The 115,343-nt window shown below is 46.2% G+C and carries 112 protein-coding genes, 1 tRNA gene, 1 pseudogene and 1 riboswitch (2 of these 115 cut by a window edge); of the genes and pseudogenes, 92 read left to right on the forward strand and 22 right to left on the reverse strand.

What is annotated here, in order from left to right:
• Nucleotides 1-526, forward strand: the 3' portion of a protein-coding gene (locus A8806_RS14815; RefSeq protein WP_109731990.1) for an ABC-2 transporter permease. 380 nt of this gene lie to the left of the window's left edge; only the last 526 of its 906 coding nucleotides appear in the window; its start codon lies beyond the left edge, outside the window; the stop codon is at nt 524-526.
• Between the two features lie 105 nt (nt 527-631).
• Nucleotides 632-1,462 (forward strand): PHP-associated domain-containing protein, encoded by an 831-nt coding sequence (locus tag A8806_RS14820; protein WP_109731991.1) that lies wholly within the window; start codon nt 632-634, stop codon nt 1,460-1,462.
• Nucleotides 1,463-1,472: 10 nt separating this feature from the next.
• On the opposite strand, the gene A8806_RS14825 is transcribed toward A8806_RS14820, so the two are convergent.
• Nucleotides 1,473-2,351 (reverse strand): AraC family transcriptional regulator, encoded by an 879-nt coding sequence (locus A8806_RS14825; RefSeq protein WP_109731992.1) that lies wholly within the window; start codon nt 2,349-2,351, stop codon nt 1,473-1,475.
• 165 nt (nt 2,352-2,516) lie between these two features.
• On the opposite strand from A8806_RS14825, the gene A8806_RS14830 reads away from it, so the two are divergent.
• From A8806_RS14830 to A8806_RS14845, 4 genes are all read left to right on the forward strand, one after another.
• Complete coding sequence (locus A8806_RS14830) at nt 2,517-4,769, forward strand: glycogen/starch/alpha-glucan phosphorylase (RefSeq protein WP_109731993.1); 2,253 nt, start codon at nt 2,517-2,519, stop codon at nt 4,767-4,769.
• Nucleotides 4,770-4,879: 110 nt separating this feature from the next.
• Complete coding sequence (locus A8806_RS14835; protein WP_109731994.1) at nt 4,880-6,229, forward strand: ABC transporter substrate-binding protein; 1,350 nt, start codon at nt 4,880-4,882, stop codon at nt 6,227-6,229.
• A gap of 89 nt (nt 6,230-6,318) precedes the next feature.
• Entirely contained in the window at nt 6,319-7,161 is an 843-nt protein-coding gene (locus A8806_RS14840) for a carbohydrate ABC transporter permease (RefSeq protein ID WP_109731995.1), read from the forward strand.
• On the forward strand, nt 7,162-8,034 hold the full coding sequence (locus tag A8806_RS14845) for a carbohydrate ABC transporter permease (protein ID WP_109731996.1): 873 nt from the start codon (nt 7,162-7,164) through the stop codon (nt 8,032-8,034). It abuts the gene before it with no gap.
• A gap of 5 nt (nt 8,035-8,039) precedes the next feature.
• Here the strand turns inward: A8806_RS14845 and A8806_RS14850 are convergent, their stop codons facing one another.
• Complete coding sequence (locus tag A8806_RS14850; protein WP_109731997.1) at nt 8,040-8,714, reverse strand: MgtC/SapB family protein; 675 nt, start codon at nt 8,712-8,714, stop codon at nt 8,040-8,042.
• Nucleotides 8,715-9,044: 330 nt separating this feature from the next.
• On the opposite strand from A8806_RS14850, the gene A8806_RS14855 reads away from it, so the two are divergent.
• The 3 genes from A8806_RS14855 (at nt 9,045) to A8806_RS14865 (ending at nt 11,192) form a co-directional block, all read left to right on the forward strand.
• Complete coding sequence (locus A8806_RS14855; protein WP_109731998.1) at nt 9,045-9,962, forward strand: LysR family transcriptional regulator; 918 nt, start codon at nt 9,045-9,047, stop codon at nt 9,960-9,962.
• Nucleotides 9,963-10,090: 128 nt separating this feature from the next.
• On the forward strand, nt 10,091-10,618 hold the full coding sequence (locus A8806_RS14860; RefSeq protein ID WP_109731999.1) for a hypothetical protein: 528 nt from the start codon (nt 10,091-10,093) through the stop codon (nt 10,616-10,618).
• Between the two features lies 1 nt (nt 10,619).
• Nucleotides 10,620-11,192 (forward strand): signal peptidase I, encoded by a 573-nt coding sequence (locus tag A8806_RS14865; protein WP_109732000.1) that lies wholly within the window; start codon nt 10,620-10,622, stop codon nt 11,190-11,192.
• 86 nt (nt 11,193-11,278) lie between these two features.
• Here the strand turns inward: A8806_RS14865 and A8806_RS14870 are convergent, their stop codons facing one another.
• Entirely contained in the window at nt 11,279-12,229 is a 951-nt protein-coding gene (locus A8806_RS14870; RefSeq protein ID WP_109732001.1) for a putative ABC transporter permease, read from the reverse strand.
• 193 nt (nt 12,230-12,422) lie between these two features.
• On the opposite strand from A8806_RS14870, the gene A8806_RS14875 reads away from it, so the two are divergent.
• The 3 genes from A8806_RS14875 to thiC all read left to right on the forward strand — a co-directional run bounded on the left by A8806_RS14875 (nt 12,423) and on the right by thiC (nt 16,368).
• The gene (locus A8806_RS14875; protein ID WP_109732002.1) at nt 12,423-12,650 is read left to right on the forward strand and encodes a FeoA family protein; all 228 of its coding nucleotides are present in this window, start codon (nt 12,423-12,425) and stop codon (nt 12,648-12,650) included.
• Entirely contained in the window at nt 12,647-14,692 is a 2,046-nt protein-coding gene (gene feoB / locus A8806_RS14880) for a ferrous iron transport protein B (protein WP_109732003.1), read from the forward strand. Before A8806_RS14875 ends, feoB begins: the two co-directional genes overlap by 4 nt.
• A gap of 89 nt (nt 14,693-14,781) precedes the next feature.
• Nucleotides 14,782-14,894: riboswitch (TPP riboswitch) on the forward strand.
• Between the two features lie 169 nt (nt 14,895-15,063).
• On the forward strand, nt 15,064-16,368 hold the full coding sequence (gene thiC / locus A8806_RS14885; RefSeq protein ID WP_109732004.1) for a phosphomethylpyrimidine synthase ThiC: 1,305 nt from the start codon (nt 15,064-15,066) through the stop codon (nt 16,366-16,368).
• A 32-nt stretch (nt 16,369-16,400) separates the two neighbouring features.
• Here the strand turns inward: thiC and truA are convergent, their stop codons facing one another.
• The gene (truA, locus tag A8806_RS14890; protein WP_109732005.1) at nt 16,401-17,132 is read right to left on the reverse strand and encodes a tRNA pseudouridine(38-40) synthase TruA; all 732 of its coding nucleotides are present in this window, start codon (nt 17,130-17,132) and stop codon (nt 16,401-16,403) included.
• A 194-nt stretch (nt 17,133-17,326) separates the two neighbouring features.
• Here truA and A8806_RS14895 point away from each other — a divergent pair, with 194 nt between their 5' ends.
• On the forward strand, nt 17,327-17,812 hold the full coding sequence (locus A8806_RS14895; protein WP_146203296.1) for a hypothetical protein: 486 nt from the start codon (nt 17,327-17,329) through the stop codon (nt 17,810-17,812).
• The gene (locus A8806_RS14900; RefSeq protein ID WP_109732007.1) at nt 17,812-18,285 is read left to right on the forward strand and encodes an acyl-CoA thioesterase; all 474 of its coding nucleotides are present in this window, start codon (nt 17,812-17,814) and stop codon (nt 18,283-18,285) included. The genes A8806_RS14895 and A8806_RS14900 overlap by 1 nt, the downstream gene beginning before the upstream one ends.
• Here the strand turns inward: A8806_RS14900 and A8806_RS14905 are convergent.
• Nucleotides 18,282-18,563, reverse strand: coding sequence for a hypothetical protein (locus A8806_RS14905; protein ID WP_109732008.1), 282 nt, complete (start codon nt 18,561-18,563; stop codon nt 18,282-18,284). The two genes, A8806_RS14900 and A8806_RS14905, sit on opposite strands and share 4 nt — an antisense overlap.
• Nucleotides 18,514-19,152: a hypothetical protein gene (locus tag A8806_RS14910; RefSeq protein WP_181368740.1), complete on the reverse strand. Its 639-nt coding sequence runs from the start codon at nt 19,150-19,152 to the stop codon at nt 18,514-18,516. Before A8806_RS14910 ends, A8806_RS14905 begins: the two co-directional genes overlap by 50 nt.
• 126 nt (nt 19,153-19,278) lie before the next feature.
• On the opposite strand from A8806_RS14910, the gene A8806_RS26255 reads away from it, so the two are divergent.
• Nucleotides 19,279-19,425 carry a hypothetical protein gene (locus A8806_RS26255; RefSeq protein ID WP_181368741.1) on the forward strand — a complete coding sequence of 49 codons (147 nt, stop codon included), beginning with the start codon at nt 19,279-19,281 and terminating at the stop codon, nt 19,423-19,425.
• A gap of 77 nt (nt 19,426-19,502) precedes the next feature.
• Here A8806_RS26255 and A8806_RS14915 read toward each other — a convergent pair whose 3' ends face one another.
• Nucleotides 19,503-19,763, reverse strand: a complete 261-nt coding sequence (locus A8806_RS14915) for a chorion class high-cysteine HCB protein 13 (RefSeq protein WP_109732009.1) — start codon at nt 19,761-19,763, stop codon at nt 19,503-19,505.
• 148 nt (nt 19,764-19,911) lie between these two features.
• On the opposite strand from A8806_RS14915, the gene A8806_RS14920 reads away from it, so the two are divergent.
• Nucleotides 19,912-20,826 (forward strand): S8 family peptidase, encoded by a 915-nt coding sequence (locus tag A8806_RS14920; protein WP_109732180.1) that lies wholly within the window; start codon nt 19,912-19,914, stop codon nt 20,824-20,826.
• Nucleotides 20,827-20,908: 82 nt separating this feature from the next.
• Here the strand turns inward: A8806_RS14920 and A8806_RS14925 are convergent, their stop codons facing one another.
• Nucleotides 20,909-23,374 (reverse strand): GH39 family glycosyl hydrolase, encoded by a 2,466-nt coding sequence (locus tag A8806_RS14925; RefSeq protein ID WP_109732010.1) that lies wholly within the window; start codon nt 23,372-23,374, stop codon nt 20,909-20,911.
• Between the two features lie 290 nt (nt 23,375-23,664).
• Between A8806_RS14925 and A8806_RS14930 the strand changes: the two genes are divergently transcribed.
• From A8806_RS14930 to trmD, 17 genes are all read left to right on the forward strand, one after another.
• Nucleotides 23,665-24,747 (forward strand): zinc-dependent alcohol dehydrogenase, encoded by a 1,083-nt coding sequence (locus tag A8806_RS14930; protein ID WP_109732011.1) that lies wholly within the window; start codon nt 23,665-23,667, stop codon nt 24,745-24,747.
• A complete protein-coding gene (locus tag A8806_RS14935; RefSeq protein WP_109732012.1) occupies nt 24,732-25,631 on the forward strand; it encodes a class II fructose-bisphosphate aldolase in 900 nt (299 codons plus the stop codon). Before A8806_RS14930 ends, A8806_RS14935 begins: the two co-directional genes overlap by 16 nt.
• On the forward strand, nt 25,618-26,826 hold the full coding sequence (locus A8806_RS14940) for a M20 metallopeptidase family protein (RefSeq protein ID WP_109732013.1): 1,209 nt from the start codon (nt 25,618-25,620) through the stop codon (nt 26,824-26,826). The genes A8806_RS14935 and A8806_RS14940 overlap by 14 nt, the downstream gene beginning before the upstream one ends.
• Nucleotides 26,811-27,710, forward strand: coding sequence for an alpha/beta fold hydrolase (locus tag A8806_RS14945; protein ID WP_207657866.1), 900 nt, complete (start codon nt 26,811-26,813; stop codon nt 27,708-27,710). The genes A8806_RS14940 and A8806_RS14945 overlap by 16 nt, the downstream gene beginning before the upstream one ends.
• Nucleotide 27,711: 1 nt before the next feature.
• Entirely contained in the window at nt 27,712-28,701 is a 990-nt protein-coding gene (locus tag A8806_RS14950; protein ID WP_109732015.1) for an aldo/keto reductase, read from the forward strand.
• 13 nt (nt 28,702-28,714) lie between these two features.
• Nucleotides 28,715-29,143, forward strand: coding sequence for a PTS sugar transporter subunit IIA (locus A8806_RS14955; RefSeq protein ID WP_181368742.1), 429 nt, complete (start codon nt 28,715-28,717; stop codon nt 29,141-29,143).
• A 19-nt stretch (nt 29,144-29,162) separates the two neighbouring features.
• The gene (locus A8806_RS14960; RefSeq protein WP_109732017.1) at nt 29,163-29,654 is read left to right on the forward strand and encodes a PTS sugar transporter subunit IIB; all 492 of its coding nucleotides are present in this window, start codon (nt 29,163-29,165) and stop codon (nt 29,652-29,654) included.
• A 13-nt stretch (nt 29,655-29,667) separates the two neighbouring features.
• On the forward strand, nt 29,668-30,414 hold the full coding sequence (locus A8806_RS14965; RefSeq protein ID WP_109732018.1) for a PTS mannose/fructose/sorbose/N-acetylgalactosamine transporter subunit IIC: 747 nt from the start codon (nt 29,668-29,670) through the stop codon (nt 30,412-30,414).
• Nucleotides 30,415-30,431: 17 nt separating this feature from the next.
• A complete protein-coding gene (locus A8806_RS14970; RefSeq protein WP_109732019.1) occupies nt 30,432-31,262 on the forward strand; it encodes a PTS system mannose/fructose/sorbose family transporter subunit IID in 831 nt (276 codons plus the stop codon).
• A 34-nt stretch (nt 31,263-31,296) separates the two neighbouring features.
• Nucleotides 31,297-31,554 carry an HPr family phosphocarrier protein gene (locus tag A8806_RS14975; protein ID WP_109732020.1) on the forward strand — a complete coding sequence of 86 codons (258 nt, stop codon included), beginning with the start codon at nt 31,297-31,299 and terminating at the stop codon, nt 31,552-31,554.
• An 18-nt stretch (nt 31,555-31,572) separates the two neighbouring features.
• Nucleotides 31,573-33,075: a phosphoenolpyruvate-utilizing N-terminal domain-containing protein gene (locus tag A8806_RS14980; RefSeq protein ID WP_109732021.1), complete on the forward strand. Its 1,503-nt coding sequence runs from the start codon at nt 31,573-31,575 to the stop codon at nt 33,073-33,075.
• A 71-nt stretch (nt 33,076-33,146) separates the two neighbouring features.
• Nucleotides 33,147-33,518 carry a YlxM family DNA-binding protein gene (gene ylxM / locus A8806_RS14985; RefSeq protein ID WP_109732181.1) on the forward strand — a complete coding sequence of 124 codons (372 nt, stop codon included), beginning with the start codon at nt 33,147-33,149 and terminating at the stop codon, nt 33,516-33,518.
• 1 nt (nt 33,519) lies between these two features.
• Nucleotides 33,520-34,875, forward strand: a complete 1,356-nt coding sequence (ffh, locus tag A8806_RS14990) for a signal recognition particle protein (protein WP_109732022.1) — start codon at nt 33,520-33,522, stop codon at nt 34,873-34,875.
• Between the two features lie 96 nt (nt 34,876-34,971).
• The gene (gene rpsP, locus A8806_RS14995) at nt 34,972-35,217 is read left to right on the forward strand and encodes a 30S ribosomal protein S16 (RefSeq protein WP_009003357.1); all 246 of its coding nucleotides are present in this window, start codon (nt 34,972-34,974) and stop codon (nt 35,215-35,217) included.
• A gap of 23 nt (nt 35,218-35,240) precedes the next feature.
• Nucleotides 35,241-35,471: a KH domain-containing protein gene (locus tag A8806_RS15000; RefSeq protein WP_009003358.1), complete on the forward strand. Its 231-nt coding sequence runs from the start codon at nt 35,241-35,243 to the stop codon at nt 35,469-35,471.
• Nucleotides 35,472-35,624: 153 nt separating this feature from the next.
• Nucleotides 35,625-36,128, forward strand: a complete 504-nt coding sequence (gene rimM, locus A8806_RS15005; RefSeq protein WP_109732023.1) for a ribosome maturation factor RimM — start codon at nt 35,625-35,627, stop codon at nt 36,126-36,128.
• 15 nt (nt 36,129-36,143) lie between these two features.
• Entirely contained in the window at nt 36,144-36,878 is a 735-nt protein-coding gene (gene trmD, locus A8806_RS15010) for a tRNA (guanosine(37)-N1)-methyltransferase TrmD (protein WP_109732024.1), read from the forward strand.
• A 57-nt stretch (nt 36,879-36,935) separates the two neighbouring features.
• Here trmD and glnA read toward each other — a convergent pair whose 3' ends face one another.
• Together glnA and A8806_RS15020 are read right to left on the reverse strand one after the other, a co-directional pair.
• Nucleotides 36,936-38,363 (reverse strand): type I glutamate--ammonia ligase, encoded by a 1,428-nt coding sequence (gene glnA, locus A8806_RS15015; protein ID WP_109732025.1) that lies wholly within the window; start codon nt 38,361-38,363, stop codon nt 36,936-36,938.
• 125 nt (nt 38,364-38,488) lie between these two features.
• Complete coding sequence (locus A8806_RS15020) at nt 38,489-39,373, reverse strand: MurR/RpiR family transcriptional regulator (RefSeq protein ID WP_109732026.1); 885 nt, start codon at nt 39,371-39,373, stop codon at nt 38,489-38,491.
• A gap of 339 nt (nt 39,374-39,712) precedes the next feature.
• On the opposite strand from A8806_RS15020, the gene A8806_RS15025 reads away from it, so the two are divergent.
• The 23 genes and pseudogenes from A8806_RS15025 to A8806_RS15135 all read left to right on the forward strand — a co-directional run bounded on the left by A8806_RS15025 (nt 39,713) and on the right by A8806_RS15135 (nt 59,741).
• Complete coding sequence (locus A8806_RS15025; RefSeq protein ID WP_109732027.1) at nt 39,713-40,396, forward strand: cyclase family protein; 684 nt, start codon at nt 39,713-39,715, stop codon at nt 40,394-40,396.
• A 25-nt stretch (nt 40,397-40,421) separates the two neighbouring features.
• Complete coding sequence (locus A8806_RS15030) at nt 40,422-41,438, forward strand: sugar ABC transporter substrate-binding protein (RefSeq protein WP_109732028.1); 1,017 nt, start codon at nt 40,422-40,424, stop codon at nt 41,436-41,438.
• 78 nt (nt 41,439-41,516) lie between these two features.
• Nucleotides 41,517-43,019 (forward strand): sugar ABC transporter ATP-binding protein, encoded by a 1,503-nt coding sequence (locus A8806_RS15035; RefSeq protein ID WP_109732029.1) that lies wholly within the window; start codon nt 41,517-41,519, stop codon nt 43,017-43,019.
• A gap of 14 nt (nt 43,020-43,033) precedes the next feature.
• Nucleotides 43,034-44,023 (forward strand): ABC transporter permease, encoded by a 990-nt coding sequence (locus tag A8806_RS15040; protein ID WP_109732030.1) that lies wholly within the window; start codon nt 43,034-43,036, stop codon nt 44,021-44,023.
• A 16-nt stretch (nt 44,024-44,039) separates the two neighbouring features.
• Nucleotides 44,040-44,657 (forward strand): KpsF/GutQ family sugar-phosphate isomerase, encoded by a 618-nt coding sequence (locus A8806_RS15045; protein WP_109732031.1) that lies wholly within the window; start codon nt 44,040-44,042, stop codon nt 44,655-44,657.
• On the forward strand, nt 44,654-45,715 hold the full coding sequence (locus tag A8806_RS15050) for an alcohol dehydrogenase catalytic domain-containing protein (protein ID WP_109732032.1): 1,062 nt from the start codon (nt 44,654-44,656) through the stop codon (nt 45,713-45,715). The genes A8806_RS15045 and A8806_RS15050 overlap by 4 nt, the downstream gene beginning before the upstream one ends.
• A 31-nt stretch (nt 45,716-45,746) precedes the next feature.
• Nucleotides 45,747-47,066 (forward strand): NAD(P)H-dependent oxidoreductase, encoded by a 1,320-nt coding sequence (locus tag A8806_RS15055; protein WP_109732033.1) that lies wholly within the window; start codon nt 45,747-45,749, stop codon nt 47,064-47,066.
• A gap of 13 nt (nt 47,067-47,079) precedes the next feature.
• Nucleotides 47,080-48,132 (forward strand): FGGY-family carbohydrate kinase, encoded by a 1,053-nt coding sequence (locus tag A8806_RS15060; RefSeq protein ID WP_181368743.1) that lies wholly within the window; start codon nt 47,080-47,082, stop codon nt 48,130-48,132.
• A 25-nt stretch (nt 48,133-48,157) separates the two neighbouring features.
• Nucleotides 48,158-48,592 carry a xylulokinase gene (locus A8806_RS15065; RefSeq protein ID WP_242996117.1) on the forward strand — a complete coding sequence of 145 codons (435 nt, stop codon included), beginning with the start codon at nt 48,158-48,160 and terminating at the stop codon, nt 48,590-48,592.
• 252 nt (nt 48,593-48,844) lie between these two features.
• Nucleotides 48,845-49,537 (forward strand): annotated as a pseudogene (locus A8806_RS15070) (Rpn family recombination-promoting nuclease/putative transposase); the annotation flags it as partial.
• 274 nt (nt 49,538-49,811) lie between these two features.
• Nucleotides 49,812-50,549 (forward strand): hypothetical protein, encoded by a 738-nt coding sequence (locus A8806_RS15075; protein ID WP_146203297.1) that lies wholly within the window; start codon nt 49,812-49,814, stop codon nt 50,547-50,549.
• Between the two features lie 34 nt (nt 50,550-50,583).
• Nucleotides 50,584-51,264 (forward strand): hypothetical protein, encoded by a 681-nt coding sequence (locus tag A8806_RS15080; RefSeq protein WP_109732037.1) that lies wholly within the window; start codon nt 50,584-50,586, stop codon nt 51,262-51,264.
• A 480-nt stretch (nt 51,265-51,744) separates the two neighbouring features.
• Nucleotides 51,745-52,092, forward strand: coding sequence for a 50S ribosomal protein L19 (gene rplS / locus A8806_RS15085; RefSeq protein ID WP_109732038.1), 348 nt, complete (start codon nt 51,745-51,747; stop codon nt 52,090-52,092).
• A gap of 83 nt (nt 52,093-52,175) precedes the next feature.
• Nucleotides 52,176-52,841 carry a signal peptidase I gene (gene lepB / locus A8806_RS15090; protein WP_109732039.1) on the forward strand — a complete coding sequence of 222 codons (666 nt, stop codon included), beginning with the start codon at nt 52,176-52,178 and terminating at the stop codon, nt 52,839-52,841.
• Between the two features lie 13 nt (nt 52,842-52,854).
• The gene (ylqF, locus tag A8806_RS15095; RefSeq protein WP_109732040.1) at nt 52,855-53,706 is read left to right on the forward strand and encodes a ribosome biogenesis GTPase YlqF; all 852 of its coding nucleotides are present in this window, start codon (nt 52,855-52,857) and stop codon (nt 53,704-53,706) included.
• Nucleotides 53,707-53,739: 33 nt separating this feature from the next.
• Entirely contained in the window at nt 53,740-54,285 is a 546-nt protein-coding gene (gene lepB, locus A8806_RS15100) for a signal peptidase I (protein WP_109732041.1), read from the forward strand.
• The gene (locus tag A8806_RS15105; protein WP_109732042.1) at nt 54,278-55,042 is read left to right on the forward strand and encodes a ribonuclease HII; all 765 of its coding nucleotides are present in this window, start codon (nt 54,278-54,280) and stop codon (nt 55,040-55,042) included. Before lepB (A8806_RS15100) ends, A8806_RS15105 begins: the two co-directional genes overlap by 8 nt.
• Nucleotides 55,043-55,191: 149 nt before the next feature.
• Complete coding sequence (locus A8806_RS15110) at nt 55,192-55,554, forward strand: YraN family protein (protein WP_109732183.1); 363 nt, start codon at nt 55,192-55,194, stop codon at nt 55,552-55,554.
• 42 nt (nt 55,555-55,596) lie between these two features.
• A complete protein-coding gene (gene pgeF, locus A8806_RS15115) occupies nt 55,597-56,454 on the forward strand; it encodes a peptidoglycan editing factor PgeF (RefSeq protein ID WP_109732043.1) in 858 nt (285 codons plus the stop codon).
• A 3-nt stretch (nt 56,455-56,457) separates the two neighbouring features.
• On the forward strand, nt 56,458-57,360 hold the full coding sequence (locus A8806_RS15120) for a mechanosensitive ion channel family protein (protein WP_109732044.1): 903 nt from the start codon (nt 56,458-56,460) through the stop codon (nt 57,358-57,360).
• A gap of 3 nt (nt 57,361-57,363) precedes the next feature.
• Nucleotides 57,364-58,590: a metallophosphoesterase gene (locus A8806_RS15125; protein ID WP_109732045.1), complete on the forward strand. Its 1,227-nt coding sequence runs from the start codon at nt 57,364-57,366 to the stop codon at nt 58,588-58,590.
• 100 nt (nt 58,591-58,690) lie between these two features.
• Nucleotides 58,691-58,763: transfer RNA gene (locus A8806_RS15130), tRNA-Thr, on the forward strand.
• A 171-nt stretch (nt 58,764-58,934) separates the two neighbouring features.
• A complete protein-coding gene (locus A8806_RS15135; protein ID WP_109732046.1) occupies nt 58,935-59,741 on the forward strand; it encodes an FxLYD domain-containing protein in 807 nt (268 codons plus the stop codon).
• 54 nt (nt 59,742-59,795) lie between these two features.
• Here A8806_RS15135 and A8806_RS26260 read toward each other — a convergent pair whose 3' ends face one another.
• Nucleotides 59,796-59,957 (reverse strand): hypothetical protein, encoded by a 162-nt coding sequence (locus A8806_RS26260; RefSeq protein WP_181368744.1) that lies wholly within the window; start codon nt 59,955-59,957, stop codon nt 59,796-59,798.
• Between the two features lie 206 nt (nt 59,958-60,163).
• On the opposite strand from A8806_RS26260, the gene A8806_RS15140 reads away from it, so the two are divergent.
• Both A8806_RS15140 and A8806_RS15145 read left to right on the forward strand, forming a co-directional pair.
• A complete protein-coding gene (locus tag A8806_RS15140) occupies nt 60,164-60,607 on the forward strand; it encodes a MarR family winged helix-turn-helix transcriptional regulator (protein ID WP_109732047.1) in 444 nt (147 codons plus the stop codon).
• A 1-nt stretch (nt 60,608) separates the two neighbouring features.
• On the forward strand, nt 60,609-61,379 hold the full coding sequence (locus tag A8806_RS15145) for a sulfite exporter TauE/SafE family protein (RefSeq protein WP_109732048.1): 771 nt from the start codon (nt 60,609-60,611) through the stop codon (nt 61,377-61,379).
• Here the strand turns inward: A8806_RS15145 and A8806_RS15150 are convergent, their stop codons facing one another.
• Complete coding sequence (locus tag A8806_RS15150; RefSeq protein ID WP_109732049.1) at nt 61,380-62,507, reverse strand: glycerate kinase family protein; 1,128 nt, start codon at nt 62,505-62,507, stop codon at nt 61,380-61,382.
• A 158-nt stretch (nt 62,508-62,665) separates the two neighbouring features.
• Nucleotides 62,666-63,718: a CdaR family transcriptional regulator gene (locus A8806_RS26010; RefSeq protein WP_181368745.1), complete on the reverse strand. Its 1,053-nt coding sequence runs from the start codon at nt 63,716-63,718 to the stop codon at nt 62,666-62,668.
• Between the two features lie 156 nt (nt 63,719-63,874).
• Between A8806_RS26010 and A8806_RS15165 the strand changes: the two genes are divergently transcribed.
• The 15 genes from A8806_RS15165 (at nt 63,875) to A8806_RS15235 (ending at nt 85,387) form a co-directional block, all read left to right on the forward strand.
• Entirely contained in the window at nt 63,875-64,891 is a 1,017-nt protein-coding gene (locus A8806_RS15165; RefSeq protein ID WP_181368746.1) for a CPBP family intramembrane glutamic endopeptidase, read from the forward strand.
• A gap of 29 nt (nt 64,892-64,920) precedes the next feature.
• Complete coding sequence (locus tag A8806_RS15170; RefSeq protein WP_109732051.1) at nt 64,921-65,781, forward strand: NAD(P)-dependent oxidoreductase; 861 nt, start codon at nt 64,921-64,923, stop codon at nt 65,779-65,781.
• A 46-nt stretch (nt 65,782-65,827) separates the two neighbouring features.
• The gene (locus A8806_RS15175; protein WP_109732052.1) at nt 65,828-66,658 is read left to right on the forward strand and encodes an MBL fold metallo-hydrolase; all 831 of its coding nucleotides are present in this window, start codon (nt 65,828-65,830) and stop codon (nt 66,656-66,658) included.
• Between the two features lie 181 nt (nt 66,659-66,839).
• Nucleotides 66,840-75,593: a prepilin-type N-terminal cleavage/methylation domain-containing protein gene (locus A8806_RS15180; RefSeq protein ID WP_109732053.1), complete on the forward strand. Its 8,754-nt coding sequence runs from the start codon at nt 66,840-66,842 to the stop codon at nt 75,591-75,593.
• Nucleotides 75,594-75,629: 36 nt separating this feature from the next.
• Nucleotides 75,630-76,181 carry a hypothetical protein gene (locus A8806_RS15185; protein WP_109732054.1) on the forward strand — a complete coding sequence of 184 codons (552 nt, stop codon included), beginning with the start codon at nt 75,630-75,632 and terminating at the stop codon, nt 76,179-76,181.
• Between the two features lie 15 nt (nt 76,182-76,196).
• A complete protein-coding gene (locus tag A8806_RS15190) occupies nt 76,197-76,511 on the forward strand; it encodes a type II secretion system protein (RefSeq protein WP_109732055.1) in 315 nt (104 codons plus the stop codon).
• A gap of 53 nt (nt 76,512-76,564) precedes the next feature.
• On the forward strand, nt 76,565-77,167 hold the full coding sequence (locus A8806_RS15195) for a prepilin-type cleavage/methylation domain-containing protein (RefSeq protein WP_109732056.1): 603 nt from the start codon (nt 76,565-76,567) through the stop codon (nt 77,165-77,167).
• Between the two features lie 168 nt (nt 77,168-77,335).
• Nucleotides 77,336-77,758: a type II secretion system protein gene (locus A8806_RS15200; protein WP_109732057.1), complete on the forward strand. Its 423-nt coding sequence runs from the start codon at nt 77,336-77,338 to the stop codon at nt 77,756-77,758.
• A gap of 75 nt (nt 77,759-77,833) precedes the next feature.
• Entirely contained in the window at nt 77,834-78,238 is a 405-nt protein-coding gene (locus A8806_RS15205) for a hypothetical protein (protein WP_181368747.1), read from the forward strand.
• A gap of 93 nt (nt 78,239-78,331) precedes the next feature.
• The gene (locus tag A8806_RS15210) at nt 78,332-79,126 is read left to right on the forward strand and encodes a prepilin peptidase (RefSeq protein ID WP_242996119.1); all 795 of its coding nucleotides are present in this window, start codon (nt 78,332-78,334) and stop codon (nt 79,124-79,126) included.
• A 50-nt stretch (nt 79,127-79,176) separates the two neighbouring features.
• Entirely contained in the window at nt 79,177-80,379 is a 1,203-nt protein-coding gene (locus tag A8806_RS15215) for a type II secretion system F family protein (RefSeq protein ID WP_109732059.1), read from the forward strand.
• 12 nt (nt 80,380-80,391) lie between these two features.
• Complete coding sequence (locus tag A8806_RS15220; protein WP_109732060.1) at nt 80,392-81,879, forward strand: hypothetical protein; 1,488 nt, start codon at nt 80,392-80,394, stop codon at nt 81,877-81,879.
• Between the two features lie 17 nt (nt 81,880-81,896).
• Nucleotides 81,897-82,586 carry a UbiD family decarboxylase gene (locus A8806_RS15225; protein ID WP_109732061.1) on the forward strand — a complete coding sequence of 230 codons (690 nt, stop codon included), beginning with the start codon at nt 81,897-81,899 and terminating at the stop codon, nt 82,584-82,586.
• Nucleotides 82,587-82,633: 47 nt separating this feature from the next.
• Nucleotides 82,634-84,319 carry a GspE/PulE family protein gene (locus tag A8806_RS15230; RefSeq protein ID WP_330405381.1) on the forward strand — a complete coding sequence of 562 codons (1,686 nt, stop codon included), beginning with the start codon at nt 82,634-82,636 and terminating at the stop codon, nt 84,317-84,319.
• A gap of 18 nt (nt 84,320-84,337) precedes the next feature.
• Nucleotides 84,338-85,387, forward strand: a complete 1,050-nt coding sequence (locus tag A8806_RS15235; RefSeq protein ID WP_109732062.1) for a type IV pilus twitching motility protein PilT — start codon at nt 84,338-84,340, stop codon at nt 85,385-85,387.
• 108 nt (nt 85,388-85,495) lie between these two features.
• On the opposite strand, the gene A8806_RS26640 is transcribed toward A8806_RS15235, so the two are convergent.
• Entirely contained in the window at nt 85,496-86,347 is an 852-nt protein-coding gene (locus tag A8806_RS26640) for a prepilin-type N-terminal cleavage/methylation domain-containing protein (protein ID WP_242996129.1), read from the reverse strand.
• A gap of 286 nt (nt 86,348-86,633) precedes the next feature.
• Here A8806_RS26640 and A8806_RS15245 point away from each other — a divergent pair, with 286 nt between their 5' ends.
• From A8806_RS15245 to A8806_RS15295, 11 genes are all read left to right on the forward strand, one after another.
• On the forward strand, nt 86,634-88,262 hold the full coding sequence (locus A8806_RS15245; RefSeq protein WP_109732187.1) for an AAA family ATPase: 1,629 nt from the start codon (nt 86,634-86,636) through the stop codon (nt 88,260-88,262).
• 184 nt (nt 88,263-88,446) lie between these two features.
• Nucleotides 88,447-89,157: an ABC transporter ATP-binding protein gene (locus tag A8806_RS15250; RefSeq protein WP_109732064.1), complete on the forward strand. Its 711-nt coding sequence runs from the start codon at nt 88,447-88,449 to the stop codon at nt 89,155-89,157.
• Nucleotides 89,158-90,735: a putative ABC exporter domain-containing protein gene (locus A8806_RS15255; RefSeq protein WP_109732065.1), complete on the forward strand. Its 1,578-nt coding sequence runs from the start codon at nt 89,158-89,160 to the stop codon at nt 90,733-90,735.
• 36 nt (nt 90,736-90,771) lie between these two features.
• The gene (locus A8806_RS15260) at nt 90,772-91,248 is read left to right on the forward strand and encodes a methylglyoxal synthase (RefSeq protein WP_109732066.1); all 477 of its coding nucleotides are present in this window, start codon (nt 90,772-90,774) and stop codon (nt 91,246-91,248) included.
• Nucleotides 91,249-91,514: 266 nt separating this feature from the next.
• The gene (locus tag A8806_RS15265; RefSeq protein ID WP_109732067.1) at nt 91,515-93,047 is read left to right on the forward strand and encodes a sodium:solute symporter family transporter; all 1,533 of its coding nucleotides are present in this window, start codon (nt 91,515-91,517) and stop codon (nt 93,045-93,047) included.
• A 201-nt stretch (nt 93,048-93,248) separates the two neighbouring features.
• Nucleotides 93,249-94,619, forward strand: coding sequence for a sodium-dependent transporter (locus A8806_RS15270; protein ID WP_109732068.1), 1,371 nt, complete (start codon nt 93,249-93,251; stop codon nt 94,617-94,619).
• A 531-nt stretch (nt 94,620-95,150) separates the two neighbouring features.
• A complete protein-coding gene (locus A8806_RS15275; RefSeq protein WP_109732069.1) occupies nt 95,151-96,878 on the forward strand; it encodes an NAD(P)/FAD-dependent oxidoreductase in 1,728 nt (575 codons plus the stop codon).
• The gene (locus A8806_RS15280) at nt 96,875-98,170 is read left to right on the forward strand and encodes an NAD(P)/FAD-dependent oxidoreductase (RefSeq protein ID WP_109732070.1); all 1,296 of its coding nucleotides are present in this window, start codon (nt 96,875-96,877) and stop codon (nt 98,168-98,170) included. The genes A8806_RS15275 and A8806_RS15280 overlap by 4 nt, the downstream gene beginning before the upstream one ends.
• A gap of 5 nt (nt 98,171-98,175) precedes the next feature.
• Complete coding sequence (locus A8806_RS15285; RefSeq protein ID WP_242996131.1) at nt 98,176-98,547, forward strand: DUF1667 domain-containing protein; 372 nt, start codon at nt 98,176-98,178, stop codon at nt 98,545-98,547.
• A 39-nt stretch (nt 98,548-98,586) separates the two neighbouring features.
• On the forward strand, nt 98,587-100,329 hold the full coding sequence (locus tag A8806_RS15290) for an FAD-binding oxidoreductase (protein WP_109732072.1): 1,743 nt from the start codon (nt 98,587-98,589) through the stop codon (nt 100,327-100,329).
• A gap of 9 nt (nt 100,330-100,338) precedes the next feature.
• A complete protein-coding gene (locus A8806_RS15295; protein WP_109732073.1) occupies nt 100,339-101,901 on the forward strand; it encodes an FGGY-family carbohydrate kinase in 1,563 nt (520 codons plus the stop codon).
• 74 nt (nt 101,902-101,975) lie between these two features.
• Here the strand turns inward: A8806_RS15295 and A8806_RS15300 are convergent, their stop codons facing one another.
• On the reverse strand, nt 101,976-102,545 hold the full coding sequence (locus A8806_RS15300) for a TetR/AcrR family transcriptional regulator (protein WP_181368748.1): 570 nt from the start codon (nt 102,543-102,545) through the stop codon (nt 101,976-101,978).
• A gap of 94 nt (nt 102,546-102,639) precedes the next feature.
• Between A8806_RS15300 and A8806_RS15305 the strand changes: the two genes are divergently transcribed.
• A complete protein-coding gene (locus A8806_RS15305; RefSeq protein WP_109732075.1) occupies nt 102,640-103,356 on the forward strand; it encodes a hypothetical protein in 717 nt (238 codons plus the stop codon).
• Nucleotides 103,357-103,377: 21 nt separating this feature from the next.
• On the opposite strand, the gene A8806_RS15310 is transcribed toward A8806_RS15305, so the two are convergent.
• The gene (locus A8806_RS15310) at nt 103,378-103,806 is read right to left on the reverse strand and encodes an RrF2 family transcriptional regulator (RefSeq protein WP_109732076.1); all 429 of its coding nucleotides are present in this window, start codon (nt 103,804-103,806) and stop codon (nt 103,378-103,380) included.
• A gap of 308 nt (nt 103,807-104,114) precedes the next feature.
• On the opposite strand from A8806_RS15310, the gene A8806_RS15315 reads away from it, so the two are divergent.
• Nucleotides 104,115-105,218: a radical SAM/SPASM domain-containing protein gene (locus A8806_RS15315; RefSeq protein WP_109732188.1), complete on the forward strand. Its 1,104-nt coding sequence runs from the start codon at nt 104,115-104,117 to the stop codon at nt 105,216-105,218.
• A gap of 15 nt (nt 105,219-105,233) precedes the next feature.
• Complete coding sequence (locus tag A8806_RS15320) at nt 105,234-105,857, forward strand: TetR/AcrR family transcriptional regulator (RefSeq protein ID WP_109732077.1); 624 nt, start codon at nt 105,234-105,236, stop codon at nt 105,855-105,857.
• On the opposite strand, the gene A8806_RS15325 is transcribed toward A8806_RS15320, so the two are convergent.
• From A8806_RS15325 to A8806_RS15335, 3 genes are all read right to left on the reverse strand, one after another.
• Nucleotides 105,854-106,186, reverse strand: coding sequence for a hypothetical protein (locus A8806_RS15325; protein WP_109732078.1), 333 nt, complete (start codon nt 106,184-106,186; stop codon nt 105,854-105,856). The two genes, A8806_RS15320 and A8806_RS15325, sit on opposite strands and share 4 nt — an antisense overlap.
• Nucleotides 106,187-106,237: 51 nt before the next feature.
• Nucleotides 106,238-107,503, reverse strand: coding sequence for a DNA polymerase Y family protein (locus A8806_RS15330; protein WP_109732079.1), 1,266 nt, complete (start codon nt 107,501-107,503; stop codon nt 106,238-106,240).
• Nucleotides 107,504-107,564: 61 nt separating this feature from the next.
• Nucleotides 107,565-108,227 carry a DUF3298 and DUF4163 domain-containing protein gene (locus tag A8806_RS15335; protein ID WP_109732080.1) on the reverse strand — a complete coding sequence of 221 codons (663 nt, stop codon included), beginning with the start codon at nt 108,225-108,227 and terminating at the stop codon, nt 107,565-107,567.
• 158 nt (nt 108,228-108,385) lie between these two features.
• On the opposite strand from A8806_RS15335, the gene A8806_RS15340 reads away from it, so the two are divergent.
• Genes A8806_RS15340 through A8806_RS15360 form a run of 5 tightly spaced genes read left to right on the forward strand, consistent with a single transcriptional unit; the run spans nt 108,386 to nt 113,007 of the window.
• Nucleotides 108,386-109,063, forward strand: a complete 678-nt coding sequence (locus tag A8806_RS15340) for an ABC transporter ATP-binding protein (RefSeq protein ID WP_181368749.1) — start codon at nt 108,386-108,388, stop codon at nt 109,061-109,063.
• 2 nt (nt 109,064-109,065) lie between these two features.
• On the forward strand, nt 109,066-109,821 hold the full coding sequence (locus tag A8806_RS15345) for a hypothetical protein (protein ID WP_109732082.1): 756 nt from the start codon (nt 109,066-109,068) through the stop codon (nt 109,819-109,821).
• Nucleotides 109,822-109,823: 2 nt separating this feature from the next.
• Nucleotides 109,824-110,855, forward strand: coding sequence for a hypothetical protein (locus A8806_RS15350; protein WP_109732083.1), 1,032 nt, complete (start codon nt 109,824-109,826; stop codon nt 110,853-110,855).
• Nucleotides 110,856-110,890: 35 nt separating this feature from the next.
• Nucleotides 110,891-111,592, forward strand: coding sequence for a response regulator transcription factor (locus tag A8806_RS15355; RefSeq protein ID WP_109732084.1), 702 nt, complete (start codon nt 110,891-110,893; stop codon nt 111,590-111,592).
• The gene (locus tag A8806_RS15360; RefSeq protein ID WP_109732085.1) at nt 111,589-113,007 is read left to right on the forward strand and encodes a HAMP domain-containing sensor histidine kinase; all 1,419 of its coding nucleotides are present in this window, start codon (nt 111,589-111,591) and stop codon (nt 113,005-113,007) included. The genes A8806_RS15355 and A8806_RS15360 overlap by 4 nt, the downstream gene beginning before the upstream one ends.
• A 119-nt stretch (nt 113,008-113,126) precedes the next feature.
• On the opposite strand, the gene A8806_RS15365 is transcribed toward A8806_RS15360, so the two are convergent.
• From A8806_RS15365 to treR, 3 genes are all read right to left on the reverse strand, one after another.
• A complete protein-coding gene (locus tag A8806_RS15365; protein WP_109732086.1) occupies nt 113,127-114,443 on the reverse strand; it encodes a replication-associated recombination protein A in 1,317 nt (438 codons plus the stop codon).
• A gap of 111 nt (nt 114,444-114,554) precedes the next feature.
• Nucleotides 114,555-115,142: an SOS response-associated peptidase gene (locus A8806_RS15370; protein ID WP_109732087.1), complete on the reverse strand. Its 588-nt coding sequence runs from the start codon at nt 115,140-115,142 to the stop codon at nt 114,555-114,557.
• A gap of 51 nt (nt 115,143-115,193) precedes the next feature.
• Nucleotides 115,194-115,343 carry the final stretch of a trehalose operon repressor gene (gene treR / locus A8806_RS15375; protein WP_109732088.1) on the reverse strand. It continues 573 nt past the right edge of the window, so 150 of the gene's 723 nt are visible here — the last part of the coding sequence; its start codon lies off the right edge, out of view — the gene reads right to left on this strand; it ends in the stop codon at nt 115,194-115,196.

The raw sequence follows: 115,343 nt of genomic DNA on the forward strand, positions 1-115,343 counted from the left end.
GAAGGACTGGCAGTTTATGCTGGTCTGTGCAGCAATCGGGCTGGTCATCGGATTAATTACCCTGAAATTCGCGGGGCCGGTTACGATGCTGGTTACCGGTATTTGTGGTGGTTTTGCCGCAGGACAGGCAATTTACATCCTGCTTCCTTTGAAGAACCGGATTATAAATATCGCGGTCATCGCAGTGCTTGCGATTCTCGGCATTATTGTACAATTTCTTTTGGAATCAAAGAAGCGCAAAAAGCAGCATCTAAAGAAAGCTGAGGAGATTAGAAATACACAATCTGTTGCCAATGAAGTGGACAAGGCCCGTGCAATGGTGGACAATCTGGATCAGGAGGCACCAGTTATGGAGGCTGGCCCTGACGACATTGGTGAGGAGCCGGAGGATGAAGATGAGGCGTATTCCGGTATGGATTTCGATGACATCGATGAGGATATTGACGAAGAATTTCTGGAAGATGATGAAGAATTCGAAGACGATGACGACATCCAGATTTTCAGTCTGGATGATGATGAAAAATAATCTGGATACAGTTTACAGTACGGAACAGGAAGAAGTTTATTGCCAGTCCCCCGGCAAAGTTGTATAATATATCTATAATCCAATTGAAGAAAAGGGGGCTTACTTATGAAGATTGATATGCATTGCCACGTGAAAGAAGGGTCTATTGACAGTAAAGTAAGCTTGGACGAATATATTACAATTCTAAAGAGCAAAGGTTTCCAGGGGATGGTGGTTACTGACCATAACACGTATAAGGGGTACCGCCACTGGAAGTATCACATGAAAGGGAAGGCCCATGAAGATTTTGTGGTGCTAAAGGGGATCGAGTACGATACGAGAGATGCCGGACACATTCTGGTCATCATGCCTGAGGGCGTGAAGATGCGGCTTCTTGAGATGCGGGGGATGCCGGTATCTGTGCTGATTGACCTTGTCCACAGGAACGGCGGTGTATTAGGGCCGGCCCACCCGTGCGGAGAGAAGTATCTGAGCATCACGAATACGAAGAAGTTTTATACGAACCCGGAGATCATGAAGCGCTTTGATTTCGTCGAGGCTTATAACTGCTGTGAGTCTGCCGCATCCAATGCGGGAGCGATGAAGCTTGCACAGAAGTATGGAAAGGTGACGATAGGGGGAAGTGATTCGCATAAGCCGGGCTGTGTGGGACGGGCCTATACGATCATACCGGAACCTGTGACCTGTGAGACCGAACTGATCTCCATGATCCATAAAAAGACGAAGTTTGAGACCGGAGGTACGTTATACGAGAAGACGACGAAGGACCGCATCGGCAAGGTCAATAAGATTCTCGTCTATTCCTTCTGGTTTTACAACAAAGGCGGCGAGCTGCTGAGAAGGCACGGAAGGAATGAGAAGATGGATGTCGAGAACCCGGTCGACCCGATTGATCCGATCGAATTGTACTACACGGGGGACCCGAACCTGTTCTAACCAGCCGCTGTCAGACAGATTTGCGGTACTGCATTGGTGTGAGGTGGTATTTACGTTTGAACAGCCGGTTAAAGTAGGACAGGTTGTCAAAGCCCGTGCGAGCTGCAATCTCAAGGACGGAGGCCCCTGTGGAGGCGAGCAGCCGCGCGGCCATCGTGAGGCGGTAGTCATTCAGGTATTCGATGAATCCTGTGCCCATATGGGTTTTGAAGAACTTCATGAAGTGGGATTTACTGTAGTATGTCAGTGCCGCCATATCATCGATAGTGATTGAATCGGCGTAGTGGTCTTCCACATATTTTAATATTGTTTTTAATTTCTTCAGAGATTTTGTCTTGATTTTCGGGACAGGGTCTCTGTTTTTTTGTGCCGAGATAAGAAAAAAGAAGAAGCGGAACAGCTCGGCTTTGACAGCAAGCTGATACCCTTCGGACTGCACCTCGCACAATTCATCGATATGACGGATACAGCCTGCAATTTGCGGATAAATCTGGCAGGCGGGGGTGATGAAGGTCAGAGGGCTCTGCTCCTCATTCAAAAGGGGCAGGATAAACCGGTTCGCACACAGGTCATTTTCACCCGATATGAGCATCCCGGGCATGAACAGTATATTCTCGTATTCCATTTCACAGCCTGCCTTCTGATCGATCGAGTGGAGCTGGCCTGGGAGGATCAGGACGATGTCCCCGGCAGTGACCGTCTCGGAGTGCAGATCTGCGGAGACATAACCCTGCCCCTTTTTTATGACAATCAGTTCCAGCTCTTCGTGCCAGTGGAACGGGACCTGCGTGAAATCCAGCGGGATGGAGCAGAGATAGGTATTGTAGGGAAATTCAGATGATGTATGTGATTTGGTTTCATGATAGTTTTGGTATTCTTTGATATTCATGGGAGGTCCTCATTTTCTGCAAAAAACTATTTTACGGATGCTGTTTTGCGATTAATATGATAGTATTGTACTATAAATGAAGAGGATTTTGCAAGAAAATGAGATAGAAACATATTAAAATGCATACTATAGAAACTGTTTATATGCATTGAAAGGAGTAGTCTAATGAGTATACAGGATAGTTTGCAGCAGAAATTAGGAAGAGTAATAGCGGAGGCGTCGAATGAAGAGATTTATTCGGCTCTTTTAAAGATTGTACAGGAGATGGCTAAGGGGAAGGAACGCCCGGAGAAAAAGAAAAAACTGTATTACATATCGGCAGAATTTTTGATCGGTAAACTACTTTCCAATAATATGATCAACCTCGGGATTTACAATGAAGTCAGGGATGTACTGGCGGCAAATGGGAAGGATATCTGCGAGATAGAAGAAGTGGAGCCGGAGCCGTCCCTTGGAAACGGGGGGCTTGGACGCCTGGCAGCCTGTTTTCTGGATTCTATTTCCACATTGGGATTGAGCGGTGACGGGATTGGGCTGAATTACCACCTCGGGCTTTTTAAACAGGAGTTTGAAAATGAACTCCAGAAGGAGACTCCAAATCCGTGGATTGAGAATGAAAGCTGGCTCGTGAAGACGGATGTGAGCTACCCGGTTTCCTTTAAGGGAATGACTCTGAATTCCAGAATGTACGATATTGAAGTGACCGGATACAATAATATGACGAATAAACTTCACCTGTTTGATGTGGAAACTGTGGATGAGGATATTGTGGAAAACGGGATTGATTTTGACAAGGAGGATATCGAAAAGAACCTGACCCTGTTCTTATATCCGGATGACAGTGATGAAAAGGGGCGTCTCCTGCGAATTTACCAGCAGTATTTTATGGTAAGCAACGGTGCCAGACTGATTCTGGATGAATGTACGGCGAAAGGCTGCAGCCTCTATGACCTGCCGGATTATGCCGTGATCCAGATCAATGATACCCATCCGACAATGGTGATTCCGGAACTGATCCGCCTTTTGATGGAGAGGGGGATGGAAATGGATGACGCGATCGGCGTGGTTTCCCGTACCTGTGCATACACAAACCATACGATTCTGGCCGAGGCACTGGAAAAATGGCCGCTCGGATATCTGAAAAAGGTAGTGCCGCAGCTGGTACCGATTATCGAAGTGCTGGACGACAAGGTGCGGAGAAAATATGCGGACGAAAGTGTGGCAGTGATCGACAGGAACGACACCGTACATATGGCACATATCGATATCCATTATGGGTTCAGTGTGAATGGGGTTGCCGCACTGCATACAGAAATATTAAAACAGAACGAGCTGAATAACTTTTACAAGATTTATCCGGAGAAATTCAACAACAAGACGAACGGAATTACGTTTAGAAGATGGCTGCTTCACTGCAACCCGCTCCTGACAGAGATGCTGGACTTTATTATAGGAAAAGGATACCGTTCAGATGCAAAACAGCTGGAGCGCCTGTTGAATTTCAGGGGGGACCAGAACGTACTGAGCCGCCTGCAGGAGATTAAAAAAGCGAATAAGGAAAAACTCTGTGAATATCTTATGGAAACACAAGGGATAAAGCTGAATTCGGATTCCATTTTTGACATTCAGGTAAAACGCCTCCATGAGTACAAACGCCAGCAGATGAATGCGCTCTACGTTATCCACAAGTATCTGGAAATTAAAGCAGGAAAACTTCCGGCTACACCGATTACCGTAATCTTCGGTGCAAAAGCAGCTCCGGCCTATATCATTGCAAAAGACATCATCCACCTGATCCTGTGCCTGCAGGAAGTTATCAACAACGACCCGGAAGTCAGCCCGTATCTCAAGGTGGTCATGGTGGAAAACTATAACGTAACAAAAGCAGAAAAACTGATTCCGGCATGCGACATATCCGAGCAGATATCCCTCGCATCCAAAGAGGCAAGCGGAACCGGCAACATGAAATTCATGCTCAACGGAGCAGTAACACTCGGAACCGACGATGGTGCAAACGTCGAAATCCACGAACTGGTCGGCGATGAAAACATCTTCGTATTCGGCGCATCCAGCGACGAAGTCATTGAACATTACGCAAAAGCAGACTACATCTCCCGCGAGTATTACGAAAAAGACGCCGACATCAAAGCCGCGGTAGACTTTATCACCAGCGAAAAAGTACTCGCTGTAGGAAACGCAGAAAACCTGACAAGACTTCAGAACGAACTCCTGAAAAAAGACTGGTTCATGACACTGCTCGATTTCAAGGCATATGCAAAGAAAAAAGAAGAAGCATTCAAAGCTTACGAAAACAAAAACGAGTGGGCAAAGAAAATGCTGGTAAATATAGCGAAAGCAGGATACTTTTCCTCAGATCGTACAATAGAAGAATATAATAGAGATATCTGGAAACTATAAAGAGGTACACCACAAAAGTCAAAAAGGTGCACCACTGAAGTTAATTCGGGACGTAGCCTTTCTGCAAAAGGCTACGTCCCGAATTAAGTTTTATCATTAGGAGGATAAGTATGAAGAGCAAGAAGGTTTTATCAGCGATTCTGGCGGCGTCTATGCTTGCCGGGCTCTGCACCGGATGTGCGGGGAAAAAATCGGAATCTGCCGGTTCGAAGGAGGACAAGGGCAGTGTATACTACTTGAGTTTTAAGCCGGAACAGGCGAAGCAGTGGGAGAAGGTCGCGAAGGAATATACGGAGGAAACCGGTGTGCAGGTAAAGGTCCAGACTGCGGCGGCAGGCACGTATGAACAGACTCTGAAATCTGAGATTGCTAAGAAGGACGCACCTACGATTTTTCAGGTGAATGGCCCGGTCGGATATCAGAACTGGAAGGATTACTGCATGGATCTTGCAGACACGAAGCTGTATACGTGGCTGAACGATAAGGACATGGCGATCAAGGGGAAGGGTGACGGTGTATATGCGATCCCTTATGCCGTGGAAGGATACGGAATTATCTACAATGAGGAGATTATGGATAAATATACGGCAATGGACGGGGCAAAGGTTAAGTCCGTGGATGAGATTAAAAACTTCAAGACGCTGAAGGAAGTTGTAGAGGATATGACAGCTAAGAAGGACCAGCTTGGAATCAGCGGTGTGTTCGCTTCTACTTCGTTTTCGCCCGGCGAGGACTGGAGGTGGCAGACGCATCTGATGAATGTACCGGTTTATTATGAATATAAAGATGAAAATGTGACTGATGAGAATGCGATCAGTTTTAAATACAATGAGGAATTTAAAAATATTTTTGACCTGTATCTGAACAATTCTACGACGGAACCGGCGATGCTTGGCTCTAAAACGGTTTCTGACTCGATGGCTGAGTTTGCGCTCGGCAAGGCTGCAATGGTGCAGAACGGCAACTGGGCATGGGGAGATATCAGAGGCGTGGAAGGAAATACAGTTAAGGAAGATAAGATTAAATATCTGCCAATTTATACCGGGATAGAGGGTGAAGAGAAACAGGGCCTGTGTATTGGCGGTGAAAATTATCTCTGTGTGAATGATAAGGTTTCAGAGGCAGACAAGAAGGCTTCCATCGATTTTATTGAGTGGCTGTTTGGTAGTGAGGAAGGAAAGGAAGAGGTCGCAGAGCAGCTGGGATTCATTACGCCGTTCAATACGTTTGAAGAAGACCAGAAACCGACCGATCCTCTGGCACAGGAGGTCATCCGGTATATGGAAAATCAGGACCTGACGAATCTCTCATGGGATTTCCAGACATTCCCTAGCCAGACCTTTAAAGATAACCTGGGAGCATCACTGCTCGAATATGCGACAGGGAATAAGCAGTGGGATGCGGTTGTTTCGGATTGTGTGGAGGACTGGAAGATCGAAAAAGAAGCGGCAGCCGAGTAGACATGTTCCACATGCAAGTAGTATAAAAAATGCAGAAGCAGGCGGGAGTGTTTTCGTCTGTTTCTGCATAATCAAACAGGAGGAACAGGATGCAGAAAGCTTATAAGAAATACTTTTGGATATTTGTACTGCCTACATTGATTGCATTTACGCTGTTTTTCATCATACCGTTTGTACTCGGCATCGGGTTGTCATTCTGCAAATTTACCACGGTTACGAATGCGGTATGGGTCGGGACGGACAATTATGTGAAGGCCTTTTCCAACGCAGATTTCCTAAACGCACTCTGGTTTACCGTGAAATTTACCGTCGTGTCGGTGATCAGTATTAATGTAATCTCGTTTATCTTTGCCTATGGCCTGACCAGGGGGATTAAAGGCACCAACCTTTTCCGAACGACGTTTTTCATGCCAAATCTGATCGGGGGTATTGTGCTCGGCTATATCTGGCAGCTGATGATCAACGGGGTGCTGGCCGGATTCGGTGTGACAATTACAACAGATGCAAAATATGGTTTCTGGGGGCTGGTTATCCTTATGAACTGGCAGCTGATCGGCTATATGATGATCATTTACATCGCAGGAATACAGAATATCCCGACGGAACTGGCTGAGGCGGCGAAAATTGACGGGGCTACGAAAATGCAGGCACTGTTTAAGGTCACCATTCCGATGGTCATGTCATCCATCACGATCTGCCTGTTTCTGACCCTGACGAATTCCTTTAAACTCTTTGACCAGAATCTGGCACTGACTGCCGGGGCGCCGTCCCGAAAAACGTCAATGCTGGCGTTGGATATTTATACGACGTTTTATAACCGGAACGGCTGGGAAGGTGTCGGGCAGGCCAAGGCGGTCATTTTCTTTGTAATCGTGGGAATTCTGGCGCTGACACAGCTTTATTTGACAAGAAACAGGGAGGTAGAAAACTAGATGGCGGGAAAAACAGAAAAGCAGGAAGAACCTCAGATGATGGAAGTCTCAAAAGGAACAGGCATGCTGATGACTGTTGTATTTTCTGTACTGGCGGTCATCTTCATCTTTCCGATTGTGCTTGTATTTATGAACTCGTTTAAAAGTAAGCTCTATATCAGCGACAGGCCTTTTGCACTGCCAGACAGTGAAACATTTGCCGGACTTGGCAACTATGTGGACGGGGTGGCAAAAACGGGGCTTTTGAAGGCTGCGGGATACTCCATATTTATCACCGTATTTTCTGTAGCCTTGATCGTGCTCTTCACAGCCATGACGGCATGGTGGCTGACCCGGGTGAAAAGCCGGATATCCACAATACTTTACTACATCTTCGTGTTTGCCATGATCGTCCCGTTCCAGATGGTCATGTTTACGCTTTCAAAAGTAACAGACACTCTGAACCTGGGGAACCCTGTCGGGATTATCTTTGTCTATATCGGGTTCGGGGCCGGACTGTCCGTGTTTATGTTCGCCGGATTCGTAAAAGCCATTCCGGTCTCACTGGAGGAGGCGGCAATGATAGACGGGTGCACACCCATCCAGACATTTTTCAGAATAGTCCTGCCCGTGCTCAAACCGACTGCGATCACAGTGGCCATACTCAATGCCATGTGGATCTGGAACGATTACCTGCTCCCCTTACTCGTTCTCGGAAGTGATTACCAGACAATCCCCATCGCGGTCCAGTATCTGAGGGGAGGCTACGGTTCCGTGGACATGGGCGCAATGATGGGAATGCTCGTGCTGGCAATCCTGCCGATTATTATATTCTATCTGGGCTGTCAGAAATATATTATAAAAGGGGTAGCGGCCGGAGCGGTAAAAGGCTGATCCGGTCAGATATCAACAGACTTTATCTGCGGATTGTCCTTTAACAGATCGATTACGTCCTGATACGTGTAATCCTCAGGAAACGCCACGTTCAGTTTGATCTTTAACGTCTGGTCATCCAGACGGGTCGCCTTCATTGTCATGATCTTTAAGTCCTTGATGGAAAAGGAATCCGTCAGGACCGACTTGATATTCTCCGTATTATTCATGACAAGTGTAATCTGCTGAATCGTCGGGGTCTTCAGCCAGCGGAATCTGCGGTGCAGGATAAACTGGAAAATGAGGATGCATACGGTCGTCATGATACCAAGGACATACATCCCGGCGCCGAATGCCATCCCGATCCCGACGGTTGCCCAGATTCCGGCAGCCGTTGTCAGGCCGCTGACACTGATATTCCTTGTAAAAATCACGCCCGCCCCGAGAAATCCGATTGCCGTGACAATCCCCGCGGCCACACGGGAAGGGTCTAGGCCGATATGGTCGAGGGCAAGGATATCCTGAAAACCATATTTCGAAATAATCATCATAACCGCAGAAGCAAGCGCAACAATCGTGTGGGTCCGGATCCCGGCCGTTTTCAGGTGGTTCTCCCGCTCATACCCGACAAGCAGGCCGCAGATGGCCGCCCCGAGTATTCTTACAAGATATTCTAATTGAACAAAAATCATTGGCCACATAGCAATTCCTCCTTTTAAATGATTTTAGCACGCAATGTAAAAAAATACAAAATTCCGGACGGTTTTTTTGTAAACTTTCGTTACTGTTCACACCGTGCCGTGCACCCTGCTGCACGGCATCGGGCCAATAAAGTGATGGTCTCAGGGCATCTGCTTCTCGCCGAAGGCGACTTGAAATAAGCAGATGCCGTTACTGTGCACGCCCGCAGGGTGTGAACAGTAACAAACTTTCTCTAGTATAAAGAGCGTTTTGCTAGTCATCTTTCTGCCTCTATTGTATGACCAGATAAGGTATAATGCTATCACTAATAAAGGATAAGGGCCAAAAATATGGAAATAAGGGACTTGAGATATTTTGTTGAGATAGTAGACCAGAAGAGCATGAGGAAAGCCGCAGCGAGCCTGTACATCTCACAGCCGAACCTGAGCAGGGCCGTGCAGGGACTGGAAAAGGAGTTCGGCGCGCCGATGCTGGTCAGGACCAACAAAGGTGTGGAGGTAACGGAGATTGGGGAAGGCTTCTATTATTATGCAAAATCCATCCTGAAACAGGTGGATGAGATTTCGATGATCAGACTCCAGAATGAAAAATACATAGAATCCAGAATCAGCATCGCCATTGGAAAACTAATCATGCGTGACGATATGATTTTCCAGTTTTACGAGACAACCAGGGCGGAGCGCACTGAAATCAATATAACAGAAACAACCATAGAAGACGTACTGGACCGGGTAGAAAAGACGGAGGCAGACATCGGCATTGTGACAATTAACAACATCCAGATGTCCGCATTTCACAAGCTGACAGAACTAAAAGATCTCGAAATACATGAGATCAGCCAAGGTCCTCTTTACATTCAGGTAGGAAAGGAAAATCCCTATTACAATGAGACTTCCATCGACGTGGAAAAAATGCTCCCATACAGCCATATCAGCCTTCCGGTCGATTACTTCGCGAATCTCAATAATATCATCAAGATAGACGGAAAGATCCAGATAGCAGACTTTTCCAAAAAGATAAAGATGAACAACTACCATGCCATCATCAACATGATCAAAAGAACAGACTCCTTCATATTTGGAAACAAATGGCAGGTGGAGGAGCTTAGAAAAGGTAAAATAAACAGCCTGCTTCTGAACCACTGCGAAGTCACCCAGAAGTTATTCTGGATCAAAAGAAAGCGGGAAATCCTCTCCAGACAGGCCGAAGCATTCCTAAAACTGTTTCTGGAATGCTATGGGGATTAGAAAACAACATCCGCGATAAGCCAAATGCATCACGGGACAATCACATATAAGTATTAGCCAAAACCTCCTTTTGTGTATATAATGTAAACATAAAACAAAAGCACGGAAGCCTTAAGGAGGTATAAGGAATGAACAAATTAAAACTTGGTAAAAAGAAAATATTGGGATTCGTAACAGCAGGGGCAATTGTTGTGACGATGGCGGGATCTTATGCGGTATGGGATAGTTTGGAGGATACTGCGAGTGGTTCATTAACAATTGATAAGCCTGTAACGTTAACGGCTAGTGCGTTGACTTATAATGTAGAAGATAGAACATGGGATGAGGTACCAACTTATACAAGTGAACCTGTAACGTTTGCGGCGACGGATGTACCTACTGGTACAACAGCAAAAGTTACTGCAAAAGTTGCGGTATATGACAAAGAGGGTGAGGATAAATCAGATATTACTAATAAATTTGATGTAAAAATTGATAACACTGCTCTGAATGAAAGTATAACCTCAGTAGAAAAAAATTTAGATAGTGAAAATAAAGCAACATTCTCAGTTACTTTAACGCCAAAGGAAACGGAAAAAGATTCTGTAGGTGGACAGAAAGTTTTTGTAGACGTGACAGGAGCTTTATCTAAAACAACTACTCCGGCTTCAGAATAAGATGAGAAAAGCAATATCGATTATATTTAATGTAAGCTGGGTTATACTTGGAATATATATAATTTTTATGGAAGTAAGCCCGGATACTGTAAAAAATGTTTTAGGGTATCAACCATTTGTAATCCTAACAGACAGCATGGAGCCAGTCATACCGACTGGCTCTGTTGTACTTGTTAAAAATTTAAAAGAAAATGAAGAGCCCAAAAAAGGTGATATCATTACTTTCAATGTTGATCGCTTGGGGAAAGAAGCTGTATTTACCCATTATTACCGTGGAACAGAAGTCCAAGAAGACGGCTCCGTCCGCTATCTCACAGAGGCTGCATTAGCAGACCGCTATGATGATTATGTCTCACACAGGGAGGATATCATAGGCACTTATGTTTTCCATATTCCATATGTAGGAAAATATGCCTTATTCTTAAAGAGCCCTTTCGCATTAATTGAACTTGGAATCATTATGTTCATTATGATTATCTATGAAATTCTATGGAGTAAGTTTGACAAAGAAGAGCGCAAAGCACAGGAAGAGGCCGAGCAGCCCGAAGAACCAAAAAGTATATGCAGTAACTAAAAGGCAGGAAACCTATACACAACGGTTATCCTGCCTTTTGCATTCTCCAACTATAAAATCTAAATTCCTATTCCTTGCCAGCCCCTCTATTTCCGCCTCCGCTCATTCACTTTCTTCCGCAGTTCCTCTAGCTGAACTTTATAATTCCGTGATTCCATCTTAGGGAATGCCTTTACAAGACGTCTGCTGACTTTCGGTGTCTTGATGCTGAGGTCCTGATAACGTGTTTTCAGATCGCCGATGCGGCTGCGCATTTCATCAGATATTTCCTGCGTTTTTTCCAGCAGGCCGGAAGCAGTTTCCTGCGTCTTTTCGAATAAACCGGAAGCGGTTTCCTGTGTCTTTTCTAGTAAACCGGAAGTCGCCTCCTGTGTCTTTTCTTTCCATTCTGCGGCAGCCTCATCCAGTTTCTGTCTGGAGACTTCCTGTTTCTCCATTGCGGTGATGACTGTCTCGTAGATATCCTCGCCGATCTGGTCGGATATTTCGTGCAGTTCCCCAGCAATTTTTTCCATGCTTGCCAGACGTTTGTTAAACTTGAAGATCGCGGATGCTGTAACGTAGAGATCTGCAAACATTGCGATTCCGAGTACTGCCATCAGCACAATTCCGAGTGTGTGCGGGATGAATGTCAGTGCCTGATGGATCAGCGGGTGGACTAAATCCATGATTGCCACGCAGGCAACGCCCCATACGAGCGAGAAGATCAGGCAGACATATCCGCCAATGTTGAATGGCTGTTTGGAATAATCCCACCATTTATTATGAAAGATCTTATCCATTGCCCACCCGGTGACACCCTCCAGTAGTGTGACGAGGATGACCGAGGATATGTAAAGCAGGATCAGGTTGTCCTTATATGGCGTCAGGAATGCGATGACTATGGTAACGCCCACACCGTAGATCGGGCAGATGGGACCATTTAAAAATCCGCGGTTGACGAACTTGTGCTCCTTTACCGCGGCAAAACCGACTTCTGCACACCAGCCTAGAAAACCATAAACGAAGAAGTAAAGTATCATGTAGTAAATATCCATATTGTGTGCCCCTTTTCTATATCTAAATATAACTGCTCAAAACCCACGAACAGCTACGTCTAAACAATAGGGTAAATGTTATGGCGGAAATTGTCAATGTGTTTGACTTATTGCAGTAAAAGTTTTATAATTGCTAATAGATAATAATTATCAATTACAAAAATACGAAAGAAACATACTTACAGGAGCGGCCATGAGGTTAAAAGAGGGAAAGAACAATCAAACGTACCGGGTTCAGGAGATTGATATTGAACTTAATCTGGAGAGAAGGCTGGAGGCGCTGGGGCTTACCACTGGTTCAAAGATCACCATTTTAAACAATGATAAAAAAGGGGCTGTCACTGTCCGGTTTCGCGGAACACGCTTTGCAATGGGGCGGCGGATCGCGGATCACATTACCGTGGAGGAGGCAGCACAATGAGCAAAGAGATTATTAATGTGGGATTTATCGGGAATCCGAACTGCGGGAAGACGACGCTGTTCAATGCCTATACAGGGGCGAACCTGAAGGTGGCAAACTGGCCGGGAGTTACGGTTGAGAAGAAGGAAGGGAAGGCATTCTACAAGGAGCAGGAGTTCAAGCTGATTGACCTGCCCGGTATTTACAGCCTGACCTCCTATACAATGGAAGAAAAGGTGTCCAGAGAATGTATTATGAGCGAGGAAGTGGATGTCATCGTAGACGTTGTAGATGCTTCCTGTCTGGAAAGGAACCTTTACCTGACACTACAGCTGATTGAGCTTGGGAAACCGGTGGTGCTGGCACTGAATATGATGGACATCGTGGAAGAGAGGGGCATGGAGATTGACCTGCACCGCCTTCCGGAGATGCTGGGGATTCCGGCAATTCCGGTTTCTGCCAGAAAGAAGACCGGGCTGGAGATTCTGATGCATGCGGTGGCACATCACAAGGATTTTGCAAAACAGAGCCCGTTTATCCACCACCATCCGCAGAAGACCGGGCACATACATAATCATCACAGCGAGTATGCGATGGTATATCACGACGATATTGAGGACAAGATCGACCAGATCATCACGCAGTTGAACAAGAAGTATCCAGAGGTTGAGAACAAGCGGTGGCATGCAATCAAGATGCTGGAGCAGGATAAGGCGGTCATGGAGAATCATCCTCTTGATATGCCCGCAGTACTGGACCGGAGTTATGAGAAGGATATAATTAACCAGAAGTATGACTTTATAGAAGAAGTGATTCAGGAGACGCTGGTAAATAAGAACAAGAAAGAGGAACGGACGGATAAGATCGACAGGTACATGACCAGTAAATGGCTGGGGCTTCCGATTTTCCTCGGGATCATGGCGCTTGTATTCTTTCTGACATTCACGGTCGGAGACTGGCTGAAAGGCTACTTTGAGATTGCCCTCGAGTGGATCTCGGGGGGAGCCGGGAATCTGCTGGAGGCATGGCACGTCAGTTCCATGCTGCAGTCGCTGATTGTAGACGGGATCATTTCCGGAGTGGGAGGCATCCTAACGTTTCTGCCGAACATCTTTATCCTGTTTCTGGCACTGGCTTTTCTGGAAGACAGCGGATACATGGCGAGGGTGGCCTTTGTCATGGATGACATCATGGGGCATCTTGGATTGTCTGGGAGGGCGTTTCTTCCGATGCTGCTCGGATTTGGATGCTCGGTTCCGGCGATTATGGCTTCCCGTGCACTGGAGCACAGAAAGGACAGGCTGAAGACGATTCTGGTAACGCCGTTTATGTCATGCAGCGCAAGACTTCCCATTTATGTACTGTTTTCTTCCATGTTTTTCGGGAAAAATGCAATGCTGGCCTGTTATTCCATGTATATCCTCGGAATTGTCGTGGCGATTACGACGGCATTTATTCTGTCCAAGATTGACGGAAGCAAGGCAGAGCATGCGCTGCTCATCGAGCTGCCAGAGTACAAGACTCCGAATGCAAGGACGATTGCGATTTATGTGTGGGAAAAGGTGAAGGATTACCTTTCAAAAGCCGGTACGGTTATCTTTATCGCTTCAATCATCATGTGGTTTATTCTGAACTTCGGCATGTCCGGGTATGTGACGGACATCAGCCAGAGCTTTGGCTCCATCGTGGGAAAGGCCATTGTACCGGTATTTAAGCCGCTCGGGCTGGGTTACTGGCAGATCGTGGTTGCGCTGATTGCCGGAGTCGCGGCAAAGGAAGTCGTTGTATCCAGCTGCAGTGTTCTGTTCGGGATTCAGAACATTACTACGGCCCACGGGATGACAAGCTTCGTAGGGACACTGGGCGCAATGGGGTTCGGCGCGGCAAATGCCTATGCACTGATGGTATTCTGCCTGCTGTATGTGCCATGTACGGCTACGATCGCGACGATCAGACGGGAAGTAGGCAGCAGGAAGGTTACGCTCGGGATCGTGCTGTTCCAGCTGGCGGTTGCCTGGATAGTAAGTTTTCTGGCGTTTCATATTACAGGGCTTTTCCTTTAGGGGATACACCAGAATTTGGAGTAGGGAAAAACCGTGGAAGAAAAATCGTCAGTTTTCTCTTGTCAGAAGACAGGCTGCATAGTATAATAAAAACGTAAACAGGGGAGCTCGCGTATCAAGCGGGCTGAGAGTAAGCTGAATCGCTTAGACCCATGAACCTGATTTGGATAATGCCAACGTAGGGATATACAGAAGGTGAATGGATTTTACTGCTGTAATGCTCATGTTGCATTGCAGCAGTTTTTTCTTTTTTAAAAGCAATATCCGGAGAATCCCGGCACCTCGATTACGTATTCATCCGCGTGGCTTACTTGAATCCATCAGAATCTAATTACAAATTAAAGACGATTCAAGAAAGGACGTAAAGAGAAATGGAAAATTATGCAACACAAATGGAGGCGGCACGAAAGGGTATCGTGACGAAAGAACTTAAGACTGTGGCTGGAAAGGAGCTTATGACAGTGGAAGAACTTCTTCCTCTTGTAGCTTCCGGCAGGGCGGTGATCTGTGCGAATAAGAGGCATACCTGCATTGACCCCGAGGGGGTGGGATCTATGCTGAAGACGAAGATCAATGTGAATCTGGGCGTTTCCAGAGACTGCAAGGATTATAGTGTGGAGATGGAGAAGGTAATGGAGGCCGTCCATATGGGGGCGCATGCCATCATGGACCTTTCTTCCCACGGGAATACCATTCCGTTCAGGCGGAAACTGACAAGCGAATGCCCTGCGATGATCGGGACGGTTCCGATCTATGACTCCGTGATCCACTACCAGAGGGATCTGGATTCTCTGACTGCAAAAGATTTTATAGACGTGATTCGTCTGCATGCGGAGGACGGGGTGGATTTTGTGACGCTGCACTGCGGAATCAGTAGGAAAACGATTGACCAGATTAAGAACCACAAGCGGAAAATGAATATTGTTTCAAGGGGAGGTTCCCTTGTGTTTGCATGGATGTGCATGACTGGGGAGGAAAATCCATTTTACGAATATTATGATGAGATTCTGGACATCTGCCGTGAATATGACGTTACGATTTCTCTTGGGGATGCATGCAGGCCGGGATGTCTTGCGGACGCCACGGATGTCTGCCAGATCGAAGAACTCGTGCGCCTCGGGGAACTGACGAAACGGGCGTGGGAAAAGGATGTGCAGGTGATGGTGGAAGGGCCGGGACACATGCCAATGGACCAGATCGCGGCGAACATGAAGGTGCAGCAGTCTGTCTGCCAGGGGGCACCGTTCTATGTGCTGGGACCTCTCGTGACGGATATTGCCCCGGGTTATGACCATATCACATCTGCCATCGGCGGTGCCATCGCGGCAGCCTCCGGTGCGGCATTCCTCTGTTATGTGACTCCGGCGGAACATCTGGCACTGCCGAATGTGGAGGACGTGAAGCAGGGGATCATCGCCTCCAAGATCGCTGCCCATGCAGCGGATATTGCGAAAGGGGTAAGGGGGGCACGCGAAATCGATGACAAGATGGCGGATGCAAGAAGAAAACTGGACTGGGAGGCACAGTTTGACTGTGCAATAGACCCGGATACGGCAAGACGGATTCGTGATGAGCGGAAGCCGGAACACGAGGATACCTGTTCCATGTGCGGGAAATTTTGTGCGGTGCGCAGCATGAATAAGGCACTGGCAGGGGAACATATTGATATTTTATAAAAATAATAAAGAGGGGCCGTAAAGCCCCTCTTTTAATATTCGATTTCTTGAAGAAACAATCCCTTGGGATCGCATGGTGCGCTGGCTGATTCCCCGCCGGAGAAGATGGCTTCGATGCATTCCTTCTTTTTCTTTCCCAGGCCGATGTCAAGCAGTGTGCCGGCGATTATTCTGGGCATGTTGTGCAGGAAGTCCTTTGCACGCATGGAAATCTGTATTTCATCGGCATCGCCGTAAATTTTAATCTCATACATTTCTTTTTCCGTGGACTTGCTCTTTTTTACGGTAGAAAAGTTCTTGAAATCGTGTTTACCGATCAGTTGGATTGCCGCCTGCTGCATAACCGTGATATCCGGTGTCTTGAAGGCGTAGTAGGTGTATTTGCGCTCAAATACGCTGGGGACATCACCTATGGCGATACGGTACAGATATGTTTTGGAAACCGCATTTAAAGAGGCGTGGAAGCGTTCAGGCATTTCTTCGGCCGTGAGCACGGCGATATCCATTGGGAGATAGCGGTTCAGGTACTGCTGAATCTCGTATGGTTTCATGTCAGAGGTGGTTTTGAAGCTGACAGTCTGCTCATAAGCGTGGACACCGACTTCCGTTCTTGCCCCGCAGTATAATTCCACATCCTCGGCAGTCATTTTGTGAATGACTTCTAAGAGCTTATTGGAAACTGTATTCGTGGATTCACCCGCGGCGCGCTGCCATCCCTGATAGCGGGAACCGTCATATTCCAGTGTTAATTTGATATTATGCATTGTTTTATCTCCTTTTGTAAAGAGGGCAACCCCTCATTTAAATGAAATGGTTTTAGATTCTGATGTTTCAATCTTACAGGAAAGGCACACAGAATTCAACAGATTACGGAAAATTACCTTGAAGTGTGACTGCTTTAGAGATTATAATGGAGAAGTATCATTTCATAGAGTTTCTGGCTGCCGGGGAGGTTAATATGTTTCAATCAATGAGTAAAGAAGGTCTGGCATCTAAAGGGGCAATCCTGATCGGGAACGTGGAAGAAGGACTGAGACAGTATCAGTCAGTCATACTGAAAGGCGGAAAGCAGGCGATGGAAGCATTCCTTATGCGCTGTCTGGAGGAAAACAATGACAAGGCATACGCAGATTTCTATTATGCGGTGCTTGAAAAGGAACAAAAGGAACAGTTTGTGGCCGGGCTGGATGAGAAAGAAAAGTCTGTTTTTTCAGAATTTGAGACAGACCGGGGATGGGTCTACTATCCGCTTCAAGAGGAGAACTTAGGTTTTCTGGCCGGGATTACAGCGCGAAACTGGCTGTTTTCCACATTTTACTTTACGGGACATAAAGCGGTGGTCTGGGGGAATTATAATCTGGAGTATCCTCTGTTCTGTGAGGATCTTCAGACTTTGGAATTCTATAAAAATATAGCAGCAGAATGCGGATTGGAGTTGTTGTAATGGTTGAAGAGAGAAGAGTTGCCGATTCAAGGGTGGAGACGGTGCACATGGTGCGCCCGAACCATCTGAATGCGGCAGGACGTTTGTTCGGAGGAATCCTGATGCAGTGGCTGGATGATGTGGCAGGGCTGGTGGCAAAGCGCCATACGCGTGGCAATATTATTACTGCATCGGTAGATAATCTGAGATTCATACAGGGTGCCTACCAGAAGGATGTGATCGTGATCATCGGGAAGGTGACTTACGTGGGGAACACATCTATGGAAGTCCGTGTGGATACTTATGTGGAGAACATGGACGGGATGCGCCGCCCGATCAACCGGGCCTATTTCACAATGGTTGCCCTGGATGACAATGATAAGCCGACGAGGGTTCCGCGCCTGATTCTGGAAGGGGAGGAAGAGCGCGCAGAGTGGGAGGCCGCTGAGAAGAGAAGAGAGATGCGGATTAAGAGAAAAGAAGAAGGTTTTTAACCCTTCTTCTTCATAATTGAACTGACCATATTAATAGTCTGGTCGATCTGGGCCTGCTCCTGTTTGGATTTGCCTTCTTTGAGGATTTCCAGTATCAGTGACATCTCATCCCCTGTGAAACTGATGCCTTTTTTATTGGCATTGGTGATCAGGGCAAGCATGACCGGGGCAAGGTCCCTGCCGCTTTTGCCGGAAGTCTGGGAAGCTGCCATCTGTATCAGCTCCAGCTTAACCGGGTCTATATTCTTCATTGCCGGATTGTTCATCCATTCGTTCATCTGTATCATCTCCTTTCTCGAAAAAGCTGTCTTTTGTGCCGTCAGGATCTGTGCTGTTTTCATTTGAACCCATCTCATTTGAGTTCATTTCATCCTCAAACATATGATTGTACATCTGGAACATATTCTGCTGTTCAGGAGTCAGCATCCCCATCATCATATCCATCGGATTGAATCCGCCGGATCCCCCGCCAAAGGAGGAGAACATATCTGACATGTCTCCGAAGGGACTTCCGCCCGTGTCACCCCCGCTTCCCTGAAACATCTGTACCATTTCCATTATATTCATCATATTCGAAAAAGTGTCCATCATTTCAGCTTCTTTCGGAGGCATATAGGGTTTGATTTCCTGCAGCATTTCCATAGCGGTCGGCGGAGAACTGCGGTTGAATGCCTGAGTATGTAAAGGATTTCCGGAATTCTGAAAAAATGCCATTGTTTCTTTCAATTCCAGAAATTTGATAAAGACCCCAAGGAACTGCTGATTAGAAGAAGGAGTGTAGGGAAGGATCAGCTTCAGCATATGAAGCTGCTGCGGTATTACCAGTTCATCAAAAGGTGTCATTGGTTTTGGCGGTTGTTTTTCCATAAGCACTCCTAATTATAACGTTGTAAATATATATGTTCGGAAGTATAAAAATATGAGGATTTGGAAAGACTAAAGTTAATGTTCCTACATACTATAATAGGGAATAGAAAGGGAATGGTAATTGATATGAAACGAAAATTAATCATTGACGGTAATGCAGTATATGAGATTGATGAGGACTGCATGCTCAAGAAACGTCTGAACGAGAATAAAGATACGAAGGAACAGAAAGCGAAGAACAGCCAGAACCATGAGAATCAGGCAAGGCCATAAAAGAACCCCGGCACAGGAAGCTGTACCGGGGATTTTTAGGACTTTTTAGATTAGAATGTTCTATTGCAGTGAACGAATTAGCATCCGCAGCCATTGTTGCATCCGCAACTATTTCCGCCGCCGAAACCGCCACAGCAGCAAAGCAGTAAGATGATCCACAGGCAGCTGTCATTTCCGCCGCATCCACAGCTGTTTCCGCCGCATCCGCCGCCGAAACCGCCGCCGCAGCAGCAAAGCAGGATGATGATCCACAGGCAGGAGTTCATTCCGCCGCCACAGCCACCTCCGCAGTTACTCTCACATCCACATCCACAGTTTGTAGCACTTAAATCACTCATGTTAAATCCTCCATATATGTTTGATTACAGTTCATAATATGTAGCGGGTTACAAATGTGTGAGAAAGTTTTTGAAAAAATTTTACCGGACCTGTTTGACGCGGACGCAGGACAAGATTTCTGAATACCTTATTAAAAAAGGTGTTTCTATGAAATGGGTAAAACAGACAGTAGGGTATTGGTGCCCGGATATCCTGATAAATAAATGCCTGGGACAGGGTGTGCGGGTTGCGGTCCTTGATACGGGGATTACGCTGCACCCTGATTTTGATAGAAGAATCATCGGATTTCGAGATTTCGTTCATAATAAAGAAAAGATATACGACGACGGGAAGCACGGGACGCACGTTTCGGGAATTCTCGGCGGAAGCGGGAAACTTTCCTCTGGTATCTACGGGGGAATGGCCCCTCAGGCGGAAATCCTGATGGGAAAGGTACTGGACCATACGGGAAATGGCTCTGTTGATCACGTTGTTGCAGGCATAGACTGGCTGCTATCGGTCCACAGGCAGATGAAGCTGCGGATTGTGAATATCTCTGTGGGGACCCAGCCGGGACTGGATGCGGCGCAGGAGAAGCGCCTTCTGGACGCGGTGGACGCACTTTGGGACGAAGGGCTGGTTGTCGTTGTATCTGCAGGAAATTATGGCCCGAAAGAGGGAACCGTGGCGGTTCCGGGCACAAGTAAGAAGGTCATTACCGTGGGGGCGATTGAGGATCGGAGGGCAGTGGTACAGGGGAGGGGGAATACCGGAGAATGGAATTATTCCGGGAACGGCCCGACTCAGGAATGCATTGTGAAACCGGATCTGTCGGCGCCGGGGACGAATATTCTGAGCTGCAACGGAGACTATACCAACCGGTGGCAGAAACCGTATGTGGTAAAGAGCGGGACTTCGATGGCGACTCCGGTTGTATCAGGAGCCATTGCCTGCCTTTTGTCCAAATATCCGGATATGACGAATGTGGAAGTGAAACTTAGGCTGCGGGCATCCTGCGTACAGACGGAATACGCCCGGCAGGGGTGGGGGATGCTGCAGGTGGGGAAGATGTTCGAGGCTTAAGAAGTGAAGCAGGAGCTTGTTCTTTTTTAGAATGCTGTGCCGTCCATATTCTGCTATAAGGAATGTGGACGGCAGCAGCCTGTCAGGAGAGCTTTTCGATTAAAAGGAGCACTGCACCATGTACGGGAACGTCTTGTTCGATTAATAAATTTTCCTTTACCTGCTTCGTCTCAATGAATAATAGAGGGCCGTCCTTTGATTTCAAATATTTGTGAACGCTGCCACTGATGGAATCGGGATGCCCCATGTTCATCCAGGCATCGTATACGGAACCATGCAGCCTGTCGAGGAGATAGGCTTCTGTTTTATAATTGCCAGATTCCAGATTGAGTACCAGATTCAGTTTCAGCGTCTCTCCCTTTTCATAAATATTATATCTGTCAAAGCTGGACAGCAGATCCTTATCCCCTGATAAAAAGGTCCTGCTGAAATAACAGTAATTATAGAATATAAACTGGTACTGTTCTCCTGAGCGGGTAATAATGTAGGAATCACCGCGGAAGATCTCTTTATCCCCCAATTGATTTAAAAACCACAAACCTGTATAGGCTGGCTTTTTTAACCCGGCAGAAGTGAGAAAGCCGGGACCGCCGTAAAAAGTTTCCCCTGATGGAATAAGTTCGTTCGGGTAATCCTGCATTAGGGAATAGATAATTTCATCAATCTGCCGTGGCGCGTTCAGGTGGGTATGAAGAAGATAAGAAAGCATGAAAACGGTATCCCGGCAGTAATCCTGAGGATAGTCGTTAATGTTCCACTCTGAGGCAATCAGAGGTGCTGTGCACTGATTGCGCTGCATACAATGAATGATTTTCAGTGTGGATTCATTAAAATAATTCTGACTGTCTGTGAAGTCCGCATCTGTCAAACCAGAAGGTGCATAATAATGATGATTAAGATTGAGTGGATTTGTAGGTGTGTATAAGTAGACATTCATAAAATCAAATTGAATGTGCTCTTCCCTGCAGTAAGTAAAAAAAGAATCCAGCCAATCTTCTTCATAATCCGGCAGCAGGGCGGGAGAACCAATCTGCACCTGTGGGAGTATCTGGCGTATGGTCAGATATGTTTTTTTCATGAAACGGAAAAAATCATGTGCGGTTTCAGAAGTTCTCATGGCACCTTCTGACGGAAGAGACCAGACCTGGAATTTCCAACTGTTTACTTCCTGCCTGCCATAGCGCTCAATGCAGTGGGAACAGAAATCAGACAATATAAGGCCCCATTTTTTCCCGGAAGCCAGAATCGCATAATTCTGAGGCACAATCCCAAGCAGTTCACGTTTTGTAGCAAAGAATCCGCAGGATGGGCCAAACACAAAGAATGGTTTCAGTGAAAGATTACATATAAAGTCTAACAATTCATCTATTTCTTCCCAGAAATAGGTGTAGGTACCGTCTTTCGATTCTCTGCAGAAAAAAATGTCGTCGGAAAAGATTCCATAGAACCTTATATACTGGAATGGAATCTCTGCGGTCAGTTCACGGATTTCATTCTGTACCTTGCGATGCAGGCATAATGAAGCACTGCCGAGAAACAGCGTGCGGTTCCAGATCTGTTTCAGGGGCCAGTCCACAGCCGTTTTCAGGTTAAAACCGATATTGACAGTTCGGATTTCCTCATCCGGCAGTGTATATGGAACCTGTTTTCCGGGTGGAAAATCCTGAATCAGATTTTCTCTTGTAACGGGCTTTATAAGATCCGGGTCAGGGGATTTTTTTGAGCTTCGGTTCTTCGTGCGGTATTCGGAAGGGCTCTGTCCGAATTCTTTCTGAAACACCCGGCTGTAAGATTTCTGGGTGTTAAATCCATTGGCAAGTGCGATGTCTATAATCCTTTCTTCTGTATTACACAGCATGTCCAGTGATTTGTGGATACGAAGTCTGTTTACATAATCCAGAAATCCGGTTCCCATGACCGTTTTAAAATATTTTGAGAGATAAGGTTTGCTTAAACTGAATTTTTCAGACAGCATGTCAAGGGTAATTGTCTCCGAATAATTTTCATTCAAATAGCTTAGTATGTTTATAATCCGGGTCCTTTTTTCATCTTTCTTAACGTACAACTCAGAAGTTTGCATGTTAATACAGGACTCGCACAATTCTATGAGAATATTAGTGATGCATGACATCGACAATAGCAGGAATGTGTCAGGTTTTTCTACCAATTGATAAAGCAGTGTATGGAGCTGGGCATAAATATTTTTATAAACGGTATGTTCTCTGTTGTTTAACGTATCCCTGTATTGAAAGGGATAATCTGTAATTCCCGGATAGAAGCGGGTAAAAGCAAGCAGGTCGATGTGTATGCATAAAATCCGGCTCTCGGATGAATAAGAGTTAATGTGATGTAGTTCCAGACTGTTTACAAAGAAAAAATCTCTCTGGTTCAGAATGTACTTCTTGTAATCCACAGAATATTCCACAGAACCTTTTAAAATAAAAACCAGTTCCAGTTCAGGATGAATGTGCTGTTCTTCCTGAGACGGGGATTTGATTTCTATCCTATAGGGAAGATTTTGGCTTGATGAAATGATCTGTAAATCCATACGGAACCTCCTCGAATTATTAGAGCTTGTCTTTGTATGACTGCATCAAAGTACATGACATACTGCATGATATTATACATCTTATCAGTTTGTCCCGGATGAAGCCGGACAATTCTTAATTTATCATGTCCTTAAAATTAACCATATTTATTTTCGAATCGTCAAACAGAATTAAAAATAGGAAGAAAATAACAGAAAAAAGGAAAATAATATAATATTTAACATATATAATGAAAACAATCAATATAAAAACAGAAAAATAAAGAAATAATTGAAAAGGAGGCTGCATAATGGAGGAAAGAATGAGGTTTGGAGTAATCACAGCTGCACATCAGGCGGAAGTGCATGAAAGGCCGCTCCCGCCTCTGGGGGATGATCAGGTTCTGCTCAGGATGGAAACATGCAATATCTGTACAACAGATTACGGTCTGTGGACCGGGGCAAGAAAAAATCAGCCAATGCCGATGGCCGGAGGACATGAAAATGCAGGGGTAATCATCAAAAAGGGGAAGAATGCAGGCAGTCATCTCAATATTGGCGACAGAGTCGGCCTGGTAGCTTATGAGAACTGCGGGCAGTGCAGGGAATGCAGGCTTGGCCATACTCTGGGCTGTACGAATATAGAGGACGACTGGGTACAGTCAGAGGACGGATACTGGGGAGACTTTGGTTTTGCTAATTATTATGTGGCGGATGCGAGAAATGTGATCAAGTTTCACTCAGATATTCCTTTTGAAGAGATTGGATTTCTGGAGAATTTGTCCACAGTTATGCATGGGATCCGTATGCTGGATATCAAACCTTTTGAAACCGTTGTGGTGATCGGTGCGGGGACAATGGGACTCTTGAATGCAATGGCAGCAAGGGCCTATGGTGCGGAGGTTCTGGTTACTGAGGTTGACGAAAAGAAAATAGCACGCGCAAAGGAAGAAGGATTTCCGGTGATTCATCCGGGGGAGGCAGGATATCAGGAGCAGATACGGGAATCTTTTAATGGCAGGGCGCTGAACTCCATTATTGTGGCGGCAGGCGTGACACCTGCGAACAGGCAGGCGCTAGAACTGGCCCAGATGGATACGAAGATTCTTTTCTTTGCAGCGGGATACCCGGCACCTGACCTCCCGGTTGGTTCGAATGAGATTCATTACAAAAGGCTGCGCCTGATGGGAACCTTCGGCGCGGAATTAAGTGATATTCAGATAGCGGCAGACCTGCTCGATTCCGGGCGTGTAAAAGTAAGTGGACTGATCGAGGCGCATTATCCTTTGGATGACATCCAGAAGGCTTATGAGGCCGCAAGTACTCCCGGGGCATACAGGGTAGCAGTTCATATGTGGAAGGATGAGGAGGAGTCATTATGTACGTTACGATGAAGGAAATAGTAGACAGGGCTTATAAAGAAGGATATGGAGTACCGGCAGTACTGGGGGAAAATGAAACTTGCATTATTGCGGCAATCGGTGCGGCAGAAGAAACGAAATCTCCTTTGATTTTTATTAATTTTGTGGATACAATGCCAGATCCTTTCTTCTACTGCCGGATGGTAAAAACCTATGCAGACCAGGCATCCGTACCGGTTGCACTCTGTCTGGACCACAGCCCCGATTTTGCAGATGCAGTGGCAGGAATACAGGCCGGATTTTCGGCAGTTATGATTGACCGTTCCAGACTCCCGTTTGACGAGAATGCTAAAGAAGTAAAAGAACTGGTGCGTATAGCACATTCCGTCGGCGTCACGGTAGAGGCGGAACTGGGGCATGTGGGAGACGGGGAAAATTATGAAACAGACGGAAAGACTGCATTTACAGATCCTGACGAAGCACAGCGTTTTGTGGAGGAAACGGGAATCGACTGTCTTGCTGTCGCAGTGGGAACTGCACACGGGGCATACCGTGGAACACCGAAAATCCAGTTTGACAGGCTCAGAGAGCTCCATGAGCGGTGCAGTGTACCTTTAGTCCTGCACGGCGGTTCAGGCAGCGGGGACGAGAATATCTATAAAGCCTGCCAGAACGGGATTGCGAAAGTCAACTTTGCACGAGATATCGTGCAGGCTGGCTATGATGCCCTCATGGAAGCAAAACTTGAGGGGGACAGCATGTATGATTTCTTTGATGTAATCACAAATGGAATCAAAGAAAAAGTAAAACACTTTTTTGAAATTACTGGCTGCAAAGGAAAGGCCTGGTCCCAGATCCCGGAATTCGGGGTCCAGAAGCTTGGCCTTGAAGGCGGGAAAGAGCATGAAGATAAATAACGATCCGATTAAATGGGAAAGAGCAGATGAAGATTATGTCATATCATGTTACAGGGAGCTGCACCAGATTCCGGAGACAGGACTCTTTCTTCCCCAAACAAAGGCTTACATAGTGAAAAAACTACAGGAAATGGGGCTTACACCCGTGCATTATGAGGGACACAGCAGTGTCAGTGCGAAGATTTGCGGAAGGGATGAAAGCCGGGTGATTCTGCTTCGTGCCGATATGGACGGACTTGAGATGGCAGAGGAGACGGGGCTTCCATATGCATCAGCAAATGGAAACATGCACAGCTGCGGACATGATGCCCATATGGCGATGCTGCTCGGCGCGGCCCGGATTCTTATGCGGTACAGGCAGCGGATGAAGGGATGTGTAAGACTCTTATTTCAGGCGGGGGAAGAGGAACCGGGAGGGGCTGTCCTGCTGCTTGGCCAGGGGATTCTTGAAGGGCCTGTGGAGGCTGTATTCGGACAGCATGCAGGAAACCTTGCGGGACTGCCAAAGGGGAATATCGGAGTGAAATCCGGTCCGGTGATGGCGGCAAAAGACAGTTTTTCCATTACAATTCATGGAAAAGGGTGTCACGGTGCGATGCCGGAACAGGGAATCGATCCTGTAGTAACTGCCGCTCAGATCATTCTGGCTTTGCAGACACTAATCAGCAGGGAGCGCAGAGGGACAGAACCGGCGGTGCTTACAGTTGGATCGGTACACGGTGGTACGGCTGACAACATCATTTCCGACAGCGTGGTCATGAGAGGGGCTTTGAGGACAACAGACAGCAAATTCAGGGCGTATATGGAAGAACGGATCGTTACGATCTGCACTAAGACTGCCGAAGCAATGCGCGCAGGCTGTGACATCCATTATAGCAGAGGGTATCCGGTACTGGAAAACGATCCGGCCTGTACTGCATTTTTCAGAGAACAGGCACAGCGGTTCTGGGGGAAAGAACAGGTATCGGAATTGGGAAGTGCGATACTTGCCAGTGATGATATGGCCTGTTATCTGGAACAGTGCCCCGGTGTTTACTGGTTCTATCAGACTATTGAGCCGGAAAGCCCATATGGGAATCACCATCCCGGGTTTGTAACGGATGAAACGTTATTGATGAAAGGTGCCGCCTTTCTGGCACATCTTTCAATGGAATGGTTTTTGAAGAAGGAGGATGGGAATTGTTTGCAGAAATAAACGGAGCAAGGATATTTTTTGATGTAGAAGGGAAGCAGTTTGTGCCGGAAGGCCCCGTTATGAAAGAAAAGCAGGTCTGTTTTGTCGTACACGGCGGGCCCGGCTGTGACCACGGGGATTACTGCCCGGTATTAAGCCCTCTCAGTGACTATATGCAGCTTGTTTATATCGACTACAGAGGAAACGGGAGAAGCGAAAGAACGAAAAAGGAAGAGTATACCCTTGATCAGAATGTAGAGGATATCGAGGGGCTCAGAAAATACCTCGGACTTGATAAAATCTACCTTCTGGGGCAGAGTTATGGCGGTTATGTAGGGCAGGCCTATGGAATCCGTTATCCGGAAAATTTAAGCGGACTTGTGCTGATCACTACGGCTTGTGATCATTCCGTCCACGAAAAAGGAATTGCGGAATTAGAAAAACTCGGGACGGAGGAACAAATACAGATGGGTAAAGACTATTTGTGGCACGGGACTTTTCCGAATAATGAAGAATATGACAGATATTATAAGGTTTTTATGGACCTGTACTCTTATAAAGTAAGAACCGGGGAAGTAAGCAGAGAGGAGGCCGAGGAGGAGATCCGGCGGGGAATCCCGTCCTATGAAGCGGTAAATCAATGGTTTGGCGGGGAACAGCTGACTTTTGATTTTCGGGAAGAACTTCACACGATCACCTGTCCAACATTGGTAATCGGAGGCAGGCATGACTGGGTGGCACCGGTTTCATTTACTTATGAGATTGCAGACCTGATTCCAAAAGGAAAGGCTGTCGTCATGGAAAACAGCAGTCATTCCGTGTTTACAGATGAACCGGAGGAAACATTAAAGGAGATTATATCCTTCATTTTGGACCATGAGAAGCAAAAGGAGAAGGGAGTGTAAAATGAGATATAAACATTTTAAAAATGCAGATGTCAGAGTTTCCGTACTGGGACTGGGAAGCTGGGGGAATGGAGGGGCAGATGCACAGGGAAATAACTTCTACGGAAGATTTACAGAAGAAGACTGTCTGAAGGCGATGGATGTTCTGATTGGGGAAGGCGTTAATCTGATTGATACGGCCCCGGCTTATGGCTGGGGGAGTTCGGAAAGACTGGTTGGCAGAGGGGTAAAAGGAAAGAGAGATAAAGTATTGATTTCCACGAAATGCGGCCTGCTTCCTGACCCGGAAGAGGAGTGTATTAATTCGGCATCCTATCCGTCAGTAATCCGGCAGTGCGAAGAGTCTCTGAAAAACCTGCAGACAGACTACATAGACTTCTATTTTATACATGAACCGGATCGGGAAACACCTATAGAAGAGACAATGGGGGCTCTGGAAGAATTGAGGAGACAGGGGAAAATCAGATTCACCGGCCTGTCTAATTTTACAAAAGAGGAGACGGAAGAGGCGATGAAATACGGAAGGATTGACGTGATCCAGCCATCCTTTTCCCTTTTAAACCAGACAAATAAAGAGATGATTCTGTGGGCAAAAGAACAGGGCATTGACACCATGTCATACGGGACGCTGGGCGGAGGTATCCTGTCTGGTATTTACCGGCATATTCCAGAATTTGAAGAGAATGATATCCGGAATAATTTTTATTCTCTTTACTATAGGGAGCCGGTGTTTTCAAACATTATGAAGCTGCTGGAGACAATGGATGATATAGCGAAGGCCCATAACCGGCCGGTGTCGCAGGTGGCGGTCAACTGGAGCACACAGCAGCCATATATAGGGACAGCCCTGATTGGGGCGCATAATGCAGGTAAGGCAAAACGAAATTGTGAGGCTTTCGAGTGGACGCTTACGGATGATGAGATCAGTAGAATTTCTCTGGAAGCGGAAAGGCTTGGGCTGACAATGCTGGAGCCGTCCTGGGATGAATAGGAGGGAATGGACTATGGAAAGCGTTTTTGATGCAGCTAAAATAAATCAGTCCCAGCCCGGAATATTACTGTTAAGCCACGGGCCTTATGCAAAGGCTCTCTTCGAGACAATGGAGCTAATTTATTCTGAAGTAGATAATGTGGCGGCTTTCTCGCTGGAAGAAGGGGATAATGTAGAAGAGTTTTATAAAAGTTTTGTAAAGGCGATGGAAAGTTATAAAAAAGGCTGTATCTGTCTGGTAGATCTGATGGGCGGAACACCCTGCAACCAGTTGAGAAAATACTCTCTGGTACAGAAGAAAGAGGTGTATGCGGTATTGGGAATGAACCTGCCTATGCTCTTAAGTGCGGTAGAATTAAGGCAGGAGACTGATTCCCTGGCGGATATGGCGAAACAGCTCGTTCTGGACGGACAGGAGGGTATCATGAACTTTAACGAGTAAGAGGAAGGGGCGTAAAGGAATGGCAAATATAGGATTAATCAGGATAGATTACCGACTGGTGCACGGACAGGTGGTAGTCAGGTGGAGCAAGGCGGTCCATCCGGACCGGATCGTAGTCATTGATGACGTGCTCTGTAAAGATGAGATGATGATGCTTGTATATAAAATGGCGGCGCCTAAGAATTATGAATTCAGTCTTCTCGGGACCTCAGACTTTATTGAAAAATGGAAGGCAGATACATTTCAGGATGAAACCCTGCTTGTACTGTTCCAGACAGTAGAGTCCTGCTATAAAGCATTCGAAGAGGGAATGCCGATGGACAAAGTACAGCTTGGAAACTGCCCGAAGGAACCAGGAAAAACAGATGTGTGCAAATATATTTTTCTAAGTGATGCAGAGGCCGGGATGCTGGAAAAAATGAAGGAGAGCGGTGTCACGATCTGCATGCAGAATGTGCCGGACGACAGAGAACTGAAGTATTCTGTAATTGAGAAAAAGATGAAGAAGTAGGGAGGGAATCTATATGACGTTGAAGCTCGCTATTATTTCCGGCATTATATATGGTTATGCCAATACGGAAATGTTCTATGTGCCGATGAATATATTCTGGCTGTGTGGTCTTGTACATGGCCTTATATTCGGCATTGTAACCGGTGATATTTCCACTGCTATGATTCTTGGCGGACAGATTACCCTCCTGACGATCAGCCAGGTGGCATCCGGCGGGGTAGAGCCGTCGGATATCTGCCTTGCCTCATGTATTACGATTCCTCTGGCACTGATTACAGGTATGGATGTTAAAACAGCCTTGCCGCTGTGTATCGCGGTGGGACTGATCGGCAATATGAATACCCCGTTTTTCTATTCAGTAAACAACTATATGGCCCATGTTGTGGATAAATATGTCGACAGAGGGGATATCAGGGGGATCAAAAGAATGACATGGCTGACTGCAGCCATTGATTTCGTAATCTCATTCCCATTTGCATTTATCGGTGTTTATTTTGGATCTACTGTTGTCATGGCACTTGTTGAGAAGATGCCGGAGTGGATTGTGAACGGGTTAAATGTAGCCGGTGGTATACTGCCTGCAATTGGTATTATGGTAACGCTGAAGGTGATTGACCGGCCAAAGATGATTCCTGTATTCCTGATGGGATATTTCATGGTTATACTATTCGGAGTTTCTGTAATCGGGGCGGCCATTATGGGCGGCTGTGTTGTAGCGATTATGTGGAATGTGTCTGCTTTCAGAACGGAAAAGCAGTAGAGAGGGTAGGTGGAAATATGGCTGAAAATCAAGAGAAAGAATCTGTCCTGACTAAGAAAGATATCAGAAAGGCTTATAATGGATGGCACCAGTGGGCAGAAGTAGGACACTCTTACGAGAGGATGCAGGGAATCGGCATGTGCCGCTCTCAGCTTCATATACTGGAAAAATTATATAAAGATAATCCGGAGGGACTGAAAAAAGCACTGAAAAGGCAGTCGGAACTATTTAATACAGAAGGCTGTATCGGGGCAACGGTCGTAGGGGCAACCGTGTCGATGGAAGAGACTATGGTTGAACTCCCTGAGGAAGAAAAAAACTCGATCATCACCAGTTTAAAGGTTGGCCTGATGGGACCGTTTGCGGGGCTGGGGGACTCTCTGAACTGGACGGTACTGAAGCCGATATTTCTTGGGATCGGCTGTGATCTGGCGATAAAAGGGAACCCTCTGGGTGCAGTCATTGCCATCATATTTGCAGTGCTGATGTATCTCGAGGGACGATATCTGTACCAGATGGGGTACAGGATGGGAAAGAGTGCATTTACAGCGATCTTAGGCGGAAATCTGATCAGTAAACTGACTACCATTTCCAGTATTCTGGGTATGTTTATGATGGGCGCCCTGGGAGCAAGTTATGTTTCTCTGGCGACTCCAATTGAGATTGTAATCGGAAACAATGATGCCATTGTACTGCAGGAGGCACTGGATTCTATCGTAGGCGGGATTCTGCCGCTGGGCGCGCTATTTTTGATCCATTTTATTATGAAGAAAACAAACAGGTATGGACTCATCTGCCTTTCTGTTATGGCAGTCAGTGTGGTGGGTTCATTCTTCGGAATCTTTTAAGAAGCGGCACCCTGATATATGACAGGAGGAAGAGATGGAATCATTTACCTATACGATTAAATGTGAAATAGGAATTCACGCGAGGCCGGCAGCAATGCTTGTGAAACAGACCCAGTCCTATACTTCGGAAGTTATCCTGTCAGCACAGGGGAAAAGGGCCAATGCTAAAAAGCTGCTGGCAGTATTGAAGTTAGGGGTTTCAAAGGAAGTAAAAGTAACGGTAACGCTGGAAGGTCCGGATGAGGCAAAAGAGGCACAGATACTGGAACAGTATTTTCAGAAGAATTTATAGATCAACAGGAGAGCCGGAATGGAAAAGTATGAAGGAAAGCTGGTAGTTCCCGGTGTCGCTGCCGGCACTGTATTTGTCTATTTGAAACAGAAACCGGATATCAGGCAGCAGGACGGCCAGGATAAGGCAGAAGAAATGAGGAGATTCCAGAATGCAAAAGTAAGGGCTGTTGAGCAGCTGAATCTCCTGTATGAAAAAGTCTCGGAGGAGATTGATCAGGATACAGCGGCCATTTTTGAAGTACAGGCTATGATACTGGAGGATGAAGACTATAATGATGCGGTTATACAGCTGATTCAGGAACAGGGGAAAAGGGCGGAATATGCGGTCGCGCTGACGGGAGATATGTTTTCCGGATTTTTTACTGGCATGAAGGATGAATATTTCCGGACAAAATCTATTGATATTATGGATGTGACAGAAAGACTGGAACATATTCTGAACGGAAAGGAAAAGCAGCAGATCCCTGAAAACGAGCCGGTCATACTGGCAGCGGAAGATATGGCACCGAGCGAATTAATACAGATTGAAAGAGAAAAACTGCTTGGCCTTGTGACGCGGTTCGGCTCGGCCAATTCCCACACGGCGATGATTGCAAGGGTACTGGAGCTGCCAATGATGATTCAGACAAAGATCAAGAAAAACTGGCATGGAGAGGAAGCCATTCTGGACTGCGAGGAGGAATGCCTTTATCTGCGGCCCGATGATGAAGTAAAAGAGATGGCGCTGAAGAAAATCAGGGAGTCCCAGAAGCTGATCCGTACGATGAAAGGGAAGGCGACACTGACCCCGGAAGGAAAACCTTTACCGCTTTACAGCTGGATACAGGATAAGGCCGATATAAGCAGGGCTGGAAGATTTGAGGGTGAAGGTGTGGCTTTGTTTCGAAACTGGTATGCTCCGTTTACAGAGGCGTGTCTTTATGAGGCATATAAAAATCTGATGGGAACAAGGGCCTGGAGGAAACTGATCATCGGAGGGGATGGAGGGGAAGAATCTAAGGAACGACTGAAGATTCAAATGAAAGCCGCACTCAAAGTAAGTGCTTATGGAGCCTGTTCACTTGGTTTTTACCATGTGGCAACAATCAGCAGACTGGATGTCGTGAAAGGCTTGATAAAAGAAACAAAAGAGGAACTGGAGTCTGAGCGGATTCCATTCAAGGATATCCCGACAGGAATCTTGATTGAAACGGCTGGTGCGGGGATGATCAGTGACATACTTGCAGACAATGTAGATTTTATCGGTGTTTTTTTAAAAGAGCTGACAGAAAATATGCTGGCTGTACATCTTACAGATCAGGAATATCCGGAGGACACAGAAGGTTTTTATCCGTCTGTAATGAGGCTGCTTATGTTGATCTGTGACGATACGAAAAAGGCGGGAGCCACATTTATTCTCTGTGGAAAAATCAGGAGGGATGGGACGCTGATACGAGAATTGATTACAGCCGGGATTGACGGTATTTGTGTTCCAGATTCCCAGATACTTTCTTTAAGGGAATGTATCAGTATGCTGTGAATTGTTATCCATTTTCAAAAGAAGAGACAGGTGTCAAGAAAAAATACTTGACACCTGTTTTACTTTTGTGTATGATAACTAAGGTGATGAATGTGAATGAGATTTTAGAACAGGCGTTGTTATACGATTTTTATGGTGAACTTCTCACAGATCACCAGAAAGACATTTACGAACAGTTTGTACTTGAGGATTTATCCTTGAGTGAGATTGCACAGGATGCAGGAATCAGCAGACAGGGTGTTCACGATCTGGTGAAGCGCTGCCAGAAGATTCTGGAAGGCTATGAAGTCAGGCTGCATCTGGTGGAAAAGTTCCTTTCGATTAAGGAAAAGGTTCATAAGATTAACGAAGTTCTCGATTCATATGAGAAGCAGGGAATGGAACCTGAAAAGATGGCTGAGAGAATCCGGAAGATTTCGGATACGATAATAGAGGAGTTATAGAATGGCATTTGACAGTTTAACTGAAAAGCTTCAGAACGTATTTAAGAACCTCCGCAGTAAAGGGCGGCTTACGGAAGATGATGTGAAGACAGCTCTCAAGGAAGTAAAGATGGCACTGCTGGAAGCGGATGTTAACTTTAAGGTCGTGAAGGGATTCATTAAGAGTGTGCAGGAACGTGCGGTCGGACAGGATGTCATGAACGGGCTGAATCCGGGGCAGATGGTGATCAAGATCGTGAATGAAGAGCTGGTCAATCTGATGGGGTCGGAGACGACTGAGATCCAGCTTCAGCCGGGAAGCGCGGTCACTGTGATTATGATGGCCGGCCTTCAGGGTGCAGGTAAGACGACCACGACGGCAAAGCTCGCCGGAAAGTTCAAGCTGAAGGGAAAGAAACCGCTGCTTGTCGCATGTGATGTATACAGACCTGCGGCAATTAAGCAGTTACAGATAAATGGAGAAAAGCAGGGCGTTGAAGTTTTCTCGATGGGAGATAAGAACAAGCCTGCGGATATTGCAAAGGCTGCGTTAGAGCATGCCAGGAAGAATAACAACAATATTGTGATTCTGGATACGGCCGGACGTCTTCATATTGATGAAGACATGATGGGAGAACTTCAGGAGATTAAGGAGGCAGTTACCGTGCATCAGACAATCCTTGTTGTGGATGCCATGACAGGACAGGATGCGGTGAATGTTGCCGGAAGTTTTAATGAGAAGATCGGAATCGACGGTGTGATCGTAACCAAGTTAGACGGTGATACCAGAGGTGGTGCGGCGCTTTCTATCAAAGCAGTGACCGGAAGACCGATTCTCTATGTAGGTATGGGTGAAAAACTTTCCGATTTGGAACAGTTTTATCCAGATAGAATGGCTTCCCGTATTTTAGGTATGGGAGATGTCCTGACCCTGATTGAAAAAGCAGGGGCTGAGATCGATGAAGAAAAAGCCAGACAGATGACGCAGAAGATGAAGAAGGCCCAGTTTGATTTTGATGATTATCTGGAGAGTATGAACCAGATGAAGAAGATGGGCGGTCTTTCAAGCATTATGGGAATGATGCCTGGACTCGGCGGCATGGGCGGCAAGATGCCCGACCTCGACAACGAGGAGAATGAAAAAAGGATGGCAAGGATGGAGGCCATGATCTATTCCATGACACTGGAAGAGAGAAGGAATCCGGATCTTTTGAACCCATCCAGAAAGCACCGGATCGCGAAAGGCGCCGGAGTGGACATTGCGGAAGTCAACCGCATGGTCAAGCAGTTCAATGAAGCCAAGAAGATGATGAAGAAGCTTCCAGGTATGATGGGCGGCAGAGGTGGTAAGAAAGGCAAGTTTAAACTTCCTTTTTAACACATACATTACATAGCAGGCTGCATGGCAGTTTGCTAGCAGGTCCTTAAACGGGATCAGACAAAAAGAAAAAATATTAAGAAGAGGTGAAAGAAAATGGCAGTTAAAATCAGATTAAAAAGAATGGGACAGAAGAAGGCTCCTTTCTATAGAATCGTAGTTGCAGATTCAAGATCTCCTAGAGATGGAAAGTTTATCGAGGAAATCGGAACATATGATCCGAACCTGGAGCCAAGCGGAATCAAAGTTGATGAGGAAGCAGCTAAGAAGTGGTTAAACAACGGAGCTCAGCCTACAGAAGTAGTTGGAAAAATCTTAAAAGCAGCAGGTATTGAGAAATAAGCTGTTCCGCGGAGGTGGCTTAAATGAAAGAACTGGTTGAAGTAATTGCGAAAGCATTAGTAGACGATCCGGACAGCGTTGTTGTTTCTGAGAGACAGGACGGCAGAACTACGGTAATCGAGGTTCGCGTCGCTGACGGCGATATGGGCAAGGTTATCGGAAAGCAGGGACGCATTGCAAAAGCAATCCGCTCTGTGGTTAAGGCAGCTGCTGCCAAGGAAGATAAGAGAGTTGTTGTTGACATCGTGCAATAGCAAGAGAACGTAAGGGACAGCCTTCATGCATTATGAGCATCGAGTGACTGCCCCTTTCTTTTTCCTGCCGGACCGTTTTTTCCGGCAGAGATGGTAAATAGAGATACCGGCAGAAAGATTCGTCCTGCCAAGGTACAGATATAGGAGACAGGTATGGAACAATACTTACAGGTAGGGATTATTTCATCTACTCATGGAATCCGGGGTGAAGTGAAGGTTTTCCCGACAACGGATGACCCGGCAAGATTTAAGGTGTTAAAAAATGTAATACTGGATACAGGAAAAGAGCAGATTCCGATGGAGATTCAGGGTGTGAAGTTTTTCAAGCAGTTTGTAATCGTAAAGTTCAAAGGAATTGATAACATAAATGATATTGAAAAATATAAAGGGAAGAGCCTTCTTGTAACACGCGAAAATGCTTCTCCACTGGAGGAAGATGAGTATTACATCGCTGATCTGATCGGGATGACGGTATTTACCGAAGACGGTGAGTTTGGCGTGCTCAAAGATGTTATTGAGACCGGGGCAAATGAAGTCTATGTTGTGGATTCAAAGGAGCATGGGGAGGTGCTGATCCCTGCAATCCATGATTGTATACTGGATGTGAACGTGGAAGAACAGACTATGAAGGTACATCTGCTGGACGGACTGATATAGAGGAGCGAAAGAAACATGAATTTTCATATTTTAACCTTATTTCCGGATATGGTCATGGACGGACTGAACACAAGTATCATCGGACGGGCGGCAGGAAAAGGCCTTCTGTCTATTGAGGCCGTGAATATCCGGGATTATGCATTTAATAAGCACCAGAGTGTGGACGATTACCCTTATGGGGGCGGTGCGGGCATGCTGATGCAGGCGGAGCCGGTATACTTAGCCTACGAGGCGGTTGCCGGAAAGCTTGAAAAGGCTCCCAGAGTGGTATATCTTTCACCGCAGGGGCAGACATTTAACCAGCAGATGGCTGAGGAACTTGCACAGGAGGAGGAACTGGTCCTGCTGTGCGGACATTATGAAGGAATCGATGAGCGGGTGTTGGAAGAGATCGTGACGGACTACGTTTCGATCGGAGATTATGTGCTGACCGGCGGGGAACTTCCGGCGATGGTTATGGTGGATGCGATTTCGAGACTCGTTCCCGGTGTTCTCCATAATGATGTATCCGCGGAGTTTGAATCCTTCCAGGATAATCTGCTGGAGTATCCGCAGTACTCTCGTCCAGAGGAATGGCGTGGGAAGAAGGTGCCGGAAGTCCTGCTGTCGGGACATCATGCAAACATTGAAAAGTGGAGGCGGGAACAGTCTGTTCTGCGTACGAAAGAACGGCGTCCTGATTTACTGGAAAAATGTGAGCTGACAGATGCGGAGAAAAAATTAATTGAAGATTACGAATCAGAAAAATAAAACAGCAGGGTAAGACGGATGTGATCCGGCTTGCCCTGCTGTTTTGTTATTCAGAAATTATAAATCATAATACTTTTCGAATTCCGCCGGATGCGGGATCTGTGAAATTTCAAGGCTTTCTTTCCGTTTGCGTTCCAGCCAGATCTGAATCAGTCTCTCGGGGAATACACCGCCGGCTGTCAGATAATCATGGTCAGCCTCCAGAGCGTCCAATGCCTCATCCAGTGTCTTTGGAAGCGACTGGATCTTTGCCTTTTCTTCCTCAGGAAGTTCATATAAGTTACAGTCATAAGGTCCCCAGCCGTTTACTGACGGGTCAATCTTGTTCTTGATGCCGTCCAGTCCGGCCATCAGGATTGCCGCATAAGCGTAATAAGGATTCGCCGTCGCGTCCGGGTTCCTGAGCTCGAAGCGTTTTGCCTTCGGAGACTTAGCGTAGGCCGGAATACGGATGACCGCACTCCGGTTAGAGGTTGCATACCCAATTGTGACAGGGGCCTCATATCCCGGGACAAGCCTCTTAAAGGAGTTTGTGGATGGGTTGGTCAGTGCACACAGAGAAGCAACATGCTTCAGCAGTCCCCCGATAAAATAATGTGCTGTTTCACTTAAACCGGAGTATCCGTTTTCGTCATAGAATACCGGTTCGCCGTCCTTCATAAGGAGCATATGTACATGCATCCCATTCCCGGCCTCCCCATAGATCGGCTTAGGCATAAATGTTGCGGTCTTGCCCTCTTTTACAGCGGCATTCTGGATGATATACTTGATAATCATAGTTTTATCGGCCATATCAACCATATCGCCGAGTTCCACTTCGATCTCCATCTGTCCGGAACCACCGACTTCGTGGTGATGGTATTTGACATCGACTCCCCAGTCCTGCATGTACATACACATCTTACTTCTTAGGCTGTAGGCGATATCGTGCGGCGCTGCAATATGGTATCCGCCCCCTTTAGGCACCTGGAAACCTGCATTTTGGGGCCCTTCGATCCCGCTGTTCCAGGATGCCTGTCTGGTATCTACGGTAAAGGACGTTTTCTGAGGTTCCACCATGTAGCTTACGTTGTCAAATAAATGAAATTCGAATTCGGGTCCGATCAGCATCTCATCTGCGATGCCCTCCGACTTCATATACTCAACTGCCCGCAGGCTGACGTTTCTCGGATACTGGTCAAACGGTGTATTCTCCCTGCCGATCACACATACATTGCCACACATGGTCAATGTAGGAATTTCAGTGAACGGATCGACAACCGCAGTCTCCGGGTCCGGGATAAAGACCATATCACTCTTTTCGACCGGAGCATACCCGTAATTAGATCCGTCAAATCCAATGCCATATACAAAAATATCATCGTTGAACCTCTCCACTGGGATCGTAATATGACGCCATCTCCCGTCTAAGTCTGTCATCTTGAAATCAATCATCCTGATTCCATTCTCACTGCATACCTTTCTGATATCCGTGCTGTTTAACATGCTATCCCTCCAATTAATACGTTATTTTTTATGTGCCGTACCTTAGGTTGTTAGTATCATTCTAACATAGGAAGAACATAAAAAGGAAGAGGTTATAAAACTAAAACAGATGCTCAAACAGATGCTTACTGCTTATTGAGAGAAAGGTACTCATTGACGTTGTCAAGGAGCGGCTGCAGGCTGTCCTGTCTCTTCATCAATACAGAGAGGTACAGGGTATCCAGCAGGCACAATGCAGGCACACGCTTAGCCAGCACCTCATCCATTACCTCATAAGAAAAAGATGCTGTCAGTAAAAGGATGTCAGAGTGCTTTGCCAGCGGGGCACCGGGGAAATTGGTAATTGTAATGACAGGGATGCCATGCTCCCGTGCCACCTTAGCCAGATTGCAGACATTACGTGTCTTCCCGGAATGTGAGATACAGATAAGTGCATCTTCCGGAGTCATCTGGGAGAGTGCGATCAGCTGGGAATCGAAGTCAGAAGATGCTGTTGTCTGATAGCCGATGCGCATGAACTTCTGTGCAGCTGAAGCGGCGATAAAATGTGCATCTCCTGAAGCGGCAAATACAAGCCGCCCTGACCCGGTGAGCTGGTCGATTGCCCGGGACAGCGCTTCATAGTCGATGGACTGCAGGGAATCCTGAAGATATAGTACACAGGAATTGAAGACACTGGATGCGATTGTCTCAAGACCGTCTGATGCTGAGATGCCGATATAATGGAAGATATCTTCATATTCTTTCGCACGGATGCTGGCTCGTAATTCAGGGTATCCAGTATATCCAAGACGGCGCGCCAGACGCACAAGGGTGGCCTCGCTGCAGCCGCTCCGTTCAGCAACCTCGCTGATAGTCAGAGTAGCTACATCAGAAGGGTTACTCAGACAAAAATCAGCGGCTTTTCGTTCTGCTGATTTCAGATTGTCATAAATAAAATGAAATTTAATGAGACAAGCGTGTGATATTTCTTTGCTTTCTTTATTGGTTGGCCTGTTTTTGGTAATCAAATCTTTCCGCCTCCACAGTTAATTTTACCTTTGCGTGAGTTCTTGTAAGGTTAAGTGCATTCTACCATATATTGGGGGAAATGACAATGTGGTATTGGCATAAATCTGAAGAAAATGAACCGGGTGAAAATGTATGGTGGCAGAATAAACAGAATTTGAACCCTGATTTTGTACAAAATGTAGAAAATGCTTTCATTTTCACTTTTTATAAATAAAAATGAAAATATGTATTGAAAAGTAAAAATCCATGTGCTATGATTTGCCTAACAGGAGAAAAGGTTTCGAATAAAAAAGAAAGCAAAACCTGTACAAAATAATAAAAAAGAAAAGGAGGATATTATGAAAGTAAAAAGAGAGGATATTGTAGAACTGAACCATGTTTTAGAATCTGGGAAAGAGAATTTCCCCTTTGAATCTTCTTATCGTGATGTGGTAGAACTGGATCCGAACGGAAATGCCCGTGCGCATGCAAAAGATGTGTGGTACATAGAGAGTGAAGTAAAAATGCATTCTCATGTCGGCACACATGTGGAGGTGCCTTTCCATCATAAATTTGACGGGCCGGACTGCGCACAGTATCCTGTTGAACGTTTGGTGGGTGAAGCGTTTGTCATGGATTGTACAGGGAAAAAAGCCGGGGAATTCATTACTCTGGAAGAGATAAAAAGATATGAAGATCAGCTTGAGCCGGGCGACATGATACTTTTTTACACCGGATTTGATAAAAAATTCCATGATCCGGACTGGGAACCTTTTCCACATGTAGAGAAAGAAGCGATCCTCTGGCTTCTGGAAAAATTTAATCCGCCGGTTATTGGTACGGATGCGTCAGGTATCGAGGTGCCTGATGATGACCGCCAGCCAAACCACACAAATTGTTTTGAAAATAATACGGCAATCATCGAATCACTTACAAATCTGGAGTCAGTAAAAGAGGAGCGGGTAACCTTATTTGTTCTGCCATTACGGATGAAACGGGTTGATTCATGTGCTGCCAGAGTGATTGCAATCAGGGGTATCTGATAATAGAAAGTGGAGGGAAAAAGGTATGAAGAGAAAAATAATTGCATGGATCATAACGGGACTCATGGTTTTGTCATTGGCAGCGTGCGGAAATTCGTCATCTGATGAACCAAAAGAAGCGGATAAGTCAACAGAAGATACAGCAGACGGTGAAAAGACGGACGGATATACGATTGGCTGTGTCATCATTAACGATGCTAATACACATTGTATTGCTTTTGCCGAGAAGTTTAAAGAGATTGTAGAGTCAAAAGGTGATACGGCAATTGTGCTGGCTGCAAATGATGATTCTGAGACGCTCCTTCAATGTATTGACGACCTGATGGCAGCGGGTGTGGACGGTATTGTCATGGAATCCCCAAATGCAACTGCGCCGGTAGAGGCGTTGAGGGAAGCAGCAGGGAAGGGTGTTGTAATCTCCGCGGCTGATGTACTGCTTGATATTGAAGAGAGCGAAGGCGTCCTTGTATCTCAGACGGTATCTGATAATTACGGTGCAGGCGTGCTCTGTGCAGAGGACTTTATTAAAAGGCTGGATGGCAAAGACGGTACGGTCTGCCATATGATTTATGAGGAAAATGAGGCTGTAACGACACGTGTGCAGGGATTCCTTGATACAATAGCAAAACATGACAATATCACTGTTCTGGAAGGAACACAGCCGACGCCTGTAACACAGGAGGCAGAGATGGCGGTTGCAGAATCCTGGGCGGCAAAATACGATGAGATTTCCTGTGTGTTTGGAGGCGGAGGTCCCATTTCCATCGCATTTATGCGTGGCCTCGAATCAGCAGGCGTAGACTGCGGGCCGGACGGCGGATGCCTGATATATGGCGTGGATGGTTCTCAGGATGAATATGCTTGTATCGTGGACGGAGACTATACAGGAACAGCGCGTCAGCAGCCGGATGAACTGGCAAGGATTGCGACGGAGGATGTTTATACTGTCCTTGGCGGCGGGAAGATCGACCATGACTGGCTGACCTATGTAGACGTTATTTATGTAGATGCTTCTAATGTGGATGATTACTACGAGAAATAGGCGGCATGTAAAGAGCGCACAGCAGCAGTGTTAGTGCGCTCTTATATTAGAAGACTCACGAATGAAAAGGATGGGCTTATGGAAGAAATCATTTTAAGGATGAAAGACATTACAAAATCCTTTCCCGGAGTAAAGGCTTTGAAGGGAGTCAGCATGGAACTGCGTAAAGGGGAGGTTCATGCGCTGCTGGGAGAGAATGGGGCTGGGAAATCCACATTGATCAAATGCCTTGGCGGAATCTATCCGATCGACAGCGGCAGTATTGAGCTCGATGGACGAAAAGTGGATATCAGGACACCGGGCGAATCCATGAAGCTGGGAATTAGTGTAATACATCAGGAATTGGTGCTGGCAGAACAACTGACAGTGGCCGATAACATCTTTATGGGAATGGAACCGGCGAACAGGGCGGGGTTCATTGATAAGAAGAAAATATTCGGGGAATGTGAAGAAATCCTTCAGTCTCTGAATGCAGGTTTTCATGCCTATAACCGGGTGTTTACACTGAGTACGGCCCAAAAGCAGATGCTGGAGATTGCAAAGGCGATTAATAAGCAGGTCCGCATACTGGTGATGGATGAGCCCACTGCATCTGTGTCACAAAAAGAAGTCGATAAGATTTTTGATCTGGTACGCAGGCTGAAAAGCAGGGGGATTACAATCGTGTACATTTCACACCGTATGGATGAAATTTTCCAGATAGCAGACCGGATTACAGTACTCAGGGATGGCAGCAATGTGGCAACTGCTGAGGCAGAAAGCATTACACAGGATGAACTTGTACATATGATGGTCGGATACGATCTGGAACAGTATTTTGCCAGAAGCAGCCGGAAAATCGGTGAAGTGGTTATGAAGGGAGAGGGGCTTACCCGGAGTGACGGAAAAGTAAAGGATGCCAGTTTCGAACTGCGTAAGGGTGAGATTATCGGGTTCGCCGGACTTGTGGGTTCGGGCAGGACGGAACTGGTGGAGATGCTGTCAGGGATTGTTCCGCCCGGAGCAGGAAAGCTGGAACTGTCCGGCAGAAAAGTGTTTTTCAAGAATCCCAGACAGGCTCTGGATGCAGGGATATGCCTTGTGCCTGAGGACCGGAAGCACGAAGGGCTCATTCTCCGTAATAATGTACGGTTTAATCTGAGCATAGGGATTTTGCCCCATTTTATCCGGTGGAATTATCTGGGGGTAAACAGGCGGAAGGAAGAGGAGATTGCTCAGAAATATATTGATAAATTAGCAATCAAAGTATCAGGACAGCAACAGCTTGCAATCAATCTTTCGGGAGGCAACCAGCAGAAAATCGTGCTTGGGAAATGGCTGGCTGCATCGAAGGATATTATTATCCTCGATGAACCGACCAGAGGGATTGATGTCGGCGCAAAGGCAGAAATCTATGCATTGATGGATGAGCTTACGAATCAGGGAAAAAGCATCATCATGGTGTCATCGGAACTGCCTGAGGTAATCAATATGAGTGACCAGATATATGTAATGCGGGAAGGGAGCATCTGTAAAGTATACAGGGACAGGAGCAGCTTTGATCAGCAGGAGATTCTGAGATATATGCTGGGTCTGCAGTGAATGGAGGGAATGTCATGAAAGAAAAAGAAAAATTACCAGGCAGCCGGCAGCGGAATGTCGTGGATGCCTTAAAGATAAACGGAGGCGTACTGGCTGCTTTTGTACTGATCTTTATCATAAGTTCATTATTAAATTCCAGATTTTTAACTGTTAACAATATGATGACCGTTTTGCGGACGAATGCATGCACGGCTCTCTGTGCATTTGGCATGACATATGTAATACTGACCGGAAATATTGATCTTTCCGTCGGATCATTCATGACATTATGCGGGTGCCTGACGAGTATTCTGATCGCACAGGCCGGGATGCATACTTTTCTTGCGATAGGATTATCATTAATTGTGGCGCTGATATTCGGGGCCATAAACGGAATCCTGATTACAAAGATGAGAATCCCCGCATTCATCGCCACACTGGCGTCTATGAATGTACTTCGGGGGGCCTGTTATGTGATGACGAACGGGAAGCCTGTTGTATTTTCAAAGGGTCTGTTCACCAGCATAGGCGGAGGATATCTGGGAATATTTCCACTGCCTGCAGTCTATATGGTTATCGCTTTCGTTATTCTCTGGATTGTACTGAACCAGACCAAATTTGGAAGACGGATTTATGCAGTGGGTGGTAATCAGATGGCTGCCCGTTATTCAGGTGTGAATACTGATCGTACAATCATCCAGGTCTATATGATTTCAGGCTTTATGTCGGCGTTCTCAGGGATCCTCCTGATATCGAGACTCGGATCCGGACAGCCGGTAATCGGCGAGGGTGCGGAATTGGATGCAATTGCGTCCTGTGTTGTAGGTGGCGTCTCTATGACAGGTGGGAGCGGTACTTTATTTGGAACACTCATAGGCTGTCTGATGATGGGAGTAATCAGTAACATATTGAATCTGGCAGGTGTCAATTCTTATATGCAGCTGATCGTTAAAGGTATCATCATTGTTTTGTCTGTATATATTGATATTCTGCGGATGAGCCTTGCTACAAGAAACAAGAATTAGTACAGGAGGCGTTTGTATGAATGACAAAGAGATACTTTGTGAGATAGACAGGTGTATCAGCATGGAAGCGGATGCCCTGCAGAAATTGACGGAACTGCCAAACGACGATGGGGTTTTACAGACAGTACATGCAATCAAAGAATGTAAAGGGAAGATTGTTCTGTCCGGTTGCGGGACATCGGCTATGGCTGCCAGAAAAATTGCCCATTCCTTAAACTGTGTGGACAGACCGGCTCTGTTTCTTGTGCCATCGGACGCGGTGCATGGCGGACTCGGTGTACTTGCTCAGGAGGACCTGCTGATTTTAATCAGCAAAGGCGGAAATACGCAGGAATTAGTCCGGCTTATACCGGCGTGCAGGAAAAGGGGCGCGGTACTGATCAGCGTTTCGGAGAATCCGGAATCCATACTGGCCAGAGAAGCGGATATTTATCTTCAAATTAAGGTTGAGCGGGAACCCTGCAGATTTAACATGCTGGCTACGGCAAGTACGCTGGCCGTGATATCTACGTTTGATGCTATTTGTATCGCGATGATGCAGCTCAGAGGTTATACAAGAGAACAATTTGCAGTGATCCACCCGGGCGGTGCCGTGGGGGACAGACTGCTTGGAAAGGCTGGGGATGTGAAATGAAAGGAATCATGAATGCGGCGGTGTTTAAAGATATTGGACACATGGAAATTGAGAAAAGACCCATCCCGGACTGCCCAGCAGATGGTGTTTTGATCAAGATATATGCCTGTGGGATCTGCGGAAGCGACGTGAGGAATTTTCATAACGGGCTTAAAGGCGGCATCCGGGACCAGATTATGGGGCATGAAATAGCGGGGGAAGTCGTGGAGACCGGAGAGCAGGCCGAGGTTTTCCATACGGGACAGAGGGTGGCGCTTGCACCGGATGTGAGCTGCGGCAGCTGCTGGTATTGCAAACGGGGGCTTGTGAATCTTTGCGAACACCATAAGATGCTGGGGACGCATTACCCGGGCGGCTATGCGCAATATATAGCGCTCCCCGGTGAGGTGCTTAAGCGGGGGTTCGTGGAACTGATACCGGAAGGTATGAGTTATGAGCATGCTGCTTTTGCAGAAACCTGTTCTGCCGTTCTTGCCTGTCAGGAGAGGAACCAGGTATCATTGGGGGAAACGGTAGTCATCATAGGGGACGGTCCCGTGGGATGCCTGCATTGTGAGGTGGCACGTTCCAGAGGGGCGGCGCAGATTATCATGATTGGAAGAGACAAGCTTGATATGGCGGCGTCTTTTCAACCGGACCTGCTTCTTGACGGGGCAAGATGTTCGGAAGAACTGGTTGATGAAGTACGATCTAGGACTGGAAACAGGGGAGCGGATATTGTCATCTGTGCGGTTCCTTCAGTCATGGTTCATCAGGAGGCGCTGGAAATGGTACGTAAGCGCGGCAGAGTAGTGATTTACGGAGGGGTGCCGAAACATAATGAGATCAGCAGCCTGAATTCAAACCTCATACACTATGGGGAAATCACACTGACAGGAGCTTTTTCATATCCGGCTTCCGGGCTGTATGACGCACTGTCGGCACTTGAAAACGGGCATATACATGCAGAAAAATATATCAATGCAAAGGTGTCGCTTTATGATGTGGTGGAGGGAATGGACATGATCACAAAAGGACAGGCACTCAAAGTTATGATAGACCCGTGGCTGGAGCCATAGGGAGGATCAGCGGGATAGAAAGGAGAGAAATATGTACGAGATAGACAGCAAGCTGCTGGAACTGGAAGCAAAAGGGACTCCTGTCCATGTCAGCCTGATTGGCTGCGGCCAGATGGGAAAGGATATTGTGGCACAGATTAGTAAAATGAAGGGGATTTCATGTGATATTGTAGTGGATATTGATCCTGCAATTGCAGTGGATGGCTATCAGCAGGCAGGTTATCAGGCAGGGGACATTGTAGTGACAGATGACCTGAAAGCTGCTGAGAAAGCGGTCTCAGAAGGAAAAAAGGTCGCGTCTGCGGATTACCGGATGGCTGTTGCGGCATGCCAGACACAGGTAGTGATTGATGCGACGGGTTCCCCGGAGATGGGGGCAAGAGTTACGATGGAATGCATTTTTTATAAAAGGCATATTGTGATGATGAACGTAGAATGCGATGTTACAGTCGGACCTATTTTGCGCAAGCTGTGTGATCAGGCCGGGATTGTCTATTCACTGACAGCCGGGGACGAGCCGGGATCTATCTGTGAAATATACCGTTTTGCGAAGGCTTTGGGATTCAAGGTAGTGGCAGCAGGGAAGGGCAAGAATAATCCGCTGGATTTTTATGCAAATCCGGGAATGAAGGAGTGGGCCGATAAGGCGGCCGCACGCAAAATGGCGCCAAGGATGCTGATTGAGTTTGTTGATGGTTCCAAGACCATGATTGAAATGTGCGCGGTATCGAATGCAACGGGACTTGTGCCTGATATCCGGGGAATGCATTGTGCAAAATGTAATGTTAAGGATCTGACGAAGGTATTCAGTCTTAAAAGCCAGGGCGGGATACTGGAAAAAGAGGGCGTGGTAGATTTCGCGATTGGTGATATAGCGCCCGGTATCTTTGTTGTTGTCACAACAGATAACCAGAGGATCATTGATGGCCTGGTACAAAGAGACATGGGGGATGGTCCAAATTACCTCTTATACCGGCCTTACCATCTGTGTTCCATTGAGACACCGATAACAGCGGTGCAGGAGGCAGTATATGGAGAATCTACAGGACAACCGATGGACCACCTGACCAGTGAATGTATTACAATAGCGAAGAAAAATCTGAAGGCGGGAGAAGTACTGGATGCGATTGGTGAGTACTGCTACCGTGCCAGCATAGAACTGGCGGATGTGGCAAGACGGGGGAATATGCTGCCAGTTGGACTTGCAAAGGGCGCAAGGATGAAGGTGGATGTCCAAAAAGATGAAGTGATCACATATGATATGGTGGAACTAAATGAAACATCAGTACTGTTGCAGCTTCGCCGGATGCAGGACCAGCTGTTGTGTAGTGCTGCCGTGCAGGCACAATAAAGGGGGGACTCATGTGGACAGGGCTTATCTGTTAGGGCTTGATGTAGGGACGACGGGATGCAAAACAGTGGTATTTGATCAGGAGGGCAGAGAACTAGGACGCGGTTACAGAGAGTACCCGGTGTTCTGCAAGGAACCTTTTCAGGCAGAGCAGAATCCGGATGCGGTATTCCGTCTGCTAGCAGAGAGTATGCAGGAGGCTGTAAAAAATGCGGGGATTCAGAATGCCGCCGCAGTCAGTCTGAGTGTTCAGGGGGATGCAGTGATACCGGTAGATAGGTCCTATGAAGTACTGCACCCGGCGGTGCTGGGAATGGACTACAGGCCGGAGAAACAGTGTGAAAAATACCGGGAGGAATTTGACGAGCGGCAGTTATATGAAGTAACAGGGCAGCCGCTGCATCCGATTAACATGATGGCCAAAATCATGTGGTTTCTGGATGAGAGACCGGAAATCTCAGAAAAGGCATGGAGATTCATTACGTATGAAGAATTTATCTTTCAAAGACTGGGCGGAGAACCAGTGCTGGATCTGACAATGGCAAGCCGCTCGATGGGATATAGTCTGGAAGAAGGAAAATGGTCGGGGCAAATACTGGAGAACATGGGGATTTCAGAGAGTCTGCTCTCACCTCTTGTCAAATCAGGAGATGTCATAGGAAAGCTATCGTCACAATTGGCAGACAGGATCGGTCTGAATAACAGGCCGCTGCTAGTGGCGGGCTGCCATGACCAGCCTGCAGGCGCTTTAGGGGCGGGAGTAATTGATACCCGGATGGCATTAGACAGTACGGGCACGGCAGAAGTACTGTCGGTCACCTTTCCAGAGCCGATCTTAAGCCAGAGTATGCGTGACAGTTTTTATTCCTGTTATGTGCATGCTGTACCGGGGCAGTATTTCTCCTTTGCACACATGCAGACAGGCGGAATTCTGCAGCAATGGTACAGGGACCAGTTTGGATACCGGGAACTGGAGGAGGCTGGGCATTTGAATATGGATTTCTATACATATGCACAGAGAATGTCCGGATGGTCCTTCCCCGATATTAGTGCTGCCATATTTTAACGGCAGCGGGACACCTTTGTGCGATATGGAAAGCAAAGGTGCTATTGTGGGATTAACGCTTTCAAGCACCCGGCATGATATATTGAAGGGGATTCTGGACAGTTTATGTTATGAACTGAAGTTCAATATAGAAACGATGGGGAAGTCAGGGATTCCAATCCAAGGCCTGCGGGCCACCGGCGGAGGAGCACGTTCACCCCTGTGGCTCCAGACGAAGGCGGATGTTACCGGGCTGACGGTCGAGACACTGGAATGCAAGGAAGCAGGCTGCTTAGGCAGCGCTGTTCTGGCTGCTGTCGGGGCAGGAATATACGATACCATTGAACAGGCAGTAAAACAGATGGTAAGGCCGGGCATGAGTTACCGGCCAAGGGAAGAGCAGTCGGGCAGGTATCAGGAGCAGTATCAGGTGTATAAAAGTCTTTATGGATGCCTGAAACCTGTTTTTCATAAAATGTAACATAACGAGGGAAGAGGGGCAAATAGTAAATGGGGAATCCGATGCTGCATGATTGAGCTGCGGTATCGGGTTTTTCTGTGTCTTTCAATTTTCACCTTTCATTTTTCAATCGGCAGTTCGCCGGTTTACCCAATTAATTACTTATTTAGAACCGCAGAAAAAAATAAAAACACTACATTTTGAAGGTATTCCTGTCTTTTACATATCTGTATTTCATGATATGATAATAATAAATCAGAAGAACTTAAAGACGGGACGCAGATGAACATGGAAATGCAGGTCAAACACTTTGAATACTGGGATGAACGCGCCTTGTTCTATCTTAGTAAGATGTTTGACAGCCAGATCCGTAAAGGCGAGTCCTATGAAAAGTTGCAGAAGTGTATCCATGTAAGTATTTTAGACTTCATCCATTTTCCGAATGACAACAAGTGTTACCGCAGGATTCATTTCCGGGATGATCAGACATCACAACTGTATTCCGATAAAATGGAACTTCAGATACTGGAGCTGAAAAAACTGCCTCCTGAGGTTAAGACCGGAGAAGATGTTCTTGCATGGATGAGGTTCTTCAGCAGCAAAAACAAGGAGGAATTTCAGAATATGGCTAAAACTAACGAATATTTCGATGAAGCATACAATACATTACTCAATCTGAGTGCTGACGAGCAGAAACGGCTGGAATACGAGGCCAGGGAAAAGGCATTGAAGGATTATAATACCCAGATCAGCAGCGCTGAAAAGAGAGGAATTAAAGCTGGGGAAGAGATCGGACGCAAAGTTGGAGAAGAGATTGGGTTACGCAGGGGCAAGGAGTTGGGAGAACAGGAAGGTGAACGCCGTACCCGCCAAGTCTTCAAGCTATATATGCAGGGTAAATCACCGGAAGAAATTGCCGGTCTTTGCAATATCAGTATAGACAAAGTGAAGCAAATATTGGAGTAGTTTCTGCCATTTTTTAATTGCAGATATCCTCCTAAATCGAAAGATACAGAAAAATCCGATGCTGTAGTTTGATTATGTAGCATCGGATTTGCCATTAATAGATGGTGTGGGTGTGTAAAACAATAAAATGATTATCAGAATTAAAAGATAAAAATAGTCAATAGACAGAATTCTTATAAATGTGATATAGTTAATTAGAAAACAAATACGATAAGAAAGAGGTGATACCAATGAAATAAATATATAATAAAATAGGGAGTGTGAGGTGATTATTTTGAGAAATAAAAGAATTGTATCATTAGTTGCAATTTTAGCAATGATAGCTTTGATTTCTGTGTATGCATTAAAATGTCAGCAACGAAATACTGCATCGGATATTTTGGCTGATTTTCTTAAGAGCAATTATGATTATATAGTTACCAACTATGAAATAGAGAATGGTAAGAGTAAAATGATAGCGGTTTATAAGGGAAATGTTGTTTATGAACCATACCAACAGCATGAAATACTTATTGAGGATCCAACCGGGAAGATTGAATTACTGGAAGCAAACTATTATGAAAAGGAAGGTGAATTTTTCTACGACAGGAAGATTCGTACGGATTCAGATGGAAATCCTACATGGTTAACCGGTAAAAGAAGTGGACGCAGATATGCTGACTTATACTCAAAAGAAGGGCTGTTATTTAATTTTAGTCATACTGAAAAGGTAAAGGGGATCAATAATCTGGTATTTATAGCCGAGTATGAAGATACGATGGTTTACGTAGGAGATAAAAAAACGATTAAGTTACCATGTACGATTCATTTGGAATATTATGTGGATCCCAACAAAAAAATGGTTACGAAAATTCTATACGATAATGAAGATTATGCCAGAGCAACGGAAGTGGCAAAGCTTATGAACGAGGGAATCAGCCAGAAAGAAGCAGAAAAGAGAATTTCTGATAGTTCCGATTTGCACAGTGTTAAAATGATATTTGAAATTCTATTATTTAATGAAGAAGGATAAGTAAGATAGAATTAAGTTTGGCGGAGGTAGTGGTATGAAAAAGAAAATTTTTAGTTCTGTATTGGTATTTATTTTAGCGTTTTCAATAAGCATAACAGTTAATGCTAGTGATTTTAGTATTAATTGTGATAATAATGTTGGTATATCGTATTCCAAATTAAAAGAATTATTTCCTGATATTCCAATAAAGGAAAATGGATTTGTTGAGGGGTATAAAGATAAATCTGGTAAAAGAACCTTTTCTGAAAATACACCACAAGTAATGGAAACCTATAGTGCAGAATATGAGACGGGTGAATGCTGGCTAAACATTTATGATAATGGTTCTTATGGAGCATATGGATATGAAAAAACTGGTGAAATGTCATTAGCAGTAGGCCTAGGAGCAGGGTATGAAGTTCTTGCATCTTCATACAGATCATATTACTCATCAGGAGCGGCTGCATTTGGATATACTTATACGCTATATACTGCGTTAGGAACAAATTATAGCCAAATCCATAATTTGTCAGCGGCAAATCCTTTATGGGGAGGGCAATATGCTTATTTTTCTGCTGGAAGTTCATATTATGTAAGACAAACACAAACAGCGTCTTCAGCAGCAGAAGTGGCAGGAAACGCTTCGCTTTACTCAGATGGTTATTACGCAGCAAAATATCTACTGACAACTAAGGTATCTTATGGGGCAATTAAAGTTTCCGTAAGCGTTAGCTAAAAGAAAAGATATGAGGTTTTGTTTTTGTGACTAATTGCAGAAGCTTAAACATAATACTTTTAAATACAGTAATTATGTGAGAGATTATTACTGCAATGAGAAATGAAATGATGTTAGAAAATAAAGATTCTGAACAGGGGAGGCAGTGGCTTATATGAGCCACTGTTTTTCTTAAAATATTCTATATAACGTTAATGGCCTTTCTGATTTTATATCTAATAGTTTACGAATAATATCTCTATATACTATCTAATTGTAGATATTCTTCTATGAAAAGATATTTTGAAGAAATGCATATTAAAATTTTTGTGGACTGTAATTAAATAGTAAATTCTGCTTGAATCTTCGATGAAAGTATGGTAGAATACAACAGTTGTGAAATGAAAAGCGATGGTCCTCTGATGCGCAAAAGGTCCGACAGACACCAGATAAGTCTGCTGACAGGCATTAAGAACGTCTAAATATTAAGGAGGTCACACAATGAATGATATTATCAGAAAAATCGAAGCAGAGCAGTTAAAGGAAAATGCACCGGAATTTAATGTTGGTGATACTGTAAAAGTATACGCTAAAATTAAAGAGGGTAACCGTGAAAGAATTCAGGTTTTTGAAGGAACAGTCCTGAAGAAACAGGGTGGAAGCACAAGAGCTACTTTCACAGTTAGAAAGAATTCTAACGGTATCGGTGTTGAGAAGACTTGGCCGTTACACTCACCAAACGTTGAAAAGGTAGAAGTAATCAGAAGAGGTAAAGTAAGAAGAGCTAAACTGAACTACTTAAGAGACCGTGTTGGTAAGAGAGCTAAGGTAAAAGAATTAGTAAAATAGTAACATTGAGAGGGACAAGTACAACATGTATATTGTCCCTTTTATCTTTTAAGAAGGTATAAATGTAATTATGAGGAAAATATATGCAGGATTTGAATTTTCGTAAGAGGCGCCGGAAGCAGGCAAGAAAAAAACAGAAAATGAAAAAGCAGGGGCTCAGGTTTGAGACCGGCAAGCCGCAGCTGCGTTTCCGTAAGGAAAAGACTAAGGCTCAGCGACAGAAAGCGGCTGCAGTCGTGAACTGGACGGTTCAGATTGCAATTACCTGTATGATTGCTTTCGTGCTTGTATGGTTTTTTGGACAGCGTGTCAGCAATGCTGGGGATTCGATGAAACCTGTTCTGCAGAACGGGGATGTTGTTCTGGTGAACCGGCTGATCTATAATGCCAGTAAACCAAAGCGGGGGGATATCATTGCATTTAAGCCCAACGGAAATGAGAATACCCATTATTCCATCAAAAGAGTTGTAGGGCTTCCGGGTGAGACGGTGCAGATTAAGGACGGGAGCATCTATATCAACGGCACCGAGACACTGGAACATATTTTCGCAGAGGATATCGAGGAAGCAGGCATCGCGGAAGAGCCTGTTATATTGGACGGGACAGAATATTTTGTCCTGGGAGATAATCATTTAAGCAGTGATGACAGCCGTATGGCTGATATCGGGAATGTTAAGAGAAGTGAGATATATGGCAAGGTCTGGTTCGTAGCAAGTTTTGGATCAGATTTCGGCTTCGTGAAGAGATAAAGGAGGAAATAACATGCATTTTCAATGGTACCCGGGTCATATGACGAAGGCCAAACGCATGATGCAGGAGAATATAAAGCTGATCGACCTAGTGATCGAACTGGTCGACGCGCGGATTCCGGTGAGCAGCAGAAATCCGGAGATAGATGAGCTGGGAAAGAATAAGGCAAGATTAATCCTGCTTAACAAATCAGACCTGGCGGAAGAAAAATGGAATGATGCCTGGGCGGAGTATTTTAAGGGAAAGGGATATTCTGTTCTGAAAGTGAATTCCAGAAAAGGCGGAGGGGTGAAGTCCATACAAGGCGTCATTCAGGAGGCGTGTAAAGAAAAGATTGAGAGAGACAGAAAACGCGGGATCCTGAACCGTCCGGTAAGGGCGATGGTAGTCGGGATACCGAATGTCGGAAAGTCTACGTTTATCAATGCACTGGCAGGAAAGGCCTGTACTAAGACCGGGAATAAGCCGGGAGTGACGAAGGGAAAGCAGTGGATACGCCTGAATAAAAATGTAGAGCTGCTGGATACACCGGGGATTCTCTGGCCTAAGTTTGAAGACCAGACAGTCGGACTCCGCCTTGCATTTATCGGATCTATTAAGGACGAGATTCTGAACACGGAAGAACTGGCTATGGAGCTGATCGGATTTTTGAAGGAAAAATACACTGGAATTTTGAAGGACAAGTATCAGATAGAAGAAGCGGAAGATCATTTTGAATGCCTGAGATCCATTGCCGAAAGCCGCCATTGTCTGGTAAGGGGCAATGAACTGGATACAGAAAAAGCCGCAAAGATCCTGCTGGATGATTTCAGAAACGGCAGATTGGGAAAAATTACACTTGAATTTCCTGAAGATTATGCATAAGATAAGAAGAGATACTGGAAAGAAGGATAGGATATGGAGCAGGAGAGAAGCATTTTAAGGGAACTTCTGGGCTGGATTGTATATATACTGATTATTGTAGGGCTCACCTACCTTATCATTACATTTGTAGGGCAGCGGACACGTGTCAGCGGTTCTTCTATGGAAACGACACTTTCAGACGGGGATAACCTGATTGTGGATAAGATTTCCTTCCGTTTTAGAGACCCGAAGCGGTACGAGATTATTGTATTTCCTTATCAGTATGAGGACAATACATATTACATTAAGAGAATCATCGGCCTTCCGGGTGAGACTGTACAGGTAATGGACGGCAAGGTTTATATTGACGGGCAGGAACTGGATGAACATTACGGTAATGAAGAGATGCTGGATCCCGGAATCGCGGGAGAGCCGATCACACTCGGTGATGATGAATATTTTGTACTTGGAGATAACAGAAACCACAGCGCGGACAGCCGTCAGGAAAATGTGGGCAAACTGCACAGGAAGGATCTGCTGGGAAGGGCATGGATACGGATCTGGCCTTTCAGCAAATTTGGTGTAATCAAGCATGAGTAACAGTATCAGTGAGATAAAATGGGAATTTGAGCGGGCAAAAGAGAAAGAACTCCACACCCTCTATGAAAAATACGGGGAAGATACAAGGAATGGAGTTCAGAATCTGATAGCAAGATATAAAAAGCAGGAAGAAAAGCTTAAAAAGGAGCGCCAGCGCCTTGAGCAAATGCGTGAATATGAGAAAAAATATACCCAGTATGCATATATCTGCGGGATTGACGAGGTCGGCAGGGGACCGCTTGCAGGCCCTGTTGTGGCAGGGGCAGTGATTCTTCCCCACGACTGCGAAATATTATATTTGAATGATTCTAAGAAATTAACAGCAAAAAAGCGTGAAGAACTGTATGATGAAATTATGAATAAAGCAATCGCGACCGGAATCGGGATGGTGAGTCCGGCCAGAATTGATGAGATCAACATTCTTCAGGCAACATATGAAGCCATGCGCATTGCGGTGCAGGAACTACGCACTGCACCGGAACTGCTGCTCAATGATGCAGTGACCATTCCGGGGATTACGATACGGCAGGTGCCGATCATAAAGGGTGATGCAAAAAGCGTATCGATTGCGGCTGCCAGTATTATTGCAAAGGTGACAAGAGACAGACTGATGGCTGAGTATGATGAGATACTGCCCGATTATGGATTCGCAGAGAATAAGGGCTATGGCTCTGCGGCACATATCGAGGCTTTGAAAAAAAAGGGACCAACACCGATTCATCGGCGTTCATTTATAAAGAACTTTGTATCTGTTTAGCGTTTGTGGTGTTTTCTGGGTACAGGGTGAGCGGCCGCAGCCGGCATGATCTTTTCATGCAGATGTGGCTGGGTGGCTACTGTGCACACCCTGCGGGTGTACACAGTAACGCCGGGTGTTGTCTGAGGGATAGCAGTCTGGTACAGAAAATGCAACAGAGCATTAGAAAAAACAACAGAAAAGTAGGAACAGATTATGAACAGGCGGCAGGTTATTATCTGGAACAGCAGGGATATGTAATTCTGGAATATAATTACAGGTGCCGTATCGGGGAGATTGACCTGATAGCCAGAGATGGCGAATATCTGGTATTCTGTGAAGTGAAATTCCGCCGGGACCGGAGAAAAGGGAGTCCGCTGGATGCTGTCGGTGTAAAGAAACAGAGGACACTGTACCAGTGTGCCCTGCATTATCTTTCGGTACACAGGATTGACGGGATTCCGTGCAGATTCGATGTAATCGGTATTGAAGGCGGTAAGGTTACGCATATCCGGAATGCTTTTGAGGGATAAAGCCGTTATTTGCATATAGAATGAAAAGTGAAAGGATTTTTTATGAGTTTAGGACTTCATTATAAGAATCAGGAACAGATTTTCAGAGAGATTGAGACGGATACTCCTTATTTGGAATATCCGTTGTTTCAAAATACGGGGATTGTAAGACATGGTTTCTCGACGCGTCTGGGCGGAGTCAGTGAAGGCTGCTATTCTTCACTGAATTTAAGCTTTACTCGCGGGGACAGGGAAGAAGCCGTGCGGGAGAATTTCCGCAGGATGGGGAATGCGCTCGGGGTGAGGTGTGAAGATATGGTTTTTACACAGCAGACCCATACGACCAATGTCCGTGTTGTGACGGATCAGGACCGCGGGATGGGGATTGTGCGCCCGCGGAGTTATGCGGATGTCGACGGGCTTGTGACCAATGTTCCGGGAATCTGTCTTGTCACATTTTTTGCAGACTGTGTCCCCCTTTATTTTCTGGACCCGGTAAAGAAGGTGATTGGCCTGAGCCATTCCGGATGGCGGGGAACTGTCGGAAAGATCGGAAGGAGGACCGTGGAACTAATGCAGGAGCAGTACGGCTGCTCGCCGGCTGATATCCTTGCGGCGGTGGGACCTTCCATCTGTCAGGACTGCTATGAGGTCAGTGAAGATGTGATCGTCCAGTTCCGGGAACATTTTGCAGAAAAAGACTGGCCCGAATTGTTTTATAAAAAAGAAAACGGGAAGTACCAACTGGACCTCTGGAAGGCGAATGAACTTGTTTTTTTGGAGGCAGGAATTCATAAAGAACATATAGCCGTGACAAACCTGTGTACTCACTGTAACAGCGATATTCTGTATTCCCACAGGACGACAGGGGACAAAAGAGGAAACTTGTGTGCGTTTCTTGCATTGAAGGAGGAGGCATAAGAAATGATATTAGCGGCATCAGATTTTAAATCTGCAGAAGAAGTGACGACAGAAGTCACGCAGGAAGTAAGCAGAATGTCACAGTACTTTCAGGATCATCTTCCGGGGCTGATTGGTTTTGGAATTAAGGTTTTACTTGCGCTTGTATTTTTCTTCATCGGGCGCGTTGTCATCCGCTGGATACAGAAGCTTGTGCGGCATTCTCTGGAGAGGACGAGTGCGGATAAAGGCGTGATCCAGTTCGTGGATTCCCTTTTGAAAGCCAGCCTGTATGTGCTGCTGATTTTCACCATAGCGACGAAACTCGGGGTAGAGTCCTCATCGGTTGCCGCACTGCTCGCATCCGGTGGTGTTGCTATAGGCCTTGCCCTTCAGGGAAGTCTGTCAAACTTTGCGGGCGGCGTCCTGATTTTGCTGTTGAAGCCATTTGTGGTAGGAGACTATATCATTGAAAACACAGGTAAGAATGAGGGAACAGTAAAAGAGATTCAGATTTTCTATACTAAGCTGTCTACGGTTGATAATAAGACGATTGTGATTCCCAATGGCACGCTGGCAAACAGCAGTCTGACGAACGTGACTGCAAGGCCGGAGCGGCAGCTGGATATGAAGGTAGGCATCGCCTACCATGCGGACTTGAAAAAGGCAAAAGCCCTGATTGAGGACCTGCTGTTAAATGATGATTCCATTATGCAGGATGAGGATATTAAGGTGTTTGTAGATTCCCTCGGGGACAGTGCCGTAATGCTGGGACTTCGCGCGTGGGTGAAGACAGACGAGTACTGGCCGACAAGGTGGAGGCTTCTGGAAGAAATCAAACTGACTTTTGACAGAGAAAATATTGAGATACCTTATAACCAGCTGACGGTTCATATGTATGGAGAAGAAAATAAAGGAGCAGAGTAGAAAATGCTGGCAGTTTATTTATCACCTGTTTATATACTGCTGAATTTATATATCTTAAGATGGCTGCTGCGGTGGATGAGTGCCTGCAGCGGCTATTTTCACGGGAAAAAGGCGAAAGCGTGTGTCGCCGTGGTTTATACCCTTTTGGCAACAGCCCTGCTGACCGGCTTTCTGATGCCTGCGGGGAATCTGCAGAGAGTCCTCAAACTGATTGGCAATTACTGGCTTGGCGTGATGCTTTATGCCCTGCTTGTAATTCTTGCAGCGGACCTGATCAGGCTGATCTTAAGAATATTCGTGTGGAAGGACTGGGGACGGGACAAAGAGACAGATAAGAAATGGAAGATCCTGCGTGAAAGAAGGGGATTCGCCGTGATTGGGGCGGTATGTGTGATCCTGATGGCTGCTGCGTGCATCGGCGGGGCGATAAATGCCCGAATCATCAGAACCACGGATTACGATATCAGTATTGATAAACATGCGGGAAATCTGGATGAACTTAAGATTGTACTGGCAGCGGACCTGCATCTGGGATATAATGTGGGGCACCTCGAGATGGAGCAGATGGTCCGGAAAATAAATGCACAGAAACCGGATTTGGTCGTGATCGCAGGAGATATATTCGACAATGAATATGAGGCTCTGGATGACCCTGACAGGCTGATTTCTATTTTAAAGGGTATAAAAAGTAAATATGGGACCTATGCCTGTTACGGGAACCACGATATTCAGGAAAAGATACTGGCGGGGTTTACGTTCGGCGGCAAACATGAAAAAAAGGAAAGTGACCCACGTATGGATGAGTTTCTTAAAAAAGCCGGAATCACACTTCTTAAGGACAAGGGATTGTTGATTGCTGACAGCTTTTATCTGTATGGCAGACCCGATTTTCACCGTCCCGGACGGGGGATTGACGTGCGCAGGACGGCAGAAGAGATTACTTCAGATTTCGACAAGGATAAACCGATCATTGTCATCGATCATGAGCCAAAGGAGTTGGACGAGCTTTCAAAGGCCGGTGTTGATCTGGACCTGTGCGGGCATACCCATGACGGACAGACATTTCCGGGAAATTTGACGGTGGGCCTTATGTGGGAAAATTCTTATGGATACCTCAGGAAGGGGGACATGCATAATATTGTTACCTCAGGAGTGGGCGTGTTTGGGCTGTTCATGAGACTGGGTACAAAAGCAGAGATCTGTGCGGTGAATGTAAGATTTGCCGGGTGATTTGAAAAATGTGGGGATTCTAAAAGAAAAAAGTAAAAAAACTGTTGAAATTATTGCTGAAAAGAGATATAATAATCAAGGTTCGTCTGACGGACCATAAGCTGGAATAGCTCAGTCGGTAGAGCACCTCACTCGTAATGAGGGGGTCGTCGGTTCAAGTCCGATTTCCAGCTTTGCGAGAAAAGGCCGCAAACCTAGCAAAGGGACGGCCTTTTTTGATGCCCTCAGGAGGTGGACATCAGTGGAAAAGGAGCAATAAATAATGTCAATAAAAGTAAATTATTGAATGTTATGTCTGCATACGGTATAATGATTGATAATATATGTTAAAGGAGGAAAAGCATATGAAAAAGGTATTAAGCTTATTATTAGTAATCTGTTTATCAATTGGTATGATGGTAGGGTGTAGCACAAAAGATGCAGATGCCCCGGAAGAGATAAAATACGCAGACGAAGATTTTATGGTGGATTTGTCCAAAGCTTTAGAAACAAGATGGGCAATGAACGAGCAAGATCAAAATAGCTATGAAGAAGGTACGGACAAACAAAAAGAATTATTTTCCAAATGGACAAAGGCTGAATTAGATATTTTACAAAAGTACGAGGATGAAAAGTTTGAAAACAGTAAGTTAAAAGAACTTGCGATCCAATATATTAATTGTTTAAAAGATCAGGAAGAGGCATTGAAGTACGTTACAGTTGATTATGCAAAATTTTCTGAACTTTGGCAGACGGCTTATGATTCAAGAACGCAGTTAATTGCTCAGTTTAAAGAGGATTATGATTTAAAAGTTTCTGAAAAATATCAGAGTACACTCGATGATCTCCTCACAAATGCACAGCTTGTTACAGAAGATCAGACAGAAAAAAGCACTGTTGAAGAATTTATAAAAGGCATTCAGTTTACAACAGAAAGTGATGAGTTTGGATTGAAGACTTGTTCCGCTGTGGTAGAAAATACCACGGGATTAGGATTTAAATCCTTGTCTTTAACAATTAACCTGCTTGATGCGGATGGCGTAATTATTGAGACGACATACTCACATGTGGAAAATTTTGCTCCGGGAAGTAAAGCAAAATTTGAATTCATGACCGATAAAGAATTCACATCCACAGATGTGAATGCACAGTTTTATGAACTTGATAAATAACAGATATAAGGCCGCAGACCCAATGATAAGGGACTGCGGCCTTTTGGGTATACATTACTCCCCGCCGGGACCATCCCGTCTCGGGACTTCATCCGGGATAACGTTCGTAGCATTTGTTTCCGGAGCAAGGGGGATTTCTATATTCTTTTCCTGCTTACCCGGGTCTATTGTACGTGCAGGGTTGGTACGGCCGGGCATATTCGTATAATTATCCATTTTGCACCTCCTTTATCTTATGTATCTAGTATTTCCCTAATTTCGAAAAAGTATGTCTTAGGAAATGCTTGACATTCTGGTTTTATATGTTAAAATAGTTCATTGAAGAACAGTTCTTTAATGAACTATATATTCTGGATGGATTGGAATAAATCCGATTTATGCGGTCTGCAACGATATGTCTAAGAAAGAGTGAGGTGCCATAGATGCTGACAACTATTGAGTTTTTGACAATTACAAACCAGTTCCAGAAAGTATATGGGAGCAAGCTGAGCGAGATTGCATCTGCATATGATATGACAAAGGTAGAAATTGATGTCCTGCTTTTCCTCTATAACAATCCACAGTATGACACAGCGAAGGAAATTGTAGAGTTCAGGCATATTGCAAAGTCCTATGTATCCAAGGCTGTTGACCTGTTGGTGAAGCGGGGATATCTGGCGGTGGAAGAGGATGCGTCGGACCGGAGGGTGGCGCATCTGACCATAGTGGATGGTGCGGCTAAAGTGGCAGCGAAGGCCAGAAAGGCGCAGGAAGAAGTCATGGGAGTTATTTTTGAGGGAGTAACTGAGGAAGAAAAGCAAACCTTTGAAAATATCCTGCGCAAGATGATGGAAAACATGGAAAAAGATAAACGAGGTGAAGATTAAGATGATTGCGAAGATACTTGTATGTCTGGCAGCCGGCATGGGCGCCGGAATTGGGACTGGCCTTGCGGGATTGTCCGCAGCGGCGGTTATTTCCCCGATGCTGATTACGTTTTTGGGTTTCGATGCATATGAAGCGGTAGGAATTGCGCTGGCATCTGATGTGCTGGCATCGGCGGTTTCTGCGTATACATACGGGAAACATAAAAATCTGGATATCAGGAACGGGATCGTGATGCTCTGTACTGTACTGCTATTTACGATGGCAGGAAGTTATATTGCCTCTCTGCTTCCGAATACGACGATGGGAGGGTTCTCGGTATTTATGACACTAATTCTGGGAATTAAATTCATTGTGCGCCCGGTTATGACGACCAAGGATAAACAGGAGGAAAAAGATAAGAAAACTAAGATTATACAGTCCATATTGTGTGGGATTGCAATCGGGTTTATCTGTGGGTTTATCGGAGCAGGCGGCGGAATGATGATGCTTCTCATGCTGACCAGCGTGCTGGGGTATGAATTAAAGACAGCCGTCGGAACAAGTGTGTTTATCATGTCGTTTACGGCATTTACAGGAGCTGTGTCACATTTCTCCATCAGCGGAAGCCTGCCAGACATGCCGGCGCTGGTACTATGTGTTCTCTTCACACTGGCCGGTGCGAGGGTTGCCGCGAGATTTGCAAACAAAGCACCAGCCAAGACATTGAACAGGGCGACAGGCGTTGTACTGTCTATTCTGGGGATTGCTATGGTTGCGGTGAAGTATTTATAATCACAGCAGCCGGAACACCTGCTCCACGCTGTCAGCCATATTTTCCCGCGCGTGTTCCGGTGCCATTGCCTCCTCCAGTGTTGTGACTCCCCGCACGATAGGGAAGAATGCATCAATCCCGGATTCATTGCACACCCGTGCACCTTTCGTGACGCTGCCTGCAAATGCGAGAACTTTCGCCCCATGTTTCTTCGCCAGTTTTGCCACGCCGACTGGAGCCTTCCCCATCGCTGTCTGATGGTCCAGACGGCCTTCTCCGGTTACGACAATATCGGCATCTTTAAGTTCGTCCTCCAGACCGACCGCATCCAGAATCAGGTCAATTCCCGGTGTGAGTTCGGCATGCAGGTAACTGAGCAGCGCGAAGCCAAGCCCGCCGGCAGCGCCAGCCCCTTCCGCTTCTGCAAAATCGTTCCCGAGTGTTTCTTTTGTCACCTCTGCGTAGCTGGCCATATCTGCATCCAACTGTGCCTTCATGTCATCCGTGACCCCTTTCTGGGGGCCGTATATGTAAGTGGCGCCATTTTCCCCGCAGAGGGGGTTGGTTACGTCACAGGCAACCTGAAAACGGCATTCAGACAGTTTCGGGTAAGCATTGCTGGTGCAGACTGCAGCAATCCGTCCGAGAGCCTGTGCACCCTGTCCGACATCCTGCCCGTCCTGATCTATGAATAAATACCCCAGAGCCTGCAGCATTCCAATTCCACCATCATTGGTGGCGCTCCCGCCGATGCCGATGATGAAGTTCCGGCACCCTTTTTGTGCCGCGTCACGGATCATTTCCCCGACGCCGTAAGTTGTAGCGGCAAGCGGATTTTTTTCTTTCCCTGACACAAGCGTGATTCCGGCCGCCGAGGCCATCTCCATGATTGCGGTGTCAGTTTCTTTCAGATATCCATAATAAGCTGGGACTGGTTCACCGAGCGGTCCTGTCACGGTGAGGTCGATCCGTTCGCCTCCCATCCCTTCAATCAAAGCATCAACGGTACCTTCCCCGCCGTCTGCCAGAGGCTTTACGACAACCTGCGTTTCAGGATGGGCGCGGAGAATCCCCTCGCGGGCTGCAAGCCCTGCCTCCATAGAACTCAGACTTCCTTTTAATGAATCAATTGCTGCAACGACTTTCATATTCAATACCTCCGTGATGAATCGAACAGTAACACATTATCTGAATTCAGTATAACAGATGGGCGATAAATGAGTATGGTACAGGTAATAAAAAATATAGGTATTTATCCGTAAAATTATCACCTGTACCAAACACGATCCAGGAAAAAACTGGTATCCTAATGGTTACAGAATAGTGCGAACTGTAGTAAAAAAGCATCCTGAAACAGACGGGGATTCAGTCCTGTTTTTTCGGTAATTCTGTCCAGCTGGTACTGGAGCGTGTTTTTGTGGATAAAAAGTGCTTCCGAAGCATCCTTCAGTGATAAATTGCAGGAAAAATAGATGTTCAAAATCTTTAATTCCTTATCATTGAGAGAACTGAGAATGCGTCCGGCATAGAGCTTCTGGATTTGATCCGGCAGGCTCTCCAGTACGAATTCAATGGAAATGTCATCAATGCTGCAGAATACAGTATTCAGTTGCCGTGCGTGTCTGCGGGCAGTCTGTGCGCTGTGGTAGGACTGGCTGAGCTGATAAAGCGGCCCGAAGGGCCCCATGCCGGCGTGCACACGGTCTTTGTATTTCGAACCGAATTCATCGGGCGAAAAGCCCTGCCATGTCTCACGGTCAAAGACAACCACCCATTCATTCGGGTAAAGGTAGACAGAAAGCCGGCAGCCGATGGCAGAAAAATAGAAACGCAGCGAAGGTTCCAACGTCGTATCCTTCATCTTAATGGACAGCACCGCATATTCCTTGGAGGAATCTATCTCATATTTTTCCAACAGAATATCCAACTGCTTCTGGTTCTGCACATTGTCATAGATCAGTGAAGTGATGAGGAAATGGATGGAACGGTTTTCAGACAAAAGTTCCTCGTTCAGCTGCTGTTCTTTCAGGAAAACCTCTGTAATCTTGGTGATTAGGAAGCCAAATTGTTTCAGGTCGTCCGGATTTCCCGTGATCCCGATCACCGCAACCGGGGTACCTTCGAGAAAAATCGGATAGTTAATACCATTTCGGGCACCCTTGAAATCATGGCTGTCACCGACAAAGACGGGGGTCCCCCTTCTTATGGCTTCGCATCCGGCTTCATGGAAAGTTCCGATCCGCTTGGAATCCGTGCTTCCTATAATAATGCCGGATGCGTTGATAAAGTTAATGTCGTTTCCAACAACCTCATAGACTGCTTTAACAATCTGTGATGCAAGCTGTCTGGATAGTTCCATGAATATCACCTCCGTAACAAATATATGGTCATCGTACCATAAAAAAGGACTACAATCCATAAAAATCGATAACACGGAATGTATATTGTTAATTTTGCAGTGAGACGTTATAATAAAGAAGACAAAATGAAAGCAAAAGTGAGCAGGAGGATACGGATGCAGGAACATTTGGGGATAGATACAGTAAAGGAAGGAAAACGCTTTTTTTCAACAATCGGATTTTTGTATCTGGCAGGATCGGTCATTATATGGATTGTGCAGGACCTGACCATCGGTATGGTCCACTATATGAAGCCTGAACTACTGCAGAATAATACCCTTTTCATGATGCTGCCAATGCTGTCGATGTATATACTGGGAATGCCGATGCTGATTTTTCTGGTCAGCCGCATGAAAACAGAGAAAAAGATTGCCGTGCATAAGATGTCAGTGGGAAAGTTAATTATGGCTGCAATCATGTGTTATGGGATCATGTACGCAGGCAATCTGGCGGGGAATTTCCTGACGATGCTCATCGGATTATTCACGGGTTCGGCGGTCACAAACGAAGTGGCTTCAATGGTGGCGGGGAACGCGCAGTGGGCGGTGTTTTTCCTTACAGTTCTATGTGCCCCGGTGTATGAAGAGGTCATTTTCAGGAAACTGATTATAGACCGTGCGGTGGTGTATGGAGAAGGCACGGCGGTGGTACTTTCAGGAATCATGTTCGGGCTGTTCCACGGAAACCTGAACCAGTTTGCATATGCATTCTTCTTAGGCCTGTTTCTGGCTTTTATCTATGTAAAAACCGGCCGGCTCAGATATACGGTCATCCTCCATATGGCGGTGAACTTTGTGGGGAGTGTTGTCTCAGTCTGGATTCTGAATGCATCACGTTTCAGTGAGCTTCCGGGGACTACGAGCCTGCTTCAGACAAATGTGGCTGAGGGGATGGCAAAAATCAGGGAACTGATGCCGGGTATCGTGCTTATAACGTTATACAGTCTGGCTGTGATTGGGACTGCCGCTGCGGGAATTACACTTCTAATTGCCTACAGGAAAAGTTTCCGGCTGCTGCCGGGAGAAAAGATGATTCCGCAGGGAAGGCGGTTTGCGGTTGTGGCACTCAATGCCGGGATGCTGTTGTTTACTGCCTTCTGGCTGATACAGATGGTCATGCAGCTTATGGCTTAAATATAAAAAAGATAAGGAGAAAGAATAAAATGAAAAAAATTGGATTTATCGGTGTCGGTATTATGGGAAAATCAATGGTGCGCAACCTGATGAAGGCAGGATTTGAACTCCACATCTATGCAAGGAATAAGACAAAGGTGGAAGATGTGATCGCGGAAGGCGCATTTTTCCATGACAGCATCAAGAGCTGTGTGTCAGGCTGTGAAGCGGTCATCACGATCGTTGGTTTCCCGAAAGATGTAGAGGAAGTTTATTTTGACGAAGGAAATATTCTGGACAGTGCAGAGGCGGGGACTTATCTGATAGACATGACAACGACCAGCCCGCAGATTGCGGAGAAGATTTATGCAGAAGGGAAGAAAAAGGGATTCCACGTGCTGGACGCTCCGGTTACGGGCGGTGACACAGGCGCCAAAAACGGGACACTCTCAATTCTTGTAGGGGGAGATCAGGAAGACTACGAAGCATGTATGCCACTGTTTGAGGCAATGGGGAAGAACATCAATTATCAGGGAAAAGCAGGCTGCGGCCAGCACTGCAAATTGGCCAACCAGATCATGATAGCGGGAACACTTTCCGGGGTATGCGAGGCCCTTACTTACGCGAAGGCAAAAGGTCTGGATCTGGATACCGTTTTGAAGTCGGTTGCGACGGGTGCGGCCGGAAGTAAACAGCTGGATACGTTCGGACCAAAGATTCTGGAAGGGGACTACGAGCCGGGATTCTTCATGAAACACTTTATCAAGGACATGAAGCTGGCGCTGATTGAGGCGAATATGAGTGAACTGAGTCTTGATGTGTTAAGCCAGGTGCTTGCCAACTGTGAGGAACTGGAGGCAGAGGGCTATGGGGAACTCGGGACACAGGCACTGATGAAATACTACGAATAAAGGAAAGCAGCTTAGAAGGACGGAAACAAAGCATCAGGAGGAAGACATGAAACTGACAATTTTAGGCACCGGAAATGCCACAGTAACAAAATGCTATAATACCTGCTTCGTTTTGTCTGACGGGGACAGACATTTTCTGGTAGATGCAGGAGGAGGAAACCAGATACTGGGGATTCTGGACAAGGTAGACGTGCCGCTTCAGGATATCCATGATATTTTTATTACCCATGAACATATCGACCATCTGCTGGGGCTGATCTGGCTCATCCGTATGATCGGGCAGAAAATGAATCAGGGAAAATACGAGGGGGATGTACGGATTTACTGCCATAGTGACCTTGTGCCAGTCATCACGACAATTACAGGACTGACCATCCAGAAAAAGGTGACAAAGCATATCGGGGAGCGGATTCAGTTGATCCCCCTTGAGAGCGGGGATACGAAGAAGATTCTGGACTGTGATGTGACTTTCTTTGATATCGGCTCAACAAAGGCAAAGCAGTTTGGTTTTACCCTGACAACAAAAGAAGGTGTCAAACTTTCCTGCTGCGGGGATGAGCCGTATAATCCGTGTGAAGAGGAGTATGTAAAAGGCAGCGACTGGCTCATGCATGAGGCTTTCTGCCTGTTTGGTGAGGCGGATAAATTTAAGCCTTATGAAAAGCACCACAGCACGGTGAAAGAAGCGTGCCAATTGGCGGAGGAGCTGAAAGTCCCGAACCTGATCCTTTACCATACCGAAGAAACACATCTGGCAGAGCGGAAGAAACTGTATACGAAGGAAGGGCAAGAGTATTACAGGGGGAATCTGTATGTGCCGGACGATGGGGATGTGTTTGAAGTGCAGATGGTTGGGAATATAAGAAATATACAATAAGTTATACCATTGAAATGTAATAAAAAGGCGTGTGATATGCGAGTGATGGCTGAATACAAAAACAGCCCGAAAACGCGGTCTGCACGTCTTTTTTTGTTGCTTTTAATGGGGTAACGGGGTATGATAATAACAAGTAAGTAAGCGGGGGAAAGATCGTCGTGGGAAATAAGAGGGAGTACATATGGATCACGTGAAAATAAAGAACAATACAAAAGGTTTTACACTGGTAGAGATGATTGTGACACTCATCATAACAGCGATACTGGCAGGTGTAGTCATAGGAGGGGTGATTGCCTACCAGAGATATGCCACATTCAAGAAAAATAACGAATATGCCCAGACCATTTATACAGCGGCGCAATCGGCATTCACAAGGGCGAAGGCGGGCGGGCAGCTGGATGCGCTCGCAGAGCTGATGGAAAAAAGTGAATATAAAGTCAATCAGTTTTCCGAAAATATGATAGAAAACGGAGCGTCCGGTTTCGGGACCGGCAGGGCTTACTATCTGTTTCTGGGGCCGGAGGCTCCGCAGACTGCAGAAGGAGAAGAGAGTGCATATAAAATTGTGTATGACATGATAGACGATTACGTCTATGATGCCACAATTTTAGATGCCGTTTTTTGCGTAGAATTTGACCCGATCGATGGGATTATTCTCGGAGTCTGCTATAACGACAAGGCGGATTCCTTCTATTATGGCATGGCAGGCCAGGCGCCGGGAAAAGGCACATCCAATGATATCAGTGATCGTTCTGTGGAGGCGCGGAAGAAGATGCTGTTGGGGTACTATGGGCTGGATGATGTATCCGACCGGGCGCCAAGTTCATTGAAAAAGACAGCGTTAAGCAACGCAGAACTGGTAAATGGCGATACATTATATGTGAAATGGAGTCTGACTTCAAAATACAAATATATGACGAACCAGCTCAAGTATAAGATCCAGTTATATAATGCAGATACGAAGAAAATGGCCGCATCACTGGAAGTGAATAATATTCCCGATGCGAAAAACATCGTGAAAAGGCAGAATGCATCCAACGTGGGTGAAGATGAGCTGTATATCCAGTGCAATGTGACGCTCTATGAAGAAGACGGAAAGACAAAGGCTGTTTTAAAGGATGTGCGTTTTCGTGCGTATGCCTCTGAGAACAGTGTGATGTATCTTGTACTGGATGCAGTCGATCTGGAAGCCGCATCGCTGTCGGAAAAGAAAGATGCCGATTATGGAGATACATACAGTATTAAAAGGCTTGGTCTGGAAGGGGTGAATCTGTATGCCAGAGTTCAGGCAGGCGGTTCTTTTTATAAGTCCAGCGCATGGAAACAGACGAATACAGAAAATGCCCTGTTTGCAGATACAAAAACCACGGACGATGGCAAGACGGTAACTTATGGAGTTAAGAATGCAAGACATTTAAGCAACATCCGTTTTGCAGAAACAAATAAAAATGACAAGGACAGGGTAAATGAAACTATATTCCTGCAAAAGGCAGACTTCAGCTGGGACGGGGAAAATGGCATAATCAGCCGGAAATCGGTTTTCAATAAGGGGAAAATCGTAAGTGCTGAGAAAGAAGGAAAAGAGAAGGCATTTCCTCCAATTGAAGAATTCGGTGAGGATTGTAAGTACACAGCGAAAGATGAGAAAAGCGGCAAGGTTTACCAGATTCAGAATATGCTTCTGTATGAAGTGCCTGTGTCTTCAAAGGCCGAATCAAAACCATTGGGAATTTTCCGCAATAATGCGGGGACGGTCGAATATGTATCCCTAAAGAAGGTTCAGGCAGAGGGTAAAGACTACGTCGGTACCATATGTGGACTAAACAAGGGCGTTTTACGGGATATTACGACTACAGGTGTCGTTAAGGGTAAAGATTATGTGGGTGGTATAGCCGGAAGCGATATCACCGGCAAAAAACAGACTGCAAATGGAGAGGAAGTCAGCTTAGTAGGCACTGAAAGAATATATGAAAACCTGAAAAATGGAGCCAGTGTGTCCGGGCAGTCCTATGTGGGCGGAATTACTGGATATATGTACGGGCGGTACAGGGTTTTAAACGCAGAGAGAACACTTCTTATTCAGGACTGCAAAAACACAGGATATGTAGAAGGAAGCGGCTCCTGTATAGGCGGGATTGCAGGCTATAACAAGCTGACTATGATCAAAGACTGCACAAGTAACCCAATACCATCTGGCGAAAAGATGGCGGAAATTGAAGAAATGGCAGAAGCGGATACATGGACCGGAGATTTTGTGGGCGGTATTATAGGACTCAACGAAAACGCAGCGATTACCGGATGCAGTACAGGTGCCGGGACAGCAAAAGGGTATGTGACAGGACGCTACTATGTGGGCGGCATAGCCGGAATCAATACGACGACAGCAGGCACGGCGTCCGGTCTTGACGGGGATGGCGCAGTCAGCCGCACTTATGTAATGGGTAAGGGATATGTTGGCGGTATTGTAGGGGCAAACGCCACTTTGGAAGGGGATATACAGAAGTATCTGCAGGGAGAAGGTACAATTGATGAGATTGTCCCGGCAAAGCAGCATGTTCCTTCTAATATAAGTAATTGGGAAAATACAGGAATTGTAGTTGCAGCAGAAAAATATGCAGGAGGTATTACCGGGTATAATGCCGGTAGTATTCTGGACTGCCGTACATCCTCAGATGCAGGCAGCCTGTCAGGCGCGAGTGCAATGGAAAATGCTTATGATATTGCCGCGAATGGGGACTATGCCGGAGGCGTGGCAGGTTATAACAACGGAACAATCAGTGGAGTAAACAGTATCCCGGTCGTAAGTATCGTGGCAGGGCAGAATTATGTGGGAGGAATCATAGGATATAACGACACAGATGCAGTAGTAACAAACTATATGCTGGCTGGCGGTTTCATAAAGGGAAATAATTTCGTGGGCGGATATGCCGGGGTAAACCGTTCCGTGCAGCTCTGCAGAGAATCTCTTGAGGCGAATCCTAATCTGGTAAAGGGTGAATTATATATCGGTGGTATATTGGGAGGCAATCTTTCAGCTTTGCAAAATCTTTATGTGAATATGTTATGTAATACAGATAATTTCCTCGGAGGTGTGACCGGAACGGCCTTTGTGGGCGGATTTGTCGGGTATAACCGCAATATGGTAGACGGAAATGACGGCGGAGATTTGGCAGATATGGCAAAGATATACTATTCAGAAGAGGAGAGTAGTGATCCTTGTGCATGTGCAGATTATAACTTACTGTATGAAAAAGTGAAATCATATGATGATATAGCTTCTGCTGGTGAATTGTTTATCGGAAGTGACAAAATAATAACCGTAAACAGGCTGGGAAGCATTACAGGACAGATTCATGTCGGCGGAATACTGGGATATAATGCGAGTGGGTCGGCATTATATATTGTCGATGCAGTGAATAAGACACCTGTAACTGCTGAGTCCGTTATACAGGAAGATGGGAAAGCGTATTCCTACGCAGGCGGAATCACAGGTCTGGTAACAGAGAAAACATGGATTATGAGATGCTCAAATGATTCATCAGCGAGGATATCTTCAGAGGGGACTTATCTGGGTGGAATTGCGGAGCGGTGCAAAGGGGCTGTTAATGAATGTACAGTAAGCGCAGTAGGAAGTAGTGACAGAGACTATGTAGGTGGAATCGTAGGACGCAATGATACAGAGGGATCTCTTGCAAGTAATGTTATATTAAATACAGTGACAGGACATGATTATGTCGGCGGTATGGCAGCGGAGAACTTTGGCACGATTAGAGGCAAGAATAATTCACAGTACAATTTTGCAGTTCAGGCATCCGGAAATTACGCAGGAGGCGTGGCAGGATGGAACCACAAAGGTGCAGTCATACAGGAGCATATTTTTGATAGTGGATACAGGCTTGAATCAGAAGGAAATTATGCAGGCGGCCTGATTGGACTGAACGAGGGGGATTTAAATAACTGCTCCATAAAATCCTCTGCAATGGTCCGGGGGGATCAGTATGTAGGCGGTCTTGTCGGGAGTCAGCAGGGCGGTGTCATAACGGAATCCGTGAACAGGGCATCCGTAACAGCTGCACAGGGGTATTCCGGCGGAATTGCAGGCGAGATAATCAATGACAGTCTGGTCGATTCCTGTACAAATACCGGAGATATTCGCGCGGAACGTTCCGGAGATGCCGGCGGAATCACAGCCATATTAGAACAGGGTGCAAGAATAAATACTACGAAAAGTACGGGAAATGTAATCAGCTCGAACGGAAATGCAGCGGGAATTGCGGCACTTAATTATGGAGAGATTACAGCTGCCAGTGCAAGTGGAACAATCACAGCGTTAAATGATGTTGGTGGAATTGCAGCCATAAATGATCATATCATAAAAGAATCTGATGTGAGCCAGCTTACATACACTTCTGTTTCTGGCAGCTCTAACAGCCGGATAGGAGGAATTACAGCGTTAAATACAGAAAACGGGATGATTGAAAACTGTACGGTTGGAAAAGGTGGAAAAGTTGCTATTTCTGCAAAAGTACCAGGCGGGTATTATGGAGGCCTTGCGGGAATTAACCGGGGGACAGTCGCAGGAAGCAATGCCGGGGATGGCTATACAAAAGTTAGTGCGGATATTAACGCGGATACTTCGGATTCCGCGATATCTGCATACATGGGCGGGATTACAGGATTGAATGAGGGCACGATCAGCTTCTATAGTTACTCGGGAACAATTACAGGTGATGGTGGAAGTGTTTATGGATATGGTGGAATCGCAGGCAGTAATGAGAACAGTATTACGGATTGTATGGCAGAGGGCGTGAAGATTACTACTAACGGCGCCGCAAACGATCCTGTTAGTGCAGGGGGGATTGCCGGACAGAATGGTTTAGATGCCCGAATCAGCCATTGCAACTTCAAATCTGGTGAGATCAAAGCAAAGGTATACGGGCATGTAGGAGGTATGGCCGGAACCAATCAGGGAACCGTCTCGGAGAATAAATGCATGGGAGGCACGGTTTCACTGACTATTTCGCAGGGAAATATAGGCGGTCTTGTTGGTGTCAACGAATCATCAGCCCTAGTAGCGGAAAGCAGTACAGGCGGGAAAGGGAAAGATGGTAATGAATGGAACGTAAGTGCTACATCACATGCCACGGATAATGCAATTGGAGGTATCATAGGGTACAACCATTCGTCAAAATCATTGGATAAGCTTGTAAACTATGCGGATGTTAATAAAGATATTTCAGGCAATAACATTTCCGGCATTGGAGGTTTGGTTGGAAGACAGGAAAATCAGCTTTCCGATTCATGGGTTATGAAAGAATGCGTGAATTATGGTGATATAAAGGGTCCGATTGCAGTGGGAGGAATGATAGGGCGCTGGAAGTATAAGGGCGGTACGATTTTAAACTGTGAGAACTATGGCAGAATTAGCGCGCGTCAATCCAGAGTCGGCGGTATGGTTGGCGACTGCTATGCGATAGACAGTGGTCAGACATTGGATATGATACAGTGTAAAAACCAGGGGGTTCTTGCCGGTACAGAAGACATCGGGGGTATGATTGGAATGGCTACAGCAGTACCTAGTGTGGAAATATACATGAATTTTTATCAGTGTGTGAATATTGGTGTAATACAGGCATCATCTGAAACCGGGGCCGGTGGTATTGCTGGAAATCTGGCAAATACCAAAGCAGAATATAATATCATACAGTGCAGGAACTATGGACTGTCTGAGAAAAAGATGTCAGGAATTGTAGGAGCAACCAGTGCTGAAAATACAGTCATTAAAGATTGTTTTGGAGTTGCAGACTGCAGTGCACCGGTAACAAAAGCCAGTGTTAAAAGCGTGAATAGTAGTTATTATTTCGACAATTCACTGATAGGGGTATTGGGCGACAAAGGCAGCAGATTATATGTGAAAAAGGAGGGGGATGTTTATACAGCTTATAATGCAAAATCAGGAAATGTACTGACAGGTCTTAGGGCGGATCCAACTTCCTCCGTTTATAATGATAAGACGGATACAGGTGTGAAACGTCTGGAGCTGTATAATACTATAGACAGCCAGTTGTTGGCCTATTATGAGCAAAAATATGGCAATGCAAAGCTGAATAATCCGACGAACGTTAACAGAACAGATGAAGGCGGTTCCTATCAGCTCTCATGGAACAAGGATGCGTCAGCATATTATTACGAGGTGAAGGCAGAACTTTTTGATTCAGGGGAAAGCACGAATCCGGTTACTCAGGTTTATCAGGTATATGGTGCAAACAGTTATAATATATCAATAGAAGATGACTGGGATGGCAAATATCTGCAGTTGTCGGTAAGGGCAGTGAGTGGAAAAGAAGAATACAACTCTGACTGGGTGCTGTATAAAAAGAATGGGGAAAGTAAATTACCAGTAGCACCATTTTTGGCAACACCACAGGTTCACATGGCACTTGAGTTGGAGAGTGCCCAGAAAGGTGGATATCGTTTTGTACTGGAAAATAAAGATGATTATCCGCAGGAAGTGCAAAAAAATATAGTGATTCATACAACAGTAGGAGGGATAGACTATACATTTACTGCTGAACAGGGAGAATCTGATACTCTGTATAATAAAGATCTGGGAGCGAATACGATTGTCATAAACTATGCGGAGTACATACATGAAGATGGAAAGTACAGTAATTCCATCAAGTATTCAAGGCAGACTTGGCCGATGTCCTATACAGAACTAAATAATAAAGAGACTGCAGAGATAACATTCAGCAATTTCAGCGGCAGCCTGACCGGATCTGTTGCATATGATTTGAAGGCAAAAGAAAAGAACGGCACGCAGGTAATCTATCGTGCGGAAATGCTTGCTTATGATGCAGATTTAAACATGCAGGTGGCAGTCTCCTCTGCAGTGGCTCGTCTGACGGAAGGATTATCTGTCATTCAATTGACAAATCTGCCGGATGAGATACAAGAACCGGGGACGAATGTAACCGTGCGGTGTTATCCCTGGAGAAGCCAGAACAATGTTGCGTTTTATGCAGACAAAGTTGCAGGAAACCTAACAGCAGAAGAAGTCCGTAATATGAAGGCTATTTATGACACAAGCGGAAACTTAAAGGGCGGATACGTTATTGAACGGACTGAGGATGGGAAATACGAAGTGATTTACAGTCCACTTGTTGCATATGGTTTTACAAAACAGGTGAAATCATCAGAACTTACAGTGCCTAATAAGAAGAAACCAGACAGACAGCCGGCACCTGTACTTTCAGGGTCCTATAAGGAAGAGGAAGGAATATATACATTCAGCTGGGATGAGGGCAGCAGCGGGGGATCGTACAATGTTCTGGTAATAGGAATTCCGTTTGGCTCGAATAAAGAAGTCCAATTAAAAACAGAAGATACTACAAAACATTCGATCGAAATGGATGGAAGCACATGGAACTATTCAGAAATAAAAGTGTCCGTCACGAGGCTGGGAACAAAAGACGGTGATAAGATCACTAAATTCAGTAACCGCTCCATGAAGTCTTACCAGATGACACTCCGGCTTTCGAAGATTACGCAGCCGTCAGTGGAACTGGAGAAAGATGAGCACGGGGAAACAAATAAAAACGAATTGCGTTATTCCGTAGCATGGCGGGGATATCAGGATGAGAATATGCTGAAGGATCTGGATACCTACGTGATTTATGCGAAGGATGTAACTGAAGGCAAAGCAGAAGAGAACAAGGTGAAAACAGCGGAATGGAAAAGTTCAGATACCTCAGCAGTGATTGATCTTGAAGCATTCGCAGGATGTACCGTGGAGATCTATGTGAATGGATTGGTAAAGGCAGACGCAGAACATTACAGAAATTCGTTTGATGGAATCAGTTATTCCTTTGATGTCCCAACTAGAAAGGCAGGACCATCTGAAAATATCATCAGCCTGGATAAATCGGCATCCGATATTTTAGACTCTGCTGCGTTCGAAGACGAGGGAGTCCGGATTCTGGCAGCAGACCCTGACCGGACGGGAGCCGGAAAATATGAAATCAGACTGGCATTGTATGAGAAGTCCGGTCAACAGGAAGAGACAGCGGCCTTAGGCGATTTTGTGATGAATGGTTCCTTGAAAGACAGTTCATTTAACCTGAATAGAGATTCCGGTCTGCTGAAAGAGTATGCCGGTTATTATCTGGGCGTGAAGGTGAGGACTATTTCTGATAATGAAATCAGTTCCAAATGGTCCGCAGAAAAACGGTTCCCTCTTCCAAAGATGAGACTGGATGCGGTGCAGCTGACAGAAGAACAGACTCTCCGGAAATGCAGCCAGAAAGTAACGATGGTTGGTGGTATGGTCGACGATACAGAGATTTCAGTGGAGCAAAATGCGCTTACATGGAGCGATATTGAATTCGTGGAAGGATATTCGATCTTGACTTCAACCAAAGACGGGAAGAATTATGATCTACGTCTGGTTAAGGGGGATGACAACCCTTTTACGCTGTCAAAGAAGAGGATAGATGATAAGACCGGTAAGGAATACTGGGAAGAGCAGGACCTTATAAGTGCTGAATCTGAACAGACGGAAAATGGAACGGTCAAGACAACCTACTCCTTTGTATTTGGTTATGAACATGATATTGTTAATCAATCTGTAATGAAATACGAGACAAAAGTGAAAGGTTTTGTAGAATTCATTCAGTATACAAAGGATGCTGAGAGTTGGTATACATTCCAGATTATTCTGCCAGATATAACAACAGAAGGTGGGTTCAATGAGGTGGCAGGTGACTACGAGAATGATCCATATGCATATCTGTTTACATCTGAAGTTACGATTACAGCCTTGACAAATGACACACAGCGGTATACGGATGCAAACCAGATGAAATGGCAGAGAAAACAGAATGAAGAAACCGGAAACTGGGAAACAAAAATTGAGGAACAAAAACCAGAGGATTAGTGTAGCCGGAGAAAGAATAAGAAAGGAGGGCAGACTATGAAAGAAAATCAGAAAAAACAAGACGGAAGTGCATTGATAATGGTAGTCTGCCTTCTGTGCGTTTTCGCGGCACTCTCGTTGTCAATGACAGTCATGGCCTATCAGACGCTGAGCCAGTCACAACAGTCGGCAACAAAAGAACAGTGCCGGATATCTGCGATTACATACAGTCAGGTGCTGGAGCAGGAAATTACATCTGAGAAGACCACGGAAATAAAAACCTATCTTTATAATGAAATACACGGAAATACGTGGCCATATTACAGCCAGGGCAAAAGCGGGCATGAGAAGGAAGACGCCTACCGGCATCTGACGACACATCTGGATTCACTGGCAACCACGAAATTCGGCGATATGAGTTCAGTCATGTACTGGGAAATGGATGGAGATTACGGTGAAATCGTGCTTGTAATGATTGTGACGAGTGAGCAGCATAACCAGAAATACAGTGTGACGACCAGATATGAGCTTAAGAAGCCTGAAGATGCAGGCGACGAGGAATGGAATCTCGACACATGGAAATGGGTAGTCACATGGCAGGGATTATAGCGGGGAGGAATCATAATGTTAAAAGACAAAAAGGGAATGACTATGGTAGAAATCATAGTTGCATTTGCCATACTTTTAATCGGATTGAGTATGCTTTATAAAACAACAGTATTCTCCCTGCAGCAGATTCAAAAGGCGGATAAAATCCAGTCAGAAGTAGATGAACTGCTGAATGGGTACTATTTAAACCAAGACGAAGGAAAGTCTGCCGCCCCCCAGAATGCTGCGATTGAGATTGATGGGAAAAGTGCAGGAAGTTTAAAATTCTACACAGCGGATTACGAGAATGACGGCTATCACATATATTCGTTCATTCCTACAGGAGAATAAAAAGTCCGGCCCGCAGTGTTTGAGCAGCTTTAACAGGAAAGAGGTGAGACGGGATGAAGGCACTGTGCAAGAAGTACTATGGAAAATGGAAGAGTCAGGTGAGTGGGACAACGCTTGTAGAGCTGATTGTTTCTTTTGTTGTGCTTCTGATTCTCGTCACAGCGACTGTTGCAACCCTTTCGCCTGCTTTGAATGTCTTTGTCAAAGTCTCGGGCATGAGCCGCGCACAAAGCGTCAGTGATATCCTGATTGAAAAAATCACCGGAGAACTGGGGGCAGCCACGGGAAACGTCTACATCAGTGAAGACGGCAGACAAATCGCTTACGACGACCAGACCGGGCATCAGGTCATCATGATGACAGATGAAAGCGGCGACATAAACAAACTTCTTCTCCATTATCAGTCTGTGCACTCGGCAGATAAGACAGAGATTCTGGAAGATGCTGTAGACTGGTATTTTACAGATAAAGCATATATGAATAGCAGTATACAGGAACTTTCATTTTCAAGAGAAGACGGAACATCATGCATTAAAGTACATTTGAAATTAGAAAACAAAAAAACAGGCTATACATATGACCGTGATAAGATTATAGAATGTTATAAAGTAAATGCTGACGGGTTCAAAAGTGATGAATTTCCGCCTGTTGAATAGTAAAAGTGCACAAGGAAATGCCCGAAAACACGGCATTTTGAAGGGGTGCATGGCAAATTCAACAAAAAACGACAAAGTAGGCTTAGTTCTTGACTTTTGCTCAGAATAAAAATATAATAAGAATAAATAGGCAAGAGCTTATAATTAAAGAAAAGGGAGACGATTCTCATGGTTCAGAAATTGAAAGAGTTAAGAAAAAACAAAAAAGGTTTTACACTGGTAGAATTGATTGTAGTACTGGTTATCCTTGGTATACTGATTGCACTGCTGGTGCCTTCATTGACAGGGTACATTAAGAAGGCAGATCAGAAGGTAGTACTGGCGGAGGCGAGGAGTGCACAGATGGCTGTTCAAACTATTGCATCTGAGAAATATGAGGTTGGACAGACGGCAGGAACAACGCTTACAGCAACAGATTTGGCGAATGCGAAAGAACTGTCGGAAGTACAAGGTACAATCACATCAGCAACATTAGATGAGAATAATAAGATTAATACAATGACATATGCTGGAACAAAATATACAATTAGCTTTGCAAATGGCAAATGGGATGAAAGCACTATAACGAAAACAACAACCACCGCTCCATAAGAGTAGGGTTCTATTAATTAGAAAATAAGGTAAGGTATAAAATTGGAAGATGAGAAACTTGAAAAGAAGTCAAATGTGAAATTAGATATAGCAATTATCCTTTTTATCATCTTTATACTAATTTCCATCATCTTCCCAGTTACACTCCACTACTTACATAAGAGCGATGCCCGCTGGGCACTGCGCCATGCAAAGAATGTGAGGCTGGCGGTCACGGTAGTTGCTTATGACTACAAGGGGAATACCAGCGATATTACGATTAACAGAAAATACCGGGGGATTGCAGAGGATGCGATTCGTGAGGTGGAAGAACTCTCCGAATGTGAGGGTGAGATAGACTACATCATATTCGATTCAAATTCCTTCCGGGTAAAGAAGCTTGTATATAGAGAGAATAATTGTCTTGTTATATATGAGGATACAGATGGTGAATCTGGAACATGGAACGTGTATCAATTGAACAGCATGATTGAAGGCTAACGTACACGATGCAAGAGCAATCACAATGTCCTTTGCGGCGATGTCTGCAAAGGACATTTTTGAAGTTATTAAGATGAAACGACAGGATGAGTAATGTCAATGACAACAGTGATGTGGATTTTTTATATTATTATATTTTTTATGGGGGCGTCCGTGTTTTCCTTCGTAAATGTTCTAATTTACAGGATACCGGCACAGATGCCTTTTGGCAATGACAGGAGTATCTGTCCTGCATGTAAGCATGTCTTAAATGGATACGATATGATTCCGGTGTTCAGTTACCTGATTTTAGGCGGCAGATGCCGGTTTTGTAAAGCAAAAATATCTGTGAGATATCCGCTGGTCGAAGTGCTTGGCGGAGGTCTGGCGGTTTTTTCGTTTTATTGGTTTGGAAAATTAGAGGATGGCAGTCTGGAGGGGATTCTGCGGGCGGTACTTGTTTTTGTCCTGCTTGCAGTCCTGACTGCAATTTCGTTTATTGATATAGATACATTGGAGATACCGAATGGACTGGTTATCGCGGTTCTGTCCTGTGGTTTAGTGTCCATAGTTTTATTCCCGGAATTAGGGATTGTGCCGAGAATCATTGGCGCTCTGGCAATCAGTCTGCCGATGATGATTCTTGCACTTGTTATCGCTGGGGCTTTCGGCGGTGGTGATATCAAGCTGATGGCTGCGGCGGGACTGTTTCTGGGCTGGCGGTGTGTCATTGTCGCTTTTTTAGTGGCTGTGCTGACAGGCGGGATTTATGGCATTTATCTACTGGCTTCGAAGAAGAAGGACAGGAAAGGCCAGTTTGCATTTGGCCCGTTTTTATGTGTCGGGATTGCGGCGGCAGTATTTGCCGGAGAATCGATTATACAGTGGTACATGGGATTTCTTATATAAAAACGGGTGCGCTGTGAATGAATGGTGATTAAGAAGCCGGAGGAGAGAGTATGGCTCAATACAGATATACAGCAAAAGATATGGATGGAAATACAGTGAAAGGCATAGTGGAGGCTGCGAGTGAAGAGGCCCTCTATGATACACTGCGCGCTGAGGGCAAGTATCTGGTCGACTGCCGGAAAAAGGGCGGCGATAAGAACGGGTACAGTAAGATCAAGACACCCGTTGTCGCTGATTTCTGCAGGCAGCTCGGGACCTTGCTGGCGGCCGGGGTATCTTTGGTGCGTACACTGAATATCATAGCAGGGGAGGCGGACCTGAAGCCAAAGTATGCCAAAGTTTACCGCTCTGTTCAGGAGGCGATTATTCAGGGGATTTCGTTGTCAGAAGCAATGGAACAGCAGGGCAGGGCATTTCCGGTTCTGCTGATCAACATGATACGTTCTGCGGAAACAAACGGGAATATTGATGCAGTGGCGCTCCGTATGGCCAATCATTATGAGAAAGAAAACCGTCTCAATACAAAGGTGAAGAATGCGATGATCTATCCGGCAGTACTCATGGTGCTGCTGTTTGGTGCGGCCGCATTTATCCTTATCTTTATTATGCCGCAGTTCGAGGATATGTTTGCGGAGATGGAGAGCCTTCCGCTGATTACGCGGATGCTGATGGGAATGAGTGATGCATTTCAGAAATACTGGTACCTGATTATCATTGTCATTGTGGCAGTCATCGGACTGTTTAAATGGCTGTTTACCATTCCGGCAGCAGCCCGGCTGAAGGACCAGTTCAAGCTCCATATCCCGATCGTTGGAAAGTTATTGAGGAAGATTTATACTGCCCGCTTTGCGAGGACATTAAGCTCGCTGTATGGAAGCGGAATTACGATCGTGAATGCGCTTCCGATTGCAGCGGATACGATCGGCAATGCCTATATAGAGAGCCAGTTCGAAAAGGTTTCAGGACGCGTCAGGATGGGGGAACCACTTTCCCGTGTTTTGAGGGATGTAAAGGGATTTCAGAATAAGCTTGCTGCGTCGATCATGGTAGGGGAAGAGACAGGAAGTCTGGATGATATGCTGGATTCGATTGCTGAAAGTCTGGATTATGAAGCAGAGAAAGCTCTGGAACGTCTGGTTGCACTTTTGGAGCCGGTGCTGATTATCCTGATGGCAGTGGTAGTCGGTTTCGTGGTAGTTGCGGTGATTTTGCCGATTTATCAGTCTTATTCGACGATAGAGCAGGGATATTAGGAGGAGTATGGTATGGGAGTTTCGGTATATTTATCGGGCAGTAATGTCCAGATAATCGTAGGAAATGTGAGTAAAAACCAGATTAAGATACAGAAATGTTATAGTCTTGAGATCGGGGAGGGCCTGCTTCTTAATGGTGTTATTATTGCGGAAGATGAGCTGAAGGCAGAGCTTGCAGGAATCTGGAAAGAGTACCAGCTTCCGAAGAAGGGGATCCGCCTGATTGTGGACAGTACCCAGTTATATACAAAGATTCTGACATTACCAAAGGTGGCCGATAAAAAGATCCGGAACATGGTAAAAAAGGAGTTCTCAGAACTCGAGAACCCTGAAAATTATGTTTACGACTATAGAGTGATGGAAGTTGAGAATAAAAAGGGTCTGATCCACCTGATCGGACTTGCAGCAAACCAGCATTTTGTGGAAGTGTATCAGGAACTCTTCAAGGGAATCGGTGTTGATCTTGACAGTATGGATACTTCTATAAATGGTATTGCGAAGGTTATTCAGAGACACCCCCAGATGCGCAGGCAGTATTTCATTGCCGTTCATCTGGACGGGGACAGCCTGCTCTGCTGTCTGATGGAAGAAGGGCATATCAGGTTCTTTAACAGAACACGGATTTTCAGCGAACACGGGACTCGTGATTTTGCGGCAGAAGTTGCACAGCGTGTCAGCAATGTCCAGCAGTTCAGTGCGTCAGAACTGAAGCGTGCAGACATGAAGCAAGTGTGTATCAGCGGTTTTAAGCAGGAGGACTACGATGAAACTGCACGGATGCTGGAAGGACTGGACCTGGAAGTGATTGATCCGGGCAGTGTGGAAATGATAGGGACGGTTGACCGTGAGAATTTGCGGGAAGAACTTGTGTATGCAAAGCAGAATAATATTCTTGGAAATTACTGTTATACCATCGGTAATCTTCTGGCTGAGAAAAATGATATTAATCTTTTAAAAAGGATGGGGCATAAAGGGAAGGAAGAGAATGCTTCTGCATGGAAATATGTACTGCCGGGAGGCATTACTCTGGCAGTCTGTCTGGTCATTACAGTGCCGCTGTTTATTACGAATCATATGGAACGCAGCCAGATTAATGAGCAGAAAGCATATATAGAATCGGAGGAAAACCAAAGTGCTTTTGCCGAGGCTAAGGAGCTGGAGAACCAGCTGCAGGAGGTACAGGGGAAAATCAGGGAGGCGCAGCTGATCAGTGACGTGAATGAGACCTATCCTCTGCCGGGAAGCAAGGTAGAGCAGGCGATTCTGAATTGTGCCGAGGATAAGGTGACGATTCAGATAGATGCATATAATGCTGAGACAGGGACCTATGAATTCACGGCGATGGCCGCTCAGGTAACCGAGATCCATGCATTTATCAACAGGCTGGAAAAGAGTGATGTATTCGCAGATCTGGAATATTCCGGATATAATTATACAGAGGATGCCGGAAAATATGACATCCAGATAAATGGATATTTGAGTGAACATGCAGGAATGTAGAAGGGAAGGAGTAGGCTATGACATTTACAATCACAGAAAGAGATAAGAAGTTGCTCAGTATACTTGCGGTGGTTCTGATCGCCGCATTGTTTATCAAGTTCCTGATCATTCCGCAGTTGGAGGTGAAGTCTGACCTTGCGTCAGAGAGCATTGAAGTGGATGCACAGGCGATGGAGATGAAGCTTGCAATTGATACGAAAGGGACTCTGGAAGAGAAACTGAAAGATGCAGACGAAGAATTTGTACAGAGGGCGGCCGATTATTATCCGATGATGCAGTCCTATGAGATAGAGGCGCTGATTACCAAAATGATACTGAATAACGGGATGGAATCCCGGGATCTGGAAGTCAGCAGTAAGTCTTATGTGGCTGAGGTGAATCCGTATTTTGCATCAACAATGGGACTGGAAATGGCAATGACTGCCGAAGGCGGGGAGGATGCTGACAGCACGGACTCTGGTTCATCAGATGGCACGCAGGCTGTGGAGCAGACGCAGTCGACGGTATATGCTTCTCAGGTGAATGTGACCATTACAGGGACACTTAAGCAGGCAAAGCACCTGATTGATGTTGTAAATCAGGAATATCCGTCTGTGCGTATCCAAACATTTCATATAGACTCAGAGGCTGCCGAGACTACAGAAGGAGCAGCTGTGGATATGACTACATTGGACCTGGGACTGGAAGTCTACATGTGTGAGAAATAATGACCGGGTGATTTAATATAGGAAAGAAAATCAGGAAAGTAGGGCAGATGATGAAAAATATTCCGATTGGTAAAGTTTTGCAGGAGTATGGTTACATAACAGAAGAACAGGTACAGGAGGCGCTTGCTTATCAGAAGGAACATAAAGACCGGCGTCTGGGAGAAATTCTGATTAGTCTGGGCTATGTTCAGGAGGAACAGGTTCTTGTGGCGCTGGGGGAAAGGCTTCAGCTGGATGTGATTGATCTGTCCCGGTACTCAGTGGATGTGGAAGCTGTCTCAAAGATTCCCCGCCAGCTGGCAATGAAATATCATATTTTAGCTATTGCCATAAGCGGCAATAATCTTACAGTGATCGTGAATGATCCGCTGAACTTCTATGCTCTGGAGGATATTCGTCAGCTGACCGGTATGCATCTGGATATCAAGCTGTCCAAACTGGCTCCGCTTATGAAATCGCTGGAATATTATTATACAGAGGTTTCCGCGAAGCAGGCGGCAAAACAGGCAAATCAAAGCTCTGATGAGAATCTGGATGAACTGGAACTGTCTGATTATGATATCGACGGTGACATGGACAGCGAAGCGCCTACCATCCGCCTTTTGAACACATTAATCATAAGGGCCTATAATATCAATGCAAGTGATATCCATATTGAACCATTCGAAGACAAGACGGTGGTCCGCATGCGTGTGGACGGTACAATTACTGAATATGTCACCCTGAAACGTACCTTGCAGGCATCCATCATTGCCCGTATTAAGATCATGGGGGGAATGGATATTGCTGAAAAACGTGTTCCGCAGGATGGACATTTTAAGATTAAACTGGAAAATGAAAATGTAAACATCCGTGTATCTGTGATCCCGACTGTATTTGGTGAGAAAGCCGTTTTAAGACTTTTGAGCGGCAATACTAAGATACTTCATAATGATACGTTTGGCATGAACGAACATGATTATGCACAGTTCGCGCCGCTATTGAATTCCCCTAACGGAATCCTTTATCTGACCGGGCCTACCGGTTCGGGAAAAACAACAACGTTATATATGATTCTGGCATATTTATCAAAGCGGAGCGTGAATATCTCCACGATCGAGGACCCTGTGGAGAAGAATATGCCGAAATTAAACCAGATGCAGGTAAATAACACGGCTGGTCTTACATTCGAGGTAGGACTCAGGGCACTGCTGCGGCAGGATCCGGACATTATCATGGTAGGGGAAACAAGAGATTCTGAGACGGCATCTATTTCTGTCAGGGCCGCCATAACAGGCCATCTTGTACTTTCTACGCTCCATACGAATAACGCAGTTTCTTCTATTGTACGTTTGATCGATATGGGAATCGAACCATACATGATTGCGAACTCACTCGTCGGGGTTGTTGCACAGAGACTGATGCGGCGTGTATGCCCGGACTGTGGGAAAGTGGTAGAAACTACAGCAGCAGACAGGGCTGTGCTGGGTGAAGATGTGATGTATGTAAAGCAGGCGTGCGGCTGTGAAAAATGCAATAATACCGGCTATGTCGGACGAATTGCTATTCATGAGATCGCGGTAATTACAAAAGAGATACGCCGCATGATTACCACAGGGGCAAGCATGGAGGAGATGGAAGATTATCTGATTCAGAATCAGGATATGCACACGCTTAAGGAACAGGGGGTTAACCTTGTACGGGAAGGCGTAACTACAATGGAAGAATTATGGAAAGTAGCTTATTATGCATAGATTCATTTGGAGGTGGGTATGAATACAATTGCTCAGATCATAGAAACCGCAAGGGAGAAAGGCGCCTCGGATATTCACATATCAGAGGGACTGCCGCTTCGGTTCCGCATACAGGGAAGGCTCATGAAGATGGAAGAAGACACTCAGCCGGAAGAAACACGGCTGGCCATCCTGTCTGTCTTATCGGAACACAACAGGACGCTGTTCGAAAAAGGGGAGGATATTGATATTGCCATCCAGACAGAAGACGGCAACAGACAGCGTGTCAATATTTTCCGCCAGCAGGGAAAGGTGGCGGCTACAATCAGGCTGCTGAACAATCATATCCCTACATTGGAAGAACTGAAGCTCCCGGATGTCCTCCGGCAGCTTGCCGGGCAGCCGAGGGGGCTTGTACTGGTGACAGGGCCGACCGGAAGCGGTAAATCTACCACACTTGCGGCCATGATTAATTATATCAATGAGAGACGGGCAGAACATATCGTTACGATTGAGGACCCGATTGAATATGTGTACAAAGAGAAACAGTCGATTATCCACCAGAGAGAAGTCGGCATAGATACAAAAGGATTTGCTCCTGCCCTGCGCTCCGTACTACGTGAAGACCCGGATGTAATTCTTGTAGGAGAAATGAGGGACTATGAGACCATCTCAGCAGCACTGACAGCGGCCGAGACAGGCCATCTGGTCATGTCTACACTGCACACAACCGGGGCGGCCCAGACGATAGACCGCATTATTGATGCATGCCCCTCTGAGAGCCAGAACCAGATACGGACACAGCTTTCCGCCATATTAAACGGTGTCGTGACACAGTGCCTGATACCAACGCAGGACCAGCAAAGGAGAGTTGCTGCAACAGAAGTCCTGATCGGGACGGACGCAGTCTGCAACCTGATCCGGGAAAACAAATGCCACCAGCTCAATACGGTCATGCAGTCCGGGGCGGCACACGGGATGCATACACTGAATACGGACCTCGCAAGACTTGTGCGGACAGGGATTATTACGAAAGAAAATGCCAAGAAGTACACGAATGATGTGCATGACCTGACGCAGTATCTGTAGCAGAGTTTTTCACTGATATCATTATTGTAATCTAGTATAAAAAATTATCCCGGAAGCATATAAATAACTATAATATGCATTCCGGGATTTTTGAATTTGAAGGCGGTATTAATTAGCAGGAACAAAACCAAGGTCTTTAATATGCTGTGTAATTCCTTCCGAAGTCTGTGACACAGTGTGCATATCGCTCATTCCTATAGGTGCATTTTCAGAACCTTCAGGCAATACATAGACGACACCTTCAAAGTAAATCATATATGCTTTCCAGCTATTTTGAATATTACTAAGATTCCCGCTGCCATCATTAGGTGTTGCAAGTAAAAGTGTAGATGTAGAGCCTTGTAAACCAGTTTTATTGTTGGCTATATAATATGGCTGCCAATAGAGGGATGTATTGGTATAACGGTCAGGGATTAAAGTGGAATCTACAGAAGGAAGTAAGCCGTATTTTTCTATTAGCAGGCGGGTTAAAGTTTCCCTCCCAGCGTATTTATTACTATTAGGAGATGATAACCAATCCACAGTAAAATCCTGATAGTTTTTTATGAATTTTTCGAGATTACTTAATATATCGCCGGTCTGGTCATCAGTAATCACATATTTCACATCCTCATCTTTTCTATACAGAACACACAGCTTATTTTCTGCAAGATAGGTAAGTGTTGTGATCTTACGCGTCTTTTCATCGAAATCAGCACCTATAATCTTCCCATCAACCCCGACTTCTTTTAAAATCTCTTCGGTATTGGGCTTCAGTGTACTGTCATTCTTTGCGTATATATCCATATAGGCGCTCTGTGTAGCGGCCACAATCAATCTGCATTCCGAGATTGCTTCTTTTTCCTTCTGCCTGTTGAGGTACCCAGAGAAGGCCGGTACGGAAACAGCCACAAGGATTCCAAGTATTACCAGAACAACAATTAATTCAATTAAGGTAAAACCCGAGGTATGTTTCTTCATCTTTTTCAATAGAATTTCCTCCTGAGAACTACTGATTTTATTGTAGAGGTTTTTGAAATAAAAAGCAATATAGAATCAGACGATCTCAGAGAAATGTATCTTTTTGTATCTTTTTGCAGCGATTTATATGTGATTTAAATACAGAAGTGACGCGGAAATGGAATGATACTTAGGCTGTCGAAAATATGAGGTATGATTCGGGCAGGATATCTGCTATAATAATACAGAAAAGGTGTTAACCAATATGAAAAAAAATTGTATTATGCAGAGGAAAGGCCGGTGTACTATGGGTGTTTATTTAAATGGCACAACAGCATATACGCTATACAAAAGTGAGACTGCAAAGCCTTATTTTGTGGATAAATCACAGATGTTGAAAGAATTGTTCCCACTGGTAAGTACGGGAAATAACCATATTTGTATCACAAGACCCCGGAGATTTGGAAAGACGGTCATGGCGAATATGATCGCATCATTTTTCTCCAAGGGATGCGACGCACAGGATGTGTTTCAAAACCTTGCAATTGCCAGATATGAAGAATACAGCAAATACCGGAACCAGTTTTCCGTTATTCATATTTCTTTTAATGACTTTACAGAAGACTGTTCTTCTTATGATGAGTATATTGGACAGATACGTGGGCAGCTGGCAGAAGATTTAAAGGCGGAATATCCCAATGCGAAATCCTATGGAGAGGGAAAAATCATTAAAATGCTGGCAAATATCTACGCAGAGGACCCTTCCGCACGTTTTATCTTTGTACTGGACGAATGGGACTTTATTTTCCATCAGGATTTTGTGACAGAGGATAATAAAAAAGAATATCTGCTGTTCTTACGAAGCCTGCTAAAAGACAGGCCCTATGTGCTTATGGCATATATGACGGGTATCCTTCCTATCGCAAAGTATTCGAGCGGTTCAGAACTGAATATGTTCATGGAATACACGATGATAACGGAAGAGCGGTTCAGCGAGACATTTGGCTTTACGGAAACAGAAGTGGATAAGCTTTACGCAAAGTATCAGGCATTAGAGAAAAGAGAAAGGGTAACAAGAGAGAACCTGAAAAACTGGTATGATGGCTACCATACCTATGGGGGAGAGCGGGTTTATAACCCACGCTCAGTCGTCCTCTCGTTGCAGAATAATAATCTGGGGAATTATTGGACCAGTGCCGGGCCTTATGATGAGATCTACTATTACATCGAACATAATGTAGATGACGTCCGGGATGATCTGGCCCTTATGGTGTCCGGTGTTTCCGTACCGGCAAAAATCCAGGAGTATGCGGCCACTTCCATGAACCTGCAGACAAAGGACGAGATTTTTTCAGCTATGGTTGTTTATGGCTTCCTGAGTTATGAGAATGGGAAGGTCTGCATCCCGAATAAGGAGTTGATGGAAAAATTTGCAGATATGCTGCAGAAACAACCTTCTTTCGGTTATGTGTATCAGTTAGCGAAGGAATCTGAACGTATGCTGCAGGCAACCATTGCAGGGGATACGGACACAATGGTAAAGATACTGGAACTTGCCCATAACACAGAAGTTCCGCTCTTAAGTTACAACAACGAAATTGAGCTGACTGCAGTTGTAAACCTTGTATATCTTTCTGCAAGGGATACTTACCGGGTAGAACGGGAGGATAAAGCAGGAAAAGGCTATGTGGACTTTATTTTTTATCCGGAAATGGACAGGGATGCAGACTGTATCATACTGGAATTAAAAGTTGACGCCACACCGGACGCAGCGATCCGGCAGATTAAGGATAAAAAATATGCCATGAAATTCCAAAGCAGGATGGGGGAACAGCCCAGATATACAGGAAGGGTTCTGGCGGTAGGCATCAGCTATGACAGGATAGAAAAAGCACACCAGTGTAAAATTGAAGTTTTAAAGGAGTCCGAAATATAAAGGGACTGGTAAGAAAGTTAATAAGAGCGCCCCGAAAGTATATGGTATGATGAGTCATATGCTTCCGGGGTGTTTTTAATACAGTATTGACAAGATTTTGAATTACATGTATCATTGTATTAAATGAATAATACAAAAAGTATCAGGGAATGTAGTTTTATATTACATATGCAGGAGGGGAATCATGCTGGAAATACAGGAGTTAAGTAAATCATATGGAAAGTATCTGGCAGTTGACAGGGTCAGTTTTTTTATCCCGGACGGTCAGGTCGGGGTTTTGTTAGGGCCTAATGGGGCGGGAAAGTCTACCATTATTAAGAGTATAGCGGGGCTTTTGCGCTACACGGGGCGAATCGGTATTCAGGGGATTGATGCAAAGAAGCTGGATGCGAAGCGGCTCTTTGCCTATGTGCCGGAGATTCCGTCCATGTTCGAGGCACTGACTGTCAGAGAGCATATTGAGTATGTGCGCAGAGCCTATGACAGCACTGTCACGGATGAGGAGATTGAGGCTCTGCTGAAACGCTTTGATCTGGATGATAAACAGGATAAGCTTGGCAATGAGCTGTCGAAAGGTATGATGCAGAAAGTCAGCATCTGTTGTGCACTTTCAATTAAGCCGAAAGTGATTCTTCTGGACGAACCTATGGTGGGTCTTGATCCAAAAGCGATTAAGGAGCTAAAGGAAGTTGTCATTGAGCTGAAGAACCAGGGAGTGACCGTGCTGATCAGTACGCATATGCTGGAGATGGTGGAGGAGCTCTGGGATGTTATGTTTGTTATGGAGAAGAGTCATATTATCGGTTCCTATCATAAGTCAGAAGTAGGTGAGAAGGATCTGGACGACCTGTTCTTTGAGATGACAGGCGGATGGGAAACGGGCGGTGATGAATAGATGAGAGCGCTTTTATATGTAACGAAGAGGACCTTTATGAATAATATGAAGAAGGCGCTGAGAAAGCCGGTATCTTTACTTCTGATTATCGGGGGCTTCGTGTATGCAGTTTTTGTTGCAGTGATGCTGGGTAACCTTGTGAATATCATACATTTTGATTCTGTAAAAGGGCTGATTGTCATCATAACAATCTGGACGCTTTATATCTTCCTTGCTAATTTTGCATCATATGCTTCCAGAAAAGGGGTTATTTTCAAACCTTCACATGCACACTTTGTCTTTACGGCGCCGGTAAATCCAAAGCTGATTCTGCTTCACAGTGCATGGATGAATTATCTTGTTTCGATAATCGTCAGTGTTCTGTTTTTCATCGGGGGACTGGCTGTATTCGGGGTGGAACTGTGGAAGATGGTTCTGTTTTTCCTTGTAGAATGTGTTGTGGAAATTATGTTTGAAATCAGTATTATGATACTGATGTATACGAATGACAGGATTCCGGAAAAAGCGAAGATCTGGATCGGCAGAGGCATTAAGGTATTTCTGATTGGAGTTGCCGTTTTTATTGTTCTTTATTTTAAGAAATATGGAGTGTCTGTTGAGAGTGCATCGGCGTTTATTGACTGGCCGGGGCTTCAGATGATACCGGTGGCCGGCTGGAATATTTCTGTCTACCGTCTGATCCTTCTGGGACCGGATACACTGAATGTGATCTGTACCGTTTTATACCTTTTAACGGCAGCGGGTGCGCTGCTGGCGGCTTGCAGGATGAAATGTGACGGCGGGTATTATGAAGATGCAGCAAAGTTTGCAGATGACTATGCAGAGATGAGAAGACGCAAGGTCAATGGCGAGATGGTGATGAGTATCGGTGAGAAGAAAAAGAAGTTCCGCCGGGTCAATGAATCTTTCCGTGCAACAGGTGCAAAAGCGATTTTTTACAGGCAGCTACTGGAGTACAAGAAGGAAAAGTATTTCATTTTCTCTAAAATGACGGTGATGTGCCTTGCCATCGCAATCCTGTTATCCAGAGTGATGCGGGCGAGTGTGATGAAATCAGGCATGCCTGCAATGTATCTGATGGGGATCATTCTTTATATGACGCTGGTCCTGTCAGGGTATGTTGGAAAATGGGAGAATGAGCTTAAGAGTCCTTATCTCTTCCTGATTCCGGACAGCCCGGTTAAAAAACTCTGGTATGCGACGCTGATGGAGCATATTAAAGCGCTGGTGGACGGCTGTATTTTCTGCATCCCGCTCGGTGTGGCATGGAAAATCAGCCCTGTGCAGATCGTACTTGCAATATTGACATATGCTGTCCTTCAGGCAAACAGGATGTACACGATGGTAATATCGCAGTGTCTGTTGGGAGAATCCCTCGGAAAGACGGGGCAGGGGATCGTCAGGGCACTGATCCAGATGACGATTCTGGGAATCGGTGCGGCAATTTCCGTAGTAGCAGGACTGGTAATTAGTATAGATTTGGTCTTTCCAATTATTCTCATTTATAGTATGATAGTAACAGTAGCCATAGGCCTGCTGGCATCCATACGTTTTCATTCTATGGAACAGCTGGTATAATTAAAAAGGGCTGACAGAATAATGGAGGTAGTACATATGCTGGAAGACAATTACGTAACTTTGGAAATTGGCAAGGCAAAGCATATCGCGCTGGTCGCACATGATGGCAAGAAAAAAGAGCTGGTAGACTGGTGTGATAAGAATAAAGAGATTTTAAAAGGGCACTTTTTATGCGGGACGGGTACAACTGCAAAATTGATTGCGGAGAGAACCGGACTTCCGGTCAGGGGATACTGCAGCGGACCTCTTGGCGGTGACCAGCAGATCGGTGCAAAGATTGTAGAAGGGCAGATCGATTTCATGATTTTTCTGTGGGACCCGCTGGAAGCACAGCCCCACGACCCGGATGTAAAGGCGCTGCTTAGAATCGCAGTTGTCTATGACATTCCGATTGCAAACAATCTGGCGACAGCGGACTTTATGCTGAATTCAAAGTTCATGAATGAGCCTTACTGCAGACAGGTTGAGAATTTTAATAAGACGATTCATGACAGAGTCGAGAAGATGAAATAATGATTTATTATCAGGAATCCCCTGTAATATGAAGAGACAGATTCATATTACAGGGGATTTTGCATGTCTGTATGTACCCGGAGAGAGAACGGTAACGATAGGCAGTAATAATTTTGCATTCGCACCATTTTTCGATTGACACGGGGATATGTCCCGTGTTACTATACCAATAGTGCTTTAATACTTTAAAGCGTAACGCTTTAAAGCAAATTAGCGAGAGCAGAGGCATCATAAAAAGGAAAGCATATGAGAGATGAGGAAGAGAGATGGGCGTTAAGTTAATTTTACTGATTGTATTTTTTGCTGTAATGGTAGGTGTGGGCTTCTATGCAAGAAGACACACGAGAAGTGTAGATGGTTTTGTGCTGGGCGGGCGTTCTGTCGGACCGTGGCTGACGGCATTCGCATATGGAACCTCTTATTTTTCAGCGGTTGTATTTGTAGGGTACGCCGGGCAGTTCGGATGGAAATACGGAATTGCATCCACATGGATCGGCATTGGAAACGCGGTGATCGGAAGCCTTCTGGCATGGGTAGTGCTGGGACGGAGGACAAAGGTTATGACCCAGCACCTGCGTTCGAAGACGATGCCGGATTTTTTCGGGGAACGCTATGACTGCAAGGCATTGAAAATCACGGCTTCTGTGATTGTATTTATTTTCCTGATTCCTTACACGGCTTCTGTATACAACGGATTATCCAGACTGTTCGGGATGGCGTTCCATATTCCATACACAGCCTGTGTAGTTGTTATGGCGCTATTTACGGCGGTCTATGTTATACTTGGCGGTTACATGGCAACGGCTATCAACGATTTCATTCAGGGAATCATCATGCTGGTAGGAATTGTTGTAGTTATCGGTGCGGTACTGAGCGGAAAAGGGGGATTCCTTCAGGCAATCCAGACAATGGCGCAGATACCGAGTGATGTGGCAGTGACTTCCGGACAGCCGGGAGCTTTTACTTCCTTCTTCGGCCCTGACCCGCTGAACCTTTTGGGGGTTGTAATCCTGACCTCTCTGGGAACGTGGGGGCTGCCGCAGATGATCAATAAGTTTTATGCAATTAAGGATGAGAAGGCGATCAACACAGGGACAGTCATTTCCACTTTGTTTGCAGTCGTAGTTGCAGGAGGTTCTTATTTCCTCGGCGGTTTCGGAAGACTCTTCGATGACCCGGCCATCTATGACCAGACAACAGGCTCGGTAATCTATGACAGTATTATTCCGTTTATGCTTTCGAGCCTGCCGGACATCTTAATCGGCATCGTAGTCGTACTTGTTTTATCGGCATCTATGTCCACACTGTCTTCACTTGTTCTGACGTCCAGCTCTACAATGACTCTGGACCTGCTGAAGGATAATGTGATGAAGAATATGAGTGAGAAGAAACAGGTCATTACCATGCAGCTGCTGATTGTATTTTTCATCGTAATTTCTGTTGTGATTGCGCTGAATCCGCCGACCTTTATCGCACAGCTCATGGGGATCTCATGGGGGGCGCTGGCCGGGGCATTTCTGGCTCCATTCCTCTACGGACTGTACTGGAAAGGTGTGACACGCGCCGCTGTATGGGCAAGTTTTATCGCAGGAGTGGGAATCACTGTTTCAAATATGTTTATCGGATACATTGCTTCACCGATCAACGCGGGAGCGATCGCCATGATAGCCGGACTGGTTATTGTGCCTGTGGTAAGTCTTGTGACCCCGAAGGTGAAAAAAGAGAAGGTGGATGAGATCTTCACGTGCTACGACGAAAAGGTCACAATTACAAAGAAGCGTTCGCTGGAGGCAAACTAAGGAAAGCGAAACGGTTTATACATAAGGATATGATCAGGCCCCGGGCATCTTGCCCGGGGCCTTTAGCTGTAGGGAGAACAGAAGCCACCGGAATTGCTTGACAGGGAAATGGCAATGCCTTAAGATAAATCTTGTTGACTGAATTTGTGCATGATAATTGGTCGGATTTTTTAAATGATAAAAGAGAGGGTCTAAAGAGATATGAAGAGAGAAAAATTTGGTTCCAGACTGGGGTTCATCCTGATTTCGGCAGGATGTGCCATCGGACTTGGAAATGTATGGCGGTTCCCTTATATCACAGGGGTATACGGGGGCGCGGCTTTTGTGCTGATTTACCTGTTCTTCCTTGCAATACTCGGGCTTCCAATTATGATTATGGAGTTCTCTGTAGGCAGGGCGAGTCAGGTGAGTGCGGCTCTGTCATTTGACAGGCTGGAGCCTGCGGGGACAAAGTGGCACTGGTATAAATATGGTGCGATGGCAGGAAATTATCTCCTGATGATGTTCTATACGACCATTGGGGGCTGGATGCTGTTATACTTTGTAAAGATGGCGGGCGGCAGGTTTGAAGGCCTGAATGCAGATGAGATCGCAGGGGAGTTTGGTTCACTTACCGCACAGCCGGTGCTTATGACGGTCTGCATGGTAATTGTTGTTGCGCTTTGCTTCGCAATCTGCAGCATAGGACTCCAGAAGGGTGTTGAGAAGATTACAAAAGTAATGATGCTGATCCTGCTTGTACTTATGGTAATACTCGCAGTCCGCTCCGCGACGCTGACAGGGGCTTCTGAAGGCCTTCGATTCTATCTTTACCCTGATTTTTCCAAGGTAAAAGATGCCGGTATCATGAATGTTGTGTTTGCAGCGATGGGACAGGCCTTCTTTACATTGAGTCTGGGAATCGGCGCAATTGCTATTTTCGGGAGCTACATTGACAAGAAACGCACACTGACTGGAGAGGCGGTCTGTGTTACTGTGTTAGATACATGCGTGGCACTCGTGGCAGGAATGATCATTTTCCCGGCCTGCTTTGCATTCGGAGTCAATCCCGACAGCGGACCGAGTCTGATCTTCATTACACTGCCGAATATTTTCAACTCCATGAGCGGTGGCAGAATCTGGGGAACCCTGTTTTTCCTGTGTATGTTCTTCGCGGCGGCATCCACGATCATTGCCGTATTTGAAAATATTATATCCTTTGCTATGGACCTGACCGGATGCAGCCGTAAGAAAGCAGTACTTATCAATCTGGCTGCAATCATCATCCTATCACTTCCATGCATCTTAGGATTCAACATATGGAGCGGATTCTCACCACTGGGAGAGGGCAAAAACATCCTGGACCTGGAAGACTTCTTCGTAAGCAACAACCTCCTCCCAATCGGAAGCCTGATCTACCTCCTCTTCTGCACAAGCAAAATCGGATGGGGATGGAAAAACTTCCAAAAAGAAGCCAACACCGGAGAAGGCCTCAAATTCCCCCAGTGGGCAAGAATATACGTCTCCTACGTACTGCCAGTAATCGTACTCTTCATCTTCATACAAGGATACTGGTCCATGTTCCACAAATAGGCCGGGTTAAAAACCCAGCCTATGAAATACAATCTTATGGTCAGAAATTCCCACCCCGGACGATCTTCACGTCCCGGTGGATGAACGAAGCCTGCTGAAAGTCAGGCGGAAAGGCCCCTGCAAGCTGTGTGGCCTGTTCAAATGCATAGAATGCACGTTAGAACCACTTATGTCAAAAACGGCCCTCCAAAGGGAGAAAATCTGTTTTCCAAAACAGATTTTCAGACCACCTGCGCCGTCCAATCATCAAGATTGGGCGGCAAATGTGGTCGGTGCCCTGCGGAGGGCCGTTTTTGGCATTAGTGGTTCTTCGTAAATGAAAAGCATGCGAACAGACCACACAGCTTGCAGGGGCCTTTCCGCCTGATTTTCAGCAGGCGTCCCCCCATTCAATCATTCAGAAATATGAAGATCGTACACTAATTTCCAATTATGAGTGGAAATGTCTGATAACTTATCGTATAATATGCATATGGTTTGAATGTTGGAAAAATAGAATCATTATGTCTTTTAGAAGAAAGAAGGGATTCCATGAATGTAAATGTGCTTCAAAAGAAGCTTCATAAGCATTTTGGAGAGAGTGTTTCGGTCCGGATAGAGAACCGCTGCATTATTGTGTCAGGGCATCTGGACAGCTGGGATAAGATTGTTGCGGCATGCAGCATGTGTGTGAATAAGAAGCCGGGTATGCATGTTGTGAATGATATCAGACTGGATGGGGTGACGATACCAGAGATGCGGATACCGGACGTAAAGGATGATTCTCTTGATAAGAAGAAGCCGGATGTCCTGATCATTGGAGGCGGGATCTCGGGAGCGAGCATTGCGAGAGAACTTTCCAAATGGAAGCTGGATATCCTGCTCGTGGATAAGGAGGCAGATCTTGCAGTGCAGGCGTCAGGCCGCAATGACGGGGAAGTGCATCCGGGAGTCGACCTGAACCGGGGCAGCTTAAAGCAGCATTATGTGCTGAAAGGCAACCGGATGTTCGGCAGGGTCTGTAAGGAGCTGAGTGTTCCCTTTGACCGGTGTGGGCAGTATGTGGGATTTACCGGAAAATGGATGTATCCCCTCATATGGGCTTACGTCTGGCAGCGCAGGCATATCTGCAAGGTGAAGGATACGCGGATTCTGAAACGGGATGAACTGTTTAGGAGGGAGCCGAACCTGAACCCAGAGTTTCAGTTTGCCATATTCAACCCGTCTGCGGGCTGTGTATGTCCTTACGGACTGACAATTGCTTATGGGGAAAATGCGGTGGAGAATGGAGCAAAAGTATCGTTGAATACGGCGGTGCTTGGCATGGAAGTGAAGAACGCAAAGATCCGTTCCGTGACGACGAACCGGGGGACGGTCTATCCGAAGATCGTGATCAATGCGGCCGGAGTGTTCGCGGAGGATGTGGCAAAGATGGCGGGAGACCGCTTTTATTCGATACATCCGAGAAAAGGTACGAATTCTATTCTGGATAAAAAGTCGGGCAGTCTTGTAAAGGGGATTGCATCGATCAAGACACTGAATCAAAATACGAAGCATACAAAAGGCGGAGGCATCCTGCATACGGTCCACGATAATCTGCTTGTCGGTCCGAATGCGGTGGAAACGTATGAGAAAGAAAACTTTGCCACAGAGCAGGGCAGTATTGATGCCGTTTTTGAGAAGCAGAAGCTGACGGCCGGGGCACTGAGCAAAAGAGATATCATTACATATTTTACAGGTGTCAGGCCAGCTACCTTTGAAGAGGACTTTGTGATTGAAAAGGGCAGGAGGACAAAGAACTTAATCCACTGTGCGGGAATCCAGTCGCCGGGACTTACCACGGCACCGGCGGTTGCCCTCGATATTGAGAAGATGGTGGTCAAAGAACTTTCAAAGAGCAGAAAAGTGGAGAGAAACCGGGATTTCCAGCCGGTCAGGAAGGCAGCACCGGTATTGAACCGGCTTTCCGATGAAGAACGGAACCGGCTCATACAGGAAAACCCCAATTACGGGGAGATTGTGTGCCGCTGTGAGGAAATCAGCAAGGGAGAGATACTGGATGCGCTGAAGTCCCCGATTCCTGTGCCGACGATAGACGGGATCAAGAAAAGGGTGCGCCCCGGGATGGGAAGATGCCAGGGTGGTTTCTGTATGCCTCTCGTAACGAAGATTATCAGTGAATATGAGCAGATTCCGGAGGAAAAGGTGCGAAAGGCCGGGGCCGGGTCGGAAATTCTGCTTCGTGAGACAAAGCCCGGAAAAGGGGAGGCGGTATCGTGAAAACATATGATGTCATTGTAATAGGCGGGGGGCCGGCAGGTCTTGCAGCGGCAGTGTCTGCGGACAAGAAAGGAGCATCGGTTTTCCTGATCGAGCGTGAGGCCAGACTCGGAGGGATTCTCAAGCAGTGTATCCATGACGGGTTCGGGCTGATACGTTTCGGTGAAAAGCTCTCGGGGCCGGAATATGTAGAGCGGTTTATCAAGGAGTTCAGGGAGCGGGAAATCGATCATAGCCTGCTGACTTTTGTTACGGAAATGAAGCGTACAGACGGCGGTTTTGTGCTGAAAGCCGTGAACCGCCGCGGCGTTCAGGAATATTGCGCGAAGGCACTCGTGCTCGCCACCGGGTGCAGAGAGCGGACGGCAAAACAGGTCCAGATCCACGGAACCAGACCGGCCGGAATCATGACTGCCGGGACGGCACAGCATTTTGTGAACCTGCAGGGGAAGATGCCAGCAGGTAAGTGTGTGATTCTCGGAAGCGGGGACATCGGCCTGATCATGGCGAGAAGGCTGACGCTGGAGGGCGCAGAGGTATTGGGGGTCTATGAGGTAAAGCCGACGCCTTCCGGCCTGACAAGGAATATTGTACAGTGTCTGGACGATTATGGGATTCCTCTTCATTTGTCACACACAGTAACGAGGGTCTTTGGGGAACAGAGACTTACCGCCGTGGAAGTGGCGGAAGTGGATTCAAACATGAAGCCTGTGGAGGCCACGAAAAAAAGGGTCGCATGCGACTCATTAATTCTCTCGGTGGGGCTTATACCGGAAAATGAAATGGCGGAAAAGCTGGGTGTACGGCTGGACGCCAGAACGAAGGGACCTGTCTGCGACAATCGATTTATGACAGAGACGGAAGGAGTTTTTTCGTGCGGGAATGCACTGCATGTGAATGACCTGGTGGATTATGTATCCGAAAGCGGGGAACTGGCAGGCGCAGCGGCAGCAGAATTCACACGGCGGGGGGCAGATACGGTTACAAAGCAGGGAAAAAACAGCAGGGCAGTTTCCGTAGAATTAAAGCCGGATACATCCTTACAGTACCTTGTCCCGCAGAAGCTGACACTGTCGGATGAACTGAAACAGGTGGTGTTCTATTTCCGCAGCAGGGAAGTACTAAGCGCGGGAACGCTTGTATTTCTGCTGAACGGGAAGGAGATCTTCCATAAAAAGTACAGGAACTTAAAACCGCCGGAAATGGAACGGCTAGAACTGGACTTAAGCACATTTAAAATTGAGAAAGACAGCCGGATTGAGATTGCGATCCGAAAGGAGGGAGACATTTGAAAGAGATGACTTGTATTGTCTGCCCCAACGGGTGCAGCCTGAAAGTGGAAAAGAAGGATGGTGTGTGGGAAGTCAGCGGGAACCAGTGTAAACGGGGGGAAGCATTTGCGGTGGAGGAAATGACCCATCCCATGCGGACGATCTGTTCCACGGTCCGCACCATATTTGCCGGGGTTCCGGTGATTCCGGTGAGGGTGTCTGCGGAGATACCAAAGGAACGGATATTTGACGTGATGAACCAGATCAATCAGGTGACGGTTGACAGGATATGTGGAACAGGGGAGCCTGTCATCGAAAATGTCCTCGGACTGGGCGTGGATGTGATTGTAACAAGTGATATATTAAAAGGGTATGAGAACGCAGAAAGTGTTTCATAGAAGTACAGCAGATGGATGTCAGAAGGGAGAAGATGAATTATGAGCAATAAACCGTATAAAGATTTTGAACCGAAATGGGTGAAAACACCTGCACCGAAAGATAGCTACCGGTCTATTTTCCGCTGGGGGGATCCGGAGTATGTGAAATACCCGAAGGAATCCTTATATAAGATGATGAAGGAAAAATTCAATATGACAGACGAGGATTTCAGGTCCTATGACGGCGATATCGGGATGGACCCGGTGAAGCTGGATGCACCGTGCAATCTTGCCCCGGAGCATATTGAGGCATTGAAAAAGATTGTCGGGGATGAGTTTGTTACGACAGAGGATTATCCGAGACTCGCTGTTGCTTACGGCAAGACGGGGTATGATGCGGCCAGACTCCGCCAGCGGATCATCGAGAATCTGCCGGATGTGGTTGTATATCCGGGAACGACGAAACAGATCGAAGAAATCGTGGCGTACAGTACAAAACACGGCATCCCTCTTTATGTATACGGCGGGGGAAGCAGTGTGACGCGCGGTGTGGAACCGGTAAAGGGCGGGATTTCCCTGGATATGAGGAAACGGTATAATAAGATCGTTTCTTTTAATGAAACCGACCAGACGATTACTGTACAGAGTGGCATGTCGGGACCAAAACTGGAGCGTGCCCTGAATCATGCACCGCAGCTTATGGGGGCAAAAAGGGCCTACACCTGTGGCCATTTCCCGCAGTCCTTTGAATATAGCAGTGTGGGAGGCTGGGTCGTAACGAGGGGAGCCGGACAGAATAGTACCTATTATGGCTGTATTACAGATATTGTTATGTCACAGAAGTATGCCACACCGATTGGAAATATCCAGACCAGCCATTACCCGAGGGAGGCGACCGGCCCGAATCTGAACCAGATTATGATGGGAAGTGAGGGAACCTTTGGTGTACTTACAGAGGTGACACTAAAAGTATTCCGCTATATGCCGCAGAACAGGCAGAGGTTTTCCTATATTTTTAAAGACTGGAAGACCGCGCAGGAGGCGGCACGTGAGATGATGCAGTGTGAAGCGGGATTTTCTTCCGTATTCCGCCTGTCTGACCCGGAGGAAACGGACCTGATGCTGCGTCTTTATAATGTGGATGAAACTCCGCTTTGGAAGCTTCTGGATGCAAGAGGATACCGGGATATGGAGAGATGCCTGTTCCTTGGTTTCACGGACGGGGAAAAAGGGTTTTCTGAAAATGTGGCCCGCAATATCCGCAGGATTGCCAAAGAATACGGAGGCATGAGCCTGACCTCATTTGTGACAAAGAGCTGGGAGAAAGGGCGTTTCACAGACCCGTATCTGAGAGATACCCTTCTGGACTTTGGAATCATGACTGATACTCTTGAGTGTTCCGTGAACTGGTCCAACATGGGCAAGGTACACGAGGAGGTGCGTAAGGTCTGCCATGCACTGCCGAATACGATTGTCACGACGCATATGTCACACTGCTATCCGCAGGGTGCAAACCTGTACTTCATTTTTATCACAAGGATGGATGATGCGGAGGAATTCAGGAAATACCACAGCACCATTCTGGATGCAATCCAGAAGTCCGGGGCGGCGCTGAGCCATCACCACGGCATCGGCAAAATGTTCGCACCGTGGCTGGAGGGGCAGATCGGCAGAACGGAATACGGCATGATCCGTGCCCTGAAAAATTATTTTGACCCGGGATATAACATGAATCCGGGCGGTACGCTGGGACTGGACCTGAAGGAAGAGGAAAAACGGTTTTTGAGAGAGGACATTCAGTGAGGAATTGCCATGAAAGAGGTCGAAGAAAGGATTGTCCTGACATTTGATGTGGGGACACAAAGCTCCCGTGCCTTATTAATCAATAACCGGGGAGACATACTGGGAAAAGGACAGAAAAAGCATGATCCGCCGTATTTCTCAAAAGATGCGGACCAGGCAGAGCAGGATGCCTTGTTTTACTACAGGAATATCTGTGAGGCGGCCCAGGAGTTAAAGTCGTCGGCTGAAGACGGGCTGTGGGACAGGATCGAGGCTGTCTCCGTCACGACGATCAGGGATACGGTCATCTGCGTGGATGAGAACGGAATTCCATTACGTCCCGCAATTATCTGGCTGGACAAACGGAAAGCAGACGGGGCCCCGAAGTTTTCCCAAGTAACGCGTATGATGCTGAAGGCAGTCGGAATGGAAGAGACTGCGAAAATGCAGTTCCAGAAGGCGCACTGCAACTGGATTATGCAGAAAGAGCCTGATATCTGGAAGAGAACCTATAAATATCTGCTGTTAAGCGGATTTCTGACGTTCAAGCTGACAGGGAATATGGCGGATGCGGCGGCCAGCCTGGTCGGAAGGCTGCCGATCGACTGCCAGAGCCGGGGGTGGCAGAACAAAGGCGCCCTGACCCGGTCGGTGTTTGATGTGGAGCCGGATAAACTCTGTGAGGTGAAGGAATCCGGTGAGCTTCTGGGGAAGATTACCAGACAGGCGGCAGAGGATACCGGGTTAAAAGAGGGCCTTCCAGTCCTTGCCTCAGGTGCCGATAAAGCGTGTGAGATTCTGGGGCTGGGCTGTACGTCGAAGGAGAAGGCGGCAATCGGATTCGGAACGACCGCCACGATTACATTTAATATAGAGCGGTATCTGGAGCCGGAGCGGTTTATCCCGCCATACCCATCCGTTATACCGGGATTTTTCAACCCGGAGATCGAGATTTTCAGAGGGTACTGGCTGATATCATGGTTTAAAAAGGAGTTTGCGGAAAAAGAGGTGGAGCAGGCAAAGCTGCAGGGGACATCGGCCGAGGAACTGCTGAATAAGCGCTTAAAAGAGATTCCGGCAGGCTGCGACGGGCTTTTGTTCCAGCCGTATTTTACCCCGAATGTTACGATGCCATCGGCGAGAGGGGCGATCATCGGATTTTCGGACCAGCATACCAGAATCCATATTTACCGGGCGATTATCGAGGGAATCAACTTTGCACTTATCGAAGGAATGAAGCTTTTAGAAAAGCGCTCCGGCCATGCATTCGAGGAGATCCGGCTTGCCGGGGGCGGCTCGCAGAGCGATGAGATATGCCAGATTACGGCGGATATGTTCGGGATACCCGTAAAGAGAACGGTTACCCATGAGGCCACCGGAATCGGGAGCGCAATGGCGGCCTTTGTGGGCCTGGGAGTATTTCAGAACTATCAGGAGGCACAGGAGGCGATGGTGCATCTGAAGGATACATTCGAACCTGATATGGGCCAGCACCAGATTTATTATGAACTATACCAAGATGTTTTTCAGAACATATATGGAAAACTGGCCCCGTTATATGCAAAGCTGCATGATATTTACCATCGTGACTGATGAAAGAGCAGATCCTGTGCACACTGTTTTTAGTATGCACAGGATCTATTTTTCTTTCATACATTTAGGATTCACTAAAAAATCAGGGTACTTTTTTGTGCAAACAGTAACTGTTTTTCAATAATTTCAGTTATTTCTTCGGCACTTTCTGATTTTCCGTTTTTCATCCATGTATCCATAATTCCAATAAATATCCCTATGCGGGTGGACATGAAATAATCATAATGAAAATCGGGCAGTTTTATTTGGTCTTTCAGGTAATCCATTATGATGTGGGAATTATCCATAAAGCTCTTATAAATAATATCAATTCTGTTAATTCGTAATAAACATTCAAGGACCTCAAGATGGATTGTCCAATATCTGAAGACATGCAGCAGAAAGTCTAGTTTTCTATCAGAATGAATGTGCTGTTCAATATATCCATGTAACATTTCGGAAACCTGCTGGTTGCATTTCCAAGATAAAATATCTGCAATACTATCAAAATTACGATAGAAAGTTGCACGTCCCACTGTGGAGGCTTTTGATATATCGGAAACAGTAATATCTGCAAAATCTTTTTGGTTCAGACACCGTAAGAGGCCCTGATAAAGCAATTCAGAGGATTTCTCTACTCTTTTATCATCTTTGATATGATACAAAATATCACCCACTGTCTTATATGTTATGATACTATTGTATCACAAAAATATTATATGATACAATAGTATCATAAAAAAATTGGAGGAGATTTATATGAAAGGCAATGATAATAATAAATTGAGATTGCGTAAACAAAGGCTTCTTGCGCGTGCAGCTCTTAAACGGGCGGGGAATGTTAAGTTTAAGCCTGTTACTTCCGCGAAATGGGTGAACGTTTCCCGTGCATGGAACGGGGTTCTGCTTGTTCAGATTGAGCATGATAATATCAGGGGAGTTACCCCTGAAATGATGCGCTGGTGGTTTGAAAATCTCGGCAGAACAACAACATGGAACGGCATTGACTTTAGCGGGCCGGAAATTACTTTTTACCACCTTTGGCATCATCGTGACCACATTAAGGTAATCCCGCTGACTTCCGGCCCCAATGGTGAACCTAATCATGGATTTTTCCCCGGCGCGAAAAGCATGATTCAAGAACAGTTTAATGATTTTCATGATAAAGTTCATCATACAATGCTCACTACCCGGCTTGACGGGCGGGAATTTACTTTCCTAATTAAACAGTTCGGAATGACAGTGGGTCGAATTACACATACCTACTCATCCACAGAAGACGGTATTTCATTTTATGCAGAAACAGAGATAGGCAGTAAGATACCTGTGTTTGGCTGGCTGCTAAATTGGTTTGTCATACCCTGGGTATATTCGAAAAAAACAGCCGAACATTGGATCCGGCACAACATAGAAGAGACTGGGCGGACAGAAGATGTACTTCCGCCTTTATATGCGGCTCGTGATACTTTTATTTGAGTTAAAAATAAACAATTGAGGTTATAACCTGCCTTCTTTTTTATTTTTCAGATATTCCTCTACATCAGCAATTGTGATTGTATTCAGATAGCCGCTGCACATCTCATTTAACTTACTGTATAAAGAGTCCATATAGTCTGACATTCCTGACGCGATCATACATTCGTTGTCCCTGTCCCCGCTGTGCCACGATGAGTCTGCAAACTGCACGTCCAGAGCCCTGCTGATATCGCCCAGAGTCACTGTTTTGGATTTGTAATAAGCGTAGCCTCCGTTTGCCCGGCCCTCGTGTGTCTCTGCCAGTCCGGCCTTTTTCAACTTCGCCATAACACGCCGTACCCGCACCGGGTTTGTACAGATATTCTGTGCGAGTACTTCACTGGAGATGGTCCCGGTTTTATGGTGGAGAAAAACCATAGCATGTACGGCTACGATAAATTCACTGTTCATGGTGTCCCCTCACTTTCTGTAATGTATGCCTGTGATCAGGCTTACTGGATACCTGCAGGAAAATGTTTTTACTGCAACTTTAATTATTACAGTTTATACTGTAATAATAGCAGTAACAGTTTAAAATGTCAAGGAGAACACGGACGGTATCTGCGATTTATAAAGGTTTTTAATAGATTTCTTTCTTGACAGGCTAGTAATCACTAGCTATACTGTGTATATAAGCTAGTGGTTACTAGCCTGATACTATTTGGTAGAGACAGTGAATAAGATGTATGGCCATCGAATATCACGGAAAGAAGGCGGATATGCAGTCATTTCAATTAGAAGAGTATTTAAGCAGGGGTACGGACCGTATTATAAAAGGGATTCTGAAGGCCTCTTTGAGTAATCCAGGGGAAAGTGCATTTATGATACAGTATTCGAAAGCAGCGAAGGAGGCCAGAGAACTGCGCAGGGAAGCGGAGGCGCGGGGAGAACATATTCCGCCCTTTTTGATTGCGAGTATTACCAGCCAGTGCAACCTGCACTGTAAAGGATGCTATGCAAGGGCGAATGAGTCATGCGGGGAGTTTGAACGGAACGGACAGCTTGACAAAGAGCAGTGGGGAGATATTTTTTCGCAGGCGGAGGAACTTGGAATCGGATTCATACTGCTCGCGGGCGGTGAACCCCTTGTCAGGCGGGATGTGATTGAGACGGCGGCCCGGCACAAGCGGATACTGTTTCCTGTATTTACGAACGGGACGCTTATGGATCAGGATTATGTAAAGCTTTTTTCAGATCATAGGAACCTGATTCCGGTTTTCAGCATGGAAGGGAATCAGCAGAGGACGGATGACAGAAGAGGGGCAGGGGTATACCATACATTAATGGGGACGATGGAATGCATGAGGGAAAAGGGGATTCTGTTCGGAACCTCGATTACGGTGACGAAGGAAAATCTGGACGAAGTGACTTCGGATGAATTTACATGCCGGCTGGCAGGGGCTGGATGTAAGGCGGTGGTTTATGTGGAGTATGTGCCGGCGGATCCAATGACACAGGGGCTTGCGCCGGATGAAGAAGACCGTGCCAGAATGGAACAAAGGCTCAGGAAGCTGCGGGAGAAAAAACAGGCGATGCTTTATATTTCGTTCCCAGGGGATGAGAAGGCATCCGGCGGATGTCTGGCAGCAGGAAGGGGATTTTTCCATATCAATGCAAATGGAGGTGCGGAGCCCTGCCCGTTCTCACCGTTTTCCGATACCAGTCTGAAAGAAACCAGACTGCGTGAGGCATTGAAGTCCCGGCTGTTCGTGAAGCTGCGGGATGGAGAATTCCTGACAGGGGAACACAGTGGGGGATGCGTGTTGTTCGGGCAGGAAAAGGCGGTAAGGGCGCTGGTATCCGAATCAGAGAGGGATGCGTAACAGAGAGGATTACATATGACGACAAAGGAACTGATTATAGAAAAGGCACTGACCCTGTTTGCGGAGAACGGGTATCAGGGGACCAGTGTGAAAAATATTGCGGATGCGGTTGGGATTAAGGACAGTTCGCTTTATAAACATTTTAAAAGCAAGAAGGAAATCTTTGACACGATCGTACAGGAGATGTCCACCCGCATGGAGCAGATGTCACTGGGGTATGGTCTGCCGGATGAGGCCGGGATGGAGTCTGCGGCTGCCTTATACGGAGCGCTGACGCTCGGGGACCTGCTTGACCTGAGTAAGAAGATTTTCCTGTTTTACCTGAAGGATGAGTTTGCCGCCCGTTTCCGCAGGATGCTGACGATCGAACAGTACCGGGACAGAGAAATCTATGAGGTATACAGGCAGATTTTCATGGAGGCAGGCATCACATACCAGGCAGCTCTGTTCGAAGAAATGTGCCGGCAGGGGATATTCAGGAGCAGTTCCCCGGAGGTAATGGCACTTCATTTTTATGCACCGATTTTCTTCCTGCTGAACAAGTATGATCAGGAACCTGAAAAGGAAGAGGAGGCACTGAACGTACTCGAGGCACATGTGAGGGAGTTCGCACGGGTTTACCGGCAGAATCAGGATTAGCCGTTAAAGAAACTCTGTGATTTCCAGAGTACGGTCCATTTCTGGTGCTCTACATAATATAGTAAATGAAAGATATATTTGCGGGAGTTTACTACGGCATCGCATTCGTATTCCAGAGTAGGGATGCCGCAGTAATTCTTTTTTTCAAAAGTACGGACATGCAGGTTTGACAGGGTGCGGATGTGACCATCCGCATCCTGAAATTTTATCATCTTAGGAATGGCCGTCCCTGTGCTTGTATACCAGACCCCGCACGCGACGGGCTCCTGATGTCCCTTGATTTTACCTGCATCCGGTGAATGGACGTTGATGCCAATGCCCATACCCATGATGATACACCTCCTTATCTGATCTGTCTTTTTATCTGTATCCGGCGTAATCTACTCGATCAACAGGCGGGAGTAGTCCACGCTTCGTTTTTCGCGGGAGACTCCTCCTTCCATATGATCGAGGGGCACATCGAGAAACGCGGCCCGCCTGACGGAATCAATCCCGTATCTTTTCCGGATAGAATCTATCGTCCTGTCTAATTGTTCTAGTTTCGCATAATCTGTCGTATCAAACAGACTCATCTGCCTGAGCGTGCCCCCTTCATGAAGCCGGCCGGTATGGATTCCGAGATGCCGGATCGGTGTTTTTTGATCCCAGAGCTGGTCAAAGAGCCGGCAGGCGCAGCGGTAGAGTTCGGTCGTAATATTCGTCGGACTCTTCAGAATCATCTGATGGCTGGCATAGCTTAAGTCGTAACTCTTGATACCGACCGACATTAATTCGGCCTGCATGCCATCCTCCCGCAGTCTCGTCCCGACTGTTTCGGCCAGACCGAGGAGCACGAGGCGGGCTGTATTGGCATCCTCTACATCGAAAGCGATCGTTGTGGAATTGCCGTATCCTTTCTGGGGTGGCGGCGCAGGCTCCACGGGGGAGCTGTCGAGGCCGTTGGCAAAGGCCCAGATGGTCTTCCCGTGCTTTTTTAAGTGGAGGGAGAGAAGATCAGGGTCACTTTGTGCAAGCTCGCCGATCGTATGGATTCCGAGACGAAACAGCTTTGCGGTGGTTGCCCTTCCTGCAAAAAAGAGGTCTGACACAGGCAGGGGCCACATTTTATCTGGGATTTCTTCGGGAAAGAGTGTGTGCACCCTGTCGGGCTTCTGCATTTCACTGGCCATCTTTGCGAGCAGCTTATTACAGGAAATCCCGATATTGACCGTGAAGCCGAGTTCATTTCTGATGCGGGACTGGATATGCAGTGCCGTATCAAGCGGAGTGCCGAAGAGACTGACCGTTTCCGTCATGTCCATAAACGCCTCATCGATGCTGTACTGTTCCACAGTGGGTGTGTATTCCTTCAAAATTTTCATAAAGGCGTCGGAGCATTTCTGATACAGCCCGTAATTGGGCGGCGCCATGTAAAGGGCGGGATATTTCTGCCGGGCCTCCAGAATAGTCTCTCCCGTGCGGATGCCGTATTGTTTGGCCGGGATGCTTTTCGCAAGGATGATGCCGTGCCTTGCGGCCGCATCTCCGGAAATGGCAGAGGGAATCGTGCGCAGGTCCAGCGTACCACCCAGATGGTGGATGCGGTAGGCGGCCTCCCAGGAAAGATAGGCATTGTTTACATCGACGTGATAGATGACTGGCTGCATGGCGTTGCACCTCCCTTTTACCGTTTTTGGGCTTTAAACTGATTATATCAGAACGTATGTTCTATGCACAAGTGGGAAAGTTTTCCTGAAAGGGGATGGAAAACGTTGGTATTCCAGTGGAATAGGGGGCAATATCATACTGCTGGTAATAGATAACAATCCCATTGTCATCCAGATAATAATTTTCCGGATGGAAGTTTTTCCGAAGCAGGACCGCGTAATCGTCGAAATAAGAGGACGGGGTCTCTTTTTGGCGTCCGGATATCTGGGATTCGATCTCCTGAAAAATTGCTTGGGTAAAAGAAGGATCGGAGGGAAAAAACTGTTCCAGTGTAAGTCTGGTACAGGTCTTAAAGTTCCATGTATCGGACAGGCGCGTTGTGGAGCCGTGTGCGCCGCCCAGATACTCGTACCTGTCGGTGTACAGGCTGACGATGCAGTCCCGGTTACAGGTGGTCTGGTACTCGGACAGGAACTGGTAACTGTTAAAAGGCGGCTGGTTATCAGGGATATATTTTGCATTATCCGCGGCCTGTGGAAACAGGATTGTGCGGCAGTACTCCTCTGTTTTACGTGCATACTGAGAATAGTACTGATTGATTTTCCTCGCTGCGGCGATATTATATGTGGTGTGGAAACAGGGATAGCTGATTTTGTATTGGAAGACGGGGATGCCTCGTGAATACATGGTGCGCTGGCATATGTTTGTGGATATGGTCTGCATGGCGGCCTCTTTCGATGGTGTTTTTACAGTATATTGCGCGGGCGTGAAGAAATATGCCGGGAAAAACAGTATCTTAAGGTGATCTTTAGGTTGGATTTATTTTCACTTAAAGTAAATGAACTACAATAAAAGCATCTTAAGAGAAGGAGAGAATGTTTATGAACATGTTATCATGCAGAAATCTGAAAAAAATATACCAGAAGCAATGTGTTGTGAATGGCTTAAGTTTTGCAGTGCAGGAAGGTGAGGCGTTTGCCCTGCTGGGAAGCAACGGGGCAGGGAAGACGACAACGATTAAAATGATTCTGGGACTGATTCCCAAAGACGGGGGAGACGTAGAAAAGCAGGAGAATATCAGAATCGGGTATTCCCCGGAAACACCATACTTCCATCCGTTTCTGAATGGCAGGGAGGTGTTGGAATTCTACGGGAGCCTCCAGAATATTCCGAAGAAAGAACTGAAAGAGCAGATTCCGGCACTGCTTGATCGGGCAGGACTGGAGGACAGCAGGACGAAGGTTAAGAATTATTCCAAAGGAATGCTGCAGCGTCTGGCGCTGGCGCAGGCTTTGCTCGGGGACCCAAAACTTCTGATTCTGGATGAACCGTCGGCAGGGCTGGATGCTCTGGGACGCGTGGAAATGATGCAGACGATCAGGAGCCTTAAGGAGGACGGCAAGACGATTATCATCAATTCCCATATCCTCGGTGATATCGAGCGGGTCTGCGACAGGGGGATTATTATTAAAAAAGGAAACCTGCTCTATGAGTGGGAAAAAGGGAAAGAAAACAGAAGTCTGGAAGAAATTTTTGTAGAGAAAATCGGAGGAATGTAGAGATGGGAATTATGAAAAATGCTTTGCGGGAACGGATCAGGAGAAAGGATATCTATGTTGTGATTATGATTGGAATATTGATCGTCATGATGTGCATGAGCGGCGCGGCCACGCTGTCAATAAACGGGGTATCGGTGACGGAGTTTCAGATGGTCATGCCGCTTGTTATGAATGTCATTTCCGTGCTCGGCGGCGGAATTGCGATTGCGCTCAGCCTGCGGACGATTCCCAATGAATATGAGCGGAAAACGAGCCACCTTGTCTGGATCCGCGGCGTCAGCCAGTGGAAGTACCACGGACAGCTGGCACTGGCGAATATCGTCAGTTCAGTCGGTGCACTGTTTATCCTGTATGCGGGCGTGATGATATTTGCGGCAGTGAGAGGGGAGACTGGCGTCTTGGCAAAAGGAGTTCCGGCATTTCTTATTTTTTCGGTGAGTACGGCGGCAGTCAGCCTGTTTACCAGTGCGGTCAGCCTGGTGCTCCCCTCGATGGCGGCGGGGGTGCTCTGCGCGGCGTTTATGCTGGCAGGGACGATGCACCCGATTCTGGAGACGGTATCCGGGATTGTGTCAGGGGTGTCCAGACAGCTTGTCAGGGCTATCTTATTTATTGTACCTGACCTGTATGCGGCAGAATCGCAGGCAGCGAACCTGCTGTCAGGGAAAACGGTTCAGATACACAGTATACTGGGGGGACTTCTTGTACTGTATGTGTGCGGCCTGCTCTTATTTGTGCTCCGCAGGAAGGAGGCGTAGGGATGAAGAAAACAAAAACTGTGCTGTCAGGAAAACAGCTCCTGTGTAAGGGGGCGGCGGTACTGTCAGGGGCGGCGCTTCTTGCAGGCTGGATTCTGACGGGAAACACAGGAATTGCCAGCGAGGATAAGAAAATATATGAAGAAGCTGCGAGTCTGCAGCCGGTTGTGGATGAGATTGGATTTCAGGATTTTAAACTGGAAGATTATCCGGTTGCGATGTATGATGGAAAACATGACTATGTATTCTACAATGGGGAAATCGAAAAAAGAGAGCCGGTTCTGGAGACATTTGCCGGGACCGCCTATCCGGTGGGGGACCATTTTGAAGTCATCATCCCGACGATGAAGCGGTTTGAAAGCCTGCTGTCTCTTGCAGGCGGTGTGGAAGGGATGGCTTCGGGCAGCGGATACGGGGAAGAAGAACAGACTGCCACGATCTGGCATGAGGCGTTTCATGCATGGCAGCTTAGCAGCCACCAGATAATGGGGGAACGAATGACGCCCGAGGATTTCACGGAGGATATGGAGACGGCTTCCGGTCAGGCAGGAGAAACGGAGGAGGATTTCTTTAAAAAGGAAGTGGACCAGAAAAAGGATGTGAAAAAAGAGCTTGAACAGGAGATGAGGCTTCTTAAGAAGATTGTGACCGGAAGTGCAATGGAAAAAGGAAAGATTGACGAAGTCAGGAATGCTGTATTAGAATATAGGAAGCTTGAAGACGGACGCAGGGAAAAGATGACGCAGGAAGCGGCTGATGCCGAGCGGCGCTGTGAATTGACCGAAGGGACTGCGTATTATGTAGAAGGAATTGTTTTGAAGGCAGAAAAAGGCAGTGACAAAGGCGGCCAGACATACAAGGAGCGGTATCTGGAAACACTGGATAAATATGAGGACGGACGCGGAAAGTATTACCGGATCGGGATGGCAAAGTGTCTGATTCTCGATCAGCTCTCCCCGGACTGGAAGGAAACGATGGATTTTTCCAAGAGTCTGGACGAGATGCTGGATGAGGCCGTCAGTGCAGTAAAATAAGAGGAGAGGGCGGATATGGTCCGGGGGAGGATGCAATGGAATACACGATTTTGGCAGCAGATGATGAGATTGAGCTTTTAGATGTACTGGAGCTGTATCTGGGCAGGGAGAATATCCGGATCAGAAAGGCGAAGGACGGAATCGAGGCGATGGAGATTTTCCGCACAGGGGGAATCCATCTGGCGCTTCTGGATATCATGATGCCCGGGCTTGATGGTTTTTCAGTGCTGCGGAAAATCAGGGAAACGAGCAAAATCCCTGCGATTATGCTGACTGCGAAGAGCGAGGACTATGACAAAATACTTGGGCTGGAGCTGGGGGCCGATGATTATGTGACGAAACCTTATAATCCACTGGAAGTGGTGGCAAGGATAAAGGCGCAGCTTAGGCGGAATTATGATTACCATGAAGATACGGCAAAGAAGCCGGATATTCTTCAGGCGAAGGGGGTAGTTCTGAATGCCGGGGAAGGTGTTGTGACGCTTGACGGGAAGGCGCTGGAGCTGACATCCACGGAATTTAAAATACTCAGGCTCTTTCTTAGTAATCCCGGAAGGATTTTTACAAGACAGCAGATCTTCGAACAGGTGTGGGAGGAAGATTATGCTGGTGATGACAACACGGTCATGGTACATATCAGCAATCTGAGGAGTAAACTTGACCAGCCGTCGGGACAGGAAACACTGATTAAAACGGTGAAGGGGCTTGGATATAAGATAGAAAGGGAAACAAAATGAAGCAGAGGAAGAAACAGGGAAGTGTCTTCAGACAGCTGGTAACGAGTTATATTTCATTTGCCGTCCTGCTGGTGGCAGGGCTGTATGTGTGCCTGTTCGGAGTTCTGCTGTCCCTCGGCGGCGGGACTATTGAGTCGCTTGCGCCTTATGACATGATAGATGAGAATGGGCAGGTGAAAGACTTAGGCTCTTTGGAACGAAACGGTATGTGGATCGAAAAGCTGGATGAAGACTATCATATACTGGAGGTGTACGGGCAGAAGCAGGATAAGCCGCAGTCTTATACTCAGGATGAGATTTATGAATACCTGGTCACAGACAACATGGTAGACACGGATACACCGGCCGCCCGGTACCGCGGGTTTATCAATACCATAAAACTGGACGGGGAGAAGTATTACTATTTCGTAAAAGCAGAAAGAAATATATTGAGCCTGTCATATAACTATAATGCAGCAGGCAGCGGTGCAGGGCAAAGGATCGTAGCTGTATTTTTCGTCGTGTTTACATTGTTTTTCTTTGGAAATTGTTACCTGATGAGCCGCTATCTGTCCCGAAAAATAAAAAAACCACTCAGCGAGATCACGGTTGGGATGGAACAGGTCATCAACCACGGTGTCGATCAGGTACGTCTGGATTTCCGGGCGCAGAAGGAATTCGAGGAAATCCGCGACAGCTTCAACATCATGACCGAACGGCTGGAGAATGAAAAAAGAGAGAAACGCGTACTGGAAGAAAGAAAGAACCGGATGCTGCTGGAACTTTCCCACGACATCAAGACCCCTGTCTCAACCATTAAAAGCTATGCAAATGTGCTCGAGGAGGGACTAATCAGGGAAGAAGACTTGAGAGGATACTACCAGACCATCGATAAAAAGGCAGTCAGGGTCGACGAACTTGTAAATGAAATGTTCCTAATGTTGAAACTGGACAATCCCGAGTACGAATTTGAAATAAAAAAGACAGATATCTGCGAGTTGCTGCGTACCATATGCGCCGGATATTACGAGGACCTCGAAGCAAAAGGAATCGAAATGCACATAGAAATCCCAGAAACCCCGATCTGGGCCGGCATTGATCAGAAAGAAACGAAAAGGGTTATAGAAAATCTGCTCGGCAACATCATAAAATACAACCAGACCGGACAGGGTGCATGGGTATCAGTAAAAGAAAACAATGAAACAGTAGAAATCCAGATTCAGGATGATGGGGAAGCCATTGCACAAGAAATCCACACAATCATGTTCGACCCATTCGTACGGGGTGACCAGGCAAGATCCTCAAAAGGAGGTACCGGCCTCGGTCTCGCCATAGCCCGGAAAATCGTAGAAAAACTGGGCGGAGAGATAACATATCAGTACAAAGAGGGGAAGAACAGCTTTTTGATAAAACTGTTTAAAAAAGAAAGGGCATAATTGGTATGAAGTTTCGGATGGGGACACAATATATGGGGAAAAGGTCAAAAAGTGACAGGGCAGATCCCAAAAAGTGACACCACAAAAGTTAATTGGGGACGTAGTAAAGTTGAGGTTTACTACGTCCCCAATTTCCATGTTTGTATTTCTTTTAAGCGTTCTTTTGTTTTTTGTTCTTCTCCCTGCCCGGTAGGGTGGTAGTATTCCCGGTCTTTCAGTGAGTCCGGCATGCACTGCATATGTGTTAGTTTTTCTTCGGTATCGTGTGCGTATTCGTAGCCTTTGCCATATTCTAGTTCTTTCATCAGACGGGTGGGGGCGTTCCGGATCTGGAGGGGGACCGGTTCGGCCCGGAGTTCGCGGACGTCTTTTTTGCAGTCTTCGCAGGCTTTGTATAGTGCGTTGGATTTCGGGGCCATTGAGAGGTAGGTGACGGCGTGGGTCAGGTGGACGTCGCATTCCGGCATTCCGAGGAAGTGGCAGGCCTGATAGGCGGCTACGGCTACCTGGAGTGCATGGCTGTCGGCCATCCCTACGTCCTCGCTGGCAAAGCGGATCAGGCGCCTTGCAATATAGAGTGGGTTTTCTCCACCTTCCAGCATCCGCATCATCCAGTAGATGGCGGCGTCTGGATCGCTGTTGCGCATGGATTTGTGCAGCGCGGAGATCAGGTTATAGTGTTCCTCGCCGTTTTTGTCGTAGAGGAGGGATTTCCTGCTGATGCACTGTTCAAGGCCTTCGTTTGTTACGGTAATGCCTTCTGCACTGATTTCTCCGTTGATGACTGCCATCTCCAGCGTATTCAGCGCAGTTCGTGCGTCTCCGTTTGCAAATGCAGCGATTGCCTGTACCTGTTTGGGAGAAATCTGTACATTCTGGCTGCCAAAGCCGGATGGATGGGAAAGTGCATTGTTCAAGAGCCTGACCAGATCTTTCTCCTCCAGTGCTTTCAATACGAAGACACGGCAGCGGGAGAGCAGGGCGGCGTTGATCTCAAAGGACGGGTTTTCCGTGGTGGCGCCGATCAGGATGATGCTGCCTTTTTCTACAAAAGGAAGAAATGCATCCTGCTGTGCCTTATTGAAACGGTGGATCTCGTCCACAAAAAGAACGGTCCGGATCCCCATGCGCCGGCTGTTCTCGGCCTGGTTCATGACTTCCTTGATTTCTTTGATCCCGCTCGTGACGGCACTGAAATTGATAAAGTCGGCCTTTGTCTGTCCGGCAATGATACTGGCGAGGGTGGTTTTCCCGACGCCCGGCGGCCCCCAGAATATCATGGAGGAAATCTGGTCCCGTTCGATGAGCTGCCTGAGCATCTTCCCCTTTCCAAGCAGGTGCTCCTGTCCTACGAAATTTTCCAGAGAGTCCGGGCGGAGCCGGCTGGCGAGGGGAGCCGTCAGTTTGCGGTCATCAAATAATGTCATTTGTTCCATAGTGAAATTCTCCTTTGTAAAAAACAAGATTAGCGGATATATTCTAAAATCAGGCGAAATGTGTAAAAGCACTAAAACATATTTGCCGATTCATTGTAATCGCCTTAAAGATCATAAAAGAGGCAGTGTCTGCTGTTCATATTCCGCTTCTTTCTTTAACGGCCCCGGCACTTTATGCAGAATCAGTTCTGTCTGCGAATCATCAAAAATCCATGCATCCAATTCTTCTTCATTTAAAACCAGAGGCATCCGGTCATGAACGTTTTTCATGGAATCATTCGCATCAGTCGTCAGGATGACGAAGCGTACGCCTTTGTCAAATTCTTTATAGAAACCGGCAAGGTAACAAGTCCTGCCATCCGGTTTCCGGAAGGTGTATTTTTCCTTTTCACTGTTCCATTCGTAAAAACTGGCGGCAGGAATGGCACACCGTCTTGACTGGATGCTGTCGCGGAAAGTCTTTTTATCGAGTGCAGTCTCAGAACGGGCATTGATAATCAGGCTTGACTTGCCGAAACCCGGGAATCCCCACGTGAAAAGTTCCGCCGCAAATTCATTCTGACGCCCGGTAATGACCGGTGCCTGCCCGGATGGAAAGACATCCCTTTTCCCAGCCCCGGTTAATTTCTGATCGAGATGGCGGACGAGTCGTTCAATTTCTCTGGCTGTCTCGTCATCAATATAATAACGTCCACACATAACAGGTACTCCTTTCAAAATAAAAAAGTCCGGAGGCGGCATGGATACCAATCACCGCTTTCTTGTAGCCGTATCCTGAAAACAGAAATAATCCGGCCGGTGCCGGGACTGTGTATATTCGAACATAATACCGTCCGCATTATAAGTCTGCCCCGTGATCACTGCAAGACAGTTATAGTCATTGAGCTCCAGATATTTTTC

Source organism: Faecalicatena orotica, assembly GCF_003149245.1.
In the GTDB taxonomy this organism is placed as follows: domain Bacteria; phylum Bacillota; class Clostridia; order Lachnospirales; family Lachnospiraceae; genus Faecalicatena_A; species Faecalicatena_A orotica.

Coding starts and splice junctions, on each gene's coding strand:
- A8806_RS14970 (WP_109732019.1), top strand. CDS start 30,432: ATGGCTGAAAATCAAGAGAAAGAATCTGTCCTGACTAAGAAAGATATC.
- rpsP (WP_009003357.1), top strand. CDS start 34,972: ATGGCAGTTAAAATCAGATTAAAAAGAATGGGACAGAAGAAGGCTCCT.
- A8806_RS14870 (WP_109732001.1), bottom strand. CDS start 12,229: ATGGATATTTACTACATGATACTTTACTTCTTCGTTTATGGTTTTCTA.
- A8806_RS14940 (WP_109732013.1), top strand. CDS start 25,618: ATGAAGATAAATAACGATCCGATTAAATGGGAAAGAGCAGATGAAGAT.
- A8806_RS15165 (WP_181368746.1), top strand. CDS start 63,875: ATGCAGGAACATTTGGGGATAGATACAGTAAAGGAAGGAAAACGCTTT.
- A8806_RS15215 (WP_109732059.1), top strand. CDS start 79,177: ATGGCTCAATACAGATATACAGCAAAAGATATGGATGGAAATACAGTG.
- A8806_RS14980 (WP_109732021.1), top strand. CDS start 31,573: ATGGAAAAGTATGAAGGAAAGCTGGTAGTTCCCGGTGTCGCTGCCGGC.
- A8806_RS15105 (WP_109732042.1), top strand. CDS start 54,278: ATGAGTAACAGTATCAGTGAGATAAAATGGGAATTTGAGCGGGCAAAA.
- A8806_RS15225 (WP_109732061.1), top strand. CDS start 81,897: ATGACATTTACAATCACAGAAAGAGATAAGAAGTTGCTCAGTATACTT.
- A8806_RS15340 (WP_181368749.1), top strand. CDS start 108,386: ATGAACATGTTATCATGCAGAAATCTGAAAAAAATATACCAGAAGCAA.
- A8806_RS15045 (WP_109732031.1), top strand. CDS start 44,040: ATGAATGACAAAGAGATACTTTGTGAGATAGACAGGTGTATCAGCATG.
- A8806_RS14910 (WP_181368740.1), bottom strand. CDS start 19,152: ATGGAAAAACAACCGCCAAAACCAATGACACCTTTTGATGAACTGGTA.
- A8806_RS15285 (WP_242996131.1), top strand. CDS start 98,176: ATGACTTGTATTGTCTGCCCCAACGGGTGCAGCCTGAAAGTGGAAAAG.
- A8806_RS15170 (WP_109732051.1), top strand. CDS start 64,921: ATGAAAAAAATTGGATTTATCGGTGTCGGTATTATGGGAAAATCAATG.
- A8806_RS26260 (WP_181368744.1), bottom strand. CDS start 59,957: ATGGATAATTATACGAATATGCCCGGCCGTACCAACCCTGCACGTACA.
- A8806_RS14820 (WP_109731991.1), top strand. CDS start 632: ATGAAGATTGATATGCATTGCCACGTGAAAGAAGGGTCTATTGACAGT.
- A8806_RS15180 (WP_109732053.1), top strand. CDS start 66,840: ATGGATCACGTGAAAATAAAGAACAATACAAAAGGTTTTACACTGGTA.
- A8806_RS15140 (WP_109732047.1), top strand. CDS start 60,164: ATGCTGACAACTATTGAGTTTTTGACAATTACAAACCAGTTCCAGAAA.
- A8806_RS15065 (WP_242996117.1), top strand. CDS start 48,158: ATGGAAAGCAAAGGTGCTATTGTGGGATTAACGCTTTCAAGCACCCGG.
- thiC (WP_109732004.1), top strand. CDS start 15,064: ATGGAAAATTATGCAACACAAATGGAGGCGGCACGAAAGGGTATCGTG.
- A8806_RS26640 (WP_242996129.1), bottom strand. CDS start 86,347: ATGAAGAAACATACCTCGGGTTTTACCTTAATTGAATTAATTGTTGTT.
- A8806_RS26255 (WP_181368741.1), top strand. CDS start 19,279: ATGAAACGAAAATTAATCATTGACGGTAATGCAGTATATGAGATTGAT.
- A8806_RS15040 (WP_109732030.1), top strand. CDS start 43,034: ATGAAAGAAAAAGAAAAATTACCAGGCAGCCGGCAGCGGAATGTCGTG.
- A8806_RS14855 (WP_109731998.1), top strand. CDS start 9,045: ATGGAAATAAGGGACTTGAGATATTTTGTTGAGATAGTAGACCAGAAG.
- A8806_RS15080 (WP_109732037.1), top strand. CDS start 50,584: ATGAAAAAGAAAATTTTTAGTTCTGTATTGGTATTTATTTTAGCGTTT.
- A8806_RS15220 (WP_109732060.1), top strand. CDS start 80,392: ATGGGAGTTTCGGTATATTTATCGGGCAGTAATGTCCAGATAATCGTA.
- A8806_RS15050 (WP_109732032.1), top strand. CDS start 44,654: ATGAAAGGAATCATGAATGCGGCGGTGTTTAAAGATATTGGACACATG.
- A8806_RS15310 (WP_109732076.1), bottom strand. CDS start 103,806: ATGAACAGTGAATTTATCGTAGCCGTACATGCTATGGTTTTTCTCCAC.
- A8806_RS15330 (WP_109732079.1), bottom strand. CDS start 107,503: ATGCAGCCAGTCATCTATCACGTCGATGTAAACAATGCCTATCTTTCC.
- A8806_RS15190 (WP_109732055.1), top strand. CDS start 76,197: ATGTTAAAAGACAAAAAGGGAATGACTATGGTAGAAATCATAGTTGCA.
- ylxM (WP_109732181.1), top strand. CDS start 33,147: ATGATAACTAAGGTGATGAATGTGAATGAGATTTTAGAACAGGCGTTG.
- A8806_RS15125 (WP_109732045.1), top strand. CDS start 57,364: ATGCTGGCAGTTTATTTATCACCTGTTTATATACTGCTGAATTTATAT.
- A8806_RS15275 (WP_109732069.1), top strand. CDS start 95,151: ATGAATGTAAATGTGCTTCAAAAGAAGCTTCATAAGCATTTTGGAGAG.
- A8806_RS15025 (WP_109732027.1), top strand. CDS start 39,713: ATGAAAGTAAAAAGAGAGGATATTGTAGAACTGAACCATGTTTTAGAA.
- A8806_RS15295 (WP_109732073.1), top strand. CDS start 100,339: ATGAAAGAGGTCGAAGAAAGGATTGTCCTGACATTTGATGTGGGGACA.
- A8806_RS15055 (WP_109732033.1), top strand. CDS start 45,747: ATGTACGAGATAGACAGCAAGCTGCTGGAACTGGAAGCAAAAGGGACT.
- A8806_RS15345 (WP_109732082.1), top strand. CDS start 109,066: ATGGGAATTATGAAAAATGCTTTGCGGGAACGGATCAGGAGAAAGGAT.
- A8806_RS15200 (WP_109732057.1), top strand. CDS start 77,336: ATGGTTCAGAAATTGAAAGAGTTAAGAAAAAACAAAAAAGGTTTTACA.
- A8806_RS15325 (WP_109732078.1), bottom strand. CDS start 106,186: ATGGGTATGGGCATTGGCATCAACGTCCATTCACCGGATGCAGGTAAA.
- A8806_RS15355 (WP_109732084.1), top strand. CDS start 110,891: ATGGAATACACGATTTTGGCAGCAGATGATGAGATTGAGCTTTTAGAT.
- A8806_RS15245 (WP_109732187.1), top strand. CDS start 86,634: ATGGGTGTTTATTTAAATGGCACAACAGCATATACGCTATACAAAAGT.
- A8806_RS15030 (WP_109732028.1), top strand. CDS start 40,422: ATGAAGAGAAAAATAATTGCATGGATCATAACGGGACTCATGGTTTTG.
- A8806_RS15335 (WP_109732080.1), bottom strand. CDS start 108,227: ATGCAGACCATATCCACAAACATATGCCAGCGCACCATGTATTCACGA.
- A8806_RS15210 (WP_242996119.1), top strand. CDS start 78,332: ATGTCAATGACAACAGTGATGTGGATTTTTTATATTATTATATTTTTT.
- A8806_RS15250 (WP_109732064.1), top strand. CDS start 88,447: ATGCTGGAAATACAGGAGTTAAGTAAATCATATGGAAAGTATCTGGCA.
- feoB (WP_109732003.1), top strand. CDS start 12,647: ATGAGCAAAGAGATTATTAATGTGGGATTTATCGGGAATCCGAACTGC.
- ylqF (WP_109732040.1), top strand. CDS start 52,855: ATGCATTTTCAATGGTACCCGGGTCATATGACGAAGGCCAAACGCATG.
- A8806_RS15195 (WP_109732056.1), top strand. CDS start 76,565: ATGAAGGCACTGTGCAAGAAGTACTATGGAAAATGGAAGAGTCAGGTG.
- A8806_RS15145 (WP_109732048.1), top strand. CDS start 60,609: ATGATTGCGAAGATACTTGTATGTCTGGCAGCCGGCATGGGCGCCGGA.
- A8806_RS15185 (WP_109732054.1), top strand. CDS start 75,630: ATGAAAGAAAATCAGAAAAAACAAGACGGAAGTGCATTGATAATGGTA.
- truA (WP_109732005.1), bottom strand. CDS start 17,132: ATGCATAATATCAAATTAACACTGGAATATGACGGTTCCCGCTATCAG.
- A8806_RS15320 (WP_109732077.1), top strand. CDS start 105,234: ATGACGACAAAGGAACTGATTATAGAAAAGGCACTGACCCTGTTTGCG.
- A8806_RS14915 (WP_109732009.1), bottom strand. CDS start 19,763: ATGAGTGATTTAAGTGCTACAAACTGTGGATGTGGATGTGAGAGTAAC.
- A8806_RS14950 (WP_109732015.1), top strand. CDS start 27,712: ATGAGATATAAACATTTTAAAAATGCAGATGTCAGAGTTTCCGTACTG.
- A8806_RS14875 (WP_109732002.1), top strand. CDS start 12,423: ATGAGGTTAAAAGAGGGAAAGAACAATCAAACGTACCGGGTTCAGGAG.
- A8806_RS15135 (WP_109732046.1), top strand. CDS start 58,935: ATGAAAAAGGTATTAAGCTTATTATTAGTAATCTGTTTATCAATTGGT.
- A8806_RS15370 (WP_109732087.1), bottom strand. CDS start 115,142: ATGTGTGGACGTTATTATATTGATGACGAGACAGCCAGAGAAATTGAA.
- lepB (WP_109732039.1), top strand. CDS start 52,176: ATGCAGGATTTGAATTTTCGTAAGAGGCGCCGGAAGCAGGCAAGAAAA.
- A8806_RS14835 (WP_109731994.1), top strand. CDS start 4,880: ATGAAGAGCAAGAAGGTTTTATCAGCGATTCTGGCGGCGTCTATGCTT.
- rimM (WP_109732023.1), top strand. CDS start 35,625: ATGGAACAATACTTACAGGTAGGGATTATTTCATCTACTCATGGAATC.
- A8806_RS15315 (WP_109732188.1), top strand. CDS start 104,115: ATGCAGTCATTTCAATTAGAAGAGTATTTAAGCAGGGGTACGGACCGT.
- A8806_RS14845 (WP_109731996.1), top strand. CDS start 7,162: ATGGCGGGAAAAACAGAAAAGCAGGAAGAACCTCAGATGATGGAAGTC.
- A8806_RS14900 (WP_109732007.1), top strand. CDS start 17,812: ATGGTTGAAGAGAGAAGAGTTGCCGATTCAAGGGTGGAGACGGTGCAC.
- A8806_RS15120 (WP_109732044.1), top strand. CDS start 56,458: ATGATATTAGCGGCATCAGATTTTAAATCTGCAGAAGAAGTGACGACA.
- A8806_RS15235 (WP_109732062.1), top strand. CDS start 84,338: ATGAATACAATTGCTCAGATCATAGAAACCGCAAGGGAGAAAGGCGCC.
- A8806_RS14960 (WP_109732017.1), top strand. CDS start 29,163: ATGGCAAATATAGGATTAATCAGGATAGATTACCGACTGGTGCACGGA.
- A8806_RS15035 (WP_109732029.1), top strand. CDS start 41,517: ATGGAAGAAATCATTTTAAGGATGAAAGACATTACAAAATCCTTTCCC.
- A8806_RS14955 (WP_181368742.1), top strand. CDS start 28,715: ATGGAAAGCGTTTTTGATGCAGCTAAAATAAATCAGTCCCAGCCCGGA.
- A8806_RS14930 (WP_109732011.1), top strand. CDS start 23,665: ATGGAGGAAAGAATGAGGTTTGGAGTAATCACAGCTGCACATCAGGCG.
- A8806_RS15230 (WP_330405381.1), top strand. CDS start 82,634: ATGATGAAAAATATTCCGATTGGTAAAGTTTTGCAGGAGTATGGTTAC.
- A8806_RS14925 (WP_109732010.1), bottom strand. CDS start 23,374: ATGGATTTACAGATCATTTCATCAAGCCAAAATCTTCCCTATAGGATA.
- A8806_RS15290 (WP_109732072.1), top strand. CDS start 98,587: ATGAGCAATAAACCGTATAAAGATTTTGAACCGAAATGGGTGAAAACA.
- A8806_RS14975 (WP_109732020.1), top strand. CDS start 31,297: ATGGAATCATTTACCTATACGATTAAATGTGAAATAGGAATTCACGCG.
- A8806_RS14850 (WP_109731997.1), bottom strand. CDS start 8,714: ATGTGGCCAATGATTTTTGTTCAATTAGAATATCTTGTAAGAATACTC.
- A8806_RS14905 (WP_109732008.1), bottom strand. CDS start 18,563: ATGAACGAATGGATGAACAATCCGGCAATGAAGAATATAGACCCGGTT.
- A8806_RS14965 (WP_109732018.1), top strand. CDS start 29,668: ATGACGTTGAAGCTCGCTATTATTTCCGGCATTATATATGGTTATGCC.
- A8806_RS15365 (WP_109732086.1), bottom strand. CDS start 114,443: ATGGAACAAATGACATTATTTGATGACCGCAAACTGACGGCTCCCCTC.
- ffh (WP_109732022.1), top strand. CDS start 33,520: ATGGCATTTGACAGTTTAACTGAAAAGCTTCAGAACGTATTTAAGAAC.
- A8806_RS15110 (WP_109732183.1), top strand. CDS start 55,192: ATGCAACAGAGCATTAGAAAAAACAACAGAAAAGTAGGAACAGATTAT.
- A8806_RS14935 (WP_109732012.1), top strand. CDS start 24,732: ATGTACGTTACGATGAAGGAAATAGTAGACAGGGCTTATAAAGAAGGA.
- A8806_RS14860 (WP_109731999.1), top strand. CDS start 10,091: ATGAACAAATTAAAACTTGGTAAAAAGAAAATATTGGGATTCGTAACA.
- A8806_RS15175 (WP_109732052.1), top strand. CDS start 65,828: ATGAAACTGACAATTTTAGGCACCGGAAATGCCACAGTAACAAAATGC.
- A8806_RS14865 (WP_109732000.1), top strand. CDS start 10,620: ATGAGAAAAGCAATATCGATTATATTTAATGTAAGCTGGGTTATACTT.
- trmD (WP_109732024.1), top strand. CDS start 36,144: ATGAATTTTCATATTTTAACCTTATTTCCGGATATGGTCATGGACGGA.
- rplS (WP_109732038.1), top strand. CDS start 51,745: ATGAATGATATTATCAGAAAAATCGAAGCAGAGCAGTTAAAGGAAAAT.
- A8806_RS14895 (WP_146203296.1), top strand. CDS start 17,327: ATGTTTCAATCAATGAGTAAAGAAGGTCTGGCATCTAAAGGGGCAATC.
- lepB (WP_109732041.1), top strand. CDS start 53,740: ATGGAGCAGGAGAGAAGCATTTTAAGGGAACTTCTGGGCTGGATTGTA.
- A8806_RS14920 (WP_109732180.1), top strand. CDS start 19,912: ATGAAATGGGTAAAACAGACAGTAGGGTATTGGTGCCCGGATATCCTG.
- A8806_RS14840 (WP_109731995.1), top strand. CDS start 6,319: ATGCAGAAAGCTTATAAGAAATACTTTTGGATATTTGTACTGCCTACA.
- A8806_RS14830 (WP_109731993.1), top strand. CDS start 2,517: ATGAGTATACAGGATAGTTTGCAGCAGAAATTAGGAAGAGTAATAGCG.
- A8806_RS15270 (WP_109732068.1), top strand. CDS start 93,249: ATGAAGAGAGAAAAATTTGGTTCCAGACTGGGGTTCATCCTGATTTCG.
- glnA (WP_109732025.1), bottom strand. CDS start 38,363: ATGTTAAACAGCACGGATATCAGAAAGGTATGCAGTGAGAATGGAATC.
- A8806_RS15255 (WP_109732065.1), top strand. CDS start 89,158: ATGAGAGCGCTTTTATATGTAACGAAGAGGACCTTTATGAATAATATG.
- A8806_RS15305 (WP_109732075.1), top strand. CDS start 102,640: ATGAAAGGCAATGATAATAATAAATTGAGATTGCGTAAACAAAGGCTT.
- A8806_RS15360 (WP_109732085.1), top strand. CDS start 111,589: ATGAAGCAGAGGAAGAAACAGGGAAGTGTCTTCAGACAGCTGGTAACG.
- A8806_RS15150 (WP_109732049.1), bottom strand. CDS start 62,507: ATGAAAGTCGTTGCAGCAATTGATTCATTAAAAGGAAGTCTGAGTTCT.
- A8806_RS15260 (WP_109732066.1), top strand. CDS start 90,772: ATGCTGGAAGACAATTACGTAACTTTGGAAATTGGCAAGGCAAAGCAT.
- pgeF (WP_109732043.1), top strand. CDS start 55,597: ATGAGTTTAGGACTTCATTATAAGAATCAGGAACAGATTTTCAGAGAG.
- A8806_RS15350 (WP_109732083.1), top strand. CDS start 109,824: ATGAAGAAAACAAAAACTGTGCTGTCAGGAAAACAGCTCCTGTGTAAG.
- A8806_RS15000 (WP_009003358.1), top strand. CDS start 35,241: ATGAAAGAACTGGTTGAAGTAATTGCGAAAGCATTAGTAGACGATCCG.
- A8806_RS26010 (WP_181368745.1), bottom strand. CDS start 63,718: ATGGAACTATCCAGACAGCTTGCATCACAGATTGTTAAAGCAGTCTAT.
- A8806_RS14825 (WP_109731992.1), bottom strand. CDS start 2,351: ATGAATATCAAAGAATACCAAAACTATCATGAAACCAAATCACATACA.
- A8806_RS15265 (WP_109732067.1), top strand. CDS start 91,515: ATGGGCGTTAAGTTAATTTTACTGATTGTATTTTTTGCTGTAATGGTA.